Raw genomic sequence first — 113,566 nt, forward strand, 5'->3', positions numbered from 1 at the left:
CGGGCGTGTAGGCGTACAGGTGGATGGAATTGTTGCCGACCGTCGCCGGGAAGATGTCGATCTGCACGGCCATCCGCTGGTCGGTAAGCGTCTTGGTCACCGTGCTCGAGGTGGCCACCGTGTCCGACGCCGTGGCCGAGCGGGCCGGGGTGATCTGCACGAGCGCCGATGTGACGCCGATCACCACGGCCGTGATCGCCAGCTCGACCGCGACGATGCGCCGCAGCCCGCGCGGGGACTCCTCGGCCGCCTTGGACCGCACCAGTTTGCGCGAATACCAGGCGAAGCCGAGCACGATGCCGACCAGCCCCACCTTGACGAGGATCAACCGCCCGTACGTCGTGTTGATGAGCCCGTCGAGCGAGGACACCTCGATCAGCGCCTGGATGACGCCGGCCACGATCAGGGCCGTGACCGCGGTGGCGGCCCAGCGTGACCAGATCGGCAGGATGGCACCGAGCTCGCGCTGGTCGGCCTTGCGCAGCAGGAAGCCGACCAGCATGGCCAGGCCGCCGAGCCAGACCGACATGGCCGCGATGTGGATCGCGTCGACCACCACCGACACGCCGGCCACCGGGGAGGCGGTCGGGTGCCCGGTCAGCGGCCAGGTCGCGATCGCCGCCACGCCGAGCACCCCGAGCAGGGCCAGGTCGGTCTTGGAGTCGGCGCCGGAGCCGCGCAGCATGGGCCGCAGCAGCAGGGCGGCCGCGCAGATCACCCCCAGCCGGACCAGCATGATCGCGCCGAACGTGCTGCCCAGCACTTCCCTGAGGTCGCCGACCCGCACGTCGAAGAGCCCCGACCCGGTCGAGTAGGGCGCCTGCAGCCAGATGGCGACCAGCGTGCTGAAGATGATCAGGCCGATGCCGGTCCAGACCACCCGGCCGGGACCCGTACGGCTGAGCCGGTGCGGCCAGAGCAGCGCGAGCACCAGCGTGGGCCCGATCAGCAGCACCAGACCGGCGTACCCGAGGTATTTGCCGATCGGGATGAGCGTGCGCACGACCGGGTCGACCGTGACGTCGTCGAGGGTGGCCGTGGGCGGGGCCGACGCCGCGCCGACCGAGAAGGTGAGGCTGCCGCCGACGGGGTGGCTGTCGGCCGAGATGACCCGATAACTGACCAGGTACGTGCCTCGGCCGCCACCCGAGCGCAGCGGGATCGTCACCGTGCCGCCGGAGGCGCTGGGGTCGCCCTGATCGGCCCGGGAGCCGTCGGGCGCGAGCACCTGGATCTTGCCGGAGAGCAGGTTCACCGACTCGCTGAAGTTCAGCGTGATCTTGTTGGGCGCGTCGGGCACGATCGTGCCGTTGCCCGGGTCACTGTTGACCAGGACGGCATGCGCGCTGGCGGGGGCGGCGGGGCCGAGCAGCACCGCGAAGAACCCGACCAGCAGCCCGGCAAGTGCCGCCAAAGCGCGACAATTCCGGCGACGCTCAACAATCATGCCCGTCATGCTGCCCGATCGGGTTCACTCATGCCCACTGCGGGTAGTCGGCGGGGGCCGCCTCTCAGGTTCGGTCAACTTGAGGGCGTACGATGCTGGGCCATGGACGGCCTGGACGAAACGACCTCGCTCGCCCTCGCCGCCCGCGCGGGGGACGCGGCCGCGACGGCGGCGTTCGTCCGCGCCACCCAGGCCGAGGTCTGGCGCTTCACCGCCGCCCTGGTCGACCCGGGCGCGGCCGACGACCTGACGCAAGACACTTATCTGCGCGCGTTCAAGGCGCTGCCCGCGTTCGAGGCCCGCTCGACGGCCCGCACGTGGCTGCTCGGCATCGCCCGCCGCACCTGCGCCGACCACCTGCGCTCGGTGGTCCGCCGCCGCCGGCTCGACGCCCGCCTGGCCGCCGAGGCGTGGACGGCGTCGCCCTCCCCCGACCCGGCGCAGCGGCTCACCACGGCCGACCTGCTGGGCCGCCTCGGTGAGGAGCGCCGCACAGCTTTCGTGCTGACACAGGTCCTTGGCCTCTCCTATGCCGAGGCCGCCGAGGTGGAAGATGTTCCGGTCGGGACGATCCGGTCCCGGGTCGCGCGTGCCCGTGACGAGCTGGTGACCGCCGTCTCCCAGGCGAGAGCCGTCTGATCAGGTAATTCCCAGGCAAACCTCAGCACATCAGAGGGAACCTGCGCGACATTTGCTTCGACTAACGGGCGTGACCATGGACTTGGAGCAGCGGCCTTCCCGGCTCGCGGCGGCCTGGCCGTGGATCTCCACACTCGCGCGTCTGGGCCTGGCGGCGGTCTTCCTGATCGCCGGCGGGCTCAAGGTGACCGACCTGGCCGCCTCGGCGCGCGCGGTGAACGCGTACGACCTGATGTCCTACGACACCGCCAAGGTGATCGGGGCCGTCCAGCCGTTCCTGGAGATCGCACTGGGCTTGCTGCTGCTGATCGGCATCGCGACTCGGCTCAGCGCGGCCATCGCCGCGGTGCTGCTGGTGATCTTCATCGCCGGCATCGTCTCGGCCTGGGCGCGCGGGCTGCAGATCGATTGCGGCTGTTTCAGCAAGGGCGGCGAGCTGACCGGCGGTCGCACCGCCCAGTACGGCCTGGACATCCTGCGTGACGTGGGCTTCCTGGCGCTGGCGGGCATTCTGTTGTGGAAGCCGAAGTCGAAGTTCTCGGTCGACGGGCTGCTGATGGGGGATCGATGAGCAAGGGCAACAGGGGACGGGACCGCGCGGCGGCGCAGCGGATCGTCGAGCAGCAGAAGGCGGCCGAGCGCCGCCGCCAGGTGACGATCTGGACCTCGGTCGGGGTCGTGGCCGTGCTGCTGATAGCCGGCCTGGTCGGCTGGGGTGTGCTGGCCAATCAGGACAAGAAGACCGACGCGTCGAAGGTGAACACGCCCAGCGTCGCGGTCGACGACGGCACGGCCTTCGCGGTCGGCACGGGGCCGGTCACGGTCGACATCTACGAGGATTTCATGTGCCCGATCTGCCACTCGTTCGAGCAGCAGACCGGCCCGACGATCGCTCAGCTGGTCACCGACAAGAAGGTGACCGTGCGCTACCACCCGGTGTCCATCCTCGACCGCGCGTCCAACGGCACGGAGTATTCGACGAGGTCGGCCGGTGCGGCCGCGGCCGCCGCGGTGGACGGCAAGTTCCTCGAGTATCACAACGTGCTCTTCGAGAACCAGCCCGAGGAGAACTCGGACGGCCTGACCAACGAGAAGCTGATCGAACTCGGTCAGGGGGTCGGGCTCGGCGACACGTTCGCCACGGCCGTCAACGAGGGCACCTACAAGTCGTGGGCGACCAAGACCACCGAGACGTTCGCGTCGCGCGGCTTCAACGGCACCCCCACCATCGTGGTCAACGGCAAGCAGGTCGAGGGGCCCAACAACACGCTGCCCACAACCGAGATCTTCACGCAGGCGGTCACGGCGGCCGCCGGGTGAGACGTCTCGCCCTGCTGATGGTGGTGGCCGGTGCGGTGCTCGCGCCGGCCACGCCCGCGTTCGCGCACGGCGGGGACATCCCGGGCGCCACGGCGTATCGGACGGCAGTGGCCGCGACCACCCTCGACGGGGTGAAGGCGCGCATGGTGGAGGCCGGGGCCCGGGTCGAGCTGACCAACGACACCGGACGCTCAGTCGAGATCCTCGGCTACGCCGGCGAGCCCTACCTCGACGTGCGGCCCGACGGCACCTGGCAGAACGTGAACTCGCCGGCGTCGTACGTGAACGAGACGCTGACCTTCGAGGCGATCCCGCCCGCGAACGCCGACCCGACCGCGCCGCCGTCCTGGCGCAAGATCTCGGATTCGACCACGGTCCGCTGGCATGATCAGCGCACCCAGTGGCTGAGCGGTGATCGGCCACCGCAGGCCGTCGCCGACCCGTCCCGCGAGCACCGCCTGCGCGACTGGTCGGTGCCGCTGCGCACCCAGACCACGACGTACGAGATCAGGGGCACGCTCGACTGGGAACCGCCGCCGGTGGCCTGGATGTGGTGGGCGGGGGCGGCGCTGGCCGGCCTGGCCGCCGCCGCGCTGGCCCATCGGTGGCCCCGCTCGCTGCGCGCGATCGCGCTGATCGCGGGGCTCGCTCCCCTCTCGTACGCGGTCCTGCGCGCCCTGGACGGCGAGACCCCGGCCCCGGTGCTGATCCTGGCCGGGTTGCTGGGCCTGGCCGCCGTCTATCGGCATCCGCCGTTCTTCCTCGCGCTCTCCGGGGCGGTGGTGGCGCTGTTCGGCGGCTTCAACGAGACCCGGATCTTCTTCGCCGCGGTGACCCCGACCGTCGGGCCGAGTGGGATCGCCCGGCTGGCCGTGACGCTCGCGCTGGGCCTGGGCGCGGGGCTGGCGCTGACCGGCGTGCTGCGGATGCGGGCGGCCGTGCCCGCCACCGAGCCGGCTCCGGCCACGACCGTGTAACACCTTTCGGCACTGTTTCAGCGGGCGGGTCTATCGTCATCGGCATGACTGAGACCGCCCGACTGTCCGCCGGCGACCCGGCGCCCGACTTCAGCCTGCCGACCGACAACGGCGACCGGCTCACCCTCAAGGACCTGCGCGGACGCAAGGTCGTGCTGTATGCGTACCCGGCCGCCATGACGCCCGGCTGCACCACTCAGGCGTGTGACTTCCGCGACTCGCTGGGCTCGCTGCAGGCCGCCGGTTACGAGGTCGTCGGCATCTCGCCCGACGCCCCGGCCAAGCTGGCCAAGTTCCGCGAGCGCGACGCCATCACGTTCCCGCTGGTCAGCGACGAGGACAAGAGCGTGCTGACCGCGTACGGGGCGTTCGGCGAGAAGAAGAACTACGGCAAGACGGTCATGGGCGTCATCCGGTCGACCTTCGTGATCGACGAGGACGGCAAGATCGAGCGCGCCCTCTACAACGTCAAGGCCACGGGGCACGTCGCCAAGCTGCGCCGCGATCTCGGTGTGGACTAATCCCTAAAGTCCGACATTCGGAGGGCGATTACTGAAGCAGGACCCGTTTCGGGGGCTCTCGAACCCACGGCGGCTGTCACGCGGCTCGATCCGCGAGGCGGCCGCCGTGCTGTGTGAGGCTTTTCGCGGGTGAGCGTCTAGACTGCGTGGAACCGTTTGCCCCTGCGTGGGTAAACCTGGCGGGAGTGGCGTAATAGGCAGCCGCGCGGGTTTTAGGTGCCCGTGCCCGAGAGGGCGTGGGGGTTCAAGTCCCCCCTTCCGCACCGATGGCGATGATGGCCGCATGGCTATCGAGTTCGTTTTGGATCCGCCGCTCACCGCCGAGCTCCGCGCGAGCATCATCGCGCTCTGGGTCGAGGTCACCAACGCCGGCGGGGCGGTCGGTTTCGTCGCCCCGGTCACGGCGGCGGATGTCGCGCCCGTCGCCGGCGACGCGTTCACCGCGGTGGAGGCCGGAATCGACCACCTGCTGCTCGGCGTGGACGACGGCGAACCGGTCGCGCTGCTGTTCGTGGTGGACAACCGATTCGTGCTCAAGAACCACTGGCGTGTGCTCAAGCGGGTCATGGTGACGCCGAAACGGCAGGGCCGCGGCTACGGCGCCGACCTGATGCGCGAGGCCGAGCGGGTCGTCCGCGGGATGGGGCTGGCCGCGATCCAGGTGACCGTGCGGGGCGGGGCGGGGACGGAGGCGTTCTACGAGCGGCTCGGCTATCGCGAGGTGGGCCGGCTGCCCGGGGCGCTGCGGGTGGGGCCGGGCGACGACCGCGACGAGATCCACATGTGGCTGCCGCTCGCATGAGGCTTCGCCCGGCCGGACGCGGTGGGGGGCAGCACGTCCGGCCGGGCATTGGTGGGGCTGATCAGGAACAGCGGGGGGCCTCGGCGTTGGCCGCCAGGTTCGCGTCCAGCTGGGCGGGCTGGGTGGTGGGGACCGTCGTCGCCGACTCGAGCGGCGGCGGGGTGGGGGACGCCGTCGTCTTGGTGGGCTTGGGGGTGGCCTGCTTGACGACGGGCTTGGTCGTCTTCGTCTTGGCCGGCGTCTTCTTCTTCGCGGGCGTCGCGGCCTCGGGCTGCCGGACGACGCTGCCGCCGAGCTTGGCCGTGGTCTTCTGGGTCTTGCCGACCGCGAGCTTGATGTTGGAGACCGTGACGGAGTTCCCGTACACGTCGGTGATCTTGACCTTGAACGGGCCGTTGCCGGCGCCGCTCGGGAGCGTCCAGTAGTTGAAGTCCTCACGCGACGCGTTCTTGAAGCTGCCGCCCGAGCCCGCGACCTTGACCGAGGACAGCTGGTTGCTGTGGTTGTCGATCAGCACGCTCAGCCAGTACTGCGAGGACCCTTCCTTGACCCGTACGGAAAGGGGCCCTGGAACTGACGCACCGGGAACGGCCTTGTACGTGATCGGGATGATGCCGTCGGACTTCACGCCGATCTTCTGGAACGCCTTGAGGCTCAGGTCGAGGTGACCGGCCGGACATTCGGGGCAGGAATCGATGACCTTGACCCGGGTCTTGCCCTTGGGCCCGGTCACGTCGATGTAGGTGCCGCAGGCCGCGCCCTTGGAGTATTCGTTGTGCTGGCCCAGCGCCACGTACAGGTCGTCGGCGGGCACACTCGGGAACGAGCAGTTGCCGAGCGTTCCCTCCATGAAGAAGTACGTCGCCTTGCCCTTCTTGGCCGTCGTCGACGGCGGGGCGGCGCAGGCGGCGCCGCTGTTCTGGAGCACGAGCGTGACTCCGAGAATGGCGGCGAGTACGACAGCGCCCCCGGCGGCGAGCCATCGGGGCGAGAACAGGCGAGATCCGGTCACGCAGAGGAACCCTGCCGCCGTACGCCCGCAGCGGCAACTTTCCTAAGACACTCCTAAGGTGCCGGTGGCGGGCTTCACCCGGTCGCGTGCCCTACCCGACCTCCACCGGGTCATCCAAATGCACCACTCCGGACATATCCGGAATCAGGTTAATGGCGAAGAGTAATCCGTCGTCGAAGCGCCGATGCGTGCCCAGGATCCGCAACGGCTGCCCGCCCTTCTCCCCGGTATCCTGATCGATGGTGGTGACCAGGCAGCGGGCGCACGACTTGGCCGCCCGGAACCAGACGTCACCCAGCCGCAACCGCCGCCCCAGCCACCCGTCCTCGGCCCACGCCGGCGCCCCGTCGACCACGATGTTGGGCCGGAACCGGGTCATCGGCACCGGCTCCTCCCCCGCCTCGACGAGCCAGTCGTTCAGCGCCGACAGTGACCCCTCGTTGGCCAGCAACACCGGAAACCCGTCGGCCAGACTCACCCGATCACCCGGCTCGGCATGCGACTCGATCGTGCGCCCGGTCGGGTCGGCCTGCCACACGAGCCGGGCGTCCCGCCCGAGAAACCGGCTGCTCCACTCCTTCTCAGCCACCCGCGCGGGCACCGGCCCCTTGCCCCGGAACACCCGCACAAACTCTTCAGGCCCGTCGACCGGCTCCGCCACCCAGAGCGACGGCAGCCCTGGTGCGCTCAAATACACTCCGCCCGCTCGTGGCGTGACAGTGAGCTGCGTAAGCCTCGGGGTGTCGCGCTGGGTGATCCCCACCCCCTCGGCATCGACCATGAGCCACCGCCGATCCCCCGCCAGCCCCCACGGCTCAACCGACGCGCTCCCATGCTCGATGCGATGACAACCCTTGACCGGGTACGAGTAGAGGGCCGTGATCCGCATGACCAAGCCTTACACGCCATTCCCACCTTCGCCGCACCGTTCCACCCCTAGATCCCCAGGTCACCCCCTCACCGCCCGCCGGCGCTCCGCGCTCATCCGCGCGCCCTCAACCGGCGCTCCTCGCCTCTGCGCGCCCTCAACCGGCGTTCGTCGTTCCTCCAGCGCCGCCAAACGGTGCTCGTCGTTCCTCTAGCGTCGCCAGCCAGCGCTCCTCGGCCCTCTAGCGCCATCAAGGTCCTCTAGCGCCACCAACCGGTGCTCACCGCTCCTTCACCGCCGCCGAACTGCGCTTTCGACCCTCGCCAACCGACACTTGCGATGCTCTGCCGTCTCTGACCGACGCCCAGCCCGCCGCCGCTGCACGCTGTACCCGCCTTGACGCTCACCCTGGCCAACTTCGCCCGCGTCCACCCAGCCGCCTCCACATCCGCCGTCACCACACCCGTCGGCTCTCCATACGCCGCCCTCCGCTCGTACGCCATATCAAAACTCAATCCTCCGACCCCTGGGCGGTATACCCCTACCGGGTATAGGTTCCTGATTGAGGTGATCGATATGGGAGAGCCGCAACGGCCGACACCTGCCGATGCTCGGAGCGCACACGAGCACGCAAGCCGCGTCGCCGGCGACGCGCACGATCGTGCAACTCGTGATGCGCACGTCGAACACGATCGCGCACCCTTCGATGCGCACAATCGCGCAGCCCACCGCACACACGATCGCGCAGCCGCCGATGCGCACGACGAGCACCATCGCGCAGCCCGCGGCGCGCATGATCGCGCAACGCACGGGGCGCAAGACGAGCACGATCGCGCAACCACCGACGCGCACCACGAGCACCAACGCGCAGCCCACGGCGGGCACGATCGCGCAGCCCGCGACGGGCACGACGAGCACGATCGCGCGGGCGGTGCGGCTCACGATGGGCACGGCGGGCACGATCACGCCGGGCACGGTGGGCACGGTGGGCACGATCATGGCGGGCATGCTGGGCATGATCCCGAGGTCTTTCGGCGGAAGTTCTGGTTGAGCCTCGTCCTCACGATTCCGATCGTGGTGACCAGCGAGATGGTCATGGAGTGGTTCGGCTATTCGCTGGACTTTCCCGGCATCGGCGCGGTCGGCCCGGTGCTCGGCACGATCGTTTTCCTCTACGGCGGGTGGCCGTTCCTGACCGGGGCTGTCGATGAGATTCGCGGTCGGGCGCCCGGGATGATGCTGCTCATCGCGATGGCGATCACCGTCGCGTACGGGGCCTCGCTCGCCACCAGCGTCGGCCTCTTCGGGCTGGACTTCTGGTGGGAGCTGGCCGCCCTGGTCACGATCATGCTGCTCGGCCACTGGCAGGAGATGAAGGCGATCGGCCAGGCCCAGGGCGCCCTCTCCGCGCTGGCCGCCCTGCTGCCCGACGAGGCCGCGCTGATCCGGCCGGACGGCTCGATCGAGAACGTGCCCGTCGCCCAGCTCAGGGTCGGCGATCGGGTGCTCGTGCGTCCGGGCGGCCGCGTGCCCGCCGACGGCCGCATCGTCGAGGGCTCGGCCGAGATGGACGAGTCGATGATCACCGGAGAGTCAAGACCGGTTTCCCGTACGCCCGGCAGCCGTGTCGTGGCGGGCACGGTGGCCACCGACTCGGCCGTACGGGTGGAGGTTGTCGCCGTGGGTGAGGACACCGCCCTGGCCGGGATCGGCCGCCTGGTCGCGCAGGCCCAGGCCGCCGGCGGACGCGCGCAGGTGCTGGCCGACCGGTTCGCCGCGTGGCTGTTCTACGTGGCCGCGGGAGCCGGGCTGATCACGTTCGTGACCTGGTGGGCGATCGGCGATCTGGACCAGTCCGTCGTGCGCACGGTGACGGTTCTCGTGATCGCCTGCCCGCACGCCCTCGGCCTGGCCATCCCACTGGTCATCGCGCTGTCGACGGCCCTCTCGGCCCGGGCCGGCATCCTCGTCAAGGATCGGCTGGCGCTGGAACGGATGCGTACGGTGGACGCGGTTCTCTTCGACAAGACGGGCACCCTGACCAAGGGCGCGCACACCGTGACCGCGGTCGACGTCACGGCCGGTCACACCGAGGACGAGGTGTTGCGGATCGCGGCCGCGGTCGAGAGCGACAGCGAGCACCCGCTGGCCAAGGCGATCGTGGCCGCCGCGCCGAACCGGGCCACCGCCACCGATTTTCGCTCGCTGGCCGGGCGCGGGGTGCAGGCCGTGGTCGACGGGGAGGCGTACGGGGTCGGGGGTCCGGCTTTTTTGCGGGAGCTCGGCATGACGCCGGCGGCCGCATCACGTCGGGGCGCGGCCGTGCTGCATCTGGTGCGGCTGGCCGACCGGCAGATCATCGGGTCGTTCACGCTCGAGGACGAGGTGCGCCCCGAGGCTCGCGAGGCCATCGAGCAACTGCGCTCGTACGGGGTGGGGAAGCTCGTCATGATCACCGGTGACGCCCGCCCGGTGGCCGAGGCGGTGGCTGCCGACCTGGGGCTGGACGAGGTGTTCGCCGAGGTGCTGCCGGCCGACAAGGACAAGGCGGTCGCCGAGCTGCAGGCGCGCGGGCTCACGGTGGCGATGGTCGGCGACGGCGTGAACGACGCCCCGGCGCTGGCCCGGGCCGACGTCGGGCTGGCGATCGGAGCCGGCACCGACGTGGCGATCGAGTCGGCCGGGGTGGTGCTGGCCTCCTCCGACCCGCGCGCGGTGGCCGGCGTGATCAAGCTGTCCCGGGCCTCGTACCGGAAAATGCTGCAAAATCTGGCGTGGGCGGCCGGCTACAACGTGATCGCGATTCCGCTGGCCGCGGGCGTGCTGGCCTGGACCGGCTTCACGCTGAGCCCGGCGGTCGGCGCCATCCTGATGAGCGGGTCGACCATTGTGGTCGCCCTCAACGCCCAGCTGCTGCGCCGAGTCCGCCTTACTCCGTGACATCAAGGTCACCTATGCCATCCAGCCCACCACCGCCCCCGACCACCCAGGGGCATTGGGGTGGACCTTAGCCGGTGTCAAGGCGGGCAGGCCGAGTTGTCCACAGGGCAAGCGCTCCCGGGCCAGCCTGTGGACGAGCTTGACACCGCCCTCCGCACCAGGGCGCTACCCGGACTGCCCGACCCGCTTCGAGGCTCGCGCGGAGTCACCGCTCCGGTTAAGCCTCTCGGTGGAGCGGGACGGCTGACGAGACGCCGGCGCCCCGCGATCGGTGGAAGCCCCAGGCAACGAGCGCCGCGGCCACGACGGTGAGGGTCAAGCCGGCGATTGTGACTGCCTGCTCGAACTGCGCGGTCTGTTGCGGGCTCCAGTGTGCGGTGGCCAGACTGCCGGTGAACAGCGCGGCCAGGATCGTGCCGGCGACTGCCAGCCCGGCGCCCGAGGTGACCTCGCTGGCCGTGTCGGTGAGGGCGGCGCCGATCGTGGTGCGATTTTCGGGCAGGCCGCGCAGCACGTTGACGCCGGCGACCACGCCGACCACGCGCATCCCGGCCGCCACCAGCACGAGCGCGGCCGCGACCCAGCCGTAGCCGAGCCGCCCCAGCACGGCGTAGACGGCCAGGCCGGAGACGACCGCCGACGCGCTGAGCCAGGCCGCCCGGTCGAGGCCGACCCGCTGCATGAACGGGCCGACGAACACGCCGCCCGCGACGAGCACGATCACCTGCGGCAGCATCCCGACGGCGGCCAGCGCGGGCGACCAGCCCCAGTCGAGCTGCAGTTGGAGCGTGACCAGATAACCGAGGCCCGTGGTGGCCAGCCCGGCCGCGGCCTTGTAGGCCAGCCCGCTGGAGACGAGCGGCCGCGCGACCAGTTTCAGATCGAGCAGCGGGTACGGCGTGGCGCGCTCGCGGACGACGAAGAGCACGGCCGCCACGACCGCCGCGACGGTGACGGGCCAGGCGCCGGGGCTCCGGTCAACGAAGAGCGTGGGCGCGACCAGGGCGAGCACGATCGTGGCCGTGCCGAGCAGCGCGCCGGGGATGTCGGCCGGGTCGCGGTGCAGGTCGGCCGGGTCGTCGGCGGCGATGCCGAGCCGCACGCCGATCAGCGCGAGCCCGGCGATCGGCACGTTCACCAGCAGCAGCACCTGCCACGGGGCGAACGCGAGCACGAGGCCGCCGACGGTCGGGCCGATCGCCAGCCCGACCAGGCCGACGGTGGAGATCAGCGTGGTCGCGCGCACCCGCAGGCCGTCGGCGGCGAAGAGCCGGAAGGCCAGCGCGAGCGACCCCGGGGTCGTCATCGCGGCCGCGACACCCATCAGAGCCCGTACGGCGATGAGCTGCTCGGCGGTGCTCACGAACGCGGTCGCGAGGCTGGCCAGCCCCAGCAGGACCAGGCCCGCGAGCATGATCCGCCGGCGACCGACCCGGTCGGCCAGGGCACCGAACGCCAGCATGAGCCCGCCGAACACGACGGCGTAGGCCCCGGTCACCCATTGCAGGGCGACGGTCGAGGCGTGCAGGTCGCGGCCGATCGTGGGCAGCGCGACGTTGAGGATCGAGTTGTCGAGCATCTCGAACAGGAAGACCGCGGACAGCCCGGTCAGGGCCATCCAGGCCGCCCGCAGCGACGCGGGTTGGTGCGCGGTGGTGGTCATGCACCCAGCATGCGCGCAAAACTTATACCGAGTCAATGCTTTTACTCGGTATATGATCGGCTCATGGGTCTTCGTGAGCGCAAGAAGGAACAGGTACGCCTCCAGATCTCGCACGCCGCCACCGAACTGATCATCGAACGCGGCTTCGACGCGGTGAGCGTCTCCGAGATCGCCGAACGGGCCGGCGTCTCGCGGATGACGGTCTTCAACTACTTCCCGCGCAAGGAAGACATGTTCTTCGACCGCGTCCCGCTGATCCACGACCGGATCACGGCCGCGGTCCGCTCCCGCCCGGCGGGAAAGAGCCCCCAGGAAGCCCTGAGGGACGAGGCCCTGCGACTGATGGCGGAGAGCATCGAGCCGGCGGGGCATCGCGAGCGGATGGTGGAATTCTGGCGGGTCGCCAACGACTCGCCGGCCCTGCGGGCGCGCGCTCGCGAGATCACCGAGGAACTCGAGGACCTGGCGGCTGCGCTTTTCGCCGAGGCGGAGGAACTCACCGACCCGAAGATGTCGGCCGCCCTGCTCACGGCGGCCTTTCGGATCTGCCTACGAGACCTGGCGATCGGCGAGGCCTCCCTCGACGCCGTACGGACCCGCATCAGCCGAACATTCGACGTTATTCGACACGCTATATAAGTCGATCGCACCCCTCCCGGCGTGTAGACTGATGGTTCAAGTAAGAGCCCCCGCCGAACCGGCCGGGGCTCTTTTTATGGTTCCGGTTCGGTATCAGGGACGCGGCTCGAGAAGATCCACAACACTCAGACCAGTTTCACCCCCGACCAGCTTCAAGCCGACCTCAGCCCGAGCAGCCAGGTCGAGCGGCGCCAGCCGCTCGACAAACCCGGCGTGAGTGATCCGGTCCAACCCGGCACCCACCAACGGAGCAGCCACCCGCAGAGCTGCCTTCAATACCGGACCCTGCGTAGAGCCGCCGTGCAACACGATGTTGCGGGACCGGTACAGGCGTCTCATCGCGATTCTCAATACGGAGACCGCGGCCGCGAGCTCTTTCTTGGGTTCGGCGAGAACCCGTCGCATCCGATGCACCGCTGCAACGTCGGCGTCGCGCAGGAACCGGTCGACCAGAACGAGCGCGGCACCTGCCGTCAGCGTTTCGGCGACCGCGGAAGCCTTCGCCCGGCTGGTCGTGCGGGCTGCGATCTTCTCGGCCAGCGCATCGGGAGTCCGGGGTTGATGCCGACGAGCTAAAGCTGTCAGTTCTGCCCGAGGCCACGAGCACGCAATGATGGCTGCGAGTCGATCCGCGGCGGCGGCCTTGCCCGACCGCTCCCCTTCGGGGGGATCATCCGGATGGCAAAGCAGCGATTCGATGGCCGCCCACGCCCCCGCGACCGCCGGCCCGACAGCCCCGCGACTGACCGGCGCGGCAAGCTCCAAAGCATCGTCGATCAGAGTCAGTTCCGCGTCGACCTGATACAGGCGTCCTTCTTTGAGCAGAGAAAGCACGCCGGCACCGCGAGCACGAACGGCGAACGGAATCGGGTCGGGATGCCCGCCCACCCACATCCATGAGGCAGGCCGGATGCCACCTCGATTGCCTCGCACGAAAGACGATCGCGCCACCATGCGCTCGACGAGCTCACGAACCTGGCTCGCGGCGCTGAAGGGATCCCGAGCACTCACCCGATACAGGAAGCCACCACCGACACGGATGCCACTTGTCGAATGGTTGTTCCCACTCAGCCAGTTCACGACTTCCCGGCCGGAGAGCCAGTTTTCGTGCCGCTCGGCCTGCTCCTGCTCCGGCACACTGGTCAGGGCCGCGAGAACGACGAACTCGCTCGGCCCCGCCGCATCGAGGGTGACCGCACCTTGGAGAACCTCCTCGACGCTCGCCTGCCGTCGGGCGAGTTGCCCGATCCAAGCCCCTAGATAGCTCGCGTCGTAGCCAAGGTCGAGCAGATGTGCCGCGACGACCCGGGCCAGCCGCTCCGGCCGCGGCCGGCCACCTTCCGGCTGGGCGCCGGCAGTCGCCCAGCGGCCCAGATAGCCGCCGCGAGCATGTTCGAGCACTTCCCGCAGCCTGCGATGAGCCGGGCTGGGATGAAGTAACGGCTGCCCAAGAAGAGAGGTCAGTTCGGCGCGCAGTTCCCTGTCCCCCAGGCCGATATCCGGGCCGATGACCTTCAGGAGTTGATGGCGCTGCCAATCGACCGCAGCCGGGGAAAGGACACGATGTCGCGCCCACGAGCTCGCCTCCAGCAGTTCCTGCAGAGCGAGCAGTGAGCCGACATCCCACAGCCGGCGCGGCCAGGGCACGCCTTCGAGGGTGAAGAAGTCGATCATTCGGGCTCGAACGTGACTGTCATAGACGTTTGCTGAGGTTTCGGACGCCACCGGTGCACCCTAGTCGTCCGCCTACCCCCGTTGTCGAGCTGGAGGAGTGCCAACCTCTAGCGGGCTGAAAGTTTTTATGCATAGAGTGCTCGGGTGAATGGTGGAGAGGTCAAGGCGGGCGAGCGAGTGCTCGACCTGTTCGCCGGGGCGCGGCTGACGCCGACCCAGCGGCGGATCGCGCACTGTCTCGTGGAGCATGCGAGCAAGGCCGCCTACCTGTCCGCCGCCGAGGTGGCTGATCTGGCCGGGGTCAGTCAGCCGTCGGTGACGCGGTTTGCCATCGCGCTCGGGTATGAGGGCTATCCGGCTCTGCGGCGGGTGTTGCGTGAGCTCACCGCGGGGGCGGACGCCGAGCGCGGTGAGGACCACAATGCGATGCAGCTGGCGGTGGCGGCCGAGGCGGAGCATCTCGGGCGCCTGGTCGGACAGCTCGAGCGGCTGGACGACGTACGGCGGGCGGCTGAGCTTTTGATCGTGAGCCGGCCGCTGCCGGTGCTCGGGCTGCGGGCGGCGGCTCCCCTGGCCGGGTATTTCGGGTATTTCGCGAGCAAGGTGCACCCGGATGTGCGGGTGCTCGACGCGGGTGGCACGTCGCTGCTCGACCGGCTCGATCAGGCCCGCGCGGCCGGTGCCGGTGCGATGCTGGCGCTGGTGCTGCCGCGTTATCCGCGGGAGTCGCTCGACGCCATCCGGGAGGCCAAGGCGATGGGGTACGCCGTGGTCGCGATCACCGATTCGGCGGTCAGCCCGGTCGCCGGGGACTGTGACGTGGTGCTGCCCGCGGCGGTCGGCACCCGGCTCGTTTTCGACCTGCACACGGGTCCGATGGCGATGGCCATGGTGCTGCTGCAGGCGATGTGCGACGCCGATCCGGAACCCGTGCAGCACAGGCTCGAGGCGTTCGAGGCGACGGCCTCCCGCCGCAACATCTTTCAAGCGTAGGAAGGGCAACCATGTCGGAGATCCGGGCGCCTCGCGGCGCGGCGTACACCGCGAAGGGCTGGCCGCAGGAGGCCGCCAAGCGGATGCTGATGAACAACCTCGACCCGGACGTGGCCGAGCGCCCCGAGGACCTGGTGGTCTATGGCGGCACCGGCCGGGCCGCGCGGGACTGGCCGTCCTACCACGCGATCGTGCGCGAGCTCGACGAGTTGAAGGGCGACGAGACGCTGCTCGTGCAGTCGGGCCGCCCGGTCGGCGTGTTCCAGACCCACGAGTGGGCGCCGCGGGTGCTGATCGCCAACTCCAACCTCGTCGGCGACTGGGCGAGCTGGCCCGAGTTCCGCCGCCTGGAGAACCTGGGCCTGACCATGTACGGCCAGATGACCGCCGGGTCGTGGATCTACATCGGCACCCAGGGCATTTTGCAGGGCACGTACGAGACGTTCGCCGCGGTCGCCGAGAAGCGGTTCAACGGCACCCTGGCCGGCACGCTGACCCTGACCGGCGGGTGCGGCGGCATGGGTGGCGCCCAGCCCCTCGCGGTCACCATGAACGGCGGCGTCTGCCTGATCGTCGACGTCGACGAGACCCGGCTGCGCCGCCGGGTCGAGACCCGCTACCTGGACGAGATCGCCGATGACCTTGACGACGCCGTTGCCCGCGCGGAGGCGGCCAAAAAAGAAAAGCGCGCCATCTCCATCGGCGTCGTCGGCAACGCGGCCCTGGTATTCGGTGAGATCCTGACCCGCGGCGTCGAGGTCGACATCGTCACCGATCAGACCAGCGCCCACGACCCGTTGTCCTACCTGCCGGTCGGCGTCGAGCTGGCCGACGCGGCCGAATACGCGCGCACCAAGCCCGAGGAGTTCACCGACCGGTCCCGGGCCAGCATGGCCAAGCAGGTGGCGGCCATGGTCGGGTTCATGGACGCGGGCGCCGAGGTGTTCGACTACGGCAACTCGATCCGCGGCGAGGCCAAGCTGGCCGGCTTCGAGCGCGCGTTCGAGTTCCCCGGCTTCGTCCCGGCGTACATCCGGCCGCTCTTCGCCGAGGGCAAGGGGCCCTTCCGCTGGGCCGCGCTCTCCGGCGACCCGGCCGACATCGCCGCGACCGACAAGGCCGTGCTCGACCTGTTCGGAGAGAACGAGTCGCTGGCCCGGTGGATGAAGATGGCCGAGGAGCGGGTCGCGTTCCAGGGGCTGCCCGCGCGCATCTGCTGGCTCGGCTACGGCGAGCGGGACAAGGCCGGCGTGCGGTTCAACGACATGGTGGCCCGGGGCGAGCTCAAGGCCCCGATCGTGATCGGCCGCGACCACCTCGACTCGGGTTCGGTGGCCTCGCCGTACCGGGAAACCGAAAGCATGCTCGACGGCTCGGACGCGATCGCCGACTGGCCGCTGCTCAACGCCCTGCTCAACACGGCGAGCGGCGCGAGCTGGGTGTCGATCCACCACGGCGGCGGGGTCGGCATCGGGCGCTCGATCCACGCCGGACAGGTCTGCGTGGCCGACGGCACCGAGCTGGCCGGGCAGAAGATCGCGCGGGTGCTGACCAACGACCCCGGTACGGGTGTGATCCGGCACGTCGACGCGGGCTACGAGTCCGAAGCGGCCGCCGGCGTGCACATTCCGATGCGCAGGGATGCGCAGTGACGGCCACTTTCGCCGAGCTCTGGAACGGGATCGCCCCGATCGGGCGGGCCAAGAACGGCGGCTACCTGCGGTACGCGCTGGAGGAGCCCGAGCTGGTGCTGCGTGACTGGTTCCGCAACCAGGCCGCGCGGCGCGACATGCCGGTCACCGACGACGGCAACGGCAACCTGTTCGCCTGGTGGGGCGACCAGTGGGGCCACGACGCGGTGCTCACCGGCTCGCATTTCGACTCGGTGCCGCACGGCGGGGGCTTCGACGGGCCGCTCGGCATCGTCAGCGCGTTCCTGGCCGTCGACGAGTTGCGTCGCCGGGGGCACGTGCCGCGACGGCCGATCGCCGTGGTCGCCTTCGTCGAGGAGGAGGGCGGCCGGTTCGGCGTACCGTGCCTGGGGTCTCGGCTTTTGACCGGGGCGATCGAGCCCGCGCAGGCGGCCGCGCTGACCGACCGCGAGGGCGTGACGTTCGGCGAGGCCCTGGGTGACACGCCGGCGGGGCGGCTGCCCGGGTTGACCAGCCGGGTCGGGGCGCTGATCGAGCTGCACATCGAGCAGGGCCGCGCGCTCGAGGTGCCGGTCGGGGTGGCCAGCGCGATCTGGCCGCACGGGCGCTGGCGGTTCGACTTCACCGGGCACGGCGACCACGCGGGCACGACGCGGATGACCGACCGGCGCGACCCGATGCTCACTTTCGCGTACACGGTGCTGGCGGCCAACAAGGAGGCCCGGCTCAACGGCGCGCACGCGACCATGGCCCGGGTCGAGGTCGAGCCCAACGCCACCAATGCCATTCCCTCCCTCGTACGGGGGTGGCTCGACGCCCGGGCGGCCGAGACCGGGACGCTGGACACGATGGTCGAGGCGATCCTCAAGCGGGCGCACGAACGGGCGGGACGCGACGGCACCGAGATCGCCGTGACGTCCGAGTCGTTCAGCGCCGAGGTGACGTTCGAGACGTCGCTGGCCGCGCGGATCGCCGCGTTGCTGGGCGACGCGCCGGTGCTGCCGACGGGGGCCGGGCACGACGCGGGGGTGCTGTCCGCGCACGTCCCGACGGCCATGCTGTTCGTCCGCAACCCGACGGGCGTCTCGCACTCCCCCGCCGAGCACGCCGACGAGGCCGACTGCGTGGAGGGCATCGGCGCGCTCGCGAGGGTGCTGGGCGACCTCACATGACGGCTTATTTCGCCCCGTACGCCTGGACGGGCGGGACGCTGGCCCGAAACGTCCACATCGAGGTGGCCGACGGCATCATCACGGCCGTCGCCGCCTCGTCACCGGACAACTCGGGGACAACGCTGCCCGGCCTGGTGTTGCCGGGGTTCGCGAATGCGCACTCGCACGCGTTTCACCGCGCGCTGCGTGGGCGGACGCATGCGGGCGGCGGCAGTTTTTGGACGTGGCGCGACCTCATGTATCAGGTCGCGGGGCGCCTCGACCCGGACAGCTATTACGCGCTGGCTCGGGCCGTCTACGGCGAGATGGCGCTGGCCGGGATCACCGCGGTCGGCGAGTTCCACTATCTGCATCACGGCCCGGACGGCACGCCCTACGCCGACCCGAACGCGATGGGCCACGCGCTGGTCGCCGCCGCGGCCGACGCCGGGATCCGGATCACGCTGCTGGACACGCTGTATCTGACGGCCACTGTCGACGGGAAACCGCTCGAAGGTGTGCAGCGGCGGTTCGGCGACGGTGATCTGGACGGCTGGTCGGCGCGCACCGATCGGCTGCGGGCGGCCGGCCATGCCAAGATCGGCGCGGCGCTGCACTCGGTGCGGGCGGTTCCGGCCGAATACCTGTCCACCTTCGCTCATCGCACCGACGGGCAGCCCGTTCATGTGCACTTGTCCGAGCAACGCGCAGAGAACGAGCAATGTCGCGCAGTCCACGGTTGCACGCCGGCGGAGCTGCTCGAGGCGCACGGCGTGTGGCAGCCGATGACGGTGGCCGTCCACGCCACGCACCTCACCGACCGCGACATCGACATCCTTGGCGGTCACCACGTGTGCTTCTGCCCGACGACCGAACGGGATCTCGCGGACGGCATCGGACCGGCCCGTCGGCTCTCCGACGCGGGCGCCCGGCTCAGCCTGGGCAGCGACAGCCACGCGGTGATCGACCAGTTCGAGGAGCTGCGCGGGCTGGAGATGAACGACCGGCTGGCCACCGAGCAGCGGGGCCGGTTCACGCCGGCCGGCCTGCTCGCGGCGGCGGCCAACCATACGGCGATCGGCTGGTCCGACGCGGGCGAGATCGCCGTGGGCAAGCGGGCCGACTTCGTCTGCGTCCGGCTCGACAGCGCCCGTACGGCGGGGGCCGATCCCGCGCAGGCGGTGCTCGCCGCGACGGCCGCCGACATCACCCACGTGATCGCGGACGGCCGCCTGATCGTCGAGAACGGCCACCACACGAGCATCGACGTGCCGGACGCGCTGGCCGCAGCGATCACGGAGGTCGTCGCATGAGCATTCTGATCGACAACATCGGCGAGCTCGTCACCAACGAGCCGGATCAGGGTGAGGGGCTGCTCGGGATCCGGCGGGACGTCGCGGTCGTGATCGAAGGTGATCGCATCGCGTGGATCGGGCCAAGTGCGCAGAAACCGCCGGCCGACTCGCGCATTGACGCGCACCAGCGCGCAGTGCTGCCCGGCTTTGTGGACAGCCATGCGCATCTGGTGTTCGCGGGTGATCGGGCGGCCGAGTTCGGCGCGCGCATGGCCGGCGAGCCTTACACGGGCGGCGGCATCCGCACGACCATGGCAGCCACCCGGGCCGCGAGCGACGACGAGCTGCTCGGCAACGCGTCCCGGCTGGTCGACGAGGCACGCCGGCAGGGCACGACCACGATCGAGATCAAGAGCGGGTACGGGCTGAACGTCGCCGACGAGGCCCGCTCGCTGCGCGTGGCCGGCCAGTTGACGACCGAGACGACGTTCCTGGGCGCGCACGTCGTGCCGGCCGGGAGCGAGCCCGACGCGTACGTGGATCTGGTGCGCGGCGAGATGCTGGACGCCTGTGCCCCGTACGCGAAATGGATTGATGTCTTCTGTGAGCGGGGCGCGTTCGACGGCGACCAGACGCGGGCGATTCTCGAGGCCGGCGCCAAGAAGGGCCTGTTCCTGCGGGTGCACGCCAATCAGCTGACCGAGGGCCCGGGCGTACGGCTGGCGGTGGAACTGGACGCCGCGAGCGCCGATCACTGCACGCATCTGAGCGACGCGGACATCGCGGCCCTGTCCGGCTCGAACACCGTGGCCACGCTGCTGCCGGGGGCCGAGTTCTCGACCCGCTCGCCCTATCCCGACGCGCGCCGGATGATCGACGCCGGGGTCACGGTCGCGCTGGCCACCGACTGCAACCCGGGCTCGTCGTACACGTCCTCGATGCCGTTCTGCATCGCGCTGGCCGTGCGCGACATGCGGATGACCCCGGCCGAGGCCGTGCACGCGGCGACGGCGGGCGGCGCGCGGGCGCTGCGGCGCGACGACATCGGACGGCTGCGCCCCGGCGCGCGCGCCGACCTGACGGTGCTCGACGCGCCGTCCCACCTGCACCTGGCCTACCGGCCCGGCGTACCCCTGATCAGCACAGTTCTGCACAACGGAGTGCCCCAATGAAGGTCATAGTCCAGCCCACCGGTGTCACCCCCGCCGATGTGCTCGCGGTCGCCCGCGGCAACGCCCGGGTCGAGATCGCCCCCGAGACCGTCGAAGCCATGGCCACCAGCCGGGCGATCGTCGACACCATCGAAGCCTCCGGCAAGCCCGTGTACGGCGTGTCGACCGGCTTCGGCGCCCTGGCCAACACGTCGATCGCGCCCGAGCGCCGCGCGGAACTGCAGCATGCGCTCATCCGCTCCCACGCGGCCGGGATCGGCGCGCCCATGCCGCGCGAAGTGGTGCGCGCGATGATGCTCCTGCGGCTGCGCTCGCTCGCCCTCGGCCGCTCGGGGGTGCGCCCGGTGCTCGCGCAGGGCCTGGCCGACCTGCTCAACCACGACATCACGCCGTGGGTGCCCGAGCACGGCTCGCTCGGCGCCTCGGGCGACCTCGCGCCGCTCGCCCACTGCGCGATCGTGCTGCTCGGCGAGGGCTGGGTGCTCGGCAAGGACGGCGCCCGGATGGCCGCCGCCGAGGCCCTGCACGCGGCCGGGCTGCAGCCGCTCGAGCTGGCCGCCAAGGAGGGCCTGGCGCTGATCAACGGCACCGACGGCATGCTCGGCATGCTGCTGCTGGCGATCGACGACGCCGCGCACCTGTTCGCGATGGCCGACGTGACCGCGGCGCTGGCGATCGAGGCGATGCTCGGCTCCGAGCGGCCGTTCCTGCCCGAACTGCACGAGATCCGCCCGCACCCCGGTCAGACCGCGTCCGCCGCGAACATCCGCAAGCTGCTGCAGGACTCGGCGATCATGGACTCGCACCGGGACGACCTGGCGCACGCGGTGCAGGACGCGTACTCGATGCGCTGCGCCCCGCAGGTGGCCGGCGCGGCCCGCGACACGCTCGATTTCGTCCGTACGGTGGCCGCCCGCGAACTCGTGTCGGTCGTGGACAACCCGGTCGTGCTGCCGGACGGCCGGGTCGAGTCGACCGGCAACTTCCACGGCGCGCCGCTCGGTTTCGCCGCCGACTTCCTGGCCATCGCGGCCGCCGAGGTGGGCGCGATCGCCGAGCGCCGGGTCGACCGGCTGCTCGACGTGACCCGCAACCGCGACCTGCCCCCGTTCCTGTCGCCCGACGCGGGCGTGAACTCGGGCCTGATGATCGCGCAGTACACCGCGGCCGGGATCGTGGCCGAGAACCGCCGGCTCGCCGCGCCCGCGAGTGTCGACTCGCTGCCCACGAGCGGCATGCAGGAGGACCACGTCTCGATGGGCTGGGCCGCGACCAAGAAGCTGCGTACGGTGCTCGACAACCTGACCAGCCTGCTGGCCGTCGAGCTGATCTCCGCCGTACGGGGTCTGCAGTTGCGCTCGCCCCTGGTGCCCTCGCCGGCCGGTCGCGCGGCGATCACCGCGCTGGAGGCCGCCGCCGGTCGCCCCGGCCCCGACCTGTTCCTGGCCCCCGCGTTGGAGGCGGCCCGCGCGGTCGTGGCCGGCCGTGAACTGCGCGCCGAGATCGAGTCAGCCACGGGGGCGCTGCTGTAGTTAACTTGCCACTGTGGATCAGCGGGCGGTGGTGATCGGGGCCGGGATGGCCGGGCTGGCCGCCGCCCGGGTGCTGAGTGAGCGTTTCGCGCAGGTCTTGGTGCTCGATCGTGACGAACTGCCGGGCGAACCGGTGCCCCGGCGCGGCGTGCCGCAGGGCAGCCAGCCGCACATCCTGCTGGCCGGCGGCATGCGCACGTTCGACGAGCTGTTCCCCGGCTTCGAGGCCGAGCTGATCGCCGCCGGCGGCACGAAGTTCGACACCGGCCTCGGCCTGTGCAGCTATCGGATGGGCCGCCGGTGGCCCTCCGCGCCCACCGGGGTGTCGCTGGTCGCGGCGACCCGCCCCGGCATCGAGGCGATCGTCCGCTCGCGGGTCACCGCCCTGCCCAACGTGACGATCCGCGATCGCGTGGCCGTCTCTGCCCTGGCCGGCTCGGCGACGGCCGGGGTGACCGGTGTCGTGCTCGACGACGGCGAGACGCTGACCGCCGACCTGGTCGTCGACTGCACCGGCCGGGGCGCCCGCTCCGACCGGTGGCTGGCCGTGCTCGGGCTCCCCACGCCGGCCCAGCTCGAGGTCAAGGTCGGCGTGTCGTACACGTCGCGGCTCTATCGGCGCCGGCCGGGCGACCTGACCGACTGGTCGGCGATCTTCATCCTGCCCACGCCGCCCGGCGAGCACGTGAGCGGGCTGGCCCTGCCGGTCGAGGGCGACCGCTGGCTGGCGGGCATCGGCGGCTGGCACGTGACCGAGCCGCCCGCTGACGTCGAGTCGTTCGAGGATCACGCACGCGGCCTGCCCGACCCGATCCTGAGCGACCTGCTCGACCGCCTGGAGCCGATCGGCGACCTGATCACGACGAGGTTCCCGTCCAGCCGGCGCCGGTTGTTCGAGGACGTCCGCGAACCACCGCCCGGCTATGTGGCGCTCGGCGACGCCGTCTGCAGCTTCAACCCGATCTACGGCCAGGGCATGACCTGCGCGGCCCTGTCGGCGCTCGCGCTCGGCCGGGCGCTCGACGAACACGGCCGGCTCGCCCCGCGCGCCTTCTACGCGGCCGCGGCTCAGATCCTGGACGTGCCGTGGTCGTTCGCGGTCGGCGGCGACTTCTCGTTCCCGCAGACGACCGGGCCGCGGCCGCGCGGGTTCGCGTTTCGCCGGTGGTATTCGCGCCGGATCGCGTTGGCCTCCCAGATCGACTCGGGCGTCAACGCGACGTTCGCGCGCGTTCAGCACCTGATCGATCCGCCGGGAACGCTCATGCGGCCCGCGTTCGTGCTGCGCGTGTTGCGCATGGCGAGAAAACGCGCGCGCGGATCGGGTCCGGTGCGTTAACTTCCGGCGGCATGAGCGACTACGACTTCCAGGCGATGCAACGGCGGTGGCGACCGGTCTGGGAATCGCTCGGCCTCTTCGACGCGGGCGCCTCGGCCGGGCAACGTCGCTCACTCGTCGACATGTTCGCCTACCCCTCGGGCGACCTGCACATGGGTCACGCCGAGGCGTACGCGCTGGGTGACGCCGTCGCGCGCTTCTGGATCCAACAGGGCTACGACGTGCTGCACCCCGTCGGCTGGGACTCGTTCGGGCTGCCGGCCGAGAACGCGGCGATCCGGCGCGGCACCCACCCGGCCGACTGGACCTACGCGAACATCGAGACGCAGGCCGAGTCGTTCCGGCGCTACGCGACCTCGGTCGACTGGCGGACGCGGCTGCACACCAGCGACCCGTCGTACTACCGCTGGACCCAGTGGCTGTTCCTGCGCTTCCTCGAGCGCGGCCTGGCCGAGCGGCGGCGCGCGGCGGTCAACTGGTGTCCGGTCGACCGCACGGTGCTGGCGAACGAGCAGGTCATCGCGGGCCGCTGCGAGCGCTGCGGTGCGGCGGTGACGAAACGCGAGCTGACGCAGTGGTTCCTGAAGATCACCGCGTACGCGGATCAGTTGCTGGACGACATGGCCGAGCTGGCGGGGCACTGGCCGGCGCCCGTGCTGACCATGCAACGCAACTGGATCGGCCGCTCCCCCGGGGCCTATCTCGACTTCGGCCCGTTCGAGGTGTTCACGACCCGGCCCGACACGGTTTTCGGGGCGACGTTCCTGGTCGTCGCGCCCGATTCGCCGCTGGCCGCGTCGCTGTGCACGAGCGGGCAGCGTCCCGCCTTCGACGCCTACGTTTCCCGCGTACGAGGGATGTCCGAGATCGAGCGCACTACGGCCGATCGCGCCAAGACGGGCGTCTTCCTGGGCGCGTACGGGAAACACCCGTTCACTGGCGAGCGGCTGCCGATCTGGGCCGCCGACTACGTGCTGCCCGGCTACGGCACCGGCGCCATCATGGCCGTGCCCGCCCACGACCAGCGCGACCTGGAGTTCGCCGAGACCTTCGATCTGCCCGTACGCCCGATCGCCGGCTTCTTGGACGGGCTGGACACAGAACTGGACGGGCTGGACCAGGAGGCGGCCATCGCCCGGGTGGTCGCCGAGGCCGAGGCGCGCGACGTCGGCCGGGGCGGCGTGACCTATCGGCTGCGCGACTGGCTGGTGTCGCGGCAGCGGTTCTGGGGTTGCCCGATCCCGGTCGTGCACTGCGCGAATTGCGCGATCGTGCCCGTGCCGGACGATCAACTGCCGGTCCTGCTGCCCGACCTGCGCGGCGACCAGCTGGCTCCCGGCGACGTGTCACCCCTGGCCGCGGCCCGGGACTGGGTGGAGGTCGACTGCCCGCGATGCGGCGGCCCGGCCGAACGCGACACGGACACGATGGACACGTTCGTCGATTCGTCCTGGTATTTCCTGCGGTACTGCTCACCGGCGTACGGGGAAGGGCCTTTCGAACCGGAGGCCGTGCGGCGGTGGATGCCGGTCGACCAGTACGTGGGCGGGGCGGAGCACGCGGTGCTGCATCTGCTGTACGTCCGGTTCTTCACGAAGGTGCTGCGTGACCTGGGGCTGGTCGGCTTCTCCGAGCCGTTCCGGCGGGTGATGACGCAGGGGCAGGTCATCCTGAACGGCGCGGCGATGAGCAAGTCCCAGGGCAACATGGTCGACCTGGGCGAGCAGATCGACACGTACGGAGTCGACGCCGTGCGGCTGACCATGGTGTTCGCCGGCCCGCCGGAGGACGACATCGACTGGGCCGACGTGTCACCGGCCGGATCCGTTCGGTTCCTGAGCCGCGTGCTGCGTCTGGCCGCCGACGTCGGCACGACTCCCCCGACGGGGCCCGGCGATCTCAATTTGCGCAGAAACACGCATCGGTTGTTGCGCGCGATCACCGACCTGATGGAGCAGCGCCGGCTCAACGTGGCCGTGGCCCGCGCGATGGAGCTGGCCAACGCGGCCCGCCGGGCGGTCGACGACGGGCTGGCCGCCGACCCGGCCACCCGCGAGGCGGTCGAGGCCCTGTCCGTGGTGTTGTCGTTGTTCACGCCGTACACCGCCGAGGAGATGTGGGCGCGCCTGGGTCACGAACCCGGCGTGGCCCGGGCCGGCTGGCCGGCGATCGACCCCGAGCTGGCGGCCGAGCGGACCGTCGTCTGCGCGCTGCAGGTGAACGGCAAGCTGCGCGCTCGCCTGGAGGTGCCGGCCGGCATCACCGCCGACGACCTGCTCGCGCTGGCCCTGGCCGCCCCCGCCGCCACCGGGCGGACGGTGACGCGCACGATCGTCCGCCCGCCGCACCTGGTCAACCTGGTGGTCAGCGGTCCTTGACGGTGATGCCGAGGGTGTGGGCGAGCGCGGCGGCCGACTCCATCAGCTGGTTGCTGTCGATGATCGCGCCGCGCAGCGACTCCCACCCCTCGGCGACGTCGAGCGTCCGCGCGCCGCGCAGGTCGAGCTTCTTGATCGTGGCCTTGGTGAAGCGGGCCCGGCGGATCGACGAGCCCGGGAACGTCACGCCGGCCAGCGTGGCCTGCCCGAAGTCCACCTCCGAGAGGTCGCAGTCGCGAAACTCCACATCTTGCAGCCGTGCTCCCCGCAGATTCAGGCTGTCGATCTTGCAATCGCGCACGATCACGCGGCGCCATTGCGACCCGTACGCCTGCACGCCCGCGAGCACTCCGTCGAGGATCGACGTGTCCATCAGGTCGGCCTCGGCCCAGCCCCCGCCGATCCAGCGGCTCTTCGAGATCCAGACGTCGTCGAGCCGGACGTGGCCGAAGTCGCCGCCCGTGAAGGTGACCGACGTGAACGCGCACTCGGAGAAGCGGGAGCTGCTCGCCTCGGCCTCGTCGAACTCGGCGCCGTCGATGTGCACCTCGGCGTAGTCGCCGTCGCGCTCGAGCTCGGTGTCCCAGGGGCGCAGATGTGCGGCGTACGGGAGGTCTTGCAGGCTCGTCATGAGCTCCGATCGTAGGCGCGGCGGGCTCCCGCCGAGGCTACGCCGCAGAGGACATCTCCCACGGGCAGTCGTCGGCCGGGGGCTCGACCACGACGTAGGTCGCCGCTTCGGCCGCCGCCGGGGTGGTGGCGCCGCTGCTCGGCGGCTTGACCGCGAACAGGGCGGACAGCGCGACGAGCACCGTGGCCGCGAAGAGCGCGGCGAACCTCAGCTGCATGACTTCCCCCAGTGGGTCTCGGCCAGGCCACCAATACTCCCACTTTCAACAAAGTCGCGCTCGTTGACAAGTGGGGTGCCGCCCCGGTTAAGCTGTCGCCAGAAAACGGGGTGGTCCCCCATTTCCCTCGAGGAGGACTGGATGAGCGGGTTCGTGGTGCTGGTGACCGGGGCGAGCAGCGGGTTCGGGCGGCTGACGGCGGAGGCGCTGGCCCGGCGCGGCCACACGGTTTTCGCCGGATTGCGGGATGTGGCCGGACGAAACGCCCAGGCCGCGGCGGAGCTGAGCGGGTCGATGCGGGTCGTCGAGCTCGACGTCACCGACCAGGCCTCGGCCGACCGGGCAGTGAGCGAGATCATGGCCGCCGCCGGCCGGCTCGACGTGGTGGTCAACAACGCCGGGGGCATCTTCCCCGGGCCGCTGGAGGCGTTCACCGCGGAGGAGGCGCAGCGGCAGTTCGACGTGAACGTGCTGGGCGCGCTCCGCGTCAACCGGGCCGCCCTGCCGCATTTGCGCGCGCGGGGCCGGGGCCTGCTGCTCCAGATCGGATCGATCGCGGGCCTGGTCACGACGCCGTTCACGGGCCTCTACGCGGCGAGCAAGTCGGCGCTGGAAAGCCTGACCGAGGCGTGGCGGCACGAGCTGGCCCCGTTCGGCGTGGAGTCGGTGATCGTCGACGCCGCCTCCTACCCGACCAACATCGGTCACAACGCCGCCCTGCCGGCCGACGCCGAGCGGCTGGGCGTCTACGGCGAGGCGTTCGGCGGCTTCACCAACGCGATCGTCCAGCGCTCGACGGAGGCCGGCGGCGACCCGCGCGAGGTGGCCGACGCGGTGGTCAAGCTGATCGAGAGCGACAACCGGCCCGCGCGTACGGTGGTCGGCCCGGCCGGTCAGGTCGAGCCCGCGCTGACCCTCAGCCGCGCCTCGGCCGAGGCCGCCGAGCGGATGGGCGCGGCCATGGGTGTGGCCGCTTTCATGACCCACTAGGCTCGCGGCGTGGGAGGAGCCACCCGACCGATGCGGGCCGATGCCCGGCGCAACTACGAGCAGATCCTGGCCGCGGCCGAGGCCGAGGTGGCCCGGGCCGGGGCCGAGGCCTCGCTGGAGGAGATCGCTCGCCGGGCCGGGGTCGGCTCCGCCACTCTGCACCGGCATTTTCCGTCGCGGCAGGCCCTGCTGGAGGCCGTCTTCCACGATCGGGTGGCGGCCCTCTGCACCCAGGCCCACGACCTGGCCGCCGGCCTCACCCCGCAGCCCGTCGCTCCTACGTCGCCGCCGCCCGCCGCTCTTTCGTCGCCGCCGCCCGTCGGGGGCGGCTCGGCCGACGCCGGGCAGGCGCTCACCGGGTGGCTGCGGTCGCTCGCCTCCTACGGCGCCGTCACCCGCGGGCTCGCCAAGTCGCTGCTCGGCGGCGTGCAGAATCCGACCGCCAGCACCTGCGAGGCCATGCTGGTCGAGGCGGGCAACGAACTGCTGCGCCCGGCCCAGGCGGCCGGCGCCGTCCGCCCCGAGGTGACCATCATCGACCTGCTCACGCTGGTCAACGCCGTCTCGCTGGCCACCGAGGGCAGCCCCGACGCCGACGCCGAGGCGGCCCGCCTGGTCACGCTCGCCTTGGACGGCGTGCGCCCGCGCGGTTAGCTCGTGACCTCGCGGGCGATCACCTTGGACAGCTCGCGGAACGCCTTGCCCCGGTGGCTGATCGCGTCCTTCTCGGCCGGTGACAGCTCTGCGTTGGTCTTGCTCTGGCCGTCACCCAGGAAGATCGGGTCGTAGCCGAACCCGCCCTCGCCCCGGCGCGCGCGCAGGATGCGGCCCGCCTGCCGGCCCTCGACCAGATGCTCGCGGCCGTTGGGCAGCACCAGCGCCGCCGCGCAGACGAACGCGCCGCCGCGCTGCTGGTCGGACACGTCGGAGATCTGGGCCAGCACCAGATCGAGGTTGGCGTCGTCGTTGCCGTGGGCGCCGGACCAGCGGGCGCTGAACACGCCGGGCATGCCGTTGAGCGCGTCGACCGCGAGCCCGGAGTCGTCGGCCACCGTGGGCAGCCCCGTGCGCTTGACCCCCTCGCGCGCCTTGATCAGCGCATTTTCCCCGAACGTGAGCCCGGTCTCGGGCACGTCGGGGTAGCCCTCGAAGGACGCCAGCCCGATCAACTCGATGCGGTTGGCCCCGAGCGACGTGTCGAGGATGCGCTGGAGCTCGACCAGCTTCTTCCGGTTGGCCGTGGCCAACAGCAACTTAGCGCTCATGCCCCCGCCCCCGCTTCGCTCCGGCAGAGGCCTGAGCCGGGCACTGTGCCTGATGATTCGCTCGCAAGCTCGCTCATGCGGTCAAAGCCTTCTGCTGGGCGGCGGACAGGTCGGCGCAACCGGCCAGGGCCAGGTCGAGCAGCGCGTCCATCTGGTCGCGGCGGAAGACGCCGTTCTCCCCCGTGCCCTGCACCTCGACGAAGTCGCCGTCGCCGGTGGCCACCACATTCATGTCGACCTCGGCCGCGACGTCCTCGAGATACATCAGGTCGAGGCGGGGCTCGCCGTCGACGATGCCGACGCTGACCGCCTGGATCGACCGGTGCATGACCTTGTCGACCTTGCCGGCCAGCGACTTGCGCTCGGCCAGCCAGCCGACCGCGTCGTGCAGCGCGACGTAGGCCCCCGTGATGGCGGCCGTGCGGGTGCCGCCGTCGGCCTGCAGCACGTCGCAGTCGAGCACGACGGAATTCTCGCCGAGCGCCTTGAGGTCGATGCAGGCGCGCAGGCTGCGGCCGATCAGGCGGGAGATCTCATGGGTGCGCCCGCCGACCTTGCCCTTGATGCTCTCGCGGTCGCCGCGGGTGTTGGTCGCGCGGGGCAGCATCGAATACTCCGCCGTGACCCAGCCCAGCCCGGAGCCCTTGCGCCAGCGCGGGACGCCCTCGGTGACGCTCGCCGTGCAGAGCACTCGCGTGTTGCCGAACTCGACGAGCACCGACCCCTCGGGGTGGATGCTCCAGTGCCGAGTCAGGGTCACCGGTCGCAGTTGGTCGGCCGAGCGGCCGTCGGGGCGTGCCATGGGAGAACCTTATTAGGCCCGGGGCCGGACCGCTGCGCCCGCCCCACCGGCTGTGGATAACTCGGGCACCCTGTGGATGACGTGGGGCCCGTGGATCAGCCGAACCAGCCGGTGGCGGTGTCGGCCGCCCCGGCCGGCTGAGGCACCGCCGGCCGCAGCACGGCGCTGGGCCGCTGCCGCGCGAGCGACGCCACGGCCGCCACCTCGGGCAGCGCGCCGTGGGCCCGCAGGAAGCCGTCGACCGCCTGCGGCCAGCCGAAGTGCTCGGCCCGGGCGCGGGCGGCGGCCCGGCGGTCGGCCTCGGGGCGCTCCATCAGCCGGCGTACGGCCTCGGCGAAGCCCTCCGGGGTGCCCGGGACCGCGACCCCGCCGTCACCCACGACCTCGGGCAACGCGCTCGTCTCGTTCACCACGACCGGGGTGCCGCAGGCCAGCGCCTCGAGGGCGGTCATGCCGAACGTCTCGACCGGGCCGGGCGCGAGCACGACGTCGGCGCTCGCCAGCAAAGCGGCCATGGCGCGGCGCTCGGCGATGTGACCGGTAAAGCGGACGGGCAGGCGGGCCGCACGATAGGCCAGCGCGGCCCGCCGTACGCCGTCTCCGGCCACGGCGAGCACGGCGGGCACCTTGTCGTTGCGCAGCGCGCCGATCGTGTCCACGGCAAGCTCAGGGCGTTTCTGGCCGGAGAGCCGGCTGGCGAACGCGATCAGCAGCTCGCCGGGCCGGGCGTAGCGCTCGCGGACGGCCTCGTCGCGCTTGTCCGGGTGGAACACGTCGAGGTCGACGCCGAGCGGCACCTCGGTCAGGTTGGGCACGCCCAGGCGGCGGAACTCGGCCGCGGCGAACGAGGTGGTGCAGATGATCTGGTCGAAGAACTCTGCCGTACGCAGGTTGAACTTGTCGGCCACGGCGTCGCGCTTGGGCACGCCCCAGACGCCGAGCAGGCCGGCCAGGCTCTCGTGCGACACCATCACCGACGCGACGCCGCGGTTGCGGGCCCAGCCCCCCGTCCAGCGCAGGCTGGTGCGGTCGGAGACCTCGAGCCGGTCGGGCTCGAGCTCGTCGAGCAGCTCGGTCAGCTCACGCCGCCCGGTCATGACGCGATAGCCCCCCGTACGCGGGAGGGGCGCGCTGGGCAGCGTGATGACGCGGCCCTGCGTGGTCAGCTTGTCGGAGCGCTCGCGTCCGGGAACGATCAGCACCGCCTCGTGGCCGGCGTTCTGATAGCCCTCACCGAGGTAACGAAGTGCTGTCCGCAGGCCACCCGAATGGGTCGTCACGAAGTTGGCCAGGCGAACGATGCGCATCCAAGAACTCCAAGATCACGATCCGCTGGTGCTCCCGCTGCTCCGACCGTGCCCCCGCCCCGGTCTAGGGCCTAGAGATCGTAGCGGGCACCTGGGCGCACGACCTCAACCGGTCCGGCAAACGCGGCCACGGCGGCATCCACAATAGATGCCTCGCTGACCCACGCGGGGACGAGATGGGTCAGAAGCAGCCTCCCGACGTCCGCCTTGGTGGCCGCCTCGCCCGCCTCCCCGCCGGTGAGATGCAGGCCAGGGGGGTTGTCGGCGCCGTCGAGGTAACTGGCCTCACACAGAAACAAATCCGCGCCGGCGGCGAGTCGCAGCAGCGGTTCGCACGGGGCGGTGTCCGAGGAGTACGCCAGCACCGACCCGCCGTGCTCGATCCGTACGCCGTAGGTCTCGATCGGATGGTTGACCCGGTCGACCGTGATCGAGAAGGGACCGATCGGGAACGTGCCCGGCTGCAGGCCGTAGAAGGTGTAGACGTCGTCGACCGGCTCGTTGTCCTGGCTGTAGGCGGCGGAGATGCGCTCGGCCGCGCCGAGGGGGGCGTAGACCGGCACCGGCGGCAGCGAGCCGGACGGGTCGTAGCGACGGACCACGATGTAGGTGCACGCGTCGAGCATGTGATCGCAGTGCAGGTGGGTCAGGATGATCGCATCGATCTTGTTCATGTCGGAGTAGCGCTGCAGCGCGGACAGCGAACCCGAGCCGAAATCGATCAGCAGCCGGAAGCCCTCAGCCTCGACGAGATAGGCGGAACAAGCCGACTCGGGGCCGGGAAAACTGCCGGCACAGCCGAGAACGGTCAGTCGCATGCGGGTCCCTTTGGCTCACGCTGGGTCGAACACGCCCCGCCCGACCGGTCCGTGCTGACTTCCTCAGACCAGTCAATCACGCAGCGAAGCGTACGCCGGGACCTGCGCGCCATGTAAACGTCTGATCGATTTGTCGCTAAATCGACAACGTACATCACAGCCCCCGTGACCTCGGCCATTAGCGCAATTCCCGTTACGTCCGGTGAGTCGTTTGCGTTGCACAAAGTGAGGACTTCTGGGGACTGAACAGGCGGAGGCAGCGTGACAACGGTCGAGAAGGATCGCCCCGCGCGCACCGAAGCGGCAGCGATCATGCCGTTCGGTGGCTGGGAGACTACCCCGACCGGGACGGAATCCCCGGACGACGAAACGCTTTTCCGATTTCCGGCGCCCGACGATCCCGCCCCGAGCACCGTACGGGTCCTGACGATGGCGTTGTGGGCCGCCGGACTCGGTCTGACCGCGGCCGGTGTCGGCATTACCGCATTGGTCACCGTCTTGGGCGGCGCGGCATTCTGGTTCGTGCCGGCCCTGGCCCTGTTCGGGTTGCTGAGCGTGGCATTGGCGGTGGCCTCGTTCCTGTCGATCCACCGCCCCGTGCTGCCCTGGCTGCTGCTCTCCGGCGCGACCGTGCCGCTCGCCCTGGACGTGCTGATCTCGGCCCTCTATTAGGCCGTTCTCAGGCCGCCGTCAGGCCCACAGCTGGCCCTCGAGGGCCTCTTCGGCGTCGTTGAGGGTGCCGCCGTAGGCGCCCGTCGAAAGGTATTTCCAGCCGCCGTCACAGACCACGAAGGCGACGTCGGCCCGCCGGCCCGCCTTGACCGCGTCGTGCGCGACGGCGAGCGCGGCGTGCAGGATCGCGCCGCTGGAGAACCCGGCGAAGATGCCCTCGACCTCGACGAGCTGGCGGGTGCGGAGCACGGCGTCGCGGGTGCCGACCGAGAAGCGGCGGTCGAGCACGCTCGCGTCGTACAGCTCCGGCACGTAGCCCTCGTCGATGTTGCGCAGCCCGTACACCAGCTCGCCGTAGCGCGGCTCGGCGGCGACGATCTGGATGCCGTCGACCTTCTCCTTGAGGAACCGCCCCGTGCCCATCAGGGTGCCGGTGGTGCCCAGGCCGGCCACGAAATGCGTGATCGTGGGCAGGTCGTGCAGCAGCTCGGGGCCGGTGGTCTCGTAGTGCGCGCGGGCGTTGGCCGGGTTGCCGTACTGGAACAGCATCTTCCAGTCCGGGTGCTCGGCCGCGATCTGCTTCGCGGTGGCCACGGCCTGGTTGGAACCGCCCGCGGCCGGCGAGAAGATGATCTCGGCGCCGTACATGCGGAGCAGCTGGATCCGCTCGGCCGACACGTTCTCGGGCATCACGCAGACCAGCCGGTAACCCCGCAGCTTGGCCACCATGGCCAGCGCGATGCCGGTGTTGCCGCTGGTCGGCTCGAGGATGGTGTCACCGGGGCGCAGGTGGCCCGACTCCTCGGCCTCGCGGACCATGAAGAGTGCGGCCCGGTCCTTGATGCTGCCCGTCGGGTTGCGATCCTCCAGCTTGGCCCACAACCGCACCGGCGGTGCCCCTTCGGGCACCGTCGGCGACAGGCGGGGCAGGCCGACGAGCGGCGTGCCCCCGCAGGCGTCCAAGAGGCTCTCGTAGCGAGCCATGACGGTTAGCGCCCGAGCAGGGCGGCGGCCGCCACGAAGCCCAGCGCGCCACCGGCCACGGCCGGGAGGATGGTGATCGAGTCACCGTCGCTGAGCTTGGCGTCGAGCGCGCCGAGGAAGCGGACGTCCTCGTCGTTGACGTAGATGTTGACGAACTTGTGCAGCCCGCCCTCGGGGGTGATGAGCCGCCCCTTGAGGCCGTTGTGCTTGGCGTCCAGGTCGTCGATGAGCGCGGTCAGCGAGTCGCCGGCGCCTTCGACGATCTTGGCGCCGCCGGTGTAGCTGCGCAGGATGGTGGGGATGCGAACTTCGATAGCCATGGCTGTGAATGCTCCAAAAGGAAGGTCGAACTCAGGGCAGGGTCGTTGGTCTTCGTCTCGCCGAGCTGAGCTCAGCGACACTCGTAGAAGACCGACACGGGGCTCTGCCCGAACATGTACGACTGCACAGCGCTCGCAATCACGCGTCCACCGTCGCATCCACGATGTTGATCTCTTCCTCGGTCACCACGCCGTCCACTATGCGGAACGAGCGAATCTCTTCCGAGTCGCTCTCGCGGGTCGACACGAGGAGGTAATGCGCGCCCGGCTCCCCGGCGAACGAGATGTCGGTGCGCGACGGATAGGCCTCGGTGGCCGTGTGCGAGTGGTAGATGACCACCGGTTCCTCGTCGTTGTCATCCATCTCGCGCCACACGCGCAGCTGCTCCATGGAGTCGAACTCGTAGAACGTCATCGACCGGGCCGCATTGTCCATCGGGATGAGCCGGGTCGGCAGGTCGCTGCCGATCGGGCCCGCGACGACGCCACAGGCCTCGTCGGGGTGGTCCCGGCGGGCGTGGGCGACGATCGCGTCGACGATCGCGCTGTCGATGGTCAGCACGCCGTTCACATTACCGTGAGATTTCCCTGATCCCGACGTGGCGGCTCTCACTCGATTTCCGGCAGCGCGTCTCACTCGATTTCGGGCAGCGCGTCTCACTCGATTTCGGGCAGCGCGTTGAGCAGCGACTCCTGCAGGTAGCCGAGGTAGGCGTACACGCTGAGCTGGAACACGCGGCTGGAGCCGGGGTCGTGCAGCACCGCGGCGTCCAGCTCGTCGCTCAGGTCGGTGTCGGCCCCGATGTCGAGGCGGGTGCCCATGGCCAGCCGCGCGTCGTTGATCGCGCGCAGCCAGGCCTCGGCGGCCTCGCCGTCCAGCCGCACCTCGCCCTCGCCCTCGTCGGGCAGCGCCGCGAGGATCGCCCCGGCCTGGTCGATCTTGCCGGTCTTGAGATCGCCCTCGGTGTAGAGGCGGAACTCGGCGGAGTCGTCCGGCTGATCGGGGTAGATGTCGGGGAAGAGCCGGCTGACGACCGGATCGGTGTGATCCATGCCGTCGGTCAGCAGGCCGACCACTTCACCGGCGACCTTGCGCAGGACGCGCACCTCGTCGACCGCGAAGGTGGCCACGCACTGGCTGCCGTTGCGTCGGAACATCTGCTCTCTCCCGCGGTGTCAATCCCGGTCCACCGTCGCCCAGAGACCGTATCCGTGCAGTTGGTTGGCGTCCATCTCCATGCGCTCGCGCGCACCGGAGCTGACCACCGCCCGGCCCTTGTTGTGCACGTCGAGCATCAGGGCTTCGGCCTTTTCTTTCGAGAAGCCGAAAATCTTTTGGAACACCCAGGTCACGTACGACATGAGGTTGACCGGATCATCCCAGACGATGGTCACCCACGGCCGATCGTCAGCGGGTGCCTCCTCGATCTCGGGGCTCTCGAGCGGAGCGACCTGGGGGAGCGCCATGCCCACCATGGTGCCACCGGTTTCGCCGCATCGGTGAACCGGAACGCCGATACGCAGGTCAGGACGCGGTTCGTAAGGAGCTGCCACGCGCAATAGGGTGGGTTCGTGAACTCCTTCGCACCCGCGCTGATGACCGATCAGTACGAGCTGACCATGGTCAGCGCCGCGCTCAAGGACGGCACCGCCGACCGGCAGTGCGTCTTCGAGGTCTTCGCCCGCCGCCTGCCCGGCGGCCGGCGCTACGGCGTGGTGGCCGGGCCGGGCCGGCTGGTCGAGCTGATCAAAGACTTCCGCTTCGGCCCGGCCGAGGTCGACTTCCTGCGCGGGGCGGGCATCGTCGACGAGACGACCGCCAAGTGGCTGGCCGGCTATCGCTTCTCGGGCGACATCGACGGCTACGCCGAGGGCGAGCTCTTCTTCCCGGGCTCGCCGATCATGACCGTGACCGGCACGTTCGCCGAGTGCGTGGTGCTCGAGACGCTGATCTTGTCGGTGCTCAACCACGACAGCGCGGTCGCGGCCGGAGCGGCCCGCATGGTCACCGCGGCGCGGGGCCGGCCGATCATCGAGATGGGCTCCCGGCGCACGCACGAGGATTCGGCCGTCGCCGCCGCCCGGGCGGCCTATCTGGCCGGGTTCGCCTCGACCTCCAACCTCGCCGCGGGAGCGCTCTACGGCATCCCCACCACCGGCACCTCGGCCCACGCGTTCACCCTCCTGCACGACGACGAGCCGGCCGCGTTCGCCTCCCAGGTGGCCGCGCTCGGCAAGAACACCACGCTGCTCGTCGACACGTACGACATCGGCCAGGGCATCCGCAACGCGATCGCGGTGGCCGGCCCCGACCTGCGCGCCGTCCGCATCGACTCGGGCGACCTGTCGGTGCTCACCCAGCACTCGCGCGAGCTGCTCGACTCGCTCGGCGCCACCGAGACCCAGATCGTGGTCTCCGGCGACATGGACGAATACGCGATCGCCACCCTGGCCGCCGAGCCCGTCGACATGTACGGCGCGGGCACCGCGGTGGTCACCGGCTCGGGCGCGCCCACCGCCGGCCTGGTCTACAAGCTGGTCGAGGTCGAGGGGCGCCCGGTGGTCAAGCGCTCGGAGAACAAGGCGACCGTGGGCGGGCGCAAGACGGCCGTACGGCGGCACAAGCCCACGGGCACGGCGACCGAGGAGATCGTGGTGTCGCAGGGCGTGCCCGACCACGCCGCCAACGACCGGCTCCTGCAGCGCTCGTTCGTCGCCGGCGGCGAGGTCACCGAGCTGCCCAGCCTGGCCGAATCCCGCGAGCACCTGCGTCAGTGCCTGATCTCGATACCGTGGGAGGGTCTCAAGCTCTCGGCCGGCGACCCGGCCATCCCCGTCACCATCGTCCCGACCGTTTAGGGGTTGTCCCGTGACACGAGCGCTGATCATCGTCGACGTGCAGAACGACTTCTGCGAGGGCGGATCGCTGGCGGTCGCCGGCGGCGCCGCCGTGGCCGCGGGCATCTCGCTGGTGCTGGAGAAGGCCGGCGACCGGTGGGATCACGTGGTCGCCACCAAGGACTGGCACATCAACCCCGGCAGCCACTTCAGCGACACCCCCGACTATCTCGACAGCTGGCCCCGGCACTGCGTGGTCGGCACACCCGGCGCCGAGTTCCACCCCGAGCTGCGCACCGAGCGGGTCGAGGCGGTCTTCCGCAAGGGCGAATACCAGGCGGCCTACTCGGGCTTCGAGGGGCAGACCGAGGGCGGCGAGACCCTGGCCGCGTGGCTGCGCGAGCGAGATGTGACGGAAGTCGAACTGGTGGGCATCGCGACCGACCATTGCGTACGGGCCACCGCGCTCGACGCCCGCGCCGAGGGGTTCGCGACGACGGTGTTGCTGGAGCTCACGGCCGGTGTCGCGGCCGGCACGACGGCCGCCGCGCTCGAGGAGCTGCGCGCGGCGTCGATCGAGACCACCGGAACGCCGGTCGTGTCGTCCTGATTTCTGCCTGATCAAGAAGTTGGTTTTTTGTCGTACCCCCGGGGCAGGATATTGCTTCGGAGGTCAGGAACGACATGCGGCTCAAGCCTTACCGTGACACGCTCGCTCTGCCCGGCATCAAGTCGCTGCTGGCGGTGACTACGCTGGCGCGCATCCCCATCGCGGCCGGCGCCGTCGTGCTCACCCTGCACGTGGTCACCGACCTCGGCCGGGGTTACGGCGCGGCCGGGCTGATCGGCGCGGCGTTCACGATCGGCGGCTCGGTCGGCGCGCCCATGATGGGCCGCCTGATCGACCGGCGCGGCCTGCGACCGGTGCTCGTGCTGACCACGGTGGCCGAGGTGATCTTCTGGTCGACCGCGCAGGCCGTGCCGTATTGGGCGCTGCTGGTCATGGCGCTGTTCGGCGGGTTCCTGGCCCTGCCGGCCTTCTCGGTGGCCCGCCAGTCGATCAGCGCCCTGACGCCCGAGGCCCAGCGCCTGCCGGCGTTCGCGCTCGACTCGATCACCACCGAGTTGTCGTTCATGGCCGGGCCCGCGCTCGGCGTGCTGGTCGCCACCACCGCCGGGGGCCGCTGGGCGATGCTCATGCTGGCGGCCGGCATCCTGGCCTCCGGGGTCGGGCTCTGGCTGCTCAACCCGCCGGTCCGGGCCGCGCACGAGGCCCCCATCACGGCCGGCGAGCGGGTGCCGCGGCGCAGCTGGCTGGGGCCGCGCTTCGTCGCCATCCTGCTCGTCACGATGGCCGCGACGCTCGTGCTCTCGGGCACCGACGTGGCGCTGGTGGCCGTGCTGCGCGACAACGGCGAGCTGGGCTGGAGCGGGCTGGTGATGTCGATGTGGGCGTTCTATTCGCTGCTCGGCGGCTTCGCCTACGGCACGATGCAGCGCTCGTTCCCGCCCGTGGTCATCCTCGCCCCGCTCGCCGTCGCCACCATGCTCGTCAGCCTCGGCGGCGCCCACTGGTGGCTGATCGCGCTGCTCCTCATCCCGGCCGGCGCCCTCTGCGCCCCCTTGATCACCTCCACGGCCGACGCCATCAGCCGCATGATCCCCGCCGCGGCCCGCGGCGAGGCGATGGGCCTGCACAATTCGGCCCTCACCGTCGGCGTGGCCCTGGGCGGCCCCCTGGCCGGCGTCGCCGCCGACACCCTGTCCCCACCCTGGGGCTTCGTCACCGTCGGCGGCGCGGGCGTCCTGATCGCCCTGCTCGTCCTCCCGACGGAGCTACGCCGCCGCCGGCAATCCCCACCCGCCACCGCGCCGGAGCCGACTCTGACCACCGGCAAGTCGGGCCCCACCACCGAGCCGGCCCTGGCCGCCTCCATCCTCCCGGCCGCCGACTCCCCCAACGAAACCCCCGCCGACCGCACCCCACGCCAGCACACCCCCCACAACGACACCCTCTCCGCCCGCCGCCCCTGACCGCCCCTCCCTCCGGCCCGCCGCCCCGCCGGCTCTCCAGCGCCGCCCCGGCCTGCTTCACGCCTGCAGCCAGCAGAACCAAGTCCCGCCGGCGCTGACGCCACCCAACCTGACCCAGCCCCGGCGTGGCGTTGCGCGGGGCCTAGCGCCGCCCGGCGTTGCACAGCCCGGCGTGCGTTGCACAGCCCGGCGTGCGTTTGTCGGGCGGTGGAACAAGAGCAACGCAACGGCCTACGTCCCCTACTTGCGCAGCCCGGCGTGGCGTTGCGTTGCGCAGCCCAGCGCCGCCCGGCCTCAAGTTGAGCAGCCCAGCGTCGCCCGGCTGATGTTGCGCAGTCCGACGCCCGCTCGGCCGATGCCCCCAGCGCAATGTCGCCCAACCCGAGCACCCGCTCAGACCAAAACCCAGCACAGCGTCACCCGGCCTCGCACGCTGGCTCGACGTACCAGGACAGCGTCGCTCAACCCGGTCCGGTCGACCCGACGTCCGGCCCGGCGTCCCCCACTGCTCGCCCGTCGGCGCAACGTCGTTCCGCGTCCTTCCGCCAGGCCAACGTGCTTCGCCCAGCTCGGTGGCGTCCGGGCCGGCCCAGCCCATTACCGTCCGCTCGCGCCGCCTCCCCGCCGTCCAGGCTGCGACATCGTTCGGCATGAACATCACTCAGGCCGGCACCTCTCCCCAGTGCCTCAGTCGGCCCGACGTCATTTGACTCGGCCGCTCCTCTGCTCACTCAGCCAACGGCCGTTCCAAGCTTGGGTGGCAGCTCCGAACCCATCCTGAGCTGCTGTGACTCAGGTCATGATGGCGCCTGCCAAAGCATCTTGTACGTTCGTACTTGTACAGTCGTACAAGTCGAGAGAAGGAACGCCGTGCCTTACGTGTTTTTGCTGGTCGCCATCAGCGCGGAGGTCCTGGCGACGAGCATGCTGAAGTCGACGGAAGGCTTCTCTCGGCTGTGGCCGACTATCGGGTGCCTGGCCGGTTACGTGGTCTCGTTCGCCGCATTGGCCGTCTGCGTGAAAGATCTGCCGGTCGGCGTCGTCTACGCCATCTGGTCCGCCCTCGGCACCGCCGCGATCGTGGCCATCGGCGCGGTCTTCCTCGGCGAGCCGCTCACGACGGTTAAGGTCGTCGGCGTCAGCCTCATCATCGCCGGCGTAGTGACCGTGAACCTGGGCGGTGCCCATTGAGCAACTCCGCACCACACTCCAACGCCCCTGCCGATGCCGCGGACGGGACGGCGCCGGCGCGACGACGGGCCGATCGGGCACCACAGCCGGAGGCGGCGGCGCGGCCCAGGCGGCGGCGCAGTGATCGGGAACCGCAGCATGATGACAGTCCGGCGCCGGGGCAGCCCGCGCGGCGGCGGGCCGACGGGGAGCCCCGGCGGCCGCAGCGGGCTCGGGATCCGGAAGCGCGGCGGCGGGCGCTTGCCGCGGCGGCCCTTGAGGTGATCTCGGAGTCGGGGCTGGCCCGCACGTCGCATCGGGCGGTCGCGGCCAAGGCCGACCTTCCGCTCGGGGCGACCACCTACTACTTCCCCACGCTCGACGACCTGATCGCCGCGGGGTTGCAGCTGGCCGCGGCCGGGTTGCAGGACGACTTCGACCGGTGGGCCGGGCGGCTCCGGGAGGCCGACGACATCCCGGCGGCGGTGGCCGAGCTGATCGTCGAATACCTCGCGGATCGCCGGCGGGCCCAGCTCGAGTGCGAGCTTTATGTGGCCGCCGCCCGGGACGCCGCCCTCCGCCCGCTGGCGATGGCCTGGCTGACCGGCATGCGCGACATCCTCGAGCCGCACCTTGGCCACGATGCCACCCACGACGTGATGGCGCTCTTCGACGGCGTCACGCTTCAGGCCTTGATCACCGGTCAGGAAGTAGACCCGGTCGCCCTCACAGCCACCGTCCGCCGCCTGACACGCCCGTAGGGTGCCCGCAATCACTCCGATGATCATCCGCCGCCCCTGACGGCCGGTGAGGGGGCTCGTCGGCGCATCGCCGCGCGAGATGGCGATGCCGTGCCGCCCGCGGGAGACGGGCGATGCCCGTGCCGCCCGCGAGACGGGGCATGCCGGGGGCGCGAGACGGAGGATGCCGGGGGCGCGCGAGACGGGGAATGCCGTGCCGCGCGAGACGGGGGATGCTCGCGACACCTGTGGTGCGGCTGGTCGTGGCGCCCGGTGCCGAGTTGCTCGGGCGTTGCGGGCCGGGGCGGACAAAGCGCGGCGGCCGGCAGAGGGCGGACAAAGCGAAAACGGCCCGCCCTCAGGAGAAGGCGGGCCGTTGTCAGAAACTTCAATTGCGGTTGGTGCCGGTGTCTTCGGGGTATGTCGCGCCGCCGTCGGATTCCCTGGTCAGGGGGCGGGCGCCGCCCTCGGGCGGGCCGGCGATGGACTGTTCGCCCGCGGCCAGCTCCGGGAACTTCGCGTCGAAGGCCGGGCGCTCCGAGCGGATGCGCGGCATGCGGTCGAAGTTGCGCAGCGGCGGCGGGGAGGACGTGGCCCACTCGAGCGAGTTGCCGTGGCCCCACGGGTCGTCGACGGTCACGACCTGGCCGACCTTGTACGACTTCCAGCAGTTGTAGATGAACGGCAGCGTCGACAGGCCGAGCACGAACGAGCCGATCGTCGAGAACGTGTTCAGGAACGTGAACCCGTCGCTGGCGAGGTAGTCGGCGTAGCGCCGGGGCATACCCTCGGTGCCGAGCCAGTGCTGCACCAGGAACGTCGCGTGGAAGCCGATGAACGTCAGCCAGAAGTGAATCTTGCCGAGGCGTTCGTCGAGCATCCGGCCGAACATCTTCGGGAACCAGAAGTAGATGCCCGAGAACACGGCGAACACGATCGTGCCGAACAGCACGTAGTGGAAGTGCGCGATCACGAAGTACGAGTCGGAGACGTGGAAGTCGATCGGCGGGGAGGCCAGCAGCACGCCGGACAGACCGCCGAACAGGAACGTCACCAGGAAGCCGATCGCGAACATCATCGGCGTCTCGAAGCTGATCTGGCCGCGCCACATCGTGCCGATCCAGACGAAGAACTTCATGCCCGTCGGGACCGCGATGAGGAAGCTCAGGAAGCTGAAGAACGGCAGCAGCACCTGGCCGGTGACGAACATGTGGTGCGCCCACACCGACATCGACAGCGCGGCGATCAGCAGCGTCGCGGCCACCAGGCCCTTGTAGCCGAAGACCGGCTTGCGGCTGAAGACCGGGATGACCTCGGTGATGATGCCGAAGAACGGCAGCGCCACGATGTACACCTCGGGGTGGCCGAAGAACCAGAAGAGGTGCTGCCACAGCATCGGGCCGCCGGTGTCGACGTCGAAGACGTGCGCACCGAGCACGCGGTCGGCGGCGAGGGCGAACAGCGCGGCCGCCAGGAACGGGAAGACCATGATCACCAGAAGGCTGGTGACCAGGATGTTCCACGTCATGATCGGCATGCGGAACATCGTCATGCCGGGGGCGCGCAGGGTGAGCACCGTGGTGATCAGGTTGACGCCACCGAGGATCGTGCCCAGGCCGGAGAGGGCCAGGCCGACGACCCACATGTTGCCGCCGACGCCCGGCGAGTGCAGCGAGTCGCTCAGCGGGGTGTACGCGAACCAGCCGAAGTCGGCCGCGCCGCCCGGCGTGAAGAAGCCGCTGATCGTGATCGTGCCGCCGAACAGGTAGAGCCAGTAGGCGAACGCGTTCAGACGCGGGAAGGCCACGTCGGGCGCGCCGATCTGGATCGGCACCACGAAGTTCGCGAAGGCGAACACGATCGGCGTCGCGAAGAACAGCAACATGATCGTGCCGTGCATCGTGAACAGCTGGTTGTACTGCTCAGGGGAGAGCAACTGCATGCCCGGGCGCGCCAGCTCGGTGCGCATCAGCAGAGCCATCAGGCCGCCGAGCATGTAGAACACGAAGGCCGTGATCATGTACATGATCCCGATCTGCTTCGCGTCCGTCGTGCGCAGAATTCGGGCTAGCGCCGAACCCTTGACCTGCCGTCTGACCGGGTAAGGCCGGGTCACGATCGGCTTAGGCGCAACGGTCGTCACGAATAGCCTCCGTTGTCTCGTTCGTCCCACTCAGTACGCCAGAGATGAAAGGCGTACCTCGCAGGCAGAATAGTCCCCCGCCGACCCCCCGCGGGCGGGGGGTGACCAAAGAGGTCAACAACGGTTCGTGTCGCGCTCAGGCGGGCTGGACCAACGGACGGTAGTGATCGGAGAAGATCCGCAGGCCACGCCTGCGAAGCATCGGGTCGCGCAGAGCGGGCGGCACGTCGCGGGTGCGGTCGCGTTCCCGGGTGCGGTCACGCATCTCGGCGCAGCGGGGGCGACGGCGATTCTCGTACGCCTGGAGGGCCGCCGGCACGTCGTCGGTGACTTTTCGCAGCTCTTCGCCGAGCACCACGCCGTCTTCGAACGACATGGCGGCACCCTGGGCCAGGGTCGGGGCGGTGGCGTGGGCCGCGTCACCGACCAGCACCACGGGGCCGCGCGACCAGGCGTCGAGCACGACCTCGTCGGTGCGGGCGACCTGCACCTTCTCGATCGCCTTGAGGATCGCGGGGACCGGGCCGCCGAAGCCGCCGAACAACTCGTGCACCCGGGCCAGCGGATCTTCGGGGTTGGGCGCGTCGGGGGCGGTCTCGTCGGCGTGGAAGTAGAGCTTGCGGCCGCCCATCGGCATCGCCACGAACGACGACCGGCGCCCGAGCAGGGCCGTCCAGTCGCTCAGGGGCGGGCCACCGGCGACGACCGAGCGATAGACGATCTGGCCGGTGGGGGTGGCGGCGCCGCCCAGCCCGGCCTTGGCCCGGATCGTCGAGCGGCGGCCGTCGGCCCCGACGACCAGGTCGTATTCGGCGACGCTGCCGTCGGCGAACTCGACCTTGGCGGTGTGGTCGAAGATCTCAAGATCTCGTACGGCGGTGTCGTAACGCACCTCGCCGCCGACGCCGGTCAGCAAGACCTGCTGCAAATCGGCCCGGGAGAGGGCGCGGGACTCGCCGACGCCGGCCCAGAGGGCGGCCACATCCATCTCGAAGAGCTCACGACCCCGCGAGTCTAGGAAGACCTGCCGGAAGATCAGGTCACCGAGCGGGCGAAGCGGCGCGTCGAGGCCGAGCTGGCGCAGCGCACGGGACGCGTTGCCCGGGAGATAGATGCCGGCGCCGGGAAGCATGGAGGCCGGCAGCTCCTCCACCACGTCGGGCCGGAAACCGGCGAGACGCAGGGCCCGCGCCGCGGCCAGCCCGGCGATTCCCGCGCCCACCACCAGGATGCGCAACGTCATCGCAGCCTTGCCTCCCACCCGTCGGACACGCGTTGGAGCCAAGACACTACCCCGCGCCACCGTCGGGCAAAACCCGCGATCATCGAGGAGTCCGAATTGTTCCGATGACGCCCATGCCTTCACTCTCGCACGTGGGTACGGCGAATTACGCCGGTGTATTTCCGCCGTTCACGGGAGAACACTGAAGGCCATGACCGACCGTCTCGACGACTACCGCCGCAAACGAGACGCTTCGCGCACTCCGGAACCCGTGCCGGAAGCCTCGCCGCGGCCGACTGACCAGCGGCGGTTTGTGATTCAGCAGCATCATGCGCGGAGCCTGCATTGGGATGTGCGGCTCGAGCGGGAGGGGGTGCTGGTCTCGTTCGCGGTGCCGCGGGGGCTGCCTCGTGATCAGCATCGCAACAACCTGGCCAAGCACACCGAGGATCATCCGCTCGAATACCTGGACTTCTCGGGTGAGATTCCGGCCGGGGAGTACGGCGGCGGGCGGATGACGATTTTCGACAGCGGGACGTACGAGACGGACAAGTGGCGCGACGACGAGATCAGTGTCACGTTCCGCGGGGATCGCTCGAACGGGCGGTACGTCTTCTTTCAGACCGGCGGCAACGACTGGATGGTCCGCCGGATGGATCCGCCCGAGGCCGGCTGGGAGACGATGCCCGAGGTGGCGCCGCCGATGCTGGCGACCAGGGCCGCCCACCTGCCCGGCGAGGACGACGAGTGGGGCTACGAGATGGACTGGGGCGGCCGGCGCACGATCGCCTTCGTCTCGGGCGGCCGGGTGCGCCTGCTGAACGGCGACGGCGACGACGTGACCTCGTGGTATCCGGAGGTCCGGGCGCTCGGGCCGCAGCTGGCGCCGATCGAGGCCGTGCTCGACGGGGAGATCGTGACGCTGCCGGATCCGGCCCTGCTGGAGCGGCGCAAGCAGCCGAAGGACTCGGGCGCGGCCAAGCGCGCGGCCGAGCGCACTCCGGTTCACTTCCTCGCCTATGACCTCCTGTGGCTGGAGGGGCACAGCACGGTCGAGGCGGTCCGCTACGGCGAGCGCCGCGAGCTGCTGGAGGGGCTGGGGATCAACGGCGACCACTGGCAGACCCCACCTTATTTTCCCGGCGGGGGCGAATTCGCCCTGGAGGCAGCCGCGGCCCAGGGGCTGCGGGGAGTCGTGGCGAAACGCCTCGACTCCCCCTACCTGCCCGGCCGCCGCAGCCGCCTCTGGCTTGAGATCAGGCGGGCCGCCGCATAAATCAGGACGACCGGCGCCGCGTGAAGAAGACAGCCGCCGCCCCGCCCAGCACCAGCAGCAGACCGATCCCGCCGAACAGGGCGCCCTGCGGCCCGGTGATCGGAAGACCACCGCCGCCACCCTCGCCACCACCGGGGGCCGGCGCCGCGGCCGGGTTGATGACGACCGCCGCCGTGTTGTTGGCCGGGTTCAGCTCGGCCACCCAGCCCGTGTGGACCCGCGCGCCCACCGTCACCGCGCCCCGGGCTCCCGGGATCACCTGGTCGATGCGTAGCCCGAACGCGACCTTCGCGGTGCCGCCGGCCTTGAGCAGCGAGAGCGAGGAGGAGGGCCCGCAGCTGTAGCGTGGCGCACCCGGCGCCCCGGGCCGGGTCCAGTCGTCTGTGCCGTCGGCGGACATCGGGTAGCAGCCGTCCGGCACCCGGACCGCCGTGGTGCCCTTGGGCACGGAGAACTGGGTGTTCAGCCAGCTGCTGTTCCAGGAGTTGTCGAGCGTCGCCGGCCCGCGGTTGACCAGGCCGACCGGAACGGTGACCACGGCGCCCTTCGCACCCGTCGCCGTGGCGCCGACCGCGGCCAGGTCGGCCGAGTTCCGCCCGGTGAACTCGAACTTCAGGTTGTGCTTGGCCCGCTCCGGAGGCAGTTGGGCCTGCGGAGAACTGGCCTTGGCCGTCGGCACCGGGGTCAGCCGCAGCACACCACCACGGCCGGGCGTGCCGGTCCCTTCGTGACCGCCGTTCTGCATCCACTGCCGGTAGTCGGCGAGCTCCTCGTCGGTCATCCACCGGTACTCAGTGGCCGTGATCTCCGGGGCAAGGGTGTCGGCCCGGACCCGGAACGGCAAGTTCACCCGGTACGTGGTCCCGGGCTCGAGCGTCTGGTCGAACGTGCACCCGCTCAACCGGCCGTCGATGTATTCACAGTTGCTGAATTGCGTACGGCTCTCGAGGAAGTAGGGGTGGCCGGCGTGGAACCCGACGCCTCGCACCGCCTTGGAGCCCGAGTTCGCGATCACGAGCGGCGGGTCGACCGAGGCGCCCGGCGCCACCTTCACGATGCGGTCGCCGGTCACGGCGGTCAGGTCGACCTCCTCGCCGATCGTGACGCTGGCCGTCCGGGTGACCGGTGCGTGTCCTTTGACGGTCATCGTCGCGGTGAGCGTGGCCTGCGCGCCCATCACGCCGTCGTCGGCGATCTCGATGAAGCCGACCACCCCGGAGTCGACACCGGCCAGGGTCAGCGCGGACACCTCCGCGACGCAGTTCATCTCGACGCTGTCGGGGAGGGTCACGCTGCAGTTGTTCGGGCGGCCCGCCTCCTGGAACCGGAAGGCCGGGTCCTGGTCGATGAACCTGTACTGGAGACTGACCGCGCCTGCGGGCACCGGCAAGGTCTCGTCGGCGTAGAGCAGGGACGAGATGGCCGTGCTGGTTCCGGGCGCGATCGTGAAGTTCTTGACGTGGAAGTAGACCCTGACCGGCGCGGCGGCCTGAGCCGGCACCGCCCAGGCCAGGACGAGCGCCAGTGCGGCCAGGCCGGCCAGCAGACGACGCAGGACAAGTGGACGCATCGGGGCTCCTCCGCATGACCCGAACACCAAAACGTCCGCAGTGTAGGGATCTTCACGGCAGCCCGCGATCCCGAGCCCTAGTTGATCACGATGGCCGCGGTGTTGTTCTTCTTGTTGAGCTCGGTGGCCGGCGCCCCGACGGCCACCGCACCCCGGGCCCCCTTGATCACCTGGTTGATCCGGAGCCCGAAGGCGAACTTAAGCGTGCCGCCGACCTTGAGCAGGGTGTAGTAGTCGCAGCTGTAGCGCAGCGAACCGGGCGCCCCGGGCCGGTTCTCGTCGATCTTGCCGGTGCTGGCCATCGGGAAGCAGCTGCCGGGCACGCGCACCGCGGTCGTGCCCTTGGGCACGTAGAAGCGCACGGTCGGCCAGGTGCGGTTGACCCGGCTGTGGTCGATCGCGGCGGGCCCGTTGTTGCGGATGGCGGCCGAGACGGTGACGACCGCGCCCTTCTTGCCCTTGCCCTTGGCGGCGACGGCGGCCAGGTCGCTCGACTTCGTGCCGGTGACGGTGAGCTTGAGACCGTGCGCCGCGTACTCCGTGACGGAGGCCTGCGGCGGCCCGGCCTTCGCGGTGACGACCTCGGTCAGCTTGAGCACGCCGCCCTTGCCGGCCGGGCCGAGCCGGCCGAACCCGCCCTTGATCACGTATTGCCGCAGGTCGGCGAACTCCTCGTCGGTCATCCAGCGCCACCCGGCGTACTGCTCGCTCGGGGCCGCCGTGTCCTTGCGCACCCGCTGCGGCAGCGTGACCCGATAGGACGCGCCCGCGGCGAGCGTCTGCGGGAAGACGCACGCGGTCAGCACGCCGTCGAGGTAGGCGCAGTTGCTGTATTGCGTACGGGACTCGAAGGCGTACTGCGTGGAGGCGACGATCGCCGTGCCCTGGGCCGGCACCGCGGACGAGTTGGTGATCGTCAGCGGGGTGTCGATGGTGGCCCCGGGCGCGGCCGAGCGCTCCTTCTCGGGCTCGACGGGGGTGAGCGCCACACCCTCGCCGGCCACGATCCGGGCCGTACGGGTGACCGGGGCGTAGCCCTTCACGGTCATCGTCGCGGTGAGCGTGGCCTGGTCGCCGGGCTTGGCCGCGCCGTCGACCTGCACCCAGCCGACGACCGCGGAGTCGACACCGGCCGGGGTCAGCGAGGCGACCTCGGCGCTGCAGTTGAGTTCGAGCAGGGTCTCGATGTCGACGCTGCAGTTGTTCGGGTGGCCCGCCTCCTGCAGCCGGAAGACCTTGTTCTGATTGACGAACCGGTATTTGAGGGAGACCGCGCCGCGCGCCACCGGCAGCGGCCGATCGGCGAACAGCAGCGTGTAGATCAGCTCGCCGTGTCCGGGCGCGATCGTGTAGCTCTTGACGAAGAAGTCGACCTTGGCCTTGGCGGCGGCCCGGCCGGGCTGCGCCCACACGAGGACCAGGGCCAATGCGGCCAGACCGGCGAACAGGCGGCGCAGAACGGGTCGACGCATGGGTTTCTCCGTAAGTCCCGGAACAGCGTGAGCGCCCGCAGCATAGGGAGTCGCGAGCGAGCGCGTGGCCCCGTAACAAGATCGTCATCTTACGTTAACGTGAAGTCAGCATAGGCGCACCGGCAGTCCGTGCCCATGGTCCGGCTGACGGGTTCCCTTCACTCGAGTCCGAGCCGCCCGATGAAGGGTTTACCGGTGACCGCAGCGGAAAGGTCTTCTGTTTAGATGCACGCCGACAGCCCCCCACCCTCCGCACCCGTGACCGAGATGTCTGCTGAACTCTGGAACTCCGCCGCCCGCGTCCTCGACGTCAACTGGCAGGGCGACCACATGGTCCCGTCCCGCCGCCTCTACCCCCACCAATGGAGCTGGGACGCCGCCTTCATCGCGGTCGGCCTGGCCTACGTCAACCCGTCCCGCGCCTGGCGTGACCTGCGCAGCCTGTTCGAGGCCCAGTGGCCGGACGGGCGCGTGCCGCACATCGTCTTCGACCCCGCGACCGCCGAGGCCGACTACTTCCCGGGTCCCGCGTTCTGGGGCGTCCCCCCGTACGCGAACCGCCCGGCCCACGGGAGCACCGGGATCGTCCAGCCGCCCCTGCACGCCGTGGCCGCGTGGGAGGTCTATCGGCGCGCCTCCGCGCACGGGGCGGCCTGCGTCCAACAGGCGTACGGGGAATTGGAATGGCTTTATCCCCGGCTGGTGGCCCAGCAGGACTATCTGACGACGCGCCGCGATCTCGGCGGCAGTGGGCTGGCCAGCATCGTGCACCCGTGGGAATCGGGGCTCGACAACAGCCCGGCCTGGGACGCCGCCATGGCGAACGTGCCGGCCGACATGGGGCTGCTGACCACGTTCCGCCGGCGTGATCTCGACGTCGCCGACGCCGCGCACCGCCCGACCGATCGTGACTACGCCCGGTACGTGGGGCTGGTCCTCAGCTATCGGGCCGAGCAGTATTCGGACACCGGGCTGCTGCGGCGGCACGCGTTCGCCGTCGAGTGCCCCTCGTTCAACGCGATCCTGGGCGCCGCCGAGCTGGCCCTGGCTCAGATCGCGGCCGTGCTCGGGCTGGCCGCCGAGTCCGAGGCCCACCGCGAGCGGGCCCAGCGGATCACCGCCGCGATCATCAAACGGCTGTGGAACCCCGAGACCCGTACGTTCCACGCCCGCGACGTGCGCACCGGCACGCTCAGCCCGGCCCGCTGCGTGAGCGGCCTGATCCCGTTGATGCTGCCCGACCTGCACGACGAGCAGGTCGAGGGGGTGCTGGCCGAGGCCCGGTCGGAGCGGTTCGGGCTGCCCGACGAGACGGGGTTGCCGGTGCCGAGCTACGACCGGACGGCGCCCGACTTCGACACCCGGCGCTACTGGCGCGGACCGGTCTGGATCAACGTGAACTGGCTGCTGCGCCGCGGCCTGCTGACCCACGGCCGGCTCGACGAGGCCGAGGACCTGCGGGCGGCGATGGTGCGGCTGGTGCACCGCCACGGCCACTTCGAGTATTTCCACCCGAAGAACGGCGAGGGCCTGGGCGCGCCCACGTTCAGCTGGACGGCCGCCCTGGCCCTCGACCTGCTCGCCGACCGGTCGGTGCCGGCGTACGCGAAAGCTGGTTGACCTTAGAAGACGACCACCGAGCGCAGGACGCCGCCGGTGTGCATCTTCTTGAAGGCCTCCTCGACCCCGCCGAGCGGGATCTCCTCGGTCACGAACGCGTCGAGGTCGAGGCGGCCCTGCAGATAGAGATCGGTCAGCATCGGGAAGTCGCGGGTGGGCAGGCAGTCGCCGTACCAGCTCGACTTGAGCGCCCCGCCGCGGCCGAAGATCTCGAGCAGCGGCAACTCGATCTTCATGTCGGGGGTGGGCACGCCGACCAGCACGACCGTGCCGGCCAGATCACGGGCGTAAAAGGCCTGCTCGTACGTCTCGGGGCGGCCCACGGCCTCGACCACGACGTCGGCGCCGAACCCGCCGGTGAGCTCCTTGACCTTCTCGACCACGTCGACGCCGCGCGCGTTGACCGTGTGGGTCGCGCCGAAGCCGCGGGCCCACTCCAGCTTCTGGTCGTCGGTGTCGATCGCGATGATGGTGGTCGCCCCGGCCAGCGCCGCGCCCACCACCGCGCCGTCGCCGACCCCGCCGCAGCCGATCACCGCGACCGAGTCGCCACGGGTCACGCCGCCGGTGTTGATGGCCGCGCCGATGCCCGCCATCACCCCGCAGCCGAGCAGGCCCACCGCGGCGGCCCGGGCCCGCGGGTCAACCTTTGTGCACTGTCCCGCGTGCACGAGCGTCTTCTCCACGAAGGCGCCGATGCCCAGGGCCGGGGACAGCTCGGTGCCGTCCTCCAGGGTCATCTTCTGGGTGGCGTTGTGGGTGGCGAAGCAATACCACGGCTTGCCCTTCTTGCAGGCCCGGCAGACGCCGCAGACGGCCCGCCAGTTGAGCACCACGAAGTCGCCCGGCGCCACGTCGGTCACGCCCGCGCCGACCGCCTCGACGACCCCGGCCGCCTCGTGGCCGAGCAGGAACGGGAAGTCGTCGTTGATGCCGCCCTCGCGATAGTGCAGGTCGGTGTGGCACACCCCGCACGCCTGGATCGCGACCACGGCCTCACCCGGCCCCGGATCGGGCACCACGATCGTGGTGAGCTCGACGGGGGCACCCTTGCTGCGGGCGATGACGCCCTGCACTCGCTGACTCATGCGCCCAGCGTAGATGCGATCAGGCGCATGGGTCAGGGGCGAGGCGAACATCGAGCGGCTGGTCGAGCAGGGTGTCGGCCAGCTTGGCCAGCTGGCGCACCTGGGCCGGGCTGAGCCGGTCGAAGACGAGCTGCTGCACGGCCTCGACGTGGCCGGGCGCGGAATCCCTGATCTTGCCGAACCCGTCCTCGGTGAGCACCGCGATCTGCACGCGCCCGTCGGCCGGGTCGCGCTCGCGGCGCACCCAGCCCTGGCCCTCGAGCCGGGCCACGACGTGCGAGAGGCGGGACAGCGACGCGCTCACGTTCTTGGCGAGCTTGCTCATGGCGAGCCGCCGGTCGGGTTGCTCACTGAGCCGGACGAGAACGATGTAGCCCATGTGCGTCAGACCGGCGTCGCGTTGCAGCTGGGCCTCGAGCGCGGCGGGCACCTTGATCAGCACCTCGACGAAGCGGCGCCACGTCTGTTGCTGTTCATCGGTCAACCACCGCGGCTCTGCCACGCCAGAAGGGTCTTCCATGCAGGAAGGTTAGTAGCGGGCCGGGCTTAGGTCACGATCCGGGTCCGATCGATCGACGACCGGCGTTGTCCCTAGTACGCTGCGCTCGGACTTTCCCGGGGGCCGACCAGAAGCGGCACGGCGCCGGCACCAGTTCGGCTGGGGGGCCACGGCTGGTGCCGGCGCCGTGCTCAACAATGCGGCCCTACGCGGGCGGCTCGTCCTTGCCGGCCTCCTCGGCCGCGTCGGCCTCTTCCTTCGTCTTGTGCACCGCGCCGTCGGCGTGCTCCGGCGGGCCGTAGACGGTGTAGAGCACCAGCGGGTTCGGGCCGGTGTTGAGGAAGTTGTGCTTGCGGCCGGCGGGAACCACGACCAGGTCGCCCTGGGCGACCTTGCGCTCCTGGCCCGAGACGATGGCCTTGCCGGTTCCGCTGACAAAGGTGAGGATCTGGTCCACCTCGTGGACCTCCTCACCGATCTCGCCGTCCGGCGGGATCGTCATGATGACCAGCTGGGTGTGCTTGCCGGTCCAGAGCACGCGGCGGAAATCCGGGCTCTCCTCGGCGACGGTGGCGATGGTGAAGTGCTCCATGACCCTGCTGTACCCAGCTCAGGACGTCTGCAACCGAGCTTCGTCGACCGGGGCCGGACGGCCGATCAGATAGCCCTGGACGTAGTCGACGCCCAGCTCGCGGAGCAGGCGCAGGGTGGGCTCGTCCTGCACGAACTCGGCCACCGTGTGGATCCCGTACGCCTGGCAGACCTGCACCAGCGCCCGCACGAGCACCTGATCCTGCGGGCTGTTGACCAGGTCGACCACGTACTCCCCGTCGATCTTGACGAGGTCGATCGGGAAGATCCGCAGGTAGCGGAACGACGCGTAGCCCGAGCCGAAGTCGTCCAGCGCCAGCTCGCAGCCGAGATCGCGGATCCGGTCGGCGAACCGCCGGGCCTCGCTGAGGTTGCCGATCAGCGCCGTCTCGGTGATCTCGAACGTCAGCTGCGCGGGCTTGACCCCGTACCGCTCGATGAGCCGCTCGACCTCGTCGGTCAGCCGCGGGTCGCCGACCGACCGGCCGGACAGGTTGATCTGCAGGCAGGAGTGCGGCTGCTCGGCGGCGAGCTGCATGGCCCGCTCGACCACCCACAGGTCGATGTCGAAGACCGCGTCGAGCCGCTCGGCGATGTCGAGCACCTGGATCGGCGACTGCGGGCCGTCGGCCTCGTCGAGCACGCGCAGCAGCAGCTCGTGCCGGGTGATCTCGTTGGTCTGCAGCTCGAGGATCGGCTGGGCGTAGAGCGTAAACCGGTCGGTGTCGAGCGCGTCGGCGACCCGGCTGCGATAGGAGCCCTGCCGGTCGCGGGCCGGCATCGGGTGCGCGATCAGGGTGAGCGGCTCGCCGCCGTCGCGGGACTGGCGCCAGGCGTGCTCGGCGTCGATCAGCAGCTCATGGCTGCCGGCGTCGCCGTCGGGCGTGAACCGCACCAGCCCGCCCCAGGCCTGCGCGCGCAGCCAGGTGTCGGGCAGCACGAAGGTCTGCGACCGCAGCGCCTCGACCAGCAGCTCGGACTCGCGGCGGGCCATCGGCCACGACGTGCCGGGCAGCAGCACGCCGATCTCGTTGGGCCCGACCCGGCCGAGCAGGGCGCCCTGCTGCATCACGCCCTCGAGCACCCGGGCCGCCCGCTGCAGCAGGTTGGCGTTGCGCTCGGGCCGCACGTGCTCGCCGTCCAGGCCGGACGGTTCCGGCTGCACCCGCAGCACCAGCACCGCTCCCCCGCCGCGGCGCAGGGCGCGGTCGATCTCGTCGGCGAACCGGGCCCGGGTCAGCAGGCCGGTCGCCGGGTCGGTCTCGACCAGGGAGGCCTGCACGGTCTCGCCGCGGCGGGTCAGCCGGTCGGTCTCGCGGCGGGCCCGTTCGCGCTCCGAGACGTCGGTCACCGTGCCGCGGATGCCGCGGACCGTGCCGTCGGGGCTCTTCACCGGGTCGAGCCGGCAGTCCACGTCGAACCAGCCGCCGTCGGCCCGCACGAGCCGGACCGTCATCCGCACCTGGGCGCGCGTCGTCCACGCCTTGGTGATCGCGGCCAGCGCCTCGGCGTGATCGTCGCGATGCACGTACCGGACCAGGACCTTGCGGCTCACCTCGTCCTGCGCGGGCGGGTCGCCGAGCATCGCACGCAGCGCCGCCGACCACACGATGCGGTCGCCGGTGGCGGTGTAGGAGAACCAGGCGGGCCGGTCGTCGGCCGGGCGCTGCTCAGGCAGCCGCTGAGCCGGCACATGCTGATGCTCCTCCGGTGCGGCCACGCGCCCGCCACCTCCCCCCACAACGTCCCCAGACCCCAGAACTATTACGACCCGTCACGCGGCCGATATAACAGTGGACAGCCGCCGCAAAGTTTCGCGGGGTGTCCCGGCAAAACGTCGAGCAGCAGCTTCTCGCCCGATCAGAGTAGGGAAATACCTGATCGGTTGACCACTGCGCTGCGTAGTTCTGGCGGGGATTTAGCGTCTATTCCATGACAGACAGTCACTGCTAGTGCCGATCGGGAAACCATAAGCGACTGCTACCCGCCCGGCCCCGCGGTCATGCACGCCACGTCACACTCGCGACGCGCCGCGTAACTAGATCCGTTCTGGCTGGATATGGTGGCGCTTGGACCAATGCGGAGGGCGAGGCATGGGCATCATTCGGGACATGCAGCGGGCGCACGCCACCCAGGCGTTCGCCGATCAGCGGGCCAACACCGCGGCCGCGCAGCAGCGCGACCTGATCCGGCGCAACGCCGATCTGGCGATCGCCGCCGCGCAGCAGGCCGCGACCGACACCGACCGGAAGCGGGAGCACCAGCGGCTCTATCACGAGGCGAGGACGGCCGACGCCACCGCGGCGAACGCGGAGATCCGGGCCCGGCTCAGCGACCTCGACGCGCTGCTGCTCTCCACCCTGGATGTCGACGACCACATCGACCTGCAGGTGTTCAAGAAGCCGGTGGCCGCGCCGCCGTTCGACCCGGGCCCGCTGGCGCGTCCGCTGCCCGAGCCGCGGTGGGACAGCTACGTGCCGCCGCAGCCGCGCGGCGTCGGCAAGATCCTCGGCGGGGACCGCCTGCGGCAGCAGCAGAACGCCAGCGCGCAGCGCGCCTACGAGGACGCCCGAGCCCGCTGGGCCGAGGCCGAGGAGCGGCGCAAGCGCCAGCTCGCCGCGCGCCGGAAGGCGTACGAGGAAAGCCTGCGCAAGCACGAGGCCAAGGTCGCGGCCTACAACGCCGAGGTCGACCGGTTCGCCCAAGCGGTGGCGGACGCCGACCCGGCCTCGGTCGTGGAGTACTTCGCGATGGTGCTGGGCAATTCCGTCTACCCCGACGACTTCCCCCAGCACTTCCGGCTGGCCTATCTGCCCAAGCAGCGGCACCTGCTGATCGAGTATCACCTGCCCCCGATCGAGGTCGTGCCGCACGTCAAGGAGTATCGCTACGACCGGTTCCGCGACGATCTGAACGCCGTCCCGCGCGACGAGTCCGAGCTGCGCCGGCGCTACGTCGAGGTGATCGCCCGGGTCACGCTGCGGACGATCCACGAGGTCATCGAGGCCGACCGCGGCGGGCTGGTGCGCCAGGTCTCGTTCAACGGCATCGTCGACACGATCGACCGCCGCACCGGCCGGTTCGTGCGGCCCTGCCTGGTGTCGATCCAGACCGCGCGCGAGACGTTCGCGGCCATCAAGCTGCGCCGGGTCGACCCGGTGGCCTGCGTGAAACACCTCGAGGGCGCGCTCTCCCCGGAGCCCGACGAGCTCACCGGCGTACGCGAGAAGATCGACTTCGACCGGGACGCCGACCGCGACTTCACCGAGGAGTTCAACGTCCTCGCCGAGATCGACGAGCGGCCCAACCTGGTGACCCTGACCGACGCCCAGTGGGAGCAGCAGCTGGCCGACCTGTTCGGCATCATGGGCCTGCAGATGGGCCCGCCCGCCCGCGGCGACCTGGGCACCCGGTGGCAGGCGACCGATCCGCGGCCGGTCTTCGGGGGGCCGGTGGTGATCTTCGCGGTGCGCGGCGGGGCGTCCCGGCCGGCCGCGGTGCACGCGCTGGCCGGCGCGGTCACGGCGGCCGGGGCGACCAAGGGCATCCTCGTGTCGCTGGGCGGCATCGAGCCCGACGCGTACGAGGCCGTGGCGGGCCGGCCGCTCGAGCTGATCGACGGTCCGGCGCTGGTCACGCTGCTGTCGAACTACTGCCGGGTCAAGGCCCGCATCGAACGGACCGCTTAGCCGGCCGATGATCGGGTAGTCGGGGCCCATGTTCCGGAGCGTTTGGACGACGGCGCGCGGGCTCCGGATCCACGATCGCTCGGGGCCGGCCCCGGCCGCCCTGCCCGTCGTGCTGCTGCACGGTTTGGCCGTGTCGCACCGCTATCTGATGCCCACGGCCGCCGCGCTGGCCCCGTGGCATCCGGTGGTGGTGCCCGACCTGCCGGGCTTCGGCCACAGCGACAAACCTTCCCCCGCGTACGACGTGGGGCAGCACGCCGACGTCATGGCGGCCTGGCTGGCGGCCCGTGGCCTGCGGCGGGTCGCCCTGGCCGGGCACTCGTTCGGCGCCGAGGTGGCGGCCCGGCTCGCCGTCGTGGCGCCGGACACGGTGGCCGCGCTGGTGCTGGCCGGCCCGACCTGCGACCCGCACGCCCGCACCCGCCGCGGGCTGATCGGGCGCTGGCTGACCGACACGGCGGTCGAGGCGCCCTGGCAGGTGCCGGTGCTGGCTCGCGACGTGGCCGACGCCAAGCCGTGGCGGGTGCTGGCCACCGTCGGCCACTCGGTGCGCAACCCGGTCGAGGACGACCTGATCAAGGTCGCCGTACCCACGCTGGTGCTGGGCGGGTCGCTCGACCCCGTGGCGCCGGCGCGGTGGCGGGCCGAGGTGGCCGCCCTGACCGGCGGCACGGCGGTGACCATCCCGCAGGGAGCCCACAACGTGCTGACCACCTCGCCGCGGCGATCGGCGGCGGCGATCGTGGCCCACTTGCGCGACGTCTGAAAACGCGACGCCTAAAAGATCGCCCGCACCAAGCCGGCCAGCACCTCCCGGTCGGCCGGATCGCCGGGTTGGTATTCCGTGATGCCCAGGCCGGCCAGGGGGAACCGCTCGGTCAGGGCCCGGACCGCGGCGGCCAGGCGCTCGGGTCGTACGCCGTCGGGCTCGGGGTAGCCGACCGAGCTGAAGAAGGCCGGGTCGAGCACGTCGAGGTCGATGTGGATATAGACGGCCCGAGCGCCGGCCGCCGCGACCACACTCGGCAGCTCATCGAACGCCGCCACTTCGATCCCTGTATCCGAAATATACTGTTTCTCGGATACGTCCAAGGCTCTCACGCCGGCCAGCACGACCTGAGCAGGCCGCAAAACCCGCCGCGGCGCCAACTCCGCCGGCCCCTCCCCCAGCAAAGTGCGCAGAACCATGCCGTGGAACGCGCCCGACGGCGACGACTCGGGCGTGTTGAGGTCGCCGTGCGCGTCGAACCAGACCACGACCAGCCCGTCGCCGTGCCGCTCGAGCGCCGCCTCGATCGGGGCCAGCTCGACCCCGCAGTCGCCGCCGACGGTCACCATCGGCGGGTCGGTCACCGCGGCCCGGATCGCGGCCAGGTTGCCGGCCAACGAGTCGGTCACCGGCACCCGCACCCGGCGATCCGACGGGATCATCGAGGCCAGCACGTTCGCGCCCTCGACCAGCCGCCGCGCGTCGGGCGAGCCGGAACCCTGCCACTGGCCCACCTCGAGCACCGTGCGGCGGGGCGGCGGCGTGATGCCGAGCTCGGCGATCCGCTGCCAGACCGGGGCCATCGCGGCCTCGGGCTCGCGGGCGAAGATGCTGCCCCGGATGCGCACGAACACGCAGTTGCCGACGCGTTCGAGCACGGCCTGGCGGCGCATGTCGCTCTCCCACTGCTCCGGACCGTGATAGGCGTCGCCGTCGCACTCGATCGCCAGCCGCCGCCCGTCCGGGGCGTTGAGCACGAAGTCGATGCGGTAGGCGCCGATCCGGAACTGCGGGATCGGCCGGAATCCGCGGGCCGACAGCCGGCCCAGCACGTCCCGCTCGAAGTCGCTCTCGCAGCGGACGGCCAGGTCGATGACCTCCTCGGCGGGAGCGAGATTGAGCGCGTACGAGAGCAGCAGGCCCCGCGCGTCGTCGGCCAGCAGGGAACCGGGCCGGACCGAATGGAAGATCCACAGCTGGTCGCGCGCCCGCGAGGCGGCGACGTTGATCCGGCGGTGATACTCGCGTTTCGTGAAAGCGGCCACCTTGGGGTCGTTGTCCGAGACCACCATGGACACCAGCACGACGTCGCGCTCGTCGCCCTGGAACGTGTACGCGTCGCCGACCCGCAGCCGCCGTGCCTGGATCTCGTCCTCGCCGATCTCCTCGCGCAGCTGGTGCAGCAGGTAGCCGGCCTGCCCGCTCGTCGACAGCATCGAGATCACGCCGAGCGTCCGGCCGTCGTACCGCGGGTCGCGCACGATCGCCGCGACCTGCTGGACCAGCGCCTCGGCCTCAGCCACGTTGACGTCACCGAAGCCGCTGAGCTGCTGGCGCACGCCGGCCGGGAGGAACACCGTACGGATCGGGGCGAACGCCGGCCGGTCCGCGCGCAACGGCATGATCTTGCCGTCGTAGTAGTGCCGGGACGAGAACTCGATGATCTGCGGCACGCACCGGAAGTGCTCGGTCAGCAGGATGCGCTCGGGCGAGCGACGGACGGCGTGGTCGTAGAGCGAGGACTCGGGGTCGAAGTGCTCGGCCGAGGGCACGTCGTCGAGGTGACTGTGGATCAGGCCCGCCACCGGGCCGACGAAGCCCAACTGGGGGCCGATCTGCTGGTCGTCGCCGACCACGACGGCCCGCTCGGCCAGCGAGAGCACGGGCAGCGCGAACAGGTCGGCCTGGGACGCCTCGTCCACGATCACGACGTCGAAGCGGGCGCCCCCGGCGAACTGCTCGATGGCCCGGTCGACCGACATGACCCAGACCGGCACCGCCTCGACGGCCGACTCCATCGCGCGCTGCGCATGCGCCTGCCAGGCCGCGGCCGTACGCCCGGTGCCCTTGCCGATCTTGCGAAGCGCGGTGGTCCAGTCGGCCAGGGCGGCCCGGCGCCGGTCGTCCAGGCTGCGCGACACCTCGAGCCAGGCCGACGCCACCACGAGCTCGGCCGTACGGCGGCGGATCTTGTCGCGGGCGCTCTCGACCCGCTTGGCCAGCACGGCGGGGTCGACGCTACCGATCACGTCGTCGAACCAGGTCTGGGCGCGGCGCCACTGCCAGGCCTCCAGGCAGGCCTTTCCGCTCACCGGCGGCACTCGGCCGGCCTCGATCTGGGCGGCCCACTCCGGAGCCGCTTTTGTTAATTTGTCCAGTTTGATGCGGAAGTCGAGCGCCGCTGGGCGCAATTCGGACAAACGCCTTACCTCGGCTAGCTCCTCGTCCCAGCCGTCCAACGTTGCCCAGGCTTTACCAAGATGCGGCCAGGACGCCAGCTGATCTTTTATCCGCTTTTGGCGCTCATTTCGGGCATCGAGGTCATAGACCATTGGTGCCGCGTCGAGCAGCGCCGCCACGGTCGCCAGCCGCGCGGGGTCAAGGTCAAGTTCGGTTTGCGGTACGAGGTGGGACAGCCGCTCGGCCAGCGCGGGCCAGTGCCGGACGTCCCAGTCGAGCGACTGCCCCGCCTCGGCCAGCAGCGCGCCGGCCCACACCTCGGGGTCGCCCCAGCCGCCGGGCGGGTCGGCGATGGCCAGCCGCTGCCGCCACTCCGACCAGTGGCCGCCGAGCCGCTGCCGGGCCTGGGCGCGGCGGACCCACGCGACCACGACGTCGACGTCCTCGGCGGTGCGCAGCGGCTCACCGTCCACACGCACCTCGTCGGCCAGGCGGAACAGCCCGGACTGGAGCAGCCGGCTCAGGCCGCGGCCGGTCGCGAACCGCTGCCGGATCTCGCCCAGCTGGGCCAGCAGGCGCTTCGGCTCGGCGGCGTACGGGCCCGGGACGTTGATCTGATGACCGGCGAGCGCCCTGGTCAGGGTGGCCAGCTCGGCCAGCAGCGCCTCGGTGGCGGTCACGTGATCGGCCCAGACCGTGCGCCAGTGCTGGTCGGTGAGCAGGCGGCCGAGGCGGTCGGTCCACGCGCCCTCGCGGCGGCGCAACCAGGCCAGGGCGTCGTGCAGGTCGTCGCGGACGGCGGCGACGTTCGTATCGCGTACGGCGGTGAGGTCGAGGCCTTGGGCGGCGAGGGCGTTGACCTCATCGCGCAATTTGTCTGCTTCGGCGCGGGCCCGGGCCTCGTCGGCGGCGGACGGGAGATCATCGGTGGCCGGCAGCGGTTGCAGCGCTTGTCTCTTGTCCGCATTGGTCAGCGTGTTGGCCAGTTGCAGCAGCGTGGCGAACTCGTTGCCGTCCAGCGGCGGCGGCCCCGACACCGGATCCGGGATGCCGCCCTGGGTCGCGGCCCGCTCGCGCAGCCACGCCCCCACCTCGACCGGGCTGAGCGGGGCGCCGTCGATCACATACGTGACCGCCTCGTTCTCGGCGATCGCGCGCAGCCCGCCGAGCGCCGTCGCCAGCTCGCGCTCGGCCTCCTCGAGCAGCGAGGTGAGCCGCTCGACCCGGCGCGCCTCGGCCGCCTTGTCGAGGGTGGCGGCCCGGTCGGACAGCTCCCGGGCGGCCAGCTGCAGCTGCACGAGCTGGTCGGTGGTGCGGCCGAGCACGGCCAGGCAGAGCGAGCGGATCTCCTCGGGCAGCCCGTCCCGCAGCACCCGCAGCGGATCCTCCTTCTGCGCGACGACCAGCACCCGCTTGCCGTTCGCCATCAGGTGACAGATCAGGTTGCGGATCGTGTGGGTCTTGCCGGTGCCGGGCGGGCCCTGCACGGCGACGTTGCGATGCTGTGCCAGCCGGCGGGCGATCGACTCCTGCGCCTCGTTGGTCGGCAGCGGCATGAGCAGCCGCTCGCCGACGCGCTGCCACTGGCCGGGATCGTCGCCGGGCATCCGCAGCTTGCTCGGCTCGTGCGCGACGATCGCGGCCAGCGCGCCGACCGCCTCGGTGTCGCCGGTCAGCAGGCGGTCGCGCAGGTTTTCCAGGAAGCCGCGGAGCAGCCGCTGCTTGGGCCGGGCGAACAGGACCCCGACGTCCTTGATGTGCGGGCTGGTCGTCTCCTCGCTGGTGATCAGGCGGTCGTAGCCGAGCCGGCCCAGCGCGCGCTCGAACAGCTCACGGCGGTCGAGGTCGTTCCACAGGTCGACCTCGAGGGTGCCGGCCGGGCCGGCCAGGGCGACGAGCTGGCTCAGATAGCGGTCGTCGATGCCGTTGAGGGCGTCGGTCTGCAGCCGCGACGGGCCCGCCGGGGAAACGGTGATCATCGAGCGGTCGGGCTCGTACTCGATCAGCACCGGCGTCGCGACCAGCGGATAGCGCACCCGCTCGCCGTTGATCACGGTCTCCAGCAGGCCGTGGCCCCAGACCAGCTCGGTGGTGGCCGCGGTCATGTCGAGCTGGTGCATGAGGTCGAACAGGCGGCGGTGCAGGGCGCGGGTCTTCTCGGCCTCGGCGGTCGCGTACGCCCAGGGGCGCCAGACCTCGTCGCGCCAGGTGGTGAACTGCTCGTCGTCGCCGTCGTATGTGGGCTCCGACTCGGCCGCCGTCGTCGTCACGTCGCGGCGGAGGGCGGCCGGCACCTGCACGGGCGGGGGCAGCTCGGGCAGGCCGACCCGCAGCCAGCCCGTTTTGTCTTCCGTGGGCGGGGCGAGCTCGCACTCGGGGTGATCGGGCAGGGCGTCCAGGCGCAGGGCATCGGCGGGCACCGTCCGTGCGGGGCGTTCCATCTGAGCCCGTACGGAGAGCAGATAGTCGGCGACCGCAACGGCCCTGTCCCGGATCGTGGTGGGCGACTCCAGCTGCTCGGCCATCCTCCGAAGTCTAGGACTCCCCGTCTCGTGCCACGGGGTGGCGCGCGATCGCGGTCACCTGCCCTGGCCAGCTATGGTGTCCGCTGATCACTGTCGGGGAGCGGGGAGAACGTGAGCGACAACGCATCGGGCACGCCGGACGAGAACCGCCCGGAATCCTCGGGCAATCCGCCGCCCTCCGACCCTACGGCGCAGCCGCCCTCCGACCCTTACGGTCCTCAAGGGCAACCGCCGTCTGATCCGAACGGGCAACCGCCTTCGCCGCCTCATGGGCAGCCACCTTCACCGTCTTTTGGGCAGCCGCCTTCCCCGTACGCTCCGCCCGGGCCCTCGCAGCCGCCCGCTGATCCGCCGCCGGGGCAGGATCCGTGGCAGGGTTACGTCGATCCGAACCAGACGCCGCCTCCGCCTCCGCCGCCGAGTTACGGCGTCCCCGGCCAGCAACCACCCGCGTACGGCACCCCGCCGCCCGGGTACGGCACTCCACCGCCCGGGTACGGCACGCCGCCGCCCGGCTACGGCCCTCCCCCGTACGGGAATCAAGGTTTTGGCGCCCCTGGTTATGGGCCGCCGCCCGCCTACGGGCTGCCCTCCAACTACTACGCCGGCCCCGAGGACCCGCTGGTCAGCCCCGACTTCGCGGGCTGGTTCCGGCGCAGCTTCACCCTGCTGTCGGCCGTCTGGCAGCCGATGACGCTGGTGCAGCTGGTCTGGGCGGTCCCCCTGCTGGCCGTCGGCATCGTGGGCGCCTTCATCACGTCGGACGCCGCGGTCATCACCGACCCGCAGGACGTCTCGTTCGACGACTTCGTCGCGCCGCTGCTGGTGATCCTGCCGTTCACGCTGGCCGCCGTCGTGCTCAGCATGGTCGGGCAGCTGGCCACGCTCGACATCCTCGTGCAGCGCGCCACCGGCCGGCCGATCTCGGTCACCGAGGCCGTCAAGAACGGTCTGCGCCGCTTCTTCCCGCTGCTCGGCTGGCAGATCGTGGCCGGCCTGATGATCCTGGTCGGGCTCCTGTTCTGCATCCTGCCCGGCATCTATTTCGGGCTCGTCTGCTCGATCCTGACCCCGATCATTCTGCTCGAACGCGGGCAAGGGGTCGGCCGGGCCTTCCAGCTGTTCCACGCCGACTTCGGCGCCGCGCTCGGCCGGATCGCGACGATCTTCGGCTTCTACATCGCGTTCGCGTTCGTCGAGGGCATCTTCACCACGGCGATCGACCCGTCGGGCACCGCGGGCACGGGTATCGCCCTGTTCACGGCCGTGCTGTCGACCGGCTTCTCGGTGGCCTCGGGCGTGGTGATCAGCCCGCTGGTGCTGACCGCGTACGCCGACATGCGGGCCCGCCACGAGCCGTTCTCCACGGCGTACCTGGTGCCTCAGCCCTGAATCTCTTCGGGGTCGCGTCCCACCGCGGACCGGCCCCCGTCGACCGGGATGATCGCGCCGTTGATGAACGACGAGCGGTCCGACAGCAGGAAAGCGGCCGCCTCGGCCACCTCGCTCGTCCGGCCCATCCGGCCCAGGGGCTGCAACAGGCGGATCTCCCGGTCGAATCCGTCGCGCCCGGCCGGGTCGAGGGCGGCCAGGTGCACGTCCGACCGTTCGGTGCCGATCGAGCCGAGAGCCAGGGCGTTGACCCGTACGGAATGACGCCCGTAATCAACCGCGAGCGCGCGGGTCAGCCCCTCCACCGCCGCCTTGGCCGTCGCGTAGGCGAAGGCCCCGCGCACCGCCCGTTGCGCCTGGTGCGACGACACGTTGACGATCGACCCCGGCACCCCGGCCGCCAGGAAAGCGTTGATGGCCGCCGAACATCCGGCCACCACCGGGTCGACGTTCCGGGCGATCAGCGCCGCCGCCTCCGAAGCCGGCATCTCGTGCAGCCAGCCGCCCGGGAAGGTCGCCGCGTTGTTGACCCAGCCCCGCAGGTCGCCCGCCGCTTCGACCGCCTGCGCGACCACGGTCTCGTCCGCGGCGTCCCCGGCCACGACCACCACCCGGCCCGCATGCTCGGCCGTCCAGTCGAGGCCCCGCTCGTCGAACTCGACGACCACGACCCGGGCGTCGTCCTCGAGCAGCCGCTCGACGATCGCCCGCCCGACCCCGCGGCCGCCTCCGGTAACCACAAATGAAGAAGTCACTGTCAGGTCTTACCCGGGTGCGCGATTTCTCAGCGCCGCCCGAGCGCGGACCAGATCTCGGCGACCGTCTGGAACTCCTGGCCCTCCGGGAGGCTGTCGATGTCGGCCAGCACGTCGTCGGGGGCCAGCAGCGTCTCGGCGCTGTCCCGCAGCTTCACCCGATCACCCGGCAGCGCCGAGCGCCCGATGTAGCGCCCGAACCGGCTGATGTCGTTCGCCTCGCCGTCCTCGAGGATGGGGCTGACGTTCGGCTCGCCGTCGGCGGGCGGCTCCGGCACCCGGCTCTCGTCGGCATGTCCGCCACCGACACCCTGCACAAGGTCGCGAACCTCTTGGGCCAGCTCGTCATCGACACGCGCGCTGTGCTTGTTGCTTCCCCTGTCCATCCCCGCGAAGTTCCCGAGCACCTCCCCGATAAACCGCACGGTGACGCTCATCAACCAATCAGGCGAACCCCGCAACCCCGGCACCCACACCGCCCGGCGCGCGGCCCGCACCGCCCGGCGCCCGCACGGATCTTCGGGCCTCCCCTACCCCATTTCACCGGCCCGGACATGGCGACGCGCACCGCCGGTGGCCGGCCGGTGCGCGTCCGGGCTGCTGGTGGGGGTCAGGGGAACTGCATGCGGCGCGGGCGTGGGATCACGGGCGGGGGCAGCGGCAGGTCGTCGAGATGGCTCCAGTTGAGCGAGCCGTTGTCGGTCGACTTGATCTCGCCGAGGCAGGCGCGGAGCAGCCCCAGGTTGGGCGCACCGGCGAACCCGGCGATGACGACCTCGGGTTTCGGATCGATCTGAGCGATCGCGGCGCAGATCTTGGCAACTTCACGCTCGTCGACCGCGTCGAGCGGCAGCGGGGCCTCGGCCTGCGACCGCCGCCACGGCGGGCCGAACCGGCGCAGCAGCTCACGGGTGAGCCGGCCGAACGAGCGCCCGACCGGCGCGTCGAGCATCGAGTCACGGGCGGACTGCCCGAAACACCACGGCACCACGACGTGGCCGTTGATCACGACCAGCTGGTAGACCGACTTGGGAACGGTGATGATCTCGGCACCGGGGAGCGTGCCCAGGAACAGCACCAACTCCTCGTAGGGAAGCGGCCATCGCGGATTCGCGATCACTCGTTCCATGGTCTGCGTCATCGCGGGGTGGGCGTGAATCTCACGCTCCATCGCGGTGCTCAAGGCTTCCGGCACCCGAGTCCACAGTTCGCCGGCAACCTTGTCGCCGAACTGTTCGACCACCCACTCGCTCGGACCAACCAGAACGTCTGGGCGCATTCGTTACCACCACCGTCCGTGTCGCTGGCGTTACTGCTGGCTAGAAGAGTTCCACTTCCGGTGATCGACTGGAAGGGTCCACTTTCCTAGATCCCAAAAACGCCCGTGAATGAAATCCAGCGAAACGATCAAAAGCTAGCCACGACGATGGAGCAGCAGGTCGAGACCCTGCGAAACATGCAACTTGCACGGCGAACCGCGCGTGCAAGTTGCATGTCGGCCTCGCATTTCACCCCGTGGAACCAGTAAATCACTCAGATATTTCAGGGTGGTGACCAGCGCGCAAACATCCACTCACAGTGACGATCGACAGCGCCTCGACCTGCGGCTCCCCGACCCTCAACCCCATGCACCCGTACGTCGTCCCGCCCACCCGCAAGATCCAGAAGCCCTCGGCAGGCACGCCCGAACCGCGGGGTCAACCCCATCGCCCCGATAACGCTAGTTCGCGCCCGACCAGACCGTTGTCGGATTTCCGTCAGTGCCACTCTTCCCAATGGGGATACGCGCCATAGACCCGTTTCGCCCGATCAGAGCGACCCGCCCCACCCTCCACGAGCAACGGTCCACAAGCGACGCTCGCCCGGCCGGTAACCCAGAGACACCAAGGCGCCGCCGCACCCATCCCGCAGCATGGGCACTTTAGGTAGCCATTCGACCACTGTGAGCAATCGCACGCCGTTGCCATTCCCGGCAATCGCTCACGCGCAATCCGAGGCCGAACCACTCCCCTGCCCACTGAGCAAATTCATTCACCCCCACCGAACGCCGCAACTTCACCTGCTCACGCAGCGATCAAGACCGGTCGCCCCGATAATCCGCAAGGAGTGTGGGCGATCTAGCCGAAGTAGGCGTGCGCCGTTTCGGGCCACTCCCCCGACTTGGCCCGGGCCCGCAGAATCGCCGCCACGACCTGCGTGAAGGACGCCCGATCGACCCCGGCGGAGGATCCGCTGACGTCGGACGTTCGCAGGTCGGCCGTGAGACCCCCGACCGGCTGCCCCTGCGGGTCGGCCGGTCGAACGGTTTCCGCGGAACTGTCGAGAACCACGAACCCCGACCCGCTACGCCCCTGATCGCCCTCCCACCGGTACAGAGCGCCGTGCGGGAGCAGCGCCTGGCGCCACACCCCAAGGTTGAAAGCCGCGACCACCTGAGCCCCCTCGAACCGACCGAATCCTACTGACGCTGATAACCGAAGCCGTCCGCCGCCGCGGCCTCCGGGTGCCACTCGTAGCCGGCCTCCAGGGTCGCGTTGTGCGCCCGCCGATAGCTGGGGTCGCCGGTGTCGATCATGTATTGCGCCTCATAGCGTTCATGGTTCAACCAGACGATGTCCTCGGGATGAGGATTTCCGGTCCGGAGCCGCTCCCATGCCTCCGCGATTCGCGGGTTCGATCCGAACCGGGCTATCTCCGCGGGTTCGCCGTCATAGAGATCGAGAACGTGATCCTCCAGGAACACGTGGCTCTTGACCTGGCGGACGTCCGCCTCGCTGAAGCCGTAACGGCTCGCCGTCGTGGCCACCTCGGCGACGTCGCCGGTGGCCGCCCGGATCCGCTCGTAGCTCTGCTCCGCCCAGGTGACCTCGAAGTCGAACTCGTTCCGGGGCCGCCGGATCTCTCCACCGGTGGCGCGTGACCCCGCACCACTCCCGCCGCCTGACGAATCCGGGAGCAGGCGCTTCAACGCCTCGATCAGCTTGCCCAGGCGATCGCTCTCCGTCAGCAGGCGCCGTAGGCTGGCCAGCAGGTCTCGCAGCCAGCCGGCGATCCGGGCCGCCCAGGAAGCGCACAACGCGGAGACCTGACCCACCACCACCGGTGTGGCCAGCCCCGCCGTGGCGATCAACTCGGCCGCGTAGACGATCAGGCGGGACACGACCGTGGCCACCGCGTCGCGGACCATCAGGCGGACCGTGCCGATCAGGGCGCCCGCCCCCTCGGTCATCGCGGCCATCGTGTCGGCGGCGCGGGCCAAGGTCTGCAACGTCTGCGCATGCCCGGCCGACCACGTGCGGTACGCCTCGGCCGCCGCGCCCGACCAGCCGGCGAGCTCGGCCTCCGTCGTACGGGCCAGGGTTTGGGCCTCTGACGACAGCGAAGCGGCGACGTGCTGCCAGCTCCGGGCGTGGGCGGCGATCTGCTCCGGGTCGCCGGCCAGCCAGTCCAGCGCCTCCGACAACGGCTTCACGTGCTCGATCAGCCACGCGATGCCGTACTGCAGCAGCGCCCCGGCCGGGTCGGTCGCCAGGGCCAGCGCGTCGAGCCCGCCGCCGACCACGCCGAGGGTGCCGTCGACCCAGCTGCCGTCGCGCACGCCGGAGGCGATCAGCTCGATGTCCTCGGCGATCCACACTCCCGCCCACGGGCTCGGCGCCGATGCGATCACGGGGCTGGTCACCGGCCGCCCCGAATCCGGTCGAACTCGCCGGCCCGCCGCCGGTCGACGCCGTCATAACCCTCGGCGGTCGCCCGCAGGCGCGCAGCCGTGTCGTGCAGCGCCGCGCCGGCCGCGGTGATTCCGTCCACCAACGTGTCCTGCAGAGCGCCGAGCACCGCCGGCACCAGCAAACACAATTTCCCGTACGACCCCGGGCCCGCCCGCACCGCACTCCCGGCGCGCGCCGCCTGATCGACCCGGTCGCCGATCGCCGCGACCGACGCCGCATGGGTGACCAGCTCGCCCGGCCGCACCCCGACGTGATCACTCATCGGGTGCTCGCAACCGCCGCGCGTACGACTCGATCACCGCGCGCCCGGTCTCGGACTCGGCACCCACCACCTCGGTCGTCACCGCGGTGACCTGGGCCGTCAGCGCCTGCCGGGCCGCGTGCAGGGTGGCCAGGATCGCCCGGGCGGTCTCGTCGGCGGGCCGCCCGCGGATGCCCTCGCCCAGTTCGAGCCGCACGAGGTCGCCCGTCGCGCCGACTGTCAGCTCGACCAGCCCGTCGTCGCTGCGTGCGGTCGCCGTCACCGCTGCCAGCCGCCCCGACAGCTCGCGGGTCTGCGCCGCGCGGGCCTCGACGCCGGCCTGCCAGTCTTCGATCATGCGTGCCGCGTCCTCGAGATCACGACCGTCGAACATGGACGAACACCTCCCCGTGCCGGTCTCGGAACTCAACGTAGCGCCGTTCGCCGGGCCCGCCGGGGCCTGTGGATAACTCGGCGCCCACGGGCGGTGATCAGCAAGAACTGTCGGTGGACCGCGCTACGGTGCCCCGGTGAATGCGGAACAGGTGCTGTCCCCGGCCGCCGAGGCGGGGCTCGTCGTCGAGGCCGTCCTGCGCGATCTGCGCGAGGGCGATCATCGGGGTGTGGTGGTCGACTCGCCGCCCGGCGCGGGCAAGTCGACGCTGGTCGTGCGGGCCGCCGGCGAGCTGGCGGCGGCGGGCGAGCCGTTGATGATCGTGGCCCAGACCAACGAGCAGGTCGACGATCTGATAGCCCGGCTCGGGGCCCGCTCGCCCGAGGTCGCCGTCGGCCGGCTCTCGGCCGTCGACTACGAGGCGAGCGAGCGCGTTCGCAACCATCCGAATTGCCGCGTCGGGGCCAAGGTGGCCGAGCTCGGCACGCCCGCGGTCACTATCGGCACGGCCGCGAAATGGGCCACCGTCTCCGAGGGCTCGTGGCCGTGGGCGATCGTCGACGAGGCGTATCAGATGCGCTCCGACGCCCTGCTCCGCGTCGCGCCGCGCTTCGTCCGGGCGCTCTTCGTGGGCGATCCGGGCCAGCTCGACCCGTTCTCGACAGTCGACGTCGAACGCTGGACGGGCCTGTCGTGGGATCCGATGCAGAGCGCCGTCGCCGTCCTGCTGCGGCACAATCCCGATCTGCCCGTGCACCGCCTGCCCGTCTCGTGGCGGCTGCCCCACACGGCCGCCCCCGTCGTGGCCGAGGCCTTCTATCCGTTCACCGGCTTCCGCTCGGGCACCGGCCCCGGCGATCGCCACCTGGTCTTCGGCCGCCCGTCGCGGGATCGGCTCGACGACGTGCTCGACGCCGCCGCCGCGACCGGCTGGGGCCTGCACGAGCTGCCCGCCCGCTTCACGATCCGCACCGACGCCGAGGCCGCGGCCGCCTGCGCCGAGCTCGCGGCCAGGGCCCTGGCCCGCGAGGGCGTGGCCACCTCGGAGTCGGGGGCCGGCCCGCTCACGCCCGGCGGCATCGCCATCGGCGCCGCCCACCGCGATCAGGCGGCCACCATCCGGTCACTGCTCCCGCCCGAGGCCAAGGGCGTCACGGTCGACACGGCGAACAGGCTGCAGGGCCGGGAGTACGACCTGACGATCGTGCTGCACCCGCTCTCGGGCCGGCAGGACGCGACCGCCTTCCACCTCGAATCCGGCCGCCTCTGCGTGCTGACCTCGCGGCACCGGCACGCCTGTGTGGTGGTGGCCCGCGAGGGCATCGCTGAGCTGCTCGACGCCCATCCGTCGACCGAGCCCGTCCACCTCAACGTGCCCGTCAAGTTCCCCGACGGCTGGGAGGCAAATCAGGCTATCCTCGCCTATTTACACAAGGGAGTGTCACTTACACGACACTAGCCGCTACTTTGAGTTAATGGCGGTCTTCACGACAGCGGCGTCCAGGCCGGACAGTGTCTATCGGCCGATCCTGCGGCCCCGCCGCGGCGAGCTGGCGGCCCTGACGCATCTGTCGGCCACCGAGGCCGTACGGGTCCTGCCGATCCTGGAGCTCGACCACGGTCCGGGCATCCTCCCGCTGATCCGCGAGCTCCCCCCGCGTACGGGGGCCTTGGCAGTTGATTTCGGCGAGCTGCCCGACCCGGTCGACCGTCTCGTCGCGCCCTCGCTCGACCTGGCCGAGCAGCTCGCCGACCTGGGCGTGGCCATGCTGCCGGTGCTCCGCGCGCACGAGAGCCGCCGCCGGCTGGCCGCCCACGGCCTGGCCGCCCGCATGCACCTGCGCCGGGCCGTGCTGCGCCTGCAACCGCATGTCGACGCGGCCAACCCGGCACAGGCCGACATGCTGGCCGAGCGGCTGCTGAACGCCTCGGGGCTCGAGGTGGAAGAGGTCGACCTGCTGATCGATCTGGCCGAGACGCCCTGCGTGACGCATGCGGCCCGCTTTCAGGAGCAGCTCCACCGGATCCTGCGCTGGGCCCGGAGCCGGCCGTGGCGCTCGATCAGCGTGGCCTCCGGCGCGATGCCGCCCAACCTCGACGACCTGCCCACCGACCGCCCGGTCACGATCGACCGGCACGACGCGCGGGTGTGGGCGCGGATAGGCGAGCCCGGCATCGGCTACGCGGATTACGGCGTCACCTCCCCCGTGCGCCGCCGGGGCGTCCAGCGGCACCGCCAGCTGCCGACCCTGCGCTACACCGGCGAGCACCACTGGTGGATCTATCGCTGGTCGCGGCGCGGCGGCCGCAGCGACGACCGCTGTCACGACCTGTGCCGCACGCTGGTCACCTCGTCGCACTGGCCGACGGCCGGGGCCCGCTTCTCGTGGGGCGACGCCGAGATCGCCCGGCGGGCCCGCATCGCCCCCGGCGGCGGCAGCCCGGCCGGCTGGATGTCGTGGAGCACCTCACACCACATCGCGCAGGTGCTGCAAACCCTCAAGCTCGAGTGAAAACTGTCGTACGCTTGTTCTAATGTCGCTGACAGCCGCATTGGCCTACGCCCGGCATGGCATCCCTGTCCTGCCGGTGCACGCGCCTGACCCACGCGGCGGCTGCACCTGCGACAGAGGAGTCTCGTGCGAGCGACCCGGCAAGCATCCCCACCTGCGACACGGCCTCAACGAGGCGACCACCGACCCCCGCCTGCTCGAGGTGTGGTGGTCCCGCTGGCCCGGGGCCAATGTGGGGCTGCGCACGGGCGTCACGATGGATGTCGCCGATGTCGACTCGGCCGAGGGCTGGCACGGCCTGTGCCATCTGCTCGGCGGCGACTTCCCCGTGGGTCCCCGCGTGCGCACCGGTGGCGGCGGCTGGCATTTCTGGTTCACCCCGATGGGCTTCGGCAATCGGGTGCGCCTGCTGCCCGGGCTCGATTGGCGGGGCGTCGGGGGCTATGTGGTGGCCCCGCCGTCGCGCCACGCCTCCGGCGCGGACTATCGCTGGGTGCATCGGCCGAGCCGGCCGCTGCCCGAGGGGCCCGCGGCCCTGCGCGCGCTGATCGAGGGCCCGCCCCCGCTGCGAGACAACGGCCCGATCGCGCATCCGACGAGGTATGCGCGGGCAGCCCTCGCCGCCGAGGCCGACCGGGTCGCCCGCGCCCCCGTGGGCAGCCGCAACGACACATTGAACCGGGCGGCGTTCGCGCTGGGCCGGTTCATCGGGGCCGGCCTGCTCGACCTGACCGAGACAGTGCGCGAACTCGAGGCGGCGGCGCGCTTCGCCGGGCTGGGCCGGGCCGAGATCCGCGGCACGCTGCGCTCGGGGTTGACGGCCGGGCGCCACGCCCCGTTCGACGCGGCCGCGACTGGTGCACCCCGGCACGTGGCGTAAAAGCACTCTTGCCCCAAAGATGGGTTCATGACCGAGTGGATCGACAAACGTGACAACAGCGCGACCGAGGCCGGGGCATGACCCAGGCGCGGCGATTGAAGCCCTACGACGTCGAGATCTCCGTGGCGGCGGGGCGCGACGAGACCTGGGAGTCCGTCACGCAGCCGGCCGTCCTCCACCAGTGGTTCGGGTGGGATTACGACGGGCTGTCGGCCGAGATCAAGCAGATCTTCCTCGACGAGGCGACCCTGCTGGCCCCGGAGCGGATGGGCTGGGCCGACGGGTCCTATCTGGAGGTGAGCGGCGGCGACGACTCGGCGCGGGTGCGGGTGGCCCGCGAGGGCAACATGCCAGGCGGCCCGGAACACTACGACGCGATCGAGGAGGGGTGGCGGGCGTTCCTGATCCAGCTGCGCTTCCTGCTCGACGAGCGGCCGGCGGGCCGCCGCCGCACGCTCTATCTGACCGGCGAGACGACCGGCCGGCAGGCGTTGACGCTCGCGACCGGCGAGTGGCAGCGGTTCGGGCCCCGGGTGGCCTGGACGGTCGACGGCGACGGCCACCTCGTCGTCGCCGCCGGCCGCGTCCCGCTCGACGAGCACGCGGCGACCCACTTCGAGGTGACCGTCTCGACGTTCGGCGCCGACGACGCCGCCTTCGAGGCGGCCCGCGAGACGTGGGCCAAGCGCTGGGCCCCCATGGCCGCGGGCGCCGACATCACCACGGCCGCCGACCCGGCGCCGGGCTCCTAGCCTGATCACCGCCCGGGGTGGGCCGGGCGGGATTGGCGCGGAGTGCGTTTGCGGTCACCCGAGGGTCGATGACGGCGGCCCCCGCCCGGTAGCCTTGGCCCCTCTGACCTGCCGGGGAGCGATTTTGCTGCGGGGTGACTTGGCTTCGGAGACGCCTAGGAGCGTTCTCGCCGATCCCGCGCGCCTGCGCTCGGTGGCCCGGCTCAAGCTCGGCTCGCGGGCCGACCCGGCGTTCGACCGCATCGCCACCATCGTCGAACGGCTGGTGGACGCGCCGGTCGCGCTGGTCACGGTGGTCGCCGCCGACCGTCAGCACCTGCCCGGCCAGGTCGGCCTGCCCGAGGCGCTCGCGGCCGGCCGCGAGATGGCCCTCAGCCACTCGTTCAGCCGCCACGTCGTCGACGCCGGCGAGACGATCGTGGTCTCCGACGTGCGCGACGATCCACGCATGCGTGACAACCTGGCGATCGGCGAGCTGGGCGCGATCGCGTTCGCCGGGGTGCCGCTGACCGACTCCGACGGGCTGGTGCTCGGCACGCTGGCCGTCATGGACCGCGAGCCCCGGGTCTGGACCGCCAGCGAGATCGTGCTGCTCAACGAGCTCGGCGAGGTCTGCAGCTCCGAGCTGCGGCTGCGCATCGCCCGCGAGATCGCCGACGAGGCCCGGCGCGCCGCCGAGTCCGCGCACGACCAGCTCACGCTGCTGGGCGAGCTGACCGACGCGCTGGCCACGACGATGGACATCGACGAGGCCCTGCAACGGCTGGGCGACATGGTCGCGGGCCGCCTGGCCGACTGGTGCCTGATCACGCTGGCCGACCAGGGCGGCACGGTCCGGCACGTCTCGGCCGCCCACCGCGACGAGGCCCACGCGGAAACCCTCGCCCGGCTCACCGCCACGTTCGACGTGAAAGCGCTGCTGCGGTCGGCGCAGCGTACGGGCCGGGCCGACGTCACCCAGCTGCGCGACCGCCTGACCGCCGCGGTGGCCGACCGGCTGGGCTGCGCGTCCTGCCTGGTCGTCCCGATCACCTCGCCGGTCACCTATCGCGTGCTGGGCGCGGTGCTGCTGGTCAACGGCCCCGACCGGCCCCCGTTCGGCAACGCCGAGGAGACCACGGCGGCCGAGGTGGGCCGCCGCGCCGGCATGGCCGTCGACAACACGCGGGTGTTCGACCGCCAGCGCCACGTCGCCGAGGTCCTCCAGCACAGCATGCTGCCCGAGTTGCCCGAGATGGACGATGTCGACCTGCACGGCCGCTACCTCCCGGCCCAGGACGGCGCGTCGGTCGGCGGCGACTGGTACGACGCGTTCGCCCAGCCCGACGGCAGCCTGATCCTCACCGTCGGCGACGTCTCCGGCCACGACATCGAGGCCGCCGCGACGATGGGCCAGGTCCGCAACCTGGTCCGCGGCGACGCCTACGGCCGCGACGACGACCCCGGCCCCCTGCTGGCCCAACTCGACCGCGCCCTGCACGGCCTGCACGTGCCCGCCGCCGCCACCGCCGTCCTGGCCCGCCTGCGCCGCGCCGACGACGACTACCTGATCTCGTTCGCGAACGCCGGCCACCCCCCACCCGTCCTGCTCCGCCCCGACGGCGAGGTCGAGATCTGGTGGGAATCCCCCGAACCCCTGCTCGGCCTGATCCCCCGCGACCAGCGCACCACCCACCACCGCCGGGCAACCCGAGGCAGCACACTGCTCCTCTACACCGACGGCCTGGTCGAACACCCGGCCCACCTGATCGACGACGGCATCGCCCGCATCCGCACCGTCCTGCGCGGCAACGCCGCCCTCCCACCCGACGAACTGTGCGACCGCCTGATCGCATCGGCCCCCCGCCGAGCCGACGACATCGCACTCCTCATCGTCGGCTTGCACTGAAGAAGAAAACGTACGAGTTCCCCGACGCGCTCGCGCCGCAACGCCACGCTGATCGCAGGGTCACCCTCCGCACGCCGCTTCCGGGCGGGCCCGACCCCAACGCGACCTCCTCCCCATCCCGGGAAGCCGCCCTCAAAGCGCGCCCCACAAACCCACCGCCCCAGGCCCCGACTCGGCCGCTTTACCGCCGCCAGGCCGCGCCACCGGCACTCGCCCCCACCCAGCCCGGCCGCACCGCCGTCGCCCCAGCCCGGCCGCACCGCCGTTACCGGAGCCCGACCGCGCCACTGACACCTCAGCCCAGCCGCATCGCCGTTGCCCCCAGCCCGGCCGCATCGCCGTAGCCCCCGCGCGGCCACACCGCCGTAGCCCCCGCCCAGCCGCGCCACCGTTACCCCAGCCCGGCCGCACCGCCTTAGCCCCCCGCCCAGCCACACCGCCGTAGCCCCCGCCCAGCCGCCCCACGATTACCCCAGCCCGGACGCACCGCCTTAGCCCCCGCCCAGCCGCGCCACCGTCATTTAGCCCCGCCATACCGCCGTAGCCCCGCCCGACCGCGCGACCGTCACCTAGCCCCGCCACACCGCCGTGCCCCGCCCGACCGCGCCACCGTCACCGTCACCCCAGCCCGACCGCGCCACCGCTACCCCAGCCCGGCAACGCCAACAGCGACCAAGCCGGGCCGCGTCTCCGCGGCCATGAGCCATCCACCGCTCTCGCCGCGCCCGAAGTCGCCCCAAATCTGGCCGCGCAATGCCAACTCCCAACCCGGCCGCGCTATGCCAAGTTCCGAGCAGGACGCCGGCCCGACCGCACCAACCATCCCGGCTTTCCCCTGGTGATCCCCGCGCTGACCGACGGCAAGTTATCCACAATCGAGAGTTATCCACAACGCGGCCCAAATGCGGTCCCGAAGATCGCCCAATCTCGATAAAATGGCTGGTGGCGGGGGACCCCCGGTGGAGGGCGGGCCCATGTGGCGGGGGGTCCGCAGGGGGCCGATCTAGTGACAACGGGCCCACAGCACGAGCCCGCAAGACACGGTGAGTGGCGACTGACGGGGTGGCTGTGGGGGCGGATGCCGAGGTTTTCGTGTTCGACTACGAGCGCTACCGCCAAGAGATAGTCCCCGTCCTGACCGGCATCCTGCGCGGCGACCCCACCCCGGCCTGGCTCGAAGACCTCTTCCGCGCCGCCCGGCCCATGGATCAGTGGGGCTTTGACGTGCAGTGGCCGCGCATGGTTGAGGAGCTGCAAGAACGGCCCTTCGATTTGGCGGGCCATGCCGACTGGCTCGGGGACGACCTGCGCTATCTCGGTGAGCCGCCCGCGAAATTGATGCACCGCACCCTCATGCCATGCCCGCACGGGGACGGGTGTTTCTTCGGGGCCGGTTCGCAGACGTTCAACGCGCTGCACGAGGCCCTGGTGTCGACGCGCTGCCTGGGGTCGTCGCAGTTCGTGGGGCGTACGGTGGCGCCTGATTTCTACCGGCCGGTGACCGACGGGCTGCTGACCGCTCTGGGCAGCCGCGGGCTGGTGGTCGGCTTTCAATGGGAGATCAGCTCGGGCATTCTCGGGTGGCTGACCGTTCCCGAGACCCGTGAGCTGGCCGAGCGGCTGGACCGCCTCGACCTGCCCCGCTACGAGCCGACGTTCGCGGCAATGGCCGAGCAGGATCGCAACCGTGACTGGGCGGCCCTGAGCCTGTCGTTCGTCCGTACGGTCGCCACCATCGCCGCGGGGCGGGGGCAGGGCATTCTGTGGGGCAACGATGTCAGTTCCGAGCTGTGGACGGATGAACTCAATGGAGCTTTCTGAGCTGCGGGCACGCGCCCTCGAGACGGCTGCGCTCTACGACCGGCACAACGTGGCGGCGGGGCGGGGTGAGTGGAGTCCGAGCGACTTCATGATGGGGTTCGTCGGGGATGTCGGTGACCTGGCCAAGCTGGTCATGGCCGTCGAGGGGCGGCGTGACATCCCGGAGGCGCGGAAATGGCTGGGGCACGAGCTGGCCGACTGTCTGTGGTCGGTGCTGGTGCTGGCCCAGCGCTACGACGTCGACCTGCCGGCCGAGTTCGCGCGGATGACAGCCGAGATCGAGGAGCACCTCAGTCAGAAAGAGAAGCAGGAGCCGTAGGCGGGCCGCCGTGGGTCCAGGGGGTGTCGGCCGGGTCGGGGAAGGCCGCGCCGGGGCGGTAGGCCTCGCTCAGCGTGGTCAGCAGCAGGTGTTCGCCGACCGCGGGGACGCTGCCGGGCTCGGCGACCAGTTTGCGGCCCATCCCGCCCGAGAGCTCGAGCAGCACGTCGGAGCCACCGGCGGTCGGGGTCACCGAGATGACCTTGGCTTTCTGGGACGGGCGTGCCGGTGAGGTGAGGGCGGCGCCGGCCTCCACCCGTACGGGCTCGGTCGTCGCGACCATGATGCGGGGGCGCAGCACCGGTCGTTTGCCGCTGTCGTCGATGCGGTCGGCCTTGGCCAGCGTCACCACCCCGCCAAAAGCCGCCCCGCTGAGCCGGTGTTCGGCCATGACCAGGGGGTCGTCGAAGGCCCGTTGCACGGCGTAGCGGGCCGCCGCGTTCTCCAGCCTTTGCAGCCGGGCGGCCGCGGCCACCGCGCCGTCGCGCCGGGGCTGCGGGGTGCCGTCCTCCTCGAGGTGGGTGACGAAGGCCGAATACACGTCGCGGTCGCTGTCCCACCGCGACTGCACCCGCGCGCCCTCCGGCAGGGTGCGGAGCAGGGCGATCGACTCCCACATGCGGTTCCAGGTCGGCATGAGCAGGTCACGCAGCGCGTCCACCAGGGCGGGTGACGACTCGGCGATCAGCGGTGCCAGCACCTTGTTGTCGAACTCGGGGTCGGTGGCCGGCCCGGCGACGGGGCCCTGCTCGGCGGCCCGCGCGGCCTCGGCGCCCGACGTGATCCAGGCGAAGAGCGATCCGAGGTGCGCGTCCTCGGCCGCGCTCTGCCCGGTGGCCCAGTGCAACCCCAGCGCCTGTACGGCATTAGGCAGCAACGCCGAGCCCGGCACCTCGGCCGACGCGGCGAGGAACGTCAGCCACTGTCCCAGCAGCGGCACCGCGGGCGGTACAGGGTGGTCGCCGTCCGTACGGCGGAAGCGGGTGGACCGGCCGAGCAACCGCAGGAAGTCGGCGCCGCCGGGGTTGGGCACCCACACCTGCGGCGCGTCGACGTAGCGGTAGCGCACGTCGCGGCCCCGGTCGACGGGCACGGCCTCGGTGCCGCCCGCCCCGAACGACGCCAGGTAGGGCACGACGGCGGCGGCCAGCTCGGCGGTGAAGGTGAACCGCTCGTCCCGGTTGCGGGGCTGGCTCACCACGAGCAGTCGCGGCGCCGCGGCGTCGGTGCCGAGCAGCACGGCCAGCGGCGCGTTGGCCTCGCCCGCCATCGCCAGCGGGATCAGCACCAGCGGCCGGTCGTGAATGTGCAGGTGGCGAACGGTGGCGATGCGCTGCGCCCGCCCGGCCGCAAAAGCCTCGGCCCGAGCCAGGGCGACGAGGGTACTCAAGAGCCGGCCGGGCGAGACAGGGCCTCGTCCCGCAGCCTGCGGGCGGCGCGCAGCAGGGCCGCGGCCTCGGCCTGCTCGGGCGTCGGCGTCGCGACCCCCGAGGCCAGCGCGAGCACCTCGCCGATCGTCTCGACCCCGCCCAGCGCGTCCCGGACCGGGCGGCCCAGAGCGGCGGTGTCACCGTCCGACTCGTGGCGGCAATATACCGAAAGTTCGCAGGAAGAAAGGCACTCCGGCGCATATCGGGCATCGACCGAGGACAGCGCGGACACCAGGTCGGGAGCGGGCAGCTCGACGTCGAAGGAGAGCGACGAGGGCAGCGCCTCCACAAGATCGGCAACGGAGGCGAGCCGCGACAGCTGCCGCCGCAGGGTCGACAGCTGTTTGCGCACGTCGAGCACGACTGCCACGGGCTGCAGCGAGAAATTCTCGGGGCAGACGAGCACGACCTCATGGCTGACCGCGTCGTCCCCGAGCAGTTGACGGAGGGCCAGCACATAGACGGCGGCCTGCACGGCGGCGGCCGAGACCGCGGTGCCGTCGGCCTGCCCGTCGATGATCGCGAACGACTTGATCTCGACGACCTGCAGTTGCGCGCCGGTCCGGTGGGTGATCAGGTCGGGTTCGAGGAACACCGTCTGCCCGGCCACGTCGAGCGTCAGCAACGGGTGGTCGATCAGCCCCTCCGCCGCGCCCCGCAGCAGCGCCCGGGTGCGAGCGTGGCGCGCCGCCAGCGTCCCGTCCTCGTCGACTCCAAGATCTTCATAACTTCCCACGTACGCCCCGAGGGTCGACCTCAGCAGCGCGCAGTCGTCCGCCTTGAGCATCGCCTCGAACGCGTTGCCGCGGGCCAGCGCGAACCGGGACTGCCCGAAGCTGCCCGGGAACCCGATCCGCTCGGCCAGCTTGACCTTGTCGACGCCCGCGGCGTCCAGCACGGCCCGGCGCGTGCACCCGGGGTTGCCGGTCAGCGCGGCCACCGTACGGGCGTTGTGCCGCTTGCCCGCCGCCGTGCCCCGCAGCCGATCGATCCTGTTCATGCGGGGCCGGAGCCGCGCTGGTGGGGCACCTGCGGCAGGCCGTAGAGCTGTTGGGCGAGCGGAAGCGCCGAGGCCCGCGCGACCGCGGCGGCGCGCACCGGCTCCTCGGCGGCGAGCGCGCCGACCAGTTCCGGCGCGGCGAGCGCAGCCGCGGCGGCCTCGGCCAGGTCGGCCGCCTCGACCCCGTGCGGCACGGTCTCGGCCAGCGAGCGCAGCAGCCGATGGGCGGCCAGACCGGCGCCGGGCCGCATCGCCACGAACCCGGCCACCCGGATCACCATGGCCAGCGCGTCGGCGCGGCGGACGGCCGGGGTGACGATCCGGCGTTCGAGCGCCCAGTCACCGAGCGCGATCAGCCCGCGTACGGGGGAAAGGTCTTGATCCAACGCCGCGCAGAGGCCGCTCGACCGGTCGCGCAGCAGGCCCGCCAGCGCCGGCACCGAGAGGTCACCGTCGAACAAGGCGGCGTGCACGTCGGCCACCAAGCGGGGCGGGGCGGGCGCGCCGAGCAGCAGCAAAGCGTGCCTTGCCTGCTCAGCGGTGGTGGGTAGGGTGCTCAGACCGTTCACCGGGCCGCTCTCCCTGGGGGGTCGGAGGGTTGCGGTTGACTCTAGATCTTCTTACATCGCGTCGGCAATGTGGGGACGAGTCGCAACTTTCACTCCCGATAGCGATTAACCCTCGCATATCGGACGACCGGCTTTTCGCGCGCTACGTTCGGACTATGCCGAAGGCCATCTGGAACGACGAAGTGATCGCCGAGAGCGACGACACCGTGGTTGTCGAGGGAAGGCTCTACTTCCCGCGCGAGTCGCTGCGGGAGGACGTGCTGGCCCCCTCCGACACCCACACGATCTGCCCCTGGAAGGGCAAGGCCTCGTATTACACGCTGACCTCGAACGGACACACCACCACCGACGCCGTCTGGTTCTATCCCGAGCCGAAGCCGGACGCCGGGGTGGTGCGCGATCGCGTCGCCTTCTGGAAGGACGTCCGCACCGAGGACTGACCGCCGGCGGGGGCCCGTCACGCGATCCGCGGGTGGGCCTCCTCGATCGTGGTCACCTCGAGATAGTCCAGCATGTCGCGCTGCTCCTCGACGTCGAGCGCCCCGAACGCCTCGTAGGCGACCTCGCGCGAGTGCTCCGTCTCGGCCGCCAGCAGCGCGATGATCCCCGACCAGGCCAGCGAGACCCGGTCGAACAGCCGCGCCCGCCGCAGCGAGGTCAGCCGGGTCAGCATCGCCACCTTGGTCGCCGCGTCGTTGTCGATGGCTATCCGGTCGGACAGCTCGAAGAGCGCCTTCCCCCGGTACGGATGCTCGGCCTCGACCATGCGGGCCAGCTCGGCGTTCGACATGCGGTCGACCGCGGGGGCGGGCCCGCGGCGCGGGAGTGAGGGCAGGTCACCGGGCACGGCTGTCACGTCCGCTCTCGAACCCGTTGCCGGGCGCCTGGTGCGGCAGGGTCGGCGTGTTCTGGAACGACGGGAACGGCGGCGCGGCCGGCATGACCGGCGACGGCGGCTCGTCCACATCATTCAGACTGAACTCGCTGAGGCTCAGCTCGGTGTAGCTGTCGAGCAGGGCCTTCCCGTCCTCGGTGGCCGGGTCGACGACGCCCGCGACCTGCTCGGCCAGCGCGGCCTGGGCCCGGCGCATGGTCCGCAGGATCTCGGTCGAGAGCGTCGACCCGCTCAGCCGCTGCACGCTGTCGTCGAGCCGCAGGCCGGTCACCACCCCGCCGCGGCCGACGGTCACCGTGACCACGCCGTCCTCGTCGGTCGCGGACGCGCTCAACGACGCGAGTCGATCTTCGAGATTTCCACTCGGCACTACTTCGTCCTCCGTTGCCGGAATTTTGTGCTGTCGGCGCTCTATGAGATCACGGTCGGCGCCGGGCCCGCCGGACACCCCGTCGCCCCCACTGGGCCGGTCACCCGACCTGACGACCACCGTAACCGTGACGCAACACATACCCCGTCCCGCAAAACCATCCGACCGCCCCGCCCGCCACCCGAACACGAATGAATGCGCTGTTCCCCTCATGTGCACCAAGCACTGACCGATCAAACGCGTCGGAGGTGCTTCATGGGGCGTTACGGCAAGACTCTGGACCGTGTGCGACGCGGCGTCGACATCGCCATGATCTTCGCGTCGCTCATGGCGCTCGCCTGGCCCATGCTGATCGAGCCCCTCGAGCGGCAGGACGCCGGCCTGTGGGCCTGGTCGCTGGGGATCGCCGTGGTCGTGGCGATCGGCGCGGCCGTGGCCAAGGCGACCGAGCGCTGGCCGCTCGCGCAGTACGCCCCGGTCTCCGCGGCCGTGGTGATGGCGGGTGTGCGCACCCAGCTGGGCGACACCGGCCCCGAGCTGATCTGGCTGATCCTGATCGTCACCGGCATCATCCTCGTCCGCCAGTTCCTCGGCTCGCACACCAACGAGGGCCTGATGCGCGACCTCACCCGGCAGCGCGCGATCCTGGCCCGGCAGGCCTTCCGCGACCCCCTGACCGGGCTCGGCAACCGCGCGATGTTCATGGATCACGCCAAGGACGCGCTCGACGACGCCGACGAGACCTCGACCGCGGTGATCCTGTTCGACCTCGACGGCTTCAAGGGCATCAACGACACGTACGGGCACGCGGCCGGCGACGAGCTGCTGAAAATCACGGCCGAGCGGCTGAACGCGAACGTGCGGGCCAACGACACGGTCTCCCGGCTCGGCGGCGACGAGTTCGTGGTGCTGCTGCCCCGCCTGGCCGACGACCAGACCGCCGACACGGTGGCCACCCGGATCCTGCGCGACCTGCAGCAGCCGGTCGCCGTCGACGATCTCGTGCTGACCGCGCGGGCCAGCGCCGGCATCTCGATCGCCCGCGGCGCCGAGCGCGATGTGGACTCGCTGCTGCGCGAGGCCGACGAGGCGCTGTATCACGCCAAGGACGACGGCAAGGGTGTCGTGCGCCGGTTCGACCCGGCCCGCTTCGCCGAGGTCGCCCAGCGCCGCCGGGACGAGAGCGACCTGCGCCGGGCGCTCGCCGAATGCCAGTTCGAGGTGCACTACCAGCCGATCGTCGACCTCGACGGCGAGCACACGGTGGGGGTCGAGGCGCTGGTGCGCTGGCGGCACCCGATCCGCGGCCTGCTCGCCCCGGGCGACTTCATCGACCTGACCGAGTCGCTCGGCCTCATGCACAACCTCGGCCTGTGGGTGCTGCGCGAGGCGTGCGTGCAGGCGGTCCAGTGGCAGCGCGAGCACCCCGGCTTCAAGCTCAACGTCAACCTGTCGGCCACCCAGCTGGCCAGCCCCGAGCTGACCGACGAGATCCGTACGGTGCTGACCGACACCGGCATGCCGGCCGACCTGCTCGTGCTCGAGCTGACCGAGTCGGCCGCGCTGACCGACCTGACCGAGTCGGCCCGCGTGCTCGACTCGCTCAAGAGCCTGGGCGTCCGGATCGCGCTCGACGACTTCGGCACCGGCTTCTCATCGCTGAGCCACCTGGGCGCGCTGCCGGTCGACGTGGTGAAGATCGACAAGTCGTTCGTGCAGGCCATGCAGGAGTCGACCGCGAACGGCTCGGTGGCCGAGGCGGTGCTGCACATCGCCCGCACGTTCAACCTGTCGCCGGTCGCCGAGGGTGTCGAGGACGAGGCGCAGGCGGCCATGCTGCGCGAGCTCGCCTGCACCCAGGCCCAGGGCTATCACTTCGCCAAGCCGATGCCCGCGGCCGAACTGACCGGTCTGCTCAGCCGCCAGACCACGATCGTGCTACAGCGGCGGTAGGTCCAGATCGGTCTCGAGCCGATCGCCCAGGGCCACTCGCGCCAGCACGGGGTGTCCTTCCCCGTACGCCTTCGTGAGCGCCGCCGCCACCTGATGGCGGGCCTCGTCGTCGCCGCCGGCCAGCACCGCGTTCCAGGCGCAGGCCAGCGTGTCGGGGTGCTCGGGGCCGCGGATCAGGCGGGACCGCTGCCACGTGTCGCCGGCCAGCTGCTGCCCCTCCTGCCGCTCGCCCAAGCCGAACAGGTCGCTCGCGTAGCCGTTGGCGCAGCTCATCGTGAACGGGTGGTCGGGGCCGACGCTGCGCCGCAGGCCGCTCAGCGCCTCCTCGTCGATGTGCCGGGCCTCGGCGAACCGACCGGTCGCCCGCACCACGCCGGCCAGCGCGGCCGAGGCGGCCAGCGTGAACGGGTGGTCGTCGCCGAGCACCGAGTGATAGCGGATCACCGCGCGTTCGAGCAGCTCATGAGCCCGGTCGAAATCCTCGGCCTCCCGTACGGCGTTGGCCAGCGAGACGACCGCGGCCAGCGTCTCGACGTGCAGGTCGCCGAGGCGGCGCCGGGTCAGCTCGACCACCGACTCGGCCAGCGGCACCGCGGAGGGCTGCCCTCGGCGCCGGGTCGCCATCGCGGCGAACCGGGCCGCCCACAGCGCGAACGGGTGGTCCTCGCCGACCGTGCCCGGCCGCACGACGGCCAGCTCGGCCGCGGCCGCGTAGTCGCCCAGTCCGAACAGGTCGAAGGCCAGCTCGGCCCGCGACGACAGGATCTCCGGATGCCCGTCGGCGAAGATCGCCTGGCGGTGCCGCAGGGTCTGCTCGTCGAGGGTGCGGGCGCCCCGGAAGTCGCCGAGCAGGCGCAGGTCCGCGGCGAGGTTGTTGGCGCAGCGCAGCGCGGTCGGGAAGCTCTCGCCGAACAACCGGCGATAGCGCACCAGGTTGTCGGCGTCGAGCTGCCGGGCCTGGCCGAAGTGCCCGCGGATGCGCAGGTCGGCGCCCACGCTGTTGGCCGTGGCCAGGGTCGTCTCGTCGTCGCCGCCGAGCGCCTCGCGCTGGGCCCGCAGGGTCTGCGCGTTGAGCGCCCGGGCCTCGCCCGTGCGGCCGACCGCCCGCAGCGCGTTGCCCAGGTGGAACGAGGCCAGCAGGGTCTGCGGGTCGGTCTCGCCGAGCAGCTCGCGCCAGCGGGTGACGGCCGCCCCGGCCAGGTCGCGGCTGGAGTCGTAGTCGCCGCGGGCGAAGTGATAGCGCACGCAGTTGATGACCAGCTGGCGGATCTCCTCGGCGCCCGCGCCCAGCACATCGGAGTGGATCAGATGCGGGGTCAGCTCGGCGTAGCGCGAGCGGGTTGCCGGGTCGTCCGGGTCGCCGGGGTCGGCCGCGGCCAGGGTGGCCCGGACCGTGCCCATCAGGGCGGCGTGCCGCTCCGAGCTGAGCTCCTGGCCCAGCATGCCGCGCACCAGCGGGTGCACGAGCAGGTGCTCGCCGGGCGGGTCGAGCTCGGCCAGCCCGTACCGGCCGATCAGGCGCAGCGCCGCCTTGAGCCGCCGTTCGACGCGCACTGTGCCGGCCAGCTCGGGTGGCAGCGGCAGCGTGCGCGCACCCCAGAGCAGTCGCCACGAGACCGGCGCACTGCTCAGGAAGGCACACAGCTCCAGCAGCTCGAACGCGGCCGGCGAGACCTCCTTGAGCTCGTCGGCGGCCAACCCCCAAGCCACCCGTACGGGGGTGGGGAAGGCGAGCTCGGCGGCGCGCGTGTCGTAGCGGGCCAGGTAGTCGTCGATCGTGCGCCCGGTGGCGGCCCGGACGGCGGCGGCCAGCTCGAGGGCCATCGGCACGTCGCCCAGCCGCTCGGCCAGGCGACCGGCGTCGTCCACGGTCAGCTCGGGGGCGCGGCGGCGCAGCAGGTCGACGCTGTCGGCGCGGTCGAAGACGCCGACCGGCACGGCCTGGGCCACCTCCGCCGACCAGCGCGGGTTGCGGCTGGTCACCAGCACGTGGCCGGCCCCGCTGGGCAGATACTGCTTGATGTCCTCGGGGCGGTTGGCGTCCTCGAAGACGACCAGCCAGTTGCGGAACGGCTCGCCGCGGCTCAGCGTGTCGCGCACGGCCGAGAGGGTGCGGTTGATGTCGCCCGACTCCGGCAGCCCGAGCCGGTGGGCCAGCCCGATCAGCGCGGCCCGGGTGCCCGCGGCCTGCTCGGCCGGGATCCACCAGACCAGCTCGTAGGTCTCCGCATAGCGGTACGCGTATTCGGCCGCCAGCTGGGTACGTCCCGTGCCGCCGAGCGGGTGCTCCTCGCCGGGCAGCAGCACGACCGGGCCGGTGCTCAGCCGGTCACGGAGCTGGGCGAGCAGGTCTTCCCGCCCGACGAATCGAGTGTTGCGCGGCGGCAGACCGCCCAGGACCGGCACGCCACGCTCCTCACGTGTTTGATGATGCCGATTACCGTACGTGGAACCATCGCCACAGTGGAAGAAGGACGGCCTTGCCCGACGAGTTCGTGACGAGCCTGAACAACAACGGCGAGACCGCGACCGTCGCGCTGCGGGGCGAGGTCGACGTGCTCACCGTCGACCAGGTGCGCTCCGCGCTGTCCGACGCGCTGGCCACCCGTCCCCGCGAGATCGTGGTCGACCTGGCCGGCCTGGTCTTCATCGACTCCACCGGCCTGGGCGCGCTGATCTTCGGGTTCCAGCGCGCCCGTGACGCCGGCATCCGGTTCCGGCTGACCGGCGCGACGCCCCCGGTCAAGCAGATCCTGGTGCTGAGCGGCCTGCTCGAGGTCGTCGAGCTGTCCTAGGCCTTGGCGGCGGCCAGTCCGATGCCGGGCGCGATCGGCCGGAGCCGCTTGCCCGCGAAGAGCATCAGGCTCAGCAGGCTGGCCAGGACGGCCAGGGCCCCGGCGCCGTACCAGGCCCACGTGTACGCCCCCAGCTGATCGCGGACCAGCCCGGCCGCGGTGGCGGCGGCCGCCGCGCCGATCTGGTGCGAGGCGAAGACCCAGCCGAAGACGACCGCGCCTTGCTCGCCGAAGTACTCCCGGCACAGCGTGACCGTGGGCGGCACGGTGGCCACCCAGTCGAGGCCGTAGAAGAGGATGAACACCAGCATGCTGGGGTGCGCGGCCGCGGCGAACAGCGACGGCAGGATCAGCAGCGAGAGCCCGCGCAGGAAGTAGTAGGCGCCGAGCAGGATCCGGCTGTCGACCCGGTCGGTCAGCCAGCCCGAGGCGATCGTGCCCACGATGTCGAACACGCCGACCAGCGCCAGCAGCGAGGCGGCGGTGGTCTCGGCCATGCCGTGGTCGTGCGCGGCCGGGATGAAGTGCGTGCCGACCAGCCCGTTGGTGGTCGCCCCGCAGATCGCGAACCCGCCCGCCAGCAGCCAGAACGGGCGGGTCCGGGCGGCGTCGCGCAGGGCCCGCAGCGCGGTGCGGGCGGCCCCGGCGGGCGCGATCGGCTTCGGCTCGGAGTATTCGCCGCCGTACGCGCCCAGCCCCAGCTCGGCCGGGTGGTCGCGCAGCCGCCACCAGACCAGCGGGACGACGAGCAGGGCGGCGCCGGTGACGGTCAGCGCCGCGGTCCGCCAGCCCGAGTTCTGCGTGAGCGTGGCCAGCACCGGCAGGAAGACCAGGTTGCCGGCCGCGCCGCCCGCGGTCAGCACGCCGGTGACCAGGCCGCGGTGCTTGACGAACCAGCGGCCGGTGATCGTGGCCACGAAGCCCAGGGCCATCGAGCCGGTGCCCAGGCCGACGAGCACGCCCCAGAGCAGGATCAGCTGCCAGCTCGACTGCATGAACACGGTCAGGCCGGAGCCCGCCGCCACGAGCAGCAGGGCGGCCATGATGACCCGGCGGATGCCGAACCGCTCCATCAGGGCCGCCGCGAACGGCGCGGTCAGGCCGTAGAGCAGCAGGTTGACCGAGACGGCGGCCGAGATCGTGCCGAGCGACCAGCCGAACTCGTCGTGCAGCGGCCGGATCATGACGGACGGGGTGGCCCGGAACCCGGCCGCGCCGACCAGCGCGACGAACGCCACGACGGCCACGAGCCAGGCGGGATGGATGCGGAACTTGGTCACGTACAGATTCTGCGAATCACGGGCCGGTAAGACGAGTGGCCGGGAGGCCATCATGCGCAAGAATCGGGCCATGTCCGATCAGCACACGATCGCCGTCCTGCCGCTGGAGGGCGTGGTGGCGTTCGACCTCGGCACGGCCACGCAGGTGTTCAACGCGGCCCGGCGCGCCGACAAGACGAAGCTCTACCGCATTCTGGTCTGCGGCACCGGCCCGGTACGCAGCACGGCCGGGTTCACGATCGTCCCCGATCACGACCTGAGCGCCCTCGAGCAGGCCGACACGGTGGTCGTGCCGGGAGTGGACGCCGGGAGCACCGTGACCGACGGGACGCTGCGGGACGACGTACGGGAAGCTCTGCGCAAGGCGGCGGCTCGCGGGGCGCGCATCGTCTCGATCTGCACGGGCGCCTCCGTGCTGGCCGCGGCGGGCCTGCTCGACGGTCGCCCGGCCGCCACCCACTGGCTCTGGGGCGCCCGCATCGGCCGGCTCTATCCGCAGGTCAAGTGGAACCTCGACGTGCTCTTCGTCGATGACGGCGACGTGCTCACCTCGGCCGGGGTGGGCGCCGGGGCCGACCTCTGCCTGCACATCGTGCGCAACGATCACGGGGCCGAGGTGGCCAACCGCGCGGCCCGGCGCTGCGTGCTGCCGCCCTGGCGCGACGGCGGGCAGGCGCAGTTCATCGAGCGCCCGGTCCCGCACTCCGACGGCACCGGCACCGCGCCCACCCGGGCCTGGGCGCTCGACCGGCTGGCCGAGCCGGTGGGCCTGGAGGAGATGGCCGAACACGCCCGGATGAGCGTGCGCACCTTCACCCGGCGCTTCCGCGAGGAGACCGGCACGAGCCCGCGGCAGTGGATTCTGCGGCAGCGCATCGCCCACGCTCAGGTCCTGCTCGAGTCGACCGATCTGGGGGTGGAGACGGTGGCCCGGCGCTCGGGCCTGGGCAGCGCGACGGCGCTGCGGCAGCACCTGCAGGCGGCCATCGGGGTGGCGCCGACGGCGTATCGGCGGACCTTCCGGCAGCCCGTGTCGGCCACGTCATAACCTCTCGAATCTCAGATTTCGCCCCAGACACCCGATAGGCATAGGTAAGCACTGGTTTGCCTAGACCAAGGATGTCATGGACCAGACCTTCCGCCCGCTGCTGGACGCGCTCAAGCAGATCGGGATCGATCCGCAAGCCGTCGACGCGGCCGCGGGGGAAGCGCAGCGCAGCGGCCGGTCCGTGCGCGCGGTCCTGATCAACGATCAGGTCGTCACCGAGGAGCAGCTGACCCAGGCGGCCGCCCTCGCGTTCGGCATCAACACGGTCGACCTGGTCAGCTTCACGCCCGACCCGGCCGCGCTCAAGAAGATCCCGCTCTCGGTCGTGCTGCGGCACCGCGTGCTCGGCATCTCGATGGCCGACGGCGAGATCGTCGTCGGCGTCACCGACCCCGGCGACGTGGTCGCGCTCGACGACGTGCGGGCCGCCACCGGCATGACCGTACGGCCGGTGGTGGTCGCCCGCAGCGAGGTCCGCCGGATCATCGAGAAGCTCCAGCGCGAGTCGAGCGACCTCGGCGAGATGGTCGACGCCGAGGCCGAGGCCCAGAGCGGGATGGCCGCCCAGGCCAATAGCGCCGACGACGCGCCGATCGTGCGCTACGTCAACAACCTGATCGAGCAGGCCGTCATGAACCGCGCCTCCGACCTGCACCTCGAGCCGACCGAGGACGACATGCGGGTGCGCTACCGCATCGACGGCGTGCTGCACGAGGTCGACCTGGTGCCGAAGGGCGTCATGGCCGCCCTCACGTCCCGCATCAAGATCATGTCGGGTGTCGACATCACCGAGAAGCGGGTGCCGCAGAACGGCCGCATCACCGCGCTCATCCGCGACCGCACGGTCGACCTGCGCACCGCAACGCTGCCCACGGTGTGGGGCGAGAAGCTGGTGCTCCGCGTGCTCGACACCGGCGGCATCGACCTCGACGTGAACAAGCTCGGGTTTTCCCAGCACAACCTCGACCGCTTCTCGGCGTCGTTCAGCAAGCCGCACGGCATGCTGCTGGTGACCGGCCCGACCGGCTCCGGCAAATCGACCACCCTCTACGCCACCCTGGGCAAGATCAGCAAGCCCGAGGTCAACGTGATCACCGTCGAGGACCCGGTCGAGTATCGGCTTCGCGGCGTCAACCAGGTGCAGGTCAACGCGAAGGCCGGCCTGACGTTCGCGGCGGTGCTGCCGGCCATCCTGCGCTCCGACCCCGACGTCGTGCTGATCGGTGAGATCCGCGACGGCAACACCGCGCAGATCGCCGTCGAGGCGTCGCTGACCGGTCACCTCGTGCTCTCCACGCTGCACACGAACGACGCCCCGGGCGCGGTCACCCGGCTCACCGAGATGGGCATCGAGCCGTTCCTCGTCGGCTCGTCGCTCGACTGCGTGCTGGCCCAGCGGCTGTCCCGGCGCCTCTGCGACTGGTGCAAGGAGGCGTACGTGCCCACCGAGGAGGAGCTGGTCGGCGCGCGCTGGCCGTTCGAGGACCTGGCCGTGCCCGAGGCGCTCTATCGGCCGGTGGGCTGCCGCAACTGCGCCAACACGGGTTATCGGGGCCGGATCGCGCTGCACGAGGTGATGCCGATCTCGCCCGAGATCGAGGCGCTGACCATCCGGCGGGCCTCGGCCGGCGAGATCCGCGAGGTGGCGGTCTACCAGGGCATGTACGACCTGCGGGCGGACGGGCTGGCCAAGGCGTCGGGCGGGCTGACCTCCGTACGCGAGGTCTCGCGCGTCGCGATCTAGCGACGTTACTGCGTACGGGAAAAGACCGCTCGAAAACGCGGGAAGAGGCCCTAAACAGGGTCGCGCCGGTGCCGAATTTAAAAGGCGATCCATAACCGACGAGCAGATTGCCGGTGACGATGTATCAGACCGACCAGATGGTCCCCCAGCAGGCGACCGCGGCCCCGCCGGCCGCTCCCGCCGCGGGCGACCTGGCCGTGCTCAACCAGATGCTCGTCACCCTGGTCGAGGCGAAGGGCTCCGACCTGCACCTGACCGTCGGCACGCCGCCGATGATCCGGGTCAACGGCGGCCTGCGGCCCATCCCGGGCTACGGCAACCTCAACTCGGCCGACACCGCGCTGCTGGCCCGGGCGGCCGTCTCCGGTGAGCAGTGGCAGACGTTCCAGGACACCCAGGAGCTCGACTTCGCGCACAGCATCGTCGGCGTCTCCCGGTTCCGCGGCAACCTCTACGTCCAGCGCAACTCGTGCGGCGCGGTCTTCCGGGCCATCCCCCACGAGATCAAGCCGCTGGACGAGCTCGGCATGCCCGACTCGGTGGCCCGCTTCGCCCACCTGCCCCGCGGCCTGGTGCTGGTGACCGGCCCGACCGGTTCCGGCAAGACCACGACCCTGGCCTCGATCCTCGACCTGGCCAACCGCAGCCGGGCCGACCACATCATCACGATCGAGGACCCGATCGAGTTCCTCCACCCGCACAAGCGCAGCGTGGTCAACCAGCGCGAGGTCGGCACCGACACCGAGGACTTCGCCAGCGCGCTCAAGCACGCGCTGCGGCAGGACCCCGACATCATCCTGGTCGGCGAGCTGCGCGACCTGGAGACCACGGCGACCGCGCTGACCGCCGCCGAGACCGGCCACCTGGTGCTGGCGACGCTGCACACGCAGAGCGCCACCCAGACGATCGACCGCGTCATCGACATCTTCCCGCCGCACCAGCAGCTGCAGATCCGGGCCCAGCTGGCCGCCTCGCTGCAGGGCGTGATCACCCAGGCCCTGGCGCCGCGCGCGGACAACAAGGGCCGGGCCGTGATCTGCGAGATCCTCACGGCCACGCCGGCCATCCGCAGCCTGATCCGCGAGGGCAAGTCGCACCAGATCCCGTCGTTCATGCAGGCGGGCGCGGGCGACGGCATGCTCGCGTTCGACCAGCACCTGGCCGAGAAGGTGCGCGAGCAGGTTGTGACGCTGCAGGCGGCCCTCGAGATCTGCCACTCGCAGGAAGAGCTCAAGCGACTCGTGGGACGGATGTGACCTGATGCCGGCCACCAAGGTCTTTCGTTACAGCAGCATCGACAGCGCCGGTCATCGGGCCAAGGGCACCGTCGAGGCGCCCAACGAGACCGCGGCCACGCATCTGCTCAAGCAGCGCGGCGAGACCCCGCTGGAGCTGGTCGAGACCGGCAAGGGTCTCGACATGGAGATCAAGATTCCGGGGCTGGGCAACCGGGTCAAGCTCAAGGATCTCGCCGTCTTCGCCCGCCAGTTCGCCACCATGACCGCCTCCGGCATGTCGCTGCTGCGGTCGCTGTCGATCCTCGAGGAGCAGAGCACCTCGCCGCCGCTCAAGCGCGCGCTGGGCGATCTGCGGACGGATGTGGCCGGCGGCGCCTCGCTCTCCGGCTCGATGGCCAAGCACGACCGCATCTTCCCGCGCCTGATGATCGCCATGGTCCGGGCCGGCGAGACCGGCGGTATGATCGACCGCGCGCTCGAGCAGATCGCGGACAGCCTGGAGAAGGACACCGAGCTCCGCGGCAAGATCAAGAGCGCGATGACCTACCCGGCGATCGTGCTGTCGTTCACCTTCGTGCTGATCGCCGCGGTCCTCATCTTCATCGTGCCCATCTTCGAGGGCATGTTCAAAAACCTCGGCGGCGAGCTCCCCGCGATCACCCAGTTCCTGGTCGACGCGAGCCACAACATGTACTGGATCGGGCCGTTGGTCCTAGGCGCCGGCATCGGTGCGTCCGTCTTCTACAAGCGGCGGCAGCGCTCCAGCGAGGAGTTCCGGCTCAAGGTCGACAAGATCAAGGTACGCATGCCGGTCTTCGGCTCGCTGTTCCGCAAGCTCGCCATGAGCCGCTTCTCGCGCAACCTGGGTCTGCTGCTCAACGTGGGCGTGCCGGTGATGCAGGCGCTGACCGTGGTCGGCGAGACCACCGGCAACGAGGTCATCAACATGGCCATGAAGGACGTGCAGGCCGCCGTGCGTGACGGCCAGACCATGTCCTCGGCCCTGCGGCACCACCCGATCTTTCCGACCATGGTCACGCAGATGATCGAAGTCGGCGAAGAAAGCGGCCAAATCAGTCAGATGCTGGACAAGGTTGCCGATTTCTATGACAGGGAAGTCGACAGCGCCGCCGAGTCGCTGACTGCCTCGATCGAACCGATCATGGTGCTCGTCATGGGTGCCGTGGTCGGCGGAATGGTGATCTGTCTGTACCTACCGATGTTCACCATTTATCAGAACATCCAGAGCAACTGACGCCCTGGACCAGGCCGGACTCCCGCCGGCCGAACGGGCCCCCCGCCCGGAATCAACCGCCCGTCCCCATATCCCTGATTCACGGAGGCACCCCCATGCAGGAAGCCATCAACCGGCTGCGCAACAAGAAGGACGACGAGGGCTTCACCCTCATCGAGCTCCTCGTGGTCGTGGTCATCATCGGCGTGCTGGTCGCGATCGCCGTGCCGGTGTACCTGAACTACCGCAAGGGGGCGGCCGACAAGTCGGCGCAGTCCGACGTGCGCGGCGCGGTGAGCACGATCGAGCAGTTCTACACCGACAACAGCAACTCGTACCCGAACCCGACCACGGCGATCACCGGTGTCGCGGCCAGCTTCAGCCTCTACAACGGCTCGACCACGGCCTCCAGCACCTCGCCGGCCGGCTGGGTCACGCTGTCGGACAAGACCAAGATGACCTACATCGCCGGCCAGACCAACTCCGGCAGCGTCTCGACCTACAAGGTCTGCGCCGTCAACGACAACGGCAGCAACAAGCTGTACGTCTACGACAGCGCGGTCGGCGGCTCGGTCAAGACGATCGCCAACGGCGCCATCGCCACCTGTAGCTGAGCTTCGCGAACCGGGTGGCGCCGCTGGGCGCCGCCCGGTTCCGCCACCGCGGGACAAGGGACGGAGGACCTCGTATGCAGGCCGTTCTGCTGATCGTGGTCGCCGTGCTGGGCCTGGCGGTGGGTTCGTTCCTCAACGTGGTGATCTATCGGGTGCCGCGCGACGAGTCGCTGGCGCACCCGCGGTCGCACTGCCCGGCCTGCGGGGAACCCGTGCGCAACCGGCACAACATCCCCGTGCTGAGCTGGCTCCTGCTGCGCGGCCGGTGCGCCGATTGCAAGACTCCGATCAGCGCCCGCTACCCGCTCGTCGAGGCCGGCACCGCCGTCCTGTTCGTCGCGGTGGCGGCCCGGTTCGGCCTCTCGTGGGAACTGCCGGCCTATCTCTACCTGGCGGCGATCTCGGTGGCCCTGGCCGCGATCGACCTCGACGTCATGCGCCTGCCCGACAAGATCGTCCTGCCCTCGTACGCGGTGGCCCTGGCCCTGATGGCCCCGGCCGTCATCGCCGAGGGCACCTGGTCGGCGGCCGGACGGGCGTTGCTCGCGGCGGCCGTGCTCTACGTCGGCTACTTCATCCTGGCCTCCCTGCCCCGCGGCATGGGCGGCGGCGACCTCAAGCTCAGCCCGCTGCTCGGCTTCTATCTGGGCTGGCTGGGCTGGAGCTCGGTCGCGATCGGCGCCTTCTCGGCGTTCCTGTTCGGCGGGGTCGTCGGCGCGGCGCTGATGCTGACCCGCCGGGCCAGCCGCAAGACCCGCATCCCCTTCGGTCCCTACATGCTCGCCGGTGCCTTCCTCGCGGTCTTCGCCGGCGCCCCGATCGCGCAGTGGTACGCGTCGCTGCTCGTTCCCACCGTCTGACCACCCCACTCCCCCGTCAGGAAGGAATCCGATGGCTGGCGTCACCCCGATCGGCCTGGACATCGGCACGTCCTCCATCCGTGCCGTCGAGGTCCGCCGGGCCAAGGACGACTACTCGTTGTCCAACTTCGGCCAGGTGCCGCTGCCGCCCGGCGCCGTGCACGGCGGCGTGGTGCAGGACCAGGTGATGGTCACCTCGGCCCTCAAGCAGCTCTGGGCGGCCTGCAAGTTCGGCACCAAGAACGTCAACATCGGCGTGACCAACCCGCAGCTGGTGGTGCGCGAGATGTCGGTCTCCAACCTGCCCGGCAAGGAGATGCGCCAGGCGCTGCCGTTCCAGGTCAAGGACGCGCTGCCGCTGGCCGTCGAGCGCTCGCTGCTCGACTTCTATCCGCTGGAGGATCCGGGCGACAACCCGACCGTACGGGGTCTGCTGATCGCCATGCCCAAGGAGGCCGTGATGAGCGCCGTGGACGCGGTCGAGAAGGCCGGCCTGCACGTGAAGTCGGTCGACCTGGCCTCGTTCGCCCTGCTGCGCGCCGCCTCCCGGCTGGACGCTCAGGTCGAGGCGATCGTCGACATCGGCCTCGACGTGACGAGCGTGGTCGTGCACGCCGACGGCGAGCCGCTGATCGTGCGGACCGTGCCCCGCGGCGGCCAGGAGATCACCGACAGCATCGCCTCCCGGCTCGGCATCCCGCTGCCCGAGGCCGAGGAGCTCAAGTGCCGGTACGGCCTGCACGGCGACGGCCGCGAGGACGGCGCCCAGGCCGCCGAGGAGGCGGTCCGCCCGCTGGTCAGCGAGCTGCGCAGCTCCTTCACCTACCTCGCCTCGGGCGAGCGGCAGAAGCAGGTGACCCGGCTCGCGCTCTGCGGCGGCAGCGCGCTCATGCCCGGCCTGGCCGAGCACCTCCAGAACGAACTGCGGATCACCGTCATGTATGCCGACGGCGCCAGCCGCCTGCGGGACACGCGCAAGGGCCGCGAACGCGGCTTCGACAGCTTCGTGCCCTCGGCCGCGGTGTCGATCGGCCTGACCCTGGGAGCGGCAGCCTGATGACCACGACGCAAACCTCCCTGTTGCCAGTCGACCCGGCGGTCTCGCCCGCGCAGGCGTCGCGGGTCCTGACGATCCGGGCCAACCTGCTGCCCGACGAGATCAAAGCGGGCCGCACCGCCCGGCGGACCCGGAGCGCCCTGATCGTCGCCGTGGTCCTCGTGGTCGCGCTGCTCGGCGGCTGGTATTTCTACGCGGTGCAGCACCTCGACAGCGCGAACGAGAACCTGACCTCGGCCACCGACCAGGTCGCGCGGACCCAGAACGACAAGAAGAAATACAACGGCGTCACCGAGACCATCAACAACCGGGACACCATGACGGCCGACCTCAAGTCGCTGATGGCCAACGACCTGCCCTGGGCCCGCCACACCGACACCCTGCGGGCCAACGCCGCGGCGGCCGGCGTCACCATCGCGGAGATCTCCGGGGCCCTGGTGGCCGACGCCCCCGTCACCACGAACGCCGACGGCACCGCCGCCAAGCCGGCGGGCGCGGCCACCGAGCGTACGGTCGCCACCGTGACCCTGGCCGGCAGCACGCCGGACAAGCCGCAGGTCGCCGTGTTCCTCGACAGGCTGGCCAACCTCAAGGGCTTCGCCGACCCGTATCTGACGACGCTGTCGTACAGCGAGGGCAGCTACACCTACTCCATCTCGCTCAAGATGACGTCGGCCGCGCTGTGCGGACGCTTCACCGCGGCCTGCGCCGCGACCGGAGGAAACTGATGGACGCCCGTCGCACCGACCGCATCTGGCTCATCGGCGGGATCGTCGCCATCGTCATCATCGTCGCCGCGGCCTGGCTGCTCGCCATCTCGCCCAAGTTCGCCGAGGCCGACACCGTGCAGACCGAGGCCGACGACACCACCATCCAGCTGACCAAGCTCAAGAAGGAGGTGGCCGCGCTCAAGGCGCAGGACGCGAAGAAGGCGACCTATCAGGCCCAGCTCGACGCGCTCGTCAAGAACCTGCCCGAGACGTACGGCCAGCCCACCTTCGTGCGCATGCTGAAGGACATCGGCACCAGCACCGGCGTCAACGTGACCGTCATGTCGGCCGGCTCCACCATCGAGTCGGCGAGCGTGGCCACGGCGGCCGAGATGCCGCTGTCGGTGACCGCCGCCGGCACCGCCGAGAACGTCAGCCGGTTCCTGGTGCAGCTGCAGCAGGTGCAGCCGCGGGCCGCGCTCCTCAACGCCGTCAACCTCAGCACCGACGAGGAGACCGGCGCGGTCAGCGCGAACCTGACGCTGACGACCTTCTGCACGACCGCCGACGTGGCCGACAGCGCGAAGTCGGACCGGACGGACCGCTGCCGCATCGATGCCTGACCTGCGCGCTTCCGGCGCGAGAGTGAACCGCGGCGGGTGGGACGACACTCCATTGTCACCCTGAGTACGCTGCCCGTATGTCATACGCGGTCCCACCGACCCGTACCGCAGCGGTCGTACGCCAGCTGCGCAACGAGATCGTCACCGGCGAGCTGCCCCCGGGCACGCTCATCAAGGATGCCGAGCTCGCCGCGCGCCTGGGAGTCAGCATCACCCCCGTACGCGAGGCGATCGCCCAGCTCAGCGTCGAGGGCCTGATCGACATCGCGCCCAACCGCACCCGGCACGTCACCAAGGTCACCCAGAAGAACGCGCTCGAGCTGATCGACGTGATGAGCGTGCTGGCCTGCGCCGGGTTCGAGTGGGGGGTCGACAACCTGACCGACACCCACATCGGGCTGCTGCGCCAGCGGCAGAAGGAGTTCATCGACGCGCTGGCCGCGGGCAACGTGCTCGCGGCGAGCGCGGCCGGCGCCGACTTCAGCACGACCATCATCCTGGCCAGCGGCAACCGCGAGCTGCAGTCCATGGTGGACCTGGTGGTCGCGCGGACGATGCGGCTGCTCGCGATGACGGCCGAGAGCGACCTCTGGAACAGCTGGATCGAGGGCCACAACGCGATCCTCCAGCTGCTCGAGGAGGGTGATCGCGAGGGCGCGCTCGCCCGCTATCGGCAGATATACGTCGACTACCGCACGCAGGTCGAGCGCGAGCTCTTCGTCGATCAGTGACTGCGTAGCAGCTCGGCCACCCCGTCGACGGCCGGGCGGCGTACGGCGAACCGGGTGATCCCCCACCGGGTCTCCAGGTCACGCAGCTTGGCCGCGATCTCGTCGAGCGTGCCGATCAGCGCGTACGGGCAGGCGATCAGGTCGTCCTCGCCGACCTCGGCCTCCTTCGCGTACGCGGCGTAGGCGGCCCCGGCGTCGTCGGTCACCTCGAACCGCTGCACCAGCGCCTCGACCGGCTTGTCACCGCACAGCTCGATCTGCGCGTCGACCTGATCGCGCCGCCACCGCGCCTCGTGCGTGTGCCCGTCGTCCAGCGTGCGGCCCAGCCCCGACAGCCCGATCAGGTCGGCGTGCTCGGCCGCCCAGCGCAGCAGCCGCGTGTTCCCGCCCCCGATCAGCAAAGGCACCTTCTCCTGTACGGGCCGGGGCCGCTCGAGGCCCGCCCCGGCGAGCATGCGGGTGGCCGCCTCGGCGACCGCGATGCAGTGGTCGATCCGCTCGCGCACGGCGGGCCGCACCCGCCCCACGGCCGCCCACTCGGCCGGCGTGTGCCCGGCCCCCAGGCCCAGCACGGCCCGGCCGTCCGACACGACGTCGAGCGTGGCCACGTCCACGGCGATCAGCATCGGCTCGCGCACCCCGGCGTTCGTGACGTACGAGCCCAGCCGGATGCGTGAGGTCACCGCGGCCGCCGCGGCCAGCGCGACGAACGGGGCGGCACACGAACCCGGGTGGTCGGCCACGTAGAGCGACTCGAAGCCGGCCTCCTCGGCCCGGCGGGCGGTGTCGAGCCAACCGGCGGCGGTGTCGGGCAGGGCTTGCAGCGCGAAGGTGACCATGAGCCGATCCTGACCCAGCCGGTCGCGGATTGCCCAGACCATTTCGCCCCGGGCGAATGGCAACCCGGCTGCAACCATGATCTTCCTCGCGTCGGCACCGGCCGGGCCGATGGACGGATCGTGACCCCCAATCTGGTCCTCGTGGCCGAGGACGACCCCGACATCCGCGACCTGCTGACGGTGACCCTGGAATCCGCCGGGTTCCGGGCCGTGGCGGCCAAGGACGGGCACACCGCGGCGCGCATCCTCACCGTCGCCCGCCCGGTCGCCCTGATCACCGACGTGCGGATGCCGGCCCTCAACGGCATGGAGCTGTGCCAGCTGGCCCGGCGCGACCCGGCCTCGCGCGACACCGCGATCCTCATGATCTCGTCGCACACCCACATGTTCGACATCGACGCCGGCCTCAACTCGGGCGCCGACCGTTACCTGCCCAAACCGCTGTCCCCGCGGCGCCTGGTGGCCGAGCTGCGCGAGCTGATCGCCACCCGCGGCCTCGCCGCGAACTGAACCGACGAGCCCCACGAGCCGTTTTCCGAACCAGGAGGTAGACAGAAATGACCGCGCTTCTCGCACCGCCGATGGAAACCGACGCCTTCACCCGCGCGATGTCCTCCGGGCCGATCACGGCGCCCCTGTCGCCCAGCGTTCTCATCGCCGACGACGATGACGACGTCCGCGACGTCATCGAATACCGCCTGCAGGTCGCCGGCTACCGCACGATGACCGCCGACAACGGCCGGTCCGCGCTGAGCATGGCCATCGAGCGCCGCCCCCGCGTGATCATCCTGGACGTCACGATGCCGCAGATCGACGGCCTGACCGTCTGCAACCGCCTGCACGCGAGCCCGGCCACGGCCGAGATCCCGGTTCTCATGATCAGCGGCAACGGCCGCCCGGCCGACCTCGACCTGGGCTTCGAGGCGGGCGCCGACGACTACCTGCCCAAGCCCTTCAGCACGCGCGAGATGATGCGCCGGGTCAGCTGGCTGCTGCTTTCCGCAGGTCGGTGACCTCGGGTTCTAAGGCTGGGGCGGCTGCTGCCGAACGTCACCACGTGTCTCCCCTGCTGCGCACCCTCGGCTTCGCCGCGCTGTACGTGATCGCCACGTACGCGGGCCGGCTGACCGTGCTCGACCAGACCAACCTGAGCCTGGTCTGGCCGGCAGCGGGAGTGCTGGCGGTCTGGTTCGCCGGGCAGCCGCGCAGCCGGTGGCGCTGGGCCGACCCGGTCGCCCTCGTCGCGATCACCCTCGGCGTCAACCTGGCCACCGGCTCCGGCCCGGCGATGGCGGGCTTCTTCGCGGCGGCCAACCTGGCCCAGGCGTACGCGCTGGTCTGGCTCCTGCGGCGCTGGCTGCCGGCGCTCTGGCGGCCGGCCGGTCTGACGAGCATCCCGCAGCTCTGGCGGCTGTTGCTGACCGCGGTGCTCAGCAGCGCGATCGGGGCGGCCGTGGGCGCGGTGGGCCTGCGGGTCGTGCACGGCGCCTTCTCACCCGAGTCGGCGGTGGTGTGGCTGGCCCGCAACACGGTCAGCGTCGTGGTCGTCGGCACGGCCCTGCACTTGCTGTTGCAGCCGCGCCGGCTCTGGCAGCGCTGGGTGAGCCTGGGCGCGCCGTGCCGCATCGAGCACATCGGCGTGGCCGCGGCCTCCGCCCTTGCCTACCTGCTCGTCTTCGGGATCACCCACGGGCTGCCGGTGGCGTTCACCCTGATCACGCTGACCGTCTGGGCCGGCGTGCGGCTGCGCACCTCGTACGTGCTGTTCTACTCGCTGGTCTTCGGCAGCGCCTCGATCATCTTCACGCTCAACGGCACCGGCCCGTTCGCGGCCATCGAATCCCACCCGCTGCGGGCCCTGGTGGCGCAGCTCTTCGTGGCCACCCTGGCCGTGGTGGGCCTGGTGCTGGCGCTGGGCCGCGACGAGCGCAACGCCCTGCTGACCCGGCTGCGGGCCTCCGAGGAGGCGGCCGTCGAACAGGCCACCACCATGTCCACGATCATCGACTCGATGCAGGAAGGTCTGGTCGTCATCGACGAGAAGGGCCACTACCGGCTGGCCAACGCGGCCGCGCGCCGGCTGGTCGGCGTCTCCGGCGGCACCGACCACGTGCGGGAGATGAGCTTCTACGGCCTGAGCCACGCCGACGGCACGCCGCTGACCGCTGACGACGCCCCGCACCGCCGCGTCCTGGCCGGCACATTCGAGCCGACCGACCTGCTGATCCGCAACGCGGCCACGCCCGGCGGCCGGATCGTGCACGTGAACGGCATGGTCCTGCCCAACAGCCGGGAGGCACTGCTCGTCTTCCACGACGTGACCGCCGACCGCCGGCACCGCGACGAGCTGACCTCGTTCGCCGGGGTGGTCGCGCACGACCTGATGAACCCGCTGGCCACGATCGAAGGCTGGTCGGAGGTGCTGGCCGGCGAGGTCGACGAGGAGAACGACTTCGCCGTCGACAGCGTGACCCGGATCCGCCGCGCCTCCGAGCGGATGCGCAGCCTGATCGACGGGCTGCTGGCCTACACGACCGCCCGCGACGCCGGCCTCGACCCGGCCCCGGTCGACCTGGACGCGATCGTCCGCGACATCGCGACCGGGCGCCTCGACCACGCGGCCAGCGTGGGTGCGCCGATGCCGCGCTTCGACCTGGAGGACCTGACGCTGGTGCGGGCCGACCCGGTGCTGACCCGCCAACTGCTGGAAAACCTGATCGGCAACGCGATCAAATACACGGCGCCGGGGGTGGTGCCGCAGATCGTGATCCGGGCCAAGGTGGCCGGGGACGGGTTCGTGCGCATCTCGGTGTCGGACAACGGGATCGGCATCCCGATGGGCCAGCACGAGGCCATCTTCCAGAACTTCCACCGCGCACACGTGGCCCAGGGCTACACCGGCACGGGTCTGGGCCTGGCCATCTGCAAACGCATCGTCGAACGCCACGGCGGCACGATCGAAGCCACAAACGGCGACGAGGGCGGCGCCCGGATGGTCTTCACTTTGCCTTTGGTCAGCTGAGGCATCGTCCGTTCAGGACCTGCCACATCGACAGGGGCGCCGATAGGGTCTTCGCGTGGCGCCTTGGTGGCAGTCTTCGGACGGATCGAGCGGTCTGACCTCCCTGGAGGAGGCGGACCTCGAAGCGGTCGAGAACGGCCGCTCCGAGTCGCTGGAACTCGACCTGCTGCTCGGCCTGGCCCGGGCCCACGGGGTGGACAAAACCGTTCATCACCTCAGCCGGATCAGCAAGCTGACCAGCAACGACGGCGACTCCGCGAGCAGAGAGATGATCGAGATCCCCGAGTGGATCGGCCGTCTTCCCCGCCTCACCTACGTCGATGCGCGGGGATACGTTCCGACATCGCTTCCGCTCGGCCTACCCCTTCGCTGGGGCCTCGATGCCGATGCGGTGTTGCACTTTGCCCGAGAGCTCGACTTGTCGTCACTCGACGCCGTCTCCGTCAGCGGAGGAACGACCGATGCGGCGCTCAACCACCTGCTGAGGCTGGCCGAGCTCGACGGGCTCACCCTGACCTCGCTCACTGTCTCGGAAATCCTCTACGGATCTTGGTCCGAGAATCAGGCCTCTCGCTGGGGCTGTCTTTCGTGGCTTCGAGCCAACATCGACCGCCTGCTCGCCGCACTCCCAGGCTTGAGCAGCCTGGTGCTGTTCGGCTGCCCTCTCCGGCGGGTCCCCGGGCCCATCACCGCGATGACCGGCCTGACCAGCCTGACACTGAGCGGTTTGTGGCCCGATACGTGGCCCGACGATATCTTCGGTCTGCCGTCGCTGACCGTGCTGAGTCTCGCGTTCAACGACCTGACGGCTTTGCCGGCCAGCCTGGGCCGCGCCCAGGGTCTGACGTCGCTCGACCTCGACTCCAACGAACTGGATCGCATCCCGGACGTGGTCTGGAGTCTTACTTCACTGGCGGAGCTGACCGTCCGCCGTTGTCCGCTCAAAGAGATCTCGTCCGGGATCCTCCGGCTCGAAAACCTGTCTCGCCTCGTCTTCGAGTACGAATTCATGCCGACAGGCGCCGGTTCTGTTCCGGACACCCTCGTCGTTCCACCGCCTGAGGTAGCACAACGGGGACTGAAGGCGATCAAGAACTACTGGCTGCAGGAGCGACAGGCCGGGGTCGACTATCTGGCCGAGGCCAAGCTGCTCGTCATCGGCGAGGCCGGCGCGGGCAAGACCACGCTGACCAAGAAGATCCTCGACCCCTCGTACCGCCTCGACGCCGATGAGAACTCGACCGAGGGCATCGACGTGCAGACGTGGAGCTTCCCGAGCGCGATCCGGGTGCGCGACAGCGGACGGCTGCTGCAGCGGGACTTCCGGGTCAACGTCTGGGACTTCGGCGGGCAGGAGATCTACCACGCCACGCATCAGTTCTTCCTGACCAAGCGGTCCGTCTACGTCCTCGTCTGCGACGAGCGCAAGGAGGACACCGACTTCCACTACTGGCTCGACGTGGTCAACCTGCTCAGCGGGGGCAGCCCACTGATCATCGTGCAGAACCGGAAGCAGGGCCGCGCTCAGGCGCTGAACCTGGCAAGCCTTCGTCAGGCGTACGGGAATCTTTGCGGGACCGTCAGTCTCAACCTGGCCGACAACGAGGGGCTGGCCGAGGCGGTCGACCGGATCCGCAAGGAAGTGGAGTCGCTGCCGCACATCGGCACGAGCCTGCCCAAGACCTGGCGGGACGTGCGGGTGGCGCTCGAGGCCGACGAACGCGACTACATCAGCGACGAGGAGTTCTTCCGGATCTGCCGCGCGAACGGGTTCACCCGGGACGACGACATTCGGCAACTCGGCGGCTTCCTGCACGACCTTGGCATCTGCCTCTACTTCCAGGACGACGCGCTGCTGCGCAAGACGGTCATCCTCAAACCGGAGTGGGGCACGAGCGCCGTCTATCGGGTGCTCGACGACGATCGGGTCATCGACAACCTCGGCGTCTTCGGTCCCGGCGACCTGCTGCGCATTTGGCACGAGCACAAGTTCGCCGGGATGCACGCCGAACTCGTTCAACTAATGGTCAAGTTCGCCCTGTGCTTCCAGGTCGAGCGCAAGTACGTCGCCCCGCAACTGCTCTCGCCTCAGCAGCCGGAACACGACTGGGACGACACCGGCAACCTGGTGCTGCGCTACGAATACGACGTCATGCCCAAGGGAATCGTGCGCCGGCTCATCGTCGCGCTGCACGACCTGATCGAGGGCTCGCTGGTGTGGCGGACCGGCGTGGTGCTGAAGCATGAGTCGGGCCGTGCCGAGATCATCGAGGAGTATCACCGCCGCCGCCTGCGCATACGGCTCATGGGTGCCGATCCCCGCGTGCTGCTTGCGATGATCAACCGGGAGCTCGGCCTGATCCACGGGTCCTATCCGGAGATCCGCTTCGACAAGTTGCGGCCCTGCCACTGCGACGTCTGCCGGGCCTCCCCCGAGCCCGCGATGTTCAAGATCAGCGTGCTCGAGGACTTCGCCCGTACCGGGCATCTGATCCAATGCCGGGTCAGCCGCGAGCTGCTCGACCCGGTTCCAATGCTCGCCGAGTTGTCGGCCGAGCCCGTACGACGTCACGCCTCACTCGCCGTCGCCCCGGTCACGCCCGAGGTCTTTGTCTCTTACAAGTGGGGCGGCGAGGCCGAGGCGATCGTCGACGACGTGCAGGCGCGGCTGTCGGCGCTCGGCGTCACCGTCATTCGCGACAAGACCGAGATGTCCTACCGCGATTCGATCCGCGATTTCATGCGGCGGATCGGGGCCGGTAAGGCGATCGTCGTCGTGCTCGACAAGGGGTATCTCGAATCCGAGAACTGCATGTTCGAGTTGACGACGATCGCGGCCCAGCCCGAGTTCGCCGACCGGGTCTTCCCGATCGTGCTGTCCGACGCCGGCATTTTCCAACCGGTGTCGCGGCTCAAATACATCGCCTACTGGGAACGCCGCAAGGCCGAACTGGAGGAGGCCATGCGCGCCGTCGGTCAGGAGAATCTGCACGGGTTCCGGGAATCGCTCGACCTGTATGAGGAGATCCGGAACACGATCGCCGGAATCCTCAACGTGCTCGGTGACATGAACACCCTGACGCCCGAGATGCACCGCGACGAGGATTTCGAGCGGCTGCACCAAGCGCTGCGGGAAAGGTTAGACCTCGAGTAGCTGGTGGCCGAGTTTGCGCAGGTGGCGGAGGGTTTCGGCGATCGAGTAGCAGTCGGCCAGGGCGTTGTGTTCGCGGTCCACTGTGGTGGCCAGTCCGGCGGCGAACGACAGCCGGCCCGCCGATTCGTTCCGGGTCGCCGGGAGCAGCCGGTTCACGTACGGGCGGATGTTGATGAACGGGGGCAGGCCGTGCTTGGGGGCGTGACCCTCCGGGATCTGCAGCACGAGGTTCTCGCCGACGACGACCATGTCATTGCCGTACGAGAGAACGTAGTTGTTGTCGCAGAAATCGAGGAACTCGTCGAGGGCCGTGAGGAACGGGACGCCGTTGGTGTCGACGTCGGCCTGGCTGATTCCGGTGAGCTGCTCGAAATACGGTGACAGGTTCGGGTTGCGGGCCGGGCGCACGAGGCGGTCGAATTCGCCCTCGACCGCCAGCGTCGACGAGTCGAGCCGCAGGGCGCCGATCTGCACGATCTCGCGGAACTCGCCGGGTCCCGACCAGCCGCGATCCTGCGCCCCGGCCCACGTGGTGAACTCCAGATCAAAGACGATGATCACGGCTCCGACGCTACTGGATCTTCAGCCCAGGCACCTCTGCACCGCGGCCCTGTATGCCGGGTCACTCGTCGCCTCGCCGACCGCCTGATATTTCGCGCCCCCGAAGCCCCAGCCGCCGCGCGCGCCCGTCGAGGACGCCACGCGGTAGAGGGTGCGGCCGTCCGTGCAGCCCAGCGCCGGCACCACCTGCACCCGGCCGGTGGCGCCGTCGCAGGTGCCGTTGAAGCCCTTGGCGATCACCTGCCCGTTCCGGAACACCTGGGCGCATTTCTCGGGCGCGGCGGCTGTCTCGGCCGCCACCGGCTCCGCGGCCTTGATCGGCAGGAACACTCCCTGGTCGGCGCAGGCGGATTCGAGCCCGAGCACCTGCGTGGTCAGCGGCTGCACGTAGAGCAGCGCGGCCTTGTCGTCCTCCGTCTGCGAGATCCGCCAGGCGATGTCCATCACCTTGGTGCCGTGGTCGCGAATGTCGTCGTGCCGCGAATCGGCGAACACTTCCCGGGCGCGGTGATATTCGGCCTCGGTCATCGTCTTGGCCTCGGCCGGGTCGGTGCGGAAGGTCGTGGATCCGCCGCGCATCGCCTCGCAGGCGTCGACGCCCGAGTCCGCGAGGAGCATTCCCCGGTCGTACGCCGTCCAGACGCCCCCGCCCAGCACGAGCAGGGCCAACCCGAGCACGGCGTACGGCCAGCGTGGCGCCGCTTTGGCAGGCGGCGCTTTGGTAGGTGGCGCAGCCTGGCCACGCGGCGGCGCTTTGGCAGGTGGCGCAGCTTGGCCACGCGGCGGCGCAGTTCCATCGTTCATCGTTGCTCCCCAACGCGAAAGCGCCGGAATTCGGCCGCACCGACACCCAACGACACTCTTCGACGCCACGCAGTGGGCCGTTCAGCCGATACCCCATCCCCAACTCTGAGGTGACGGTTCAGCCGTCCCTGTCTTGCAGTCCGGTCAGGTCGTCGGAGAACCCGGCCTCGACGCGCGCCCACTGCGGAATGGGGCGCCCGTTGAGCCGCATGGTGGCCCCTTCGAGCCGCGGCCGGCCCTCGGGCGAGTCCTCCCACCACTCCTGCCGCCCGAAGACGGTCAGGTCCATGAGGGCGAGGCTGGTGTCCACGACTTCCACCCCGCGGCGGGTCGTCCAATAGGTCTCGAAGACGCGATCACCCTCGCGGACGTAACAGATCAGGTGCATGAGGCCGATCTGCCGCCCCTCGAGCAGCACGTCGAGCGAGTCCAGCGCCGAATACCACGGCATCCGCTGGCCCATGAAATCGCGATAACGGCGACTTTCCCCGTACGGGCCCTGACAGAACACCGCGTAGGTGATGTCGCGGGAGTGCAGGTAGGACAGGTCGCCGACCTCGGTGTTGATCCACGTGCAGCCCTGGCACTGCTCGCTCGCGGGTTGGCCGTGGTGCCACATGGAGTAGTAGGCGATGAGCTGCCGCCGCCCCTCGAACGTGTCGAGCAGCGTGGTGCTGCCCTCGGGTCCGATCAGCGGGGTCGCCGGGTCCACTTCGACCATGGGCAGGCGGCGGCGGGCCGCGGCGATCGCGTCACCCTCCCGGGTGTGCGCCTTCTCCCGGGCCCGCACCTCGTCGAGCTCGGCCTGGAAGGCGGCGCGATCGGTCACTCGGGGCAACTGCACGTTCATAGCGAAACCTCCGTGGTTTGTCGGACCGGCGGCCGCAGCCTGCTGCAGGCGGCGGCGACCGGGATCGAGATGACGGCGATGACCAGGCCGGTCGTCACCGCGGCAGCGACATCGACGGCGCCGACGGCCACCCCACCCGCGAACGAGCCGAGCGCGATGCCGACGTTCGCCGCCGACGCGGGCAGCGACTGGGCGAACGACCCGCCCGGACCGGCCAGGCTGACCACGCGATATTGCATGGACGGGGCCATGCCCATCGCGAACAGGCCGGACGCCAGCACCGCGGCCCCGGCCACGAGCGCGATCGCGCCGAAGAGCTGGAGCGCCAGGAGCGAGACGGCGAGACCCGCTGTCCCCACGACGAGGGCGCGGCCGGCGTTGGCGTCGGCGAAACGGCCGCCGCCGAACGAGCCGACCGCGGTGGCCACCCCGTACGCCAGCAGGAACACGCTGACGACGCCGCCCGAGACACCTGTGACGGTGGCCAGGAACGGAACGATGTAGGTCAGCGCGGCGTAGACCGACGCGAACGCCAGCACGGTCAGCGCCAGCACGGCCAGCACCGGCGGCGCGAACGCATGCCTGAGCTGCGACCCGACGCCACTGCCGGCGCTCGGCACGGACGGGACCAGCGCGATCGTGGCGACGAGGGCGATGACCGCGAGCACGACGGCGGCCACGAACGAGCCCCGCCAGCCCAGCGTCTGCCCGGCCAGGGTGCCCAGCGGCACGCCCAGCGCGCCGGACACCGTCGTACCGGAAATGACCACCGCCATCGCCCGACCCGCGCGCGCCGCCGGGACGACCGCCCCACCCACCGCGAACGCCGCGGCGATGTAGACACCCTGCAGGGTGCCGGTGACCGTGCGGGCCACCAGCATCAGCGCGTTGCTGCTGGTCATGACCGCGACCAGGGTGGTCACGGCGAACAGGGCCAGCGCGGCCGCCAGCACCACGCGCCGATCGAGCCGGATGGTCAGCGCGGTGAGCACCGGCCCGCCGAGGGCCAGACCGAGCGCGTACGCCGTCACCAGCGCCCCCGCCGCCTGGATCGACACGCGCAGGTCGGCGGCCATCAGATCGAGCACCCCGACCACGAGCAACTCGGTGCTGCCCATCACGAACATGCCGGCGAACAGCGTGGCCAGAGTCAGATCGGACCGGTTCCGCATCGAGCACCCTCCCCCTGACGCAACTGATTGGTTGCCATAAAGCTATAGCAACCAAGAAGTTGCGTCAAAGGGCCGGTCTTTGCGAGCGCTCCGCGGTGTTCTGCGCGGCCGCCACCCACCACCGGCCGTCGCGTTCGACCAGCACATAGAGGGCCACCTCGGAAAACCCGCCCTCCGCCAGCGCCCGCCGCCGAATCTGCGCCACCACGACACCGGGCGCCGGCGCCAGCACCGCGACAACCTCGAACCGCGACGCCGGGCCCTCGGCACGGCCCATCCCGCCGCTCATCATTCGCCGATGGATCGCGTTCAACTGATCGAATCCGGTCAGGGTGGCCCCGAACGGACTCCCCCATACGATGTCGGCCGCGAACCAGGCGTCGTAGGCATCCGCATCCAGGGCGTCCCCACCGCGTTGCAACTGCGCCGCCAGCCCGGCCGCCACTTCTTCGGCCGCCGCCTGAGCCGCCCCATCCCCCAGCGCCACCCGCCGTACGTTCTCAGTCATGGCTCGAAGCTAGGAGTTCAACATATGTTGAGGTCAACCGGCAGAATGCTCCCGTGCGAAGGATCTCCGCGGAACTCGTCCACCACCTGACCGACTTTCGAATGGGCCACGATCTGGCCCCGGTCGGCATGAGCGCGGTGCCTCGCTACTGGCTCAACGGCACGACGGTCACGGCGCTCGACGACCAACTGCGGCCGGTACGCCGGCGAGACATCGCCGTACCGGCCGGCGGCAAGCTGCTGGCCGGCACGCCGGACCTGACGACGGTAGTGCTGGCCACGCACCACCACCTGACCGTCCACACCGGCGACCGCGCCCTCGAGCTGAACATCGAAGCCGCCGACTCAGCCACCCTCATCGGCGACGACCGGCTGCTGGTGACCGCGCCCGTGATCGAGCTCCGGAACCACTACGGTCAGCCGTACGAGTCACAGGGCGAGCACGTCGTGCAGCTCATCGACGTCCGCAGCGGGGCCGTGGCCGACCGGGCGGTGCTGGACGTGGTCTCGGCCGGCGTGTTCGCGGTGCCCCACCCGTACGACGGGTCGATCGTGCTCGACGCCGGGATGGGTCAGGACGGCAGCGCCGCATTCGTGGCCCGGGTCGCCGGCGACCGCTTGTCCATCGAGCCGCTGCGGGAGGACGTGGTCGTCTCCGGCTTCGACCCGTCCGGCCGCCACCTGCTCCTGATGCCACACCCTGGCTTCGACGACGTGGCAACCGTGCTCGAATGGCCCAGCCTGCACACGACAGCCGAGCTCTCCGGCGCCACCCTCGCTTTCGACGACGGCGGCATAGACATGTACGGCTGCTACCTGAGCGACAACCGCATCGTCCTACAGGCGGGCGAGGTCGAACAAAACGGCGCACTCCTGTGCTCGGCCGGCCTGACCCCGCTGGCCTGGCTCGAATTCCCGCCGAACGACCCCACCGACTCCGAACTGGTCTCCATCCACGGCGTCGGCCCCAACCTGTTCGCCGCCGAAGTCTGGTCCGACGGCGCAGAAACAGTCGCAGTCTGGCGACTACCCCAGCGCTAGTAGTGGCCGTTGTTTTGGAAGTAGCCCCAGGCGCCGCACGGGGTGTCGTAGCGGCCCTTTACGTAGCCCAGGCCCCATTTGATCTGGGTGGCCGGGTTGGTTTTCCAGTCGGCGCCGGCCGAGGCCATCTTCTTGCCCGGCAATGCCTGCGGGATTCCGTACGCGCCGGAGCTCTTGTTCTCGGCTTTGTAGTTCCAGCCGCTCTCGTGTTTCCACAGCTTGTCGAGGCAGGGGAACTCGGCGATCGGGAAGCCCTTGGCGAGCATCAGCGCGCAGCCGATCTCGCGGCTTCCGCTGTATTCGTTGCACGAGGAGGGAATCGGCCCGCTGTACGGAACCGGGCCCTTCGCTTCTTCCTTCTCGCGGTCGGCGGCGGCCTTCTTGTCGGCGGCCACCTTCTGCTCGAGTTTGTGGGCGCGGCCGGCGGCGGCTTTGGCGGCGGTCGCGGCCTTGGCGGCGGCGGCACCTTCGGCCTCGCGCTGCCAAGCACGGGCGGCGGCGTTCTCGCTTTGGTGCTGCTTGAGCAGCCGCATGTCGAGGTCGGCCTGACTGGCGTCCACAAAGGAGGCCTTCGTCGGCTCGGACTGCCAGTCCCGGCCCAGATAGATCCCGCCGACGAGGCCCGCCACCAGTAGTCCGACGGACACGGCGCGTACCGACATCCGGCTCCAGAGCCGACCCACGAGTGCCCCTTTCGTCGAGCGCGAGCAATACCCTGGCGCACGACGAGCGGGAAGGCAACAGCGGCCGGGAAATGACCGCTATGACGGCGATGATTGTCCCATGAAGATTCCAGAGGGTAAGCACACGGTCACTCCGTACGTCGCGGCCAAGGGCGCGGAACGGTTTCTCGCTTTCGTCGAGGCGACCTTCGCGACCGAGCCCGCCGTGAAGGTTCTCAATCCGGACGGCACCATCGGTCACTCCGAGATCACTATCGGCGATTCCGTAGTGATGGCATTCGACTCCGCGCCGCATTGGCCGGATATGCCAGCATTGCTGTGCGTCTATGTGAGTGACGTCGAGACGACGTTCGCGCGGGCGATCGAGGCCGGCGCCGAGGTGGTGACCGCGATCTTCACGTCGCGGATCGTCGGCGATCGCGCCGGCCGCCTGCGCGATCCGCTCGGCAACATCTGGTGGATTCAGACGCGGCTCGCCGACCCCGACCTCGGCGCCTTCTCCGACGAGGGCGAGCTGCGGATCATGCGCGAGGCTCAGCGCTCCTTCGCCGACGAGATGGACCGCCGCGCGAACGTGTAGCTGAACGCCACCATCCCGTCGACGACCAGCACGATCGTCCACACCCAGAGGGCGGCCCACAGCCCCGTGGTCCGGCTCAGGTCACCGACGAGCAGCGCGAACAGACCCAAGATCAAGCCCGCGACCCCGTACGCGAGAAGGTGGCGCAGCCACATGCGGCGCTCGTACGCGGCGCGCTCGCGGCCGCCCTTGGGTGGCTTGACCGGCGGGGGCCCGCCCGCGAAACGGTGGGCGAACCGCTGGTCGGCCCAGCTCAGCATGCGATGACCGAAGGCAACCGACACGCCCAGACAGACGGCGGCGAGCCCGTGGGCCAGCTCGGCCTCGCCGCCGCGCCGCAGGTCGACGACCGAGAAGGCGAGCAGCGCCAGGTCGACCAGCGGCACCGACACCAGCAGCACCGCGCTCAGCTTCCGCGCCTTGAGCAGATAGCGCGCGGCCAGCCCGGACACCAGCAGAACCCAGAATCCGATCTCGCACGCGACGATCGCCACGATCATGACAGCCCCCGTTCGTAAAAAACACAGTCGTGTCAGAACCTTTGTAACACGACTGTGCGACAATCGGGTGTGCCAAAAATCGTCGACCATGCCGTACGTCGTCAGGAGCTGGCCGCCGCGGTCGGGCGCGTCATCGCCCGCGACGGGGTGGCCGACGTGTCGATCCGGTCGGTCGCGGCCGAGTCGGGCTGGTCCTCGGGCGCGCTCCGGCACTACTTCAAGACCCGCGGCGAGCTCCTGGCCTTCGCCTGCGAGCAGGTGATCGACCAGGTCATCGAGCGCATCGAGCGGAAACAGCCGCCCGCCGGCGTACGGGAAGCGGTCTTTGAGATCTTGCTGGAGACCATGCCCGTGGACGAGCCGCGCAAGGCCGAGGCGACGATCGCCTTCTCTTTTCTCGCGCTCGGGCTGGGCGATCCCGCGCTGGCGGCGGTGCAGAAAAGACACTTCGCCCAGATGTACGACCTGTGCCGGCAGCTCGCCGGGCATCTGAACCCGGCCCGGGACGCCGAGGCGACCGCGCGCGCCCTGCACGCGGTGGTCGACGGGCTGACCGTGCACGTGCTGGCCGGTCACCTCACGGCGGCGGAGATGCAGCGGCGGCTCGGCGCCTACCTCGACGAGGTCATGGCTTGACCCACGTGGCGATGATCTTGCCGCTCTCGTTGGTGAACGGGGTCCGCTCCCACGAATCCCACCGGTGCTCCGGCCGCAGCCCGGCGATCCGCGCCATCAGATCCATCTCGGCCGGCCACAGATAGCGGAACGGCACCGAGGTGAAGTCGCCGCGGCCGTCCTCCCGCAGGGTGACGTAATTCGAGGCCATGCCTTGGGTGGCCACCTCATAGCTGTCGAAGCCCCAGTGGGTGGGCGTCACGGTGAACGGCACCACGGTCTGGCCGGCCGGCAGCTTGCGCAGCTCGGGAATCATCACCTCGATCAGGAACCGGCCGCCCGGGCGCAGGTGCGCGGCGGCGTTGACGAAACACTCGACCTGCGCATCCTGCGTGGTCACATTCATGATCGTGTTGAACACGAGGTAGACCAGGGCGAAGCCGTCGTCGACCCGCGTCGTCGTGAAGTCGCCGATCGTGGCGTCGAGAGCCGGATTTTTGGCATGCAGGCGGGCGACCATCGCCCGCGACATGTCGATGCCGCTGACGGGGACGCCCCGCTCGGCCAGCGGGACGGCGACCCGGCCGGTGCCGACGGCGAACTCGAGCGCGCGGCCGTCGCCGGCAAGATCGGCCAGGACGTCGACGGTCTGCGCGACCACCCCGGGGTCGAACTCGGCGCCGGTCGCGTCGTCATACGTACGGGCTATTGATTCGCCGAAGTGACCGTCGGGATCGTCCATGGCAGGGACGCTAGCGGGCCCCTCTGACACTTTCGAGCGCTTTTCAGGGCAGCCCGATCGGCCTCACGGGAGCTCGATCGGCCTTACGGCAGCTCGGTCGGCTTCACGGGAGCTCGTTGGCTATACGGCAGCTCGATCGGCTTTACGGGAGCTCGATCGGGAGTTTGAGGCCGTCGAGGGCCGAGCCGCAGGGGCACGTGCGCTCGCCCGGCAGCCGGGTCACCGCGTCCAGCAGCACGCCCCGCAGCCGGGCCGTGTTCTCGCCGAAGACCCGGAAGACCTCCTCATGGGTGACGCCGTGCTCGCCCTCGACCCCGGCGTCGAGATCGGTGACCAGGGCGATCGAGGTGTAGCAGAGGCCCAGCTCACGGGCCAGCACGGCCTCGGGATGACCGGTCATGTTGACGATCGTGCCGCCGATCGCCGTGAACCAGCGCGACTCGGCCCGGGTCGAGAAACGGGGGCCCTCGACCACGACCATCGTGCCGCCGTCGACCGGGGCCACCGGCTCGGCCGCGGCCAGCACGGCGCGCCGGCCGTCCGGGCAATACGGGTCGGCGAAGTTCACGTGCACCGCGCCCGAGTCGTAGAACGTCTGCGGGCGCCCGCTCGTCCGGTCGATCAGCTGGTCGGGCACCACGAACGTGCCCGGGCCGAGCTCGGGACGCAGACCACCGACCGCGCAGGGGGCGACGATCTGCCGTACGCCCAAAGCGCGCAGCGCCCAGAGATTGGCCTGGTAGGGGATCTTGTGCGGCGGGTATCGGTGATCGCGCCCGTGCCGCGGCAGGAACGCCACCCGGCGGTCACCCACCCGGGCGACAGTGATCGGATCGGAGGGCGCACCGTAGGGCGTGGACACCTCGTGCTCGGAGGCGCCGTCCAGGAGGGCGTAGAGCCCCGATCCGCCGATGACGCCGATCTCGGCCGCTGGGTTCATGGGCAGACCTTATCGGGGGCCGGAATCTCGGGCTAATGTGCCAAGCATGGCGTTGCTGGGGACGGCGTATGTATAGCGAGGGGCAGCGGATCGGAGGCCGGTCGATGGAGTCGATGACCGGTCGGCTCCTGGTGGCGACACCCACCCTCAAAGATCCGAACTTCGACCGTACGGTCGTGCTGCTGGTCGCGCACGAGAGCGGCGGCGCCCTGGGCGTGGTGCTCAACCGCGCGACGGAGGTGCCGGTGGCCGACGTGCTGGGCGGCTGGGGCGAACTGGCCGGCGACCCCGCCGTGCTCTTCGAGGGCGGCCCCGTGCAGCCCGAATCGGCGATCTGCCTGGCCCGCACCCGGCCCGAGGTGAAGAAGCGCGTGTCCGGCTTCCACCAGGTCTCCGGCGCGGTCGGCACGGTCGACCTGTCCGCCGACCCCGAACGTCTGCGCGAAAGCGTGGCCGGCATCCGGGTCTTCGCGGGCTACTCGGGCTGGTCCTCAGGCCAACTGGAGGACGAAATCGCCTCCGGCTCCTGGTTCCTGCTGGACGCCCTCCCCGGCGACCCGTTCATGAGCCGCCCCGACGACCTGTGGGCCATGGTCCTGCGCCGCCAGGGCGACATCCTGGCCGCGGTGGCCCACTTCCCGCCGGATCCGGCCCTGAACTGAGGGGGTCGCTTCGGCTCCCGTTCGCAAGGTGTGTAGTATTTCCTCCGTGCCCGGGTAAGCCCGGGGACGGCAAGGGGCTGTGGCGCAGCTGGTAGCGCACCACACTGGCAGTGTGGGGGTCAGGGGTTCGAGTCCCCTCAGCTCCACGAGTGGCAGGGGTCGTGTGTCCACGGAGAGCGTGGACCGCGGCCCCTCGTCATGTCTGCTCAGGGGGCCGAGCCCCCTGAAACCCCGCGTTACGGTCGGTTGCGGTCGGTGGGTGGTTGCGCGGAAGTCGAGCCCCCTGAAACCCCGCTACGGGCGGTCGCGGTCGGTAGGTGGCTGCGCGGAAGTCGAGCCCCCTGAAACCCCGCTACGGGCGGTCGCGGTCGGTAGGTGGCTGCGCGGAAGT

Annotated in this window: 106 protein-coding genes, 2 tRNA genes and 1 pseudogene (1 of these 109 cut by a window edge); 59 read left to right on the forward strand and 50 right to left on the reverse strand. The window is 70.7% G+C overall.

Going from position 1 to position 113,566, the window contains the following annotated elements; all coding sequences use genetic code 11:
• A protein-coding gene (locus tag JKJ07_RS40165) for a copper resistance CopC/CopD family protein (protein ID WP_202997245.1) crosses the window boundary here: on the reverse strand, positions 1-1,456 show its 5' portion. Its footprint begins 215 nt before the window's first position; 1,456 of the gene's 1,671 nt are visible here — the first part of the coding sequence; it begins with the start codon at positions 1,454-1,456; its stop codon lies beyond the left edge, outside the window.
• 93 nt (positions 1,457-1,549) lie between these two features.
• On the opposite strand from JKJ07_RS40165, the gene JKJ07_RS40170 reads away from it, so the two are divergent.
• The 7 genes from JKJ07_RS40170 to JKJ07_RS40200 all read left to right on the forward strand — a co-directional run bounded on the left by JKJ07_RS40170 (position 1,550) and on the right by JKJ07_RS40200 (position 5,706).
• The gene (locus JKJ07_RS40170) at positions 1,550-2,086 is read left to right on the forward strand and encodes a sigma-70 family RNA polymerase sigma factor (RefSeq protein ID WP_202997246.1); all 537 of its coding nucleotides are present in this window, start codon (positions 1,550-1,552) and stop codon (positions 2,084-2,086) included.
• A 76-nt stretch (positions 2,087-2,162) separates the two neighbouring features.
• Entirely contained in the window at positions 2,163-2,657 is a 495-nt protein-coding gene (locus JKJ07_RS40175; protein ID WP_202997364.1) for a MauE/DoxX family redox-associated membrane protein, read from the forward strand.
• Positions 2,654-3,406 carry a DsbA family protein gene (locus tag JKJ07_RS40180; protein WP_202997247.1) on the forward strand — a complete coding sequence of 251 codons (753 nt, stop codon included), beginning with the start codon at positions 2,654-2,656 and terminating at the stop codon, positions 3,404-3,406. Before JKJ07_RS40175 ends, JKJ07_RS40180 begins: the two co-directional genes overlap by 4 nt.
• The gene (locus tag JKJ07_RS40185; RefSeq protein WP_307834649.1) at positions 3,403-4,383 is read left to right on the forward strand and encodes a hypothetical protein; all 981 of its coding nucleotides are present in this window, start codon (positions 3,403-3,405) and stop codon (positions 4,381-4,383) included. Before JKJ07_RS40180 ends, JKJ07_RS40185 begins: the two co-directional genes overlap by 4 nt.
• A 44-nt stretch (positions 4,384-4,427) precedes the next feature.
• On the forward strand, positions 4,428-4,904 hold the full coding sequence (gene bcp, locus JKJ07_RS40190; RefSeq protein ID WP_202997248.1) for a thioredoxin-dependent thiol peroxidase: 477 nt from the start codon (positions 4,428-4,430) through the stop codon (positions 4,902-4,904).
• Positions 4,905-5,083: 179 nt separating this feature from the next.
• Positions 5,084-5,167: transfer RNA gene (locus JKJ07_RS40195), tRNA-Leu, on the forward strand.
• A 20-nt stretch (positions 5,168-5,187) separates the two neighbouring features.
• Positions 5,188-5,706 (forward strand): GNAT family N-acetyltransferase, encoded by a 519-nt coding sequence (locus tag JKJ07_RS40200; protein ID WP_202997249.1) that lies wholly within the window; start codon positions 5,188-5,190, stop codon positions 5,704-5,706.
• A 61-nt stretch (positions 5,707-5,767) separates the two neighbouring features.
• Here the strand turns inward: JKJ07_RS40200 and JKJ07_RS40205 are convergent, their stop codons facing one another.
• The 3 genes from JKJ07_RS40205 to JKJ07_RS40215 all read right to left on the reverse strand — a co-directional run bounded on the left by JKJ07_RS40205 (position 5,768) and on the right by JKJ07_RS40215 (position 8,594).
• Positions 5,768-6,718 carry an expansin EXLX1 family cellulose-binding protein gene (locus JKJ07_RS40205; protein WP_202997250.1) on the reverse strand — a complete coding sequence of 317 codons (951 nt, stop codon included), beginning with the start codon at positions 6,716-6,718 and terminating at the stop codon, positions 5,768-5,770.
• 91 nt (positions 6,719-6,809) lie between these two features.
• The gene (locus JKJ07_RS40210) at positions 6,810-7,607 is read right to left on the reverse strand and encodes an MOSC domain-containing protein (protein WP_202997251.1); all 798 of its coding nucleotides are present in this window, start codon (positions 7,605-7,607) and stop codon (positions 6,810-6,812) included.
• Between the two features lie 483 nt (positions 7,608-8,090).
• On the reverse strand, positions 8,091-8,594 hold the full coding sequence (locus tag JKJ07_RS40215; protein WP_202997252.1) for a hypothetical protein: 504 nt from the start codon (positions 8,592-8,594) through the stop codon (positions 8,091-8,093).
• 39 nt (positions 8,595-8,633) lie between these two features.
• Here JKJ07_RS40215 and JKJ07_RS40220 point away from each other — a divergent pair, with 39 nt between their 5' ends.
• A complete protein-coding gene (locus JKJ07_RS40220) occupies positions 8,634-10,526 on the forward strand; it encodes a copper-translocating P-type ATPase (RefSeq protein ID WP_202997253.1) in 1,893 nt (630 codons plus the stop codon).
• A gap of 217 nt (positions 10,527-10,743) precedes the next feature.
• Here JKJ07_RS40220 and JKJ07_RS40225 read toward each other — a convergent pair whose 3' ends face one another.
• A complete protein-coding gene (locus JKJ07_RS40225) occupies positions 10,744-12,189 on the reverse strand; it encodes an MFS transporter (RefSeq protein WP_236030689.1) in 1,446 nt (481 codons plus the stop codon).
• Between the two features lie 63 nt (positions 12,190-12,252).
• On the opposite strand from JKJ07_RS40225, the gene JKJ07_RS40230 reads away from it, so the two are divergent.
• Positions 12,253-12,828 (forward strand): TetR/AcrR family transcriptional regulator, encoded by a 576-nt coding sequence (locus JKJ07_RS40230; protein WP_202997254.1) that lies wholly within the window; start codon positions 12,253-12,255, stop codon positions 12,826-12,828.
• Between the two features lie 93 nt (positions 12,829-12,921).
• On the opposite strand, the gene JKJ07_RS40235 is transcribed toward JKJ07_RS40230, so the two are convergent.
• Positions 12,922-14,502 carry a hypothetical protein gene (locus tag JKJ07_RS40235; RefSeq protein ID WP_202997255.1) on the reverse strand — a complete coding sequence of 527 codons (1,581 nt, stop codon included), beginning with the start codon at positions 14,500-14,502 and terminating at the stop codon, positions 12,922-12,924.
• A 144-nt stretch (positions 14,503-14,646) separates the two neighbouring features.
• Between JKJ07_RS40235 and JKJ07_RS40240 the strand changes: the two genes are divergently transcribed.
• The 8 genes from JKJ07_RS40240 to leuS are packed head-to-tail and all read left to right on the forward strand — an operon-like array spanning position 14,647 to position 26,014.
• Positions 14,647-15,495, forward strand: coding sequence for a MurR/RpiR family transcriptional regulator (locus JKJ07_RS40240; protein WP_202997256.1), 849 nt, complete (start codon positions 14,647-14,649; stop codon positions 15,493-15,495).
• Between the two features lie 11 nt (positions 15,496-15,506).
• Positions 15,507-17,147, forward strand: a complete 1,641-nt coding sequence (hutU, locus tag JKJ07_RS40245; RefSeq protein ID WP_202997257.1) for a urocanate hydratase — start codon at positions 15,507-15,509, stop codon at positions 17,145-17,147.
• Positions 17,144-18,319: an allantoate amidohydrolase gene (locus tag JKJ07_RS40250; RefSeq protein ID WP_202997258.1), complete on the forward strand. Its 1,176-nt coding sequence runs from the start codon at positions 17,144-17,146 to the stop codon at positions 18,317-18,319. Before hutU ends, JKJ07_RS40250 begins: the two co-directional genes overlap by 4 nt.
• Positions 18,316-19,611, forward strand: a complete 1,296-nt coding sequence (locus tag JKJ07_RS40255) for a formimidoylglutamate deiminase (protein WP_202997259.1) — start codon at positions 18,316-18,318, stop codon at positions 19,609-19,611. Before JKJ07_RS40250 ends, JKJ07_RS40255 begins: the two co-directional genes overlap by 4 nt.
• The gene (gene hutI, locus JKJ07_RS40260; RefSeq protein WP_202997260.1) at positions 19,608-20,765 is read left to right on the forward strand and encodes an imidazolonepropionase; all 1,158 of its coding nucleotides are present in this window, start codon (positions 19,608-19,610) and stop codon (positions 20,763-20,765) included. The genes JKJ07_RS40255 and hutI overlap by 4 nt, the downstream gene beginning before the upstream one ends.
• Positions 20,762-22,297 carry a histidine ammonia-lyase gene (hutH, locus tag JKJ07_RS40265; protein WP_202997261.1) on the forward strand — a complete coding sequence of 512 codons (1,536 nt, stop codon included), beginning with the start codon at positions 20,762-20,764 and terminating at the stop codon, positions 22,295-22,297. Before hutI ends, hutH begins: the two co-directional genes overlap by 4 nt.
• 13 nt (positions 22,298-22,310) lie before the next feature.
• Positions 22,311-23,636 (forward strand): NAD(P)/FAD-dependent oxidoreductase, encoded by a 1,326-nt coding sequence (locus JKJ07_RS40270; protein ID WP_307834650.1) that lies wholly within the window; start codon positions 22,311-22,313, stop codon positions 23,634-23,636.
• 11 nt (positions 23,637-23,647) lie between these two features.
• Positions 23,648-26,014, forward strand: coding sequence for a leucine--tRNA ligase (leuS, locus tag JKJ07_RS40275; RefSeq protein ID WP_202997262.1), 2,367 nt, complete (start codon positions 23,648-23,650; stop codon positions 26,012-26,014).
• Here the strand turns inward: leuS and JKJ07_RS40280 are convergent.
• Both JKJ07_RS40280 and JKJ07_RS40285 read right to left on the reverse strand, forming a co-directional pair.
• Positions 26,001-26,645 carry a pentapeptide repeat-containing protein gene (locus JKJ07_RS40280; RefSeq protein ID WP_202997263.1) on the reverse strand — a complete coding sequence of 215 codons (645 nt, stop codon included), beginning with the start codon at positions 26,643-26,645 and terminating at the stop codon, positions 26,001-26,003. The two genes, leuS and JKJ07_RS40280, sit on opposite strands and share 14 nt — an antisense overlap.
• Positions 26,646-26,682: 37 nt before the next feature.
• Positions 26,683-26,862, reverse strand: coding sequence for a hypothetical protein (locus tag JKJ07_RS40285; RefSeq protein ID WP_202997264.1), 180 nt, complete (start codon positions 26,860-26,862; stop codon positions 26,683-26,685).
• Positions 26,863-27,003: 141 nt separating this feature from the next.
• On the opposite strand from JKJ07_RS40285, the gene JKJ07_RS40290 reads away from it, so the two are divergent.
• Together JKJ07_RS40290 and JKJ07_RS40295 are read left to right on the forward strand one after the other, a co-directional pair.
• Positions 27,004-27,852, forward strand: a complete 849-nt coding sequence (locus JKJ07_RS40290; protein ID WP_202997265.1) for an SDR family oxidoreductase — start codon at positions 27,004-27,006, stop codon at positions 27,850-27,852.
• Positions 27,853-27,882: 30 nt separating this feature from the next.
• Positions 27,883-28,506 (forward strand): TetR/AcrR family transcriptional regulator, encoded by a 624-nt coding sequence (locus JKJ07_RS40295; RefSeq protein WP_202997266.1) that lies wholly within the window; start codon positions 27,883-27,885, stop codon positions 28,504-28,506.
• Here JKJ07_RS40295 and rdgB read toward each other — a convergent pair.
• The 4 genes from rdgB to JKJ07_RS40315 form a co-directional block, all read right to left on the reverse strand.
• Positions 28,503-29,117 (reverse strand): RdgB/HAM1 family non-canonical purine NTP pyrophosphatase, encoded by a 615-nt coding sequence (gene rdgB / locus JKJ07_RS40300; protein WP_202997267.1) that lies wholly within the window; start codon positions 29,115-29,117, stop codon positions 28,503-28,505. The genes JKJ07_RS40295 and rdgB overlap by 4 nt on opposite strands.
• A 73-nt stretch (positions 29,118-29,190) precedes the next feature.
• Entirely contained in the window at positions 29,191-29,919 is a 729-nt protein-coding gene (gene rph / locus JKJ07_RS40305; protein ID WP_202997268.1) for a ribonuclease PH, read from the reverse strand.
• A gap of 95 nt (positions 29,920-30,014) precedes the next feature.
• On the reverse strand, positions 30,015-31,226 hold the full coding sequence (locus JKJ07_RS40310; protein WP_202997269.1) for a glycosyltransferase: 1,212 nt from the start codon (positions 31,224-31,226) through the stop codon (positions 30,015-30,017).
• A 71-nt stretch (positions 31,227-31,297) separates the two neighbouring features.
• Positions 31,298-32,044: an MBL fold metallo-hydrolase gene (locus JKJ07_RS40315; protein WP_202997270.1), complete on the reverse strand. Its 747-nt coding sequence runs from the start codon at positions 32,042-32,044 to the stop codon at positions 31,298-31,300.
• 261 nt (positions 32,045-32,305) lie between these two features.
• On the opposite strand from JKJ07_RS40315, the gene JKJ07_RS40320 reads away from it, so the two are divergent.
• Positions 32,306-32,716 carry a hypothetical protein gene (locus JKJ07_RS40320; RefSeq protein ID WP_202997271.1) on the forward strand — a complete coding sequence of 137 codons (411 nt, stop codon included), beginning with the start codon at positions 32,306-32,308 and terminating at the stop codon, positions 32,714-32,716.
• Positions 32,717-32,734: 18 nt separating this feature from the next.
• Here the strand turns inward: JKJ07_RS40320 and JKJ07_RS40325 are convergent, their stop codons facing one another.
• The 5 genes and pseudogenes from JKJ07_RS40325 to clpS all read right to left on the reverse strand — a co-directional run bounded on the left by JKJ07_RS40325 (position 32,735) and on the right by clpS (position 35,487).
• Positions 32,735-33,700 (reverse strand): PLP-dependent cysteine synthase family protein, encoded by a 966-nt coding sequence (locus JKJ07_RS40325; protein WP_202997272.1) that lies wholly within the window; start codon positions 33,698-33,700, stop codon positions 32,735-32,737.
• Between the two features lie 5 nt (positions 33,701-33,705).
• Complete coding sequence (locus tag JKJ07_RS40330) at positions 33,706-34,020, reverse strand: MoaD/ThiS family protein (RefSeq protein WP_202997273.1); 315 nt, start codon at positions 34,018-34,020, stop codon at positions 33,706-33,708.
• Between the two features lie 71 nt (positions 34,021-34,091).
• Positions 34,092-34,582 (reverse strand): annotated as a pseudogene (locus JKJ07_RS40335) (M67 family metallopeptidase).
• A gap of 95 nt (positions 34,583-34,677) precedes the next feature.
• Positions 34,678-35,178, reverse strand: a complete 501-nt coding sequence (locus tag JKJ07_RS40340) for a DUF2017 domain-containing protein (protein WP_202997274.1) — start codon at positions 35,176-35,178, stop codon at positions 34,678-34,680.
• 18 nt (positions 35,179-35,196) lie between these two features.
• On the reverse strand, positions 35,197-35,487 hold the full coding sequence (gene clpS, locus JKJ07_RS40345; protein ID WP_202997368.1) for an ATP-dependent Clp protease adapter ClpS: 291 nt from the start codon (positions 35,485-35,487) through the stop codon (positions 35,197-35,199).
• Positions 35,488-35,592: 105 nt separating this feature from the next.
• Between clpS and JKJ07_RS40350 the strand changes: the two genes are divergently transcribed.
• From JKJ07_RS40350 to JKJ07_RS52060, 5 genes are all read left to right on the forward strand, one after another.
• Entirely contained in the window at positions 35,593-36,879 is a 1,287-nt protein-coding gene (locus JKJ07_RS40350) for a nicotinate phosphoribosyltransferase (protein ID WP_202997275.1), read from the forward strand.
• A 10-nt stretch (positions 36,880-36,889) separates the two neighbouring features.
• Complete coding sequence (locus JKJ07_RS40355) at positions 36,890-37,468, forward strand: isochorismatase family protein (RefSeq protein WP_202997276.1); 579 nt, start codon at positions 36,890-36,892, stop codon at positions 37,466-37,468.
• Between the two features lie 50 nt (positions 37,469-37,518).
• The gene (locus tag JKJ07_RS40360; RefSeq protein WP_202997369.1) at positions 37,519-38,892 is read left to right on the forward strand and encodes an MFS transporter; all 1,374 of its coding nucleotides are present in this window, start codon (positions 37,519-37,521) and stop codon (positions 38,890-38,892) included.
• Between the two features lie 870 nt (positions 38,893-39,762).
• Positions 39,763-40,083 (forward strand): DMT family transporter, encoded by a 321-nt coding sequence (locus tag JKJ07_RS40365; RefSeq protein ID WP_202997277.1) that lies wholly within the window; start codon positions 39,763-39,765, stop codon positions 40,081-40,083.
• Between the two features lie 260 nt (positions 40,084-40,343).
• Positions 40,344-40,823, forward strand: coding sequence for a TetR/AcrR family transcriptional regulator (locus JKJ07_RS52060; RefSeq protein ID WP_307834651.1), 480 nt, complete (start codon positions 40,344-40,346; stop codon positions 40,821-40,823).
• 367 nt (positions 40,824-41,190) lie between these two features.
• Here JKJ07_RS52060 and ctaD read toward each other — a convergent pair whose 3' ends face one another.
• Together ctaD and JKJ07_RS40380 are read right to left on the reverse strand one after the other, a co-directional pair.
• Positions 41,191-42,945, reverse strand: a complete 1,755-nt coding sequence (gene ctaD, locus JKJ07_RS40375; protein WP_202997279.1) for an aa3-type cytochrome oxidase subunit I — start codon at positions 42,943-42,945, stop codon at positions 41,191-41,193.
• A gap of 136 nt (positions 42,946-43,081) precedes the next feature.
• Positions 43,082-44,188, reverse strand: a complete 1,107-nt coding sequence (locus JKJ07_RS40380; RefSeq protein WP_202997280.1) for an FAD-dependent monooxygenase — start codon at positions 44,186-44,188, stop codon at positions 43,082-43,084.
• A gap of 190 nt (positions 44,189-44,378) precedes the next feature.
• On the opposite strand from JKJ07_RS40380, the gene JKJ07_RS40385 reads away from it, so the two are divergent.
• Positions 44,379-45,443: a DNA polymerase ligase N-terminal domain-containing protein gene (locus JKJ07_RS40385; RefSeq protein ID WP_202997281.1), complete on the forward strand. Its 1,065-nt coding sequence runs from the start codon at positions 44,379-44,381 to the stop codon at positions 45,441-45,443.
• Position 45,444: 1 nt separating this feature from the next.
• On the opposite strand, the gene JKJ07_RS40390 is transcribed toward JKJ07_RS40385, so the two are convergent.
• Complete coding sequence (locus JKJ07_RS40390) at positions 45,445-47,013, reverse strand: hypothetical protein (RefSeq protein WP_202997282.1); 1,569 nt, start codon at positions 47,011-47,013, stop codon at positions 45,445-45,447.
• A 77-nt stretch (positions 47,014-47,090) separates the two neighbouring features.
• Entirely contained in the window at positions 47,091-48,485 is a 1,395-nt protein-coding gene (locus JKJ07_RS40395; protein ID WP_202997283.1) for a hypothetical protein, read from the reverse strand.
• A gap of 267 nt (positions 48,486-48,752) precedes the next feature.
• Here JKJ07_RS40395 and JKJ07_RS40400 point away from each other — a divergent pair, with 267 nt between their 5' ends.
• A complete protein-coding gene (locus tag JKJ07_RS40400) occupies positions 48,753-50,105 on the forward strand; it encodes an MGH1-like glycoside hydrolase domain-containing protein (protein ID WP_202997284.1) in 1,353 nt (450 codons plus the stop codon).
• Positions 50,106-50,107: 2 nt separating this feature from the next.
• On the opposite strand, the gene JKJ07_RS40405 is transcribed toward JKJ07_RS40400, so the two are convergent.
• The 4 genes from JKJ07_RS40405 to JKJ07_RS40420 form a co-directional block, all read right to left on the reverse strand.
• Positions 50,108-51,193, reverse strand: a complete 1,086-nt coding sequence (locus JKJ07_RS40405) for an S-(hydroxymethyl)mycothiol dehydrogenase (protein ID WP_202997285.1) — start codon at positions 51,191-51,193, stop codon at positions 50,108-50,110.
• 19 nt (positions 51,194-51,212) lie between these two features.
• A complete protein-coding gene (locus JKJ07_RS40410; RefSeq protein ID WP_307834652.1) occupies positions 51,213-51,695 on the reverse strand; it encodes a MarR family winged helix-turn-helix transcriptional regulator in 483 nt (160 codons plus the stop codon).
• Positions 51,696-51,897: 202 nt separating this feature from the next.
• Positions 51,898-52,284, reverse strand: a complete 387-nt coding sequence (locus tag JKJ07_RS40415) for a cupin domain-containing protein (protein ID WP_202997287.1) — start codon at positions 52,282-52,284, stop codon at positions 51,898-51,900.
• Positions 52,285-52,302: 18 nt separating this feature from the next.
• Entirely contained in the window at positions 52,303-54,003 is a 1,701-nt protein-coding gene (locus JKJ07_RS40420; protein ID WP_202997288.1) for an EAL domain-containing protein, read from the reverse strand.
• 373 nt (positions 54,004-54,376) lie between these two features.
• Between JKJ07_RS40420 and JKJ07_RS40425 the strand changes: the two genes are divergently transcribed.
• Both JKJ07_RS40425 and JKJ07_RS40430 read left to right on the forward strand, forming a co-directional pair.
• On the forward strand, positions 54,377-55,972 hold the full coding sequence (locus JKJ07_RS40425; RefSeq protein ID WP_202997289.1) for a restriction endonuclease: 1,596 nt from the start codon (positions 54,377-54,379) through the stop codon (positions 55,970-55,972).
• 28 nt (positions 55,973-56,000) lie between these two features.
• Complete coding sequence (locus JKJ07_RS40430) at positions 56,001-56,738, forward strand: alpha/beta fold hydrolase (RefSeq protein ID WP_202997290.1); 738 nt, start codon at positions 56,001-56,003, stop codon at positions 56,736-56,738.
• Between the two features lie 11 nt (positions 56,739-56,749).
• Here the strand turns inward: JKJ07_RS40430 and JKJ07_RS40435 are convergent, their stop codons facing one another.
• A complete protein-coding gene (locus JKJ07_RS40435; RefSeq protein WP_202997291.1) occupies positions 56,750-61,666 on the reverse strand; it encodes an arginase family protein in 4,917 nt (1,638 codons plus the stop codon).
• Positions 61,667-61,777: 111 nt separating this feature from the next.
• Here JKJ07_RS40435 and JKJ07_RS51390 point away from each other — a divergent pair, with 111 nt between their 5' ends.
• Positions 61,778-63,058, forward strand: coding sequence for a G protein-coupled receptor family protein (locus JKJ07_RS51390; RefSeq protein WP_202997292.1), 1,281 nt, complete (start codon positions 61,778-61,780; stop codon positions 63,056-63,058).
• On the opposite strand, the gene JKJ07_RS40445 is transcribed toward JKJ07_RS51390, so the two are convergent.
• The 7 genes from JKJ07_RS40445 to JKJ07_RS40475 all read right to left on the reverse strand — a co-directional run bounded on the left by JKJ07_RS40445 (position 63,049) and on the right by JKJ07_RS40475 (position 68,179).
• The gene (locus JKJ07_RS40445) at positions 63,049-63,813 is read right to left on the reverse strand and encodes an SDR family NAD(P)-dependent oxidoreductase (RefSeq protein WP_202997293.1); all 765 of its coding nucleotides are present in this window, start codon (positions 63,811-63,813) and stop codon (positions 63,049-63,051) included. The two genes, JKJ07_RS51390 and JKJ07_RS40445, sit on opposite strands and share 10 nt — an antisense overlap.
• A 29-nt stretch (positions 63,814-63,842) precedes the next feature.
• Positions 63,843-64,250 (reverse strand): DUF2795 domain-containing protein, encoded by a 408-nt coding sequence (locus tag JKJ07_RS40450; protein WP_236030692.1) that lies wholly within the window; start codon positions 64,248-64,250, stop codon positions 63,843-63,845.
• Positions 64,251-64,423: 173 nt separating this feature from the next.
• Positions 64,424-65,092, reverse strand: coding sequence for a hypothetical protein (locus tag JKJ07_RS40455; RefSeq protein WP_202997294.1), 669 nt, complete (start codon positions 65,090-65,092; stop codon positions 64,424-64,426).
• A gap of 838 nt (positions 65,093-65,930) precedes the next feature.
• The gene (locus JKJ07_RS40460; protein WP_202997295.1) at positions 65,931-66,245 is read right to left on the reverse strand and encodes a hypothetical protein; all 315 of its coding nucleotides are present in this window, start codon (positions 66,243-66,245) and stop codon (positions 65,931-65,933) included.
• Positions 66,246-66,271: 26 nt separating this feature from the next.
• A complete protein-coding gene (locus tag JKJ07_RS40465; protein ID WP_202997296.1) occupies positions 66,272-67,495 on the reverse strand; it encodes a WXG100-like domain-containing protein in 1,224 nt (407 codons plus the stop codon).
• Positions 67,492-67,806, reverse strand: coding sequence for a type VII secretion target (locus JKJ07_RS40470; RefSeq protein ID WP_202997297.1), 315 nt, complete (start codon positions 67,804-67,806; stop codon positions 67,492-67,494). The genes JKJ07_RS40465 and JKJ07_RS40470 overlap by 4 nt, the downstream gene beginning before the upstream one ends.
• Entirely contained in the window at positions 67,799-68,179 is a 381-nt protein-coding gene (locus JKJ07_RS40475) for a YbaB/EbfC family nucleoid-associated protein (RefSeq protein ID WP_202997298.1), read from the reverse strand. Before JKJ07_RS40475 ends, JKJ07_RS40470 begins: the two co-directional genes overlap by 8 nt.
• Before the next feature lie 136 nt (positions 68,180-68,315).
• Between JKJ07_RS40475 and JKJ07_RS40480 the strand changes: the two genes are divergently transcribed.
• From JKJ07_RS40480 to JKJ07_RS40510, 7 genes are all read left to right on the forward strand, one after another.
• Positions 68,316-69,638 carry an AAA family ATPase gene (locus JKJ07_RS40480; protein ID WP_202997299.1) on the forward strand — a complete coding sequence of 441 codons (1,323 nt, stop codon included), beginning with the start codon at positions 68,316-68,318 and terminating at the stop codon, positions 69,636-69,638.
• 16 nt (positions 69,639-69,654) lie between these two features.
• Entirely contained in the window at positions 69,655-70,692 is a 1,038-nt protein-coding gene (locus tag JKJ07_RS40485; protein WP_202997300.1) for a beta family protein, read from the forward strand.
• 22 nt (positions 70,693-70,714) lie between these two features.
• A complete protein-coding gene (locus JKJ07_RS40490) occupies positions 70,715-71,572 on the forward strand; it encodes a bifunctional DNA primase/polymerase (RefSeq protein WP_202997301.1) in 858 nt (285 codons plus the stop codon).
• A gap of 77 nt (positions 71,573-71,649) precedes the next feature.
• Entirely contained in the window at positions 71,650-72,324 is a 675-nt protein-coding gene (locus JKJ07_RS40495) for an activator of HSP90 ATPase (RefSeq protein WP_202997302.1), read from the forward strand.
• 139 nt (positions 72,325-72,463) lie between these two features.
• The gene (locus tag JKJ07_RS40500; protein ID WP_236030693.1) at positions 72,464-74,212 is read left to right on the forward strand and encodes a SpoIIE family protein phosphatase; all 1,749 of its coding nucleotides are present in this window, start codon (positions 72,464-72,466) and stop codon (positions 74,210-74,212) included.
• 1,047 nt (positions 74,213-75,259) lie between these two features.
• Positions 75,260-76,033, forward strand: a complete 774-nt coding sequence (locus tag JKJ07_RS40505) for a hypothetical protein (RefSeq protein WP_202997303.1) — start codon at positions 75,260-75,262, stop codon at positions 76,031-76,033.
• The gene (locus tag JKJ07_RS40510) at positions 76,020-76,352 is read left to right on the forward strand and encodes a nucleoside triphosphate pyrophosphohydrolase family protein (RefSeq protein ID WP_202997304.1); all 333 of its coding nucleotides are present in this window, start codon (positions 76,020-76,022) and stop codon (positions 76,350-76,352) included. The genes JKJ07_RS40505 and JKJ07_RS40510 overlap by 14 nt, the downstream gene beginning before the upstream one ends.
• Here the strand turns inward: JKJ07_RS40510 and JKJ07_RS40515 are convergent.
• From JKJ07_RS40515 to JKJ07_RS40525, 3 genes are read right to left on the reverse strand one after another with little or no spacing between them, the layout of a single operon-like run.
• Positions 76,324-77,742, reverse strand: coding sequence for a hypothetical protein (locus tag JKJ07_RS40515; protein WP_202997305.1), 1,419 nt, complete (start codon positions 77,740-77,742; stop codon positions 76,324-76,326). The genes JKJ07_RS40510 and JKJ07_RS40515 overlap by 29 nt on opposite strands.
• Positions 77,739-78,782 carry a hypothetical protein gene (locus JKJ07_RS40520; RefSeq protein WP_202997306.1) on the reverse strand — a complete coding sequence of 348 codons (1,044 nt, stop codon included), beginning with the start codon at positions 78,780-78,782 and terminating at the stop codon, positions 77,739-77,741. Before JKJ07_RS40520 ends, JKJ07_RS40515 begins: the two co-directional genes overlap by 4 nt.
• The gene (locus tag JKJ07_RS40525; protein WP_202997307.1) at positions 78,779-79,351 is read right to left on the reverse strand and encodes a hypothetical protein; all 573 of its coding nucleotides are present in this window, start codon (positions 79,349-79,351) and stop codon (positions 78,779-78,781) included. The genes JKJ07_RS40520 and JKJ07_RS40525 overlap by 4 nt, the downstream gene beginning before the upstream one ends.
• A gap of 155 nt (positions 79,352-79,506) precedes the next feature.
• Between JKJ07_RS40525 and JKJ07_RS40530 the strand changes: the two genes are divergently transcribed.
• Positions 79,507-79,791, forward strand: coding sequence for a DUF427 domain-containing protein (locus tag JKJ07_RS40530; protein ID WP_202997308.1), 285 nt, complete (start codon positions 79,507-79,509; stop codon positions 79,789-79,791).
• Positions 79,792-79,808: 17 nt separating this feature from the next.
• On the opposite strand, the gene JKJ07_RS40535 is transcribed toward JKJ07_RS40530, so the two are convergent.
• Positions 79,809-80,207, reverse strand: a complete 399-nt coding sequence (locus JKJ07_RS40535; RefSeq protein WP_307834653.1) for a hypothetical protein — start codon at positions 80,205-80,207, stop codon at positions 79,809-79,811.
• The gene (locus JKJ07_RS40540) at positions 80,188-80,829 is read right to left on the reverse strand and encodes a YbaB/EbfC family nucleoid-associated protein (protein ID WP_307834654.1); all 642 of its coding nucleotides are present in this window, start codon (positions 80,827-80,829) and stop codon (positions 80,188-80,190) included. Before JKJ07_RS40540 ends, JKJ07_RS40535 begins: the two co-directional genes overlap by 20 nt.
• Positions 80,830-80,901: 72 nt before the next feature.
• Here JKJ07_RS40540 and JKJ07_RS40545 point away from each other — a divergent pair, with 72 nt between their 5' ends.
• The gene (locus tag JKJ07_RS40545; protein WP_307834655.1) at positions 80,902-82,569 is read left to right on the forward strand and encodes a putative bifunctional diguanylate cyclase/phosphodiesterase; all 1,668 of its coding nucleotides are present in this window, start codon (positions 80,902-80,904) and stop codon (positions 82,567-82,569) included.
• Here the strand turns inward: JKJ07_RS40545 and fxsT are convergent.
• Positions 82,555-84,975: an FxSxx-COOH system tetratricopeptide repeat protein gene (fxsT, locus tag JKJ07_RS40550; protein WP_202997311.1), complete on the reverse strand. Its 2,421-nt coding sequence runs from the start codon at positions 84,973-84,975 to the stop codon at positions 82,555-82,557. The genes JKJ07_RS40545 and fxsT overlap by 15 nt on opposite strands.
• A 74-nt stretch (positions 84,976-85,049) precedes the next feature.
• On the opposite strand from fxsT, the gene JKJ07_RS40555 reads away from it, so the two are divergent.
• Positions 85,050-85,364 (forward strand): STAS domain-containing protein, encoded by a 315-nt coding sequence (locus JKJ07_RS40555; protein ID WP_202997312.1) that lies wholly within the window; start codon positions 85,050-85,052, stop codon positions 85,362-85,364.
• On the opposite strand, the gene JKJ07_RS40560 is transcribed toward JKJ07_RS40555, so the two are convergent.
• A complete protein-coding gene (locus tag JKJ07_RS40560) occupies positions 85,361-86,695 on the reverse strand; it encodes an MFS transporter (RefSeq protein WP_202997373.1) in 1,335 nt (444 codons plus the stop codon). The genes JKJ07_RS40555 and JKJ07_RS40560 overlap by 4 nt on opposite strands.
• Before the next feature lies 1 nt (position 86,696).
• Here JKJ07_RS40560 and JKJ07_RS40565 point away from each other — a divergent pair, with 1 nt between their 5' ends.
• The 10 genes from JKJ07_RS40565 (at position 86,697) to JKJ07_RS40610 (ending at position 96,503) form a co-directional block, all read left to right on the forward strand.
• Complete coding sequence (locus tag JKJ07_RS40565; RefSeq protein WP_202997313.1) at positions 86,697-87,692, forward strand: GlxA family transcriptional regulator; 996 nt, start codon at positions 86,697-86,699, stop codon at positions 87,690-87,692.
• Positions 87,693-87,768: 76 nt separating this feature from the next.
• Positions 87,769-89,436 (forward strand): GspE/PulE family protein, encoded by a 1,668-nt coding sequence (locus JKJ07_RS40570; protein WP_202997314.1) that lies wholly within the window; start codon positions 87,769-87,771, stop codon positions 89,434-89,436.
• 119 nt (positions 89,437-89,555) lie between these two features.
• Entirely contained in the window at positions 89,556-90,692 is a 1,137-nt protein-coding gene (locus JKJ07_RS40575) for a type IV pilus twitching motility protein PilT (protein ID WP_236030757.1), read from the forward strand.
• 4 nt (positions 90,693-90,696) lie between these two features.
• Entirely contained in the window at positions 90,697-91,929 is a 1,233-nt protein-coding gene (locus JKJ07_RS40580; RefSeq protein ID WP_202997315.1) for a type II secretion system F family protein, read from the forward strand.
• A 95-nt stretch (positions 91,930-92,024) separates the two neighbouring features.
• Complete coding sequence (locus JKJ07_RS40585; RefSeq protein WP_202997316.1) at positions 92,025-92,522, forward strand: prepilin-type N-terminal cleavage/methylation domain-containing protein; 498 nt, start codon at positions 92,025-92,027, stop codon at positions 92,520-92,522.
• A 74-nt stretch (positions 92,523-92,596) separates the two neighbouring features.
• Complete coding sequence (locus JKJ07_RS40590; protein WP_202997317.1) at positions 92,597-93,382, forward strand: prepilin peptidase; 786 nt, start codon at positions 92,597-92,599, stop codon at positions 93,380-93,382.
• A 31-nt stretch (positions 93,383-93,413) separates the two neighbouring features.
• Positions 93,414-94,439, forward strand: coding sequence for a type IV pilus assembly protein PilM (gene pilM, locus JKJ07_RS40595; RefSeq protein WP_202997318.1), 1,026 nt, complete (start codon positions 93,414-93,416; stop codon positions 94,437-94,439).
• Complete coding sequence (locus tag JKJ07_RS40600; RefSeq protein ID WP_202997319.1) at positions 94,439-95,167, forward strand: hypothetical protein; 729 nt, start codon at positions 94,439-94,441, stop codon at positions 95,165-95,167. The genes pilM and JKJ07_RS40600 overlap by 1 nt, the downstream gene beginning before the upstream one ends.
• Complete coding sequence (locus tag JKJ07_RS40605; RefSeq protein WP_202997320.1) at positions 95,167-95,772, forward strand: type IV pilus inner membrane component PilO; 606 nt, start codon at positions 95,167-95,169, stop codon at positions 95,770-95,772. The genes JKJ07_RS40600 and JKJ07_RS40605 overlap by 1 nt, the downstream gene beginning before the upstream one ends.
• Before the next feature lie 77 nt (positions 95,773-95,849).
• Positions 95,850-96,503, forward strand: coding sequence for a GntR family transcriptional regulator (locus tag JKJ07_RS40610; protein WP_202997321.1), 654 nt, complete (start codon positions 95,850-95,852; stop codon positions 96,501-96,503).
• On the opposite strand, the gene JKJ07_RS40615 is transcribed toward JKJ07_RS40610, so the two are convergent.
• A complete protein-coding gene (locus JKJ07_RS40615) occupies positions 96,497-97,342 on the reverse strand; it encodes an LLM class flavin-dependent oxidoreductase (RefSeq protein WP_202997322.1) in 846 nt (281 codons plus the stop codon). The two genes, JKJ07_RS40610 and JKJ07_RS40615, sit on opposite strands and share 7 nt — an antisense overlap.
• A 120-nt stretch (positions 97,343-97,462) precedes the next feature.
• Between JKJ07_RS40615 and JKJ07_RS40620 the strand changes: the two genes are divergently transcribed.
• From JKJ07_RS40620 to JKJ07_RS40635, 4 genes are read left to right on the forward strand one after another with little or no spacing between them, the layout of a single operon-like run.
• Positions 97,463-97,852: a response regulator transcription factor gene (locus tag JKJ07_RS40620; protein ID WP_202997323.1), complete on the forward strand. Its 390-nt coding sequence runs from the start codon at positions 97,463-97,465 to the stop codon at positions 97,850-97,852.
• Positions 97,853-97,899: 47 nt separating this feature from the next.
• Entirely contained in the window at positions 97,900-98,355 is a 456-nt protein-coding gene (locus JKJ07_RS40625) for a response regulator (protein ID WP_202997324.1), read from the forward strand.
• Positions 98,356-98,399: 44 nt separating this feature from the next.
• Positions 98,400-100,364 carry a sensor histidine kinase gene (locus JKJ07_RS40630; protein WP_202997325.1) on the forward strand — a complete coding sequence of 655 codons (1,965 nt, stop codon included), beginning with the start codon at positions 98,400-98,402 and terminating at the stop codon, positions 100,362-100,364.
• A gap of 55 nt (positions 100,365-100,419) precedes the next feature.
• Positions 100,420-103,518 carry a COR domain-containing protein gene (locus JKJ07_RS40635; protein WP_202997326.1) on the forward strand — a complete coding sequence of 1,033 codons (3,099 nt, stop codon included), beginning with the start codon at positions 100,420-100,422 and terminating at the stop codon, positions 103,516-103,518.
• Here the strand turns inward: JKJ07_RS40635 and JKJ07_RS40640 are convergent.
• From JKJ07_RS40640 to JKJ07_RS40660, 5 genes are all read right to left on the reverse strand, one after another.
• A complete protein-coding gene (locus tag JKJ07_RS40640) occupies positions 103,504-104,079 on the reverse strand; it encodes a 3'-5' exonuclease (protein WP_202997327.1) in 576 nt (191 codons plus the stop codon). The two genes, JKJ07_RS40635 and JKJ07_RS40640, sit on opposite strands and share 15 nt — an antisense overlap.
• Positions 104,080-104,100: 21 nt before the next feature.
• Entirely contained in the window at positions 104,101-104,757 is a 657-nt protein-coding gene (locus tag JKJ07_RS40645; protein WP_202997328.1) for a hypothetical protein, read from the reverse strand.
• Positions 104,758-105,001: 244 nt separating this feature from the next.
• On the reverse strand, positions 105,002-105,733 hold the full coding sequence (locus JKJ07_RS40650; protein WP_236030694.1) for a DUF899 family protein: 732 nt from the start codon (positions 105,731-105,733) through the stop codon (positions 105,002-105,004).
• Positions 105,730-106,905, reverse strand: a complete 1,176-nt coding sequence (locus JKJ07_RS40655; RefSeq protein WP_202997329.1) for an MFS transporter — start codon at positions 106,903-106,905, stop codon at positions 105,730-105,732. The genes JKJ07_RS40650 and JKJ07_RS40655 overlap by 4 nt, the downstream gene beginning before the upstream one ends.
• A gap of 64 nt (positions 106,906-106,969) precedes the next feature.
• Entirely contained in the window at positions 106,970-107,413 is a 444-nt protein-coding gene (locus JKJ07_RS40660) for a DUF4440 domain-containing protein (RefSeq protein ID WP_202997330.1), read from the reverse strand.
• A 53-nt stretch (positions 107,414-107,466) separates the two neighbouring features.
• On the opposite strand from JKJ07_RS40660, the gene JKJ07_RS40665 reads away from it, so the two are divergent.
• Positions 107,467-108,453: a hypothetical protein gene (locus JKJ07_RS40665; protein ID WP_202997331.1), complete on the forward strand. Its 987-nt coding sequence runs from the start codon at positions 107,467-107,469 to the stop codon at positions 108,451-108,453.
• Here the strand turns inward: JKJ07_RS40665 and JKJ07_RS40670 are convergent.
• The gene (locus JKJ07_RS40670; protein ID WP_202997332.1) at positions 108,450-109,136 is read right to left on the reverse strand and encodes an aggregation-promoting factor C-terminal-like domain-containing protein; all 687 of its coding nucleotides are present in this window, start codon (positions 109,134-109,136) and stop codon (positions 108,450-108,452) included. The two genes, JKJ07_RS40665 and JKJ07_RS40670, sit on opposite strands and share 4 nt — an antisense overlap.
• Before the next feature lie 100 nt (positions 109,137-109,236).
• Here JKJ07_RS40670 and JKJ07_RS40675 point away from each other — a divergent pair, with 100 nt between their 5' ends.
• Positions 109,237-109,716 (forward strand): VOC family protein, encoded by a 480-nt coding sequence (locus JKJ07_RS40675; protein ID WP_202997333.1) that lies wholly within the window; start codon positions 109,237-109,239, stop codon positions 109,714-109,716.
• Here the strand turns inward: JKJ07_RS40675 and JKJ07_RS40680 are convergent.
• On the reverse strand, positions 109,671-110,216 hold the full coding sequence (locus tag JKJ07_RS40680) for a hypothetical protein (protein WP_202997334.1): 546 nt from the start codon (positions 110,214-110,216) through the stop codon (positions 109,671-109,673). The two genes, JKJ07_RS40675 and JKJ07_RS40680, sit on opposite strands and share 46 nt — an antisense overlap.
• A gap of 69 nt (positions 110,217-110,285) precedes the next feature.
• Between JKJ07_RS40680 and JKJ07_RS40685 the strand changes: the two genes are divergently transcribed.
• A complete protein-coding gene (locus JKJ07_RS40685) occupies positions 110,286-110,852 on the forward strand; it encodes a TetR/AcrR family transcriptional regulator (RefSeq protein WP_202997335.1) in 567 nt (188 codons plus the stop codon).
• On the opposite strand, the gene JKJ07_RS40690 is transcribed toward JKJ07_RS40685, so the two are convergent.
• Together JKJ07_RS40690 and JKJ07_RS40695 are read right to left on the reverse strand one after the other, a co-directional pair.
• Positions 110,842-111,573 carry a class I SAM-dependent DNA methyltransferase gene (locus tag JKJ07_RS40690; protein ID WP_202997336.1) on the reverse strand — a complete coding sequence of 244 codons (732 nt, stop codon included), beginning with the start codon at positions 111,571-111,573 and terminating at the stop codon, positions 110,842-110,844. The two genes, JKJ07_RS40685 and JKJ07_RS40690, sit on opposite strands and share 11 nt — an antisense overlap.
• Before the next feature lie 142 nt (positions 111,574-111,715).
• Positions 111,716-112,513, reverse strand: coding sequence for an S-methyl-5'-thioadenosine phosphorylase (locus JKJ07_RS40695; RefSeq protein ID WP_202997337.1), 798 nt, complete (start codon positions 112,511-112,513; stop codon positions 111,716-111,718).
• Between the two features lie 68 nt (positions 112,514-112,581).
• Here JKJ07_RS40695 and JKJ07_RS40700 point away from each other — a divergent pair, with 68 nt between their 5' ends.
• Positions 112,582-113,175 carry a YqgE/AlgH family protein gene (locus JKJ07_RS40700; RefSeq protein ID WP_202997338.1) on the forward strand — a complete coding sequence of 198 codons (594 nt, stop codon included), beginning with the start codon at positions 112,582-112,584 and terminating at the stop codon, positions 113,173-113,175.
• A gap of 73 nt (positions 113,176-113,248) precedes the next feature.
• A tRNA-Ala gene (locus tag JKJ07_RS40705) sits at positions 113,249-113,321 on the forward strand.
• The last annotated feature ends 245 nt before the right edge of the window (positions 113,322-113,566 follow it).

The sequence above is a fragment of the Paractinoplanes lichenicola genome (genome assembly GCF_016785085.1).
Lineage (GTDB): Bacteria > Actinomycetota > Actinomycetes > Mycobacteriales > Micromonosporaceae > Actinoplanes > Actinoplanes lichenicola.

Bases quoted from the DNA above. Each gene is read 5' to 3' on its own strand.
- JKJ07_RS40170 (WP_202997246.1), top strand. From the start codon at position 1,550: ATGGACGGCCTGGACGAAACGACCTCGCTCGCCCTCGCCGCCCGCGCG.
- JKJ07_RS40175 (WP_202997364.1), top strand. From the start codon at position 2,163: ATGGACTTGGAGCAGCGGCCTTCCCGGCTCGCGGCGGCCTGGCCGTGG.
- JKJ07_RS40180 (WP_202997247.1), top strand. From the start codon at position 2,654: ATGAGCAAGGGCAACAGGGGACGGGACCGCGCGGCGGCGCAGCGGATC.
- bcp (WP_202997248.1), top strand. From the start codon at position 4,428: ATGACTGAGACCGCCCGACTGTCCGCCGGCGACCCGGCGCCCGACTTC.
- JKJ07_RS40200 (WP_202997249.1), top strand. From the start codon at position 5,188: ATGGCTATCGAGTTCGTTTTGGATCCGCCGCTCACCGCCGAGCTCCGC.
- JKJ07_RS40210 (WP_202997251.1), bottom strand. From the start codon at position 7,607: ATGCGGATCACGGCCCTCTACTCGTACCCGGTCAAGGGTTGTCATCGC.
- JKJ07_RS40215 (WP_202997252.1), bottom strand. From the start codon at position 8,594: ATGCCCGCCATGATCGTGCCCACCGTGCCCACCGTGCCCGGCGTGATC.
- JKJ07_RS40225 (WP_236030689.1), bottom strand. From the start codon at position 12,189: ATGACCACCACCGCGCACCAACCCGCGTCGCTGCGGGCGGCCTGGATG.
- JKJ07_RS40230 (WP_202997254.1), top strand. From the start codon at position 12,253: ATGGGTCTTCGTGAGCGCAAGAAGGAACAGGTACGCCTCCAGATCTCG.
- JKJ07_RS40235 (WP_202997255.1), bottom strand. From the start codon at position 14,502: ATGATCGACTTCTTCACCCTCGAAGGCGTGCCCTGGCCGCGCCGGCTG.
- hutU (WP_202997257.1), top strand. From the start codon at position 15,507: ATGTCGGAGATCCGGGCGCCTCGCGGCGCGGCGTACACCGCGAAGGGC.
- JKJ07_RS40255 (WP_202997259.1), top strand. From the start codon at position 18,316: ATGACGGCTTATTTCGCCCCGTACGCCTGGACGGGCGGGACGCTGGCC.
- hutI (WP_202997260.1), top strand. From the start codon at position 19,608: ATGAGCATTCTGATCGACAACATCGGCGAGCTCGTCACCAACGAGCCG.
- hutH (WP_202997261.1), top strand. From the start codon at position 20,762: ATGAAGGTCATAGTCCAGCCCACCGGTGTCACCCCCGCCGATGTGCTC.
- leuS (WP_202997262.1), top strand. From the start codon at position 23,648: ATGAGCGACTACGACTTCCAGGCGATGCAACGGCGGTGGCGACCGGTC.
- JKJ07_RS40280 (WP_202997263.1), bottom strand. From the start codon at position 26,645: ATGACGAGCCTGCAAGACCTCCCGTACGCCGCACATCTGCGCCCCTGG.
- JKJ07_RS40285 (WP_202997264.1), bottom strand. From the start codon at position 26,862: ATGCAGCTGAGGTTCGCCGCGCTCTTCGCGGCCACGGTGCTCGTCGCG.
- JKJ07_RS40290 (WP_202997265.1), top strand. From the start codon at position 27,004: ATGAGCGGGTTCGTGGTGCTGGTGACCGGGGCGAGCAGCGGGTTCGGG.
- JKJ07_RS40295 (WP_202997266.1), top strand. From the start codon at position 27,883: ATGCGGGCCGATGCCCGGCGCAACTACGAGCAGATCCTGGCCGCGGCC.
- rdgB (WP_202997267.1), bottom strand. From the start codon at position 29,117: ATGAGCGCTAAGTTGCTGTTGGCCACGGCCAACCGGAAGAAGCTGGTC.
- rph (WP_202997268.1), bottom strand. From the start codon at position 29,919: ATGGCACGCCCCGACGGCCGCTCGGCCGACCAACTGCGACCGGTGACC.
- JKJ07_RS40310 (WP_202997269.1), bottom strand. From the start codon at position 31,226: ATGCGCATCGTTCGCCTGGCCAACTTCGTGACGACCCATTCGGGTGGC.
- JKJ07_RS40315 (WP_202997270.1), bottom strand. From the start codon at position 32,044: ATGCGACTGACCGTTCTCGGCTGTGCCGGCAGTTTTCCCGGCCCCGAG.
- JKJ07_RS40325 (WP_202997272.1), bottom strand. From the start codon at position 33,700: ATGGCTCGCTACGAGAGCCTCTTGGACGCCTGCGGGGGCACGCCGCTC.
- JKJ07_RS40330 (WP_202997273.1), bottom strand. From the start codon at position 34,020: ATGGCTATCGAAGTTCGCATCCCCACCATCCTGCGCAGCTACACCGGC.
- JKJ07_RS40340 (WP_202997274.1), bottom strand. From the start codon at position 35,178: ATGTTCCGACGCAACGGCAGCCAGTGCGTGGCCACCTTCGCGGTCGAC.
- clpS (WP_202997368.1), bottom strand. From the start codon at position 35,487: ATGGCGCTCCCCCAGGTCGCTCCGCTCGAGAGCCCCGAGATCGAGGAG.
- JKJ07_RS40380 (WP_202997280.1), bottom strand. From the start codon at position 44,188: ATGACGTTGCGCATCCTGGTGGTGGGCGCGGGAATCGCCGGGCTGGCC.
- JKJ07_RS40385 (WP_202997281.1), top strand. From the start codon at position 44,379: ATGACCGACCGTCTCGACGACTACCGCCGCAAACGAGACGCTTCGCGC.
- JKJ07_RS40390 (WP_202997282.1), bottom strand. From the start codon at position 47,013: ATGCGTCCACTTGTCCTGCGTCGTCTGCTGGCCGGCCTGGCCGCACTG.
- JKJ07_RS40395 (WP_202997283.1), bottom strand. From the start codon at position 48,485: ATGCGTCGACCCGTTCTGCGCCGCCTGTTCGCCGGTCTGGCCGCATTG.
- JKJ07_RS40400 (WP_202997284.1), top strand. From the start codon at position 48,753: ATGTCTGCTGAACTCTGGAACTCCGCCGCCCGCGTCCTCGACGTCAAC.
- JKJ07_RS40405 (WP_202997285.1), bottom strand. From the start codon at position 51,193: ATGAGTCAGCGAGTGCAGGGCGTCATCGCCCGCAGCAAGGGTGCCCCC.
- JKJ07_RS40415 (WP_202997287.1), bottom strand. From the start codon at position 52,284: ATGGAGCACTTCACCATCGCCACCGTCGCCGAGGAGAGCCCGGATTTC.
- JKJ07_RS40425 (WP_202997289.1), top strand. From the start codon at position 54,377: ATGGGCATCATTCGGGACATGCAGCGGGCGCACGCCACCCAGGCGTTC.
- JKJ07_RS40430 (WP_202997290.1), top strand. From the start codon at position 56,001: ATGTTCCGGAGCGTTTGGACGACGGCGCGCGGGCTCCGGATCCACGAT.
- JKJ07_RS40435 (WP_202997291.1), bottom strand. From the start codon at position 61,666: ATGGCCGAGCAGCTGGAGTCGCCCACCACGATCCGGGACAGGGCCGTT.
- JKJ07_RS40450 (WP_236030692.1), bottom strand. From the start codon at position 64,250: ATGAGCGTCACCGTGCGGTTTATCGGGGAGGTGCTCGGGAACTTCGCG.
- JKJ07_RS40455 (WP_202997294.1), bottom strand. From the start codon at position 65,092: ATGCGCCCAGACGTTCTGGTTGGTCCGAGCGAGTGGGTGGTCGAACAG.
- JKJ07_RS40470 (WP_202997297.1), bottom strand. From the start codon at position 67,806: ATGAGTGATCACGTCGGGGTGCGGCCGGGCGAGCTGGTCACCCATGCG.
- JKJ07_RS40475 (WP_202997298.1), bottom strand. From the start codon at position 68,179: ATGTTCGACGGTCGTGATCTCGAGGACGCGGCACGCATGATCGAAGAC.
- JKJ07_RS40485 (WP_202997300.1), top strand. From the start codon at position 69,655: ATGGCGGTCTTCACGACAGCGGCGTCCAGGCCGGACAGTGTCTATCGG.
- JKJ07_RS40490 (WP_202997301.1), top strand. From the start codon at position 70,715: ATGTCGCTGACAGCCGCATTGGCCTACGCCCGGCATGGCATCCCTGTC.
- JKJ07_RS40495 (WP_202997302.1), top strand. From the start codon at position 71,650: ATGACCCAGGCGCGGCGATTGAAGCCCTACGACGTCGAGATCTCCGTG.
- JKJ07_RS40510 (WP_202997304.1), top strand. From the start codon at position 76,020: ATGGAGCTTTCTGAGCTGCGGGCACGCGCCCTCGAGACGGCTGCGCTC.
- JKJ07_RS40520 (WP_202997306.1), bottom strand. From the start codon at position 78,782: ATGAACAGGATCGATCGGCTGCGGGGCACGGCGGCGGGCAAGCGGCAC.
- JKJ07_RS40530 (WP_202997308.1), top strand. From the start codon at position 79,507: ATGCCGAAGGCCATCTGGAACGACGAAGTGATCGCCGAGAGCGACGAC.
- JKJ07_RS40540 (WP_307834654.1), bottom strand. From the start codon at position 80,829: ATGAGGGGAACAGCGCATTCATTCGTGTTCGGGTGGCGGGCGGGGCGG.
- JKJ07_RS40560 (WP_202997373.1), bottom strand. From the start codon at position 86,695: ATGGCCTCCCGGCCACTCGTCTTACCGGCCCGTGATTCGCAGAATCTG.
- JKJ07_RS40565 (WP_202997313.1), top strand. From the start codon at position 86,697: ATGCGCAAGAATCGGGCCATGTCCGATCAGCACACGATCGCCGTCCTG.
- JKJ07_RS40570 (WP_202997314.1), top strand. From the start codon at position 87,769: ATGGACCAGACCTTCCGCCCGCTGCTGGACGCGCTCAAGCAGATCGGG.
- JKJ07_RS40575 (WP_236030757.1), top strand. From the start codon at position 89,556: ATGTATCAGACCGACCAGATGGTCCCCCAGCAGGCGACCGCGGCCCCG.
- JKJ07_RS40580 (WP_202997315.1), top strand. From the start codon at position 90,697: ATGCCGGCCACCAAGGTCTTTCGTTACAGCAGCATCGACAGCGCCGGT.
- JKJ07_RS40585 (WP_202997316.1), top strand. From the start codon at position 92,025: ATGCAGGAAGCCATCAACCGGCTGCGCAACAAGAAGGACGACGAGGGC.
- JKJ07_RS40590 (WP_202997317.1), top strand. From the start codon at position 92,597: ATGCAGGCCGTTCTGCTGATCGTGGTCGCCGTGCTGGGCCTGGCGGTG.
- pilM (WP_202997318.1), top strand. From the start codon at position 93,414: ATGGCTGGCGTCACCCCGATCGGCCTGGACATCGGCACGTCCTCCATC.
- JKJ07_RS40600 (WP_202997319.1), top strand. From the start codon at position 94,439: ATGACCACGACGCAAACCTCCCTGTTGCCAGTCGACCCGGCGGTCTCG.
- JKJ07_RS40605 (WP_202997320.1), top strand. From the start codon at position 95,167: ATGGACGCCCGTCGCACCGACCGCATCTGGCTCATCGGCGGGATCGTC.
- JKJ07_RS40610 (WP_202997321.1), top strand. From the start codon at position 95,850: ATGTCATACGCGGTCCCACCGACCCGTACCGCAGCGGTCGTACGCCAG.
- JKJ07_RS40615 (WP_202997322.1), bottom strand. From the start codon at position 97,342: ATGGTCACCTTCGCGCTGCAAGCCCTGCCCGACACCGCCGCCGGTTGG.
- JKJ07_RS40625 (WP_202997324.1), top strand. From the start codon at position 97,900: ATGACCGCGCTTCTCGCACCGCCGATGGAAACCGACGCCTTCACCCGC.
- JKJ07_RS40650 (WP_236030694.1), bottom strand. From the start codon at position 105,733: ATGAACGTGCAGTTGCCCCGAGTGACCGATCGCGCCGCCTTCCAGGCC.
- JKJ07_RS40655 (WP_202997329.1), bottom strand. From the start codon at position 106,905: ATGCGGAACCGGTCCGATCTGACTCTGGCCACGCTGTTCGCCGGCATG.
- JKJ07_RS40660 (WP_202997330.1), bottom strand. From the start codon at position 107,413: ATGACTGAGAACGTACGGCGGGTGGCGCTGGGGGATGGGGCGGCTCAG.
- JKJ07_RS40675 (WP_202997333.1), top strand. From the start codon at position 109,237: ATGAAGATTCCAGAGGGTAAGCACACGGTCACTCCGTACGTCGCGGCC.
- JKJ07_RS40680 (WP_202997334.1), bottom strand. From the start codon at position 110,216: ATGATCGTGGCGATCGTCGCGTGCGAGATCGGATTCTGGGTTCTGCTG.
- JKJ07_RS40690 (WP_202997336.1), bottom strand. From the start codon at position 111,573: ATGGACGATCCCGACGGTCACTTCGGCGAATCAATAGCCCGTACGTAT.
- JKJ07_RS40695 (WP_202997337.1), bottom strand. From the start codon at position 112,513: ATGAACCCAGCGGCCGAGATCGGCGTCATCGGCGGATCGGGGCTCTAC.
- JKJ07_RS40700 (WP_202997338.1), top strand. From the start codon at position 112,582: ATGTATAGCGAGGGGCAGCGGATCGGAGGCCGGTCGATGGAGTCGATG.